The 113642-nt window shown below is 61.5% G+C and carries 106 protein-coding genes, 1 other RNA gene and 1 pseudogene (2 of these 108 cut by a window edge); 41 read left to right on the top strand and 67 right to left on the bottom strand.

Annotated elements, in window-relative coordinates:
- Positions 1-409: the 5' portion of a VOC family protein gene (locus HJB84_RS09265; RefSeq protein WP_207581100.1), read on the bottom strand. It extends 68 nt beyond the left edge of the window; the window shows 409 of its 477 coding nt (coding positions 1-409); the start codon lies at positions 407-409; its stop codon lies off the left edge, out of view.
- A 263-nt stretch (positions 410-672) separates the two neighbouring features.
- Here HJB84_RS09265 and HJB84_RS09270 point away from each other — a divergent pair, with 263 nt between their 5' ends.
- On the top strand, positions 673-3153 hold the full coding sequence (locus HJB84_RS09270) for an ATP-dependent helicase (protein ID WP_221115788.1): 2481 nt from the start codon (positions 673-675) through the stop codon (positions 3151-3153).
- 27 nt (positions 3154-3180) lie between these two features.
- Here the strand turns inward: HJB84_RS09270 and HJB84_RS09275 are convergent, their stop codons facing one another.
- Positions 3181-3528 (bottom strand): hypothetical protein, encoded by a 348-nt coding sequence (locus HJB84_RS09275; protein ID WP_207581102.1) that lies wholly within the window; start codon positions 3526-3528, stop codon positions 3181-3183.
- A gap of 363 nt (positions 3529-3891) precedes the next feature.
- Here HJB84_RS09275 and HJB84_RS09280 point away from each other — a divergent pair, with 363 nt between their 5' ends.
- The 3 genes from HJB84_RS09280 (at position 3892) to HJB84_RS09290 (ending at position 6023) form a co-directional block, all read left to right on the top strand.
- The gene (locus HJB84_RS09280) at positions 3892-4389 is read left to right on the top strand and encodes an EF-hand domain-containing protein (protein WP_207581103.1); all 498 of its coding nucleotides are present in this window, start codon (positions 3892-3894) and stop codon (positions 4387-4389) included.
- A 240-nt stretch (positions 4390-4629) separates the two neighbouring features.
- A complete protein-coding gene (gene pncA, locus HJB84_RS09285; protein ID WP_207581104.1) occupies positions 4630-5265 on the top strand; it encodes a bifunctional nicotinamidase/pyrazinamidase in 636 nt (211 codons plus the stop codon).
- Between the two features lie 92 nt (positions 5266-5357).
- On the top strand, positions 5358-6023 hold the full coding sequence (locus tag HJB84_RS09290) for a dihydrofolate reductase family protein (protein WP_221115789.1): 666 nt from the start codon (positions 5358-5360) through the stop codon (positions 6021-6023).
- A gap of 45 nt (positions 6024-6068) precedes the next feature.
- Here the strand turns inward: HJB84_RS09290 and HJB84_RS09295 are convergent, their stop codons facing one another.
- Positions 6069-6332, bottom strand: coding sequence for a DUF2164 domain-containing protein (locus HJB84_RS09295; protein WP_207581106.1), 264 nt, complete (start codon positions 6330-6332; stop codon positions 6069-6071).
- A gap of 133 nt (positions 6333-6465) precedes the next feature.
- On the opposite strand from HJB84_RS09295, the gene HJB84_RS09300 reads away from it, so the two are divergent.
- Together HJB84_RS09300 and HJB84_RS09305 are read left to right on the top strand one after the other, a co-directional pair.
- On the top strand, positions 6466-7194 hold the full coding sequence (locus HJB84_RS09300; protein WP_207581107.1) for an AzlC family ABC transporter permease: 729 nt from the start codon (positions 6466-6468) through the stop codon (positions 7192-7194).
- Between the two features lie 3 nt (positions 7195-7197).
- A complete protein-coding gene (locus tag HJB84_RS09305) occupies positions 7198-7506 on the top strand; it encodes an AzlD family protein (protein WP_207581108.1) in 309 nt (102 codons plus the stop codon).
- Between the two features lie 106 nt (positions 7507-7612).
- On the opposite strand, the gene HJB84_RS09310 is transcribed toward HJB84_RS09305, so the two are convergent.
- Entirely contained in the window at positions 7613-9478 is a 1866-nt protein-coding gene (locus tag HJB84_RS09310; protein ID WP_221115790.1) for an aminopeptidase P family protein, read from the bottom strand.
- Positions 9479-9756: 278 nt separating this feature from the next.
- Here HJB84_RS09310 and HJB84_RS09315 point away from each other — a divergent pair, with 278 nt between their 5' ends.
- Entirely contained in the window at positions 9757-9930 is a 174-nt protein-coding gene (locus HJB84_RS09315) for a hypothetical protein (protein ID WP_207581110.1), read from the top strand.
- 451 nt (positions 9931-10381) lie between these two features.
- Here HJB84_RS09315 and HJB84_RS09320 read toward each other — a convergent pair whose 3' ends face one another.
- Positions 10382-11260 carry a 50S ribosomal protein L11 methyltransferase gene (locus HJB84_RS09320; protein ID WP_221115791.1) on the bottom strand — a complete coding sequence of 293 codons (879 nt, stop codon included), beginning with the start codon at positions 11258-11260 and terminating at the stop codon, positions 10382-10384.
- Between the two features lie 68 nt (positions 11261-11328).
- Complete coding sequence (locus HJB84_RS09325; protein WP_207581112.1) at positions 11329-11931, bottom strand: SCO family protein; 603 nt, start codon at positions 11929-11931, stop codon at positions 11329-11331.
- A 146-nt stretch (positions 11932-12077) separates the two neighbouring features.
- On the opposite strand from HJB84_RS09325, the pseudogene HJB84_RS09330 reads away from it, so the two are divergent.
- Together HJB84_RS09330 and HJB84_RS09335 are read left to right on the top strand one after the other, a co-directional pair.
- Positions 12078-12567 (top strand): annotated as a pseudogene (locus HJB84_RS09330) (methyl-accepting chemotaxis protein); the annotation flags it as partial.
- A gap of 2 nt (positions 12568-12569) precedes the next feature.
- Complete coding sequence (locus HJB84_RS09335; RefSeq protein WP_003541378.1) at positions 12570-13040, top strand: chemotaxis protein CheW; 471 nt, start codon at positions 12570-12572, stop codon at positions 13038-13040.
- Positions 13041-13340: 300 nt separating this feature from the next.
- Here the strand turns inward: HJB84_RS09335 and HJB84_RS09340 are convergent, their stop codons facing one another.
- Together HJB84_RS09340 and HJB84_RS09345 are read right to left on the bottom strand one after the other, a co-directional pair.
- Positions 13341-13835 carry a CreA family protein gene (locus HJB84_RS09340; protein ID WP_207581113.1) on the bottom strand — a complete coding sequence of 165 codons (495 nt, stop codon included), beginning with the start codon at positions 13833-13835 and terminating at the stop codon, positions 13341-13343.
- A 176-nt stretch (positions 13836-14011) separates the two neighbouring features.
- Positions 14012-14602: a 3'-5' exonuclease gene (locus HJB84_RS09345; protein WP_207581114.1), complete on the bottom strand. Its 591-nt coding sequence runs from the start codon at positions 14600-14602 to the stop codon at positions 14012-14014.
- 283 nt (positions 14603-14885) lie between these two features.
- On the opposite strand from HJB84_RS09345, the gene HJB84_RS09350 reads away from it, so the two are divergent.
- Positions 14886-15422: a GNAT family N-acetyltransferase gene (locus HJB84_RS09350; protein ID WP_207581115.1), complete on the top strand. Its 537-nt coding sequence runs from the start codon at positions 14886-14888 to the stop codon at positions 15420-15422.
- 29 nt (positions 15423-15451) lie between these two features.
- On the opposite strand, the gene ligA is transcribed toward HJB84_RS09350, so the two are convergent.
- From ligA to aqpZ, 10 genes are all read right to left on the bottom strand, one after another.
- Complete coding sequence (gene ligA / locus HJB84_RS09355) at positions 15452-17608, bottom strand: NAD-dependent DNA ligase LigA (RefSeq protein WP_221115792.1); 2157 nt, start codon at positions 17606-17608, stop codon at positions 15452-15454.
- 170 nt (positions 17609-17778) lie between these two features.
- Positions 17779-18306, bottom strand: coding sequence for a DUF6886 family protein (locus HJB84_RS09360; RefSeq protein WP_207581117.1), 528 nt, complete (start codon positions 18304-18306; stop codon positions 17779-17781).
- 74 nt (positions 18307-18380) lie between these two features.
- The gene (gene recN / locus HJB84_RS09365) at positions 18381-20054 is read right to left on the bottom strand and encodes a DNA repair protein RecN (RefSeq protein ID WP_207581118.1); all 1674 of its coding nucleotides are present in this window, start codon (positions 20052-20054) and stop codon (positions 18381-18383) included.
- A gap of 5 nt (positions 20055-20059) precedes the next feature.
- Entirely contained in the window at positions 20060-20929 is an 870-nt protein-coding gene (locus HJB84_RS09370; RefSeq protein WP_207581119.1) for an outer membrane protein assembly factor BamD, read from the bottom strand.
- A 245-nt stretch (positions 20930-21174) separates the two neighbouring features.
- Entirely contained in the window at positions 21175-22131 is a 957-nt protein-coding gene (gene lpxC, locus HJB84_RS09375; protein WP_221115793.1) for a UDP-3-O-acyl-N-acetylglucosamine deacetylase, read from the bottom strand.
- 261 nt (positions 22132-22392) lie between these two features.
- Positions 22393-24111 (bottom strand): cell division protein FtsZ, encoded by a 1719-nt coding sequence (ftsZ, locus tag HJB84_RS09380; protein WP_207581121.1) that lies wholly within the window; start codon positions 24109-24111, stop codon positions 22393-22395.
- A 56-nt stretch (positions 24112-24167) separates the two neighbouring features.
- Positions 24168-25499 carry a cell division protein FtsA gene (gene ftsA / locus HJB84_RS09385; RefSeq protein WP_007630115.1) on the bottom strand — a complete coding sequence of 444 codons (1332 nt, stop codon included), beginning with the start codon at positions 25497-25499 and terminating at the stop codon, positions 24168-24170.
- A complete protein-coding gene (locus tag HJB84_RS09390) occupies positions 25496-26428 on the bottom strand; it encodes a cell division protein FtsQ/DivIB (RefSeq protein WP_207581122.1) in 933 nt (310 codons plus the stop codon). The genes ftsA and HJB84_RS09390 overlap by 4 nt, the downstream gene beginning before the upstream one ends.
- Entirely contained in the window at positions 26416-27342 is a 927-nt protein-coding gene (locus tag HJB84_RS09395; RefSeq protein ID WP_207581123.1) for a D-alanine--D-alanine ligase, read from the bottom strand. Before HJB84_RS09395 ends, HJB84_RS09390 begins: the two co-directional genes overlap by 13 nt.
- Positions 27343-27637: 295 nt before the next feature.
- Complete coding sequence (gene aqpZ, locus HJB84_RS09400; RefSeq protein WP_207581124.1) at positions 27638-28324, bottom strand: aquaporin Z; 687 nt, start codon at positions 28322-28324, stop codon at positions 27638-27640.
- Positions 28325-28542: 218 nt separating this feature from the next.
- On the opposite strand from aqpZ, the gene HJB84_RS09405 reads away from it, so the two are divergent.
- Complete coding sequence (locus HJB84_RS09405; RefSeq protein ID WP_221115794.1) at positions 28543-29853, top strand: MFS transporter; 1311 nt, start codon at positions 28543-28545, stop codon at positions 29851-29853.
- A 113-nt stretch (positions 29854-29966) separates the two neighbouring features.
- A complete protein-coding gene (locus tag HJB84_RS09410; RefSeq protein WP_221115795.1) occupies positions 29967-30896 on the top strand; it encodes an SDR family oxidoreductase in 930 nt (309 codons plus the stop codon).
- 3 nt (positions 30897-30899) lie between these two features.
- On the opposite strand, the gene murB is transcribed toward HJB84_RS09410, so the two are convergent.
- The 18 genes from murB to HJB84_RS09500 all read right to left on the bottom strand — a co-directional run bounded on the left by murB (position 30900) and on the right by HJB84_RS09500 (position 50456).
- Complete coding sequence (murB, locus tag HJB84_RS09415) at positions 30900-31874, bottom strand: UDP-N-acetylmuramate dehydrogenase (protein WP_221115796.1); 975 nt, start codon at positions 31872-31874, stop codon at positions 30900-30902.
- Positions 31871-33286, bottom strand: a complete 1416-nt coding sequence (gene murC, locus HJB84_RS09420) for a UDP-N-acetylmuramate--L-alanine ligase (RefSeq protein WP_207581128.1) — start codon at positions 33284-33286, stop codon at positions 31871-31873. Before murC ends, murB begins: the two co-directional genes overlap by 4 nt.
- A complete protein-coding gene (gene murG / locus HJB84_RS09425) occupies positions 33283-34407 on the bottom strand; it encodes an undecaprenyldiphospho-muramoylpentapeptide beta-N-acetylglucosaminyltransferase (RefSeq protein WP_221115797.1) in 1125 nt (374 codons plus the stop codon). The genes murC and murG overlap by 4 nt, the downstream gene beginning before the upstream one ends.
- 5 nt (positions 34408-34412) lie before the next feature.
- A complete protein-coding gene (gene ftsW, locus HJB84_RS09430) occupies positions 34413-35567 on the bottom strand; it encodes a putative lipid II flippase FtsW (RefSeq protein ID WP_164011711.1) in 1155 nt (384 codons plus the stop codon).
- Between the two features lies 1 nt (position 35568).
- Entirely contained in the window at positions 35569-36981 is a 1413-nt protein-coding gene (murD, locus tag HJB84_RS09435; RefSeq protein ID WP_221115798.1) for a UDP-N-acetylmuramoyl-L-alanine--D-glutamate ligase, read from the bottom strand.
- Positions 36982-36988: 7 nt separating this feature from the next.
- Entirely contained in the window at positions 36989-38089 is a 1101-nt protein-coding gene (gene mraY, locus HJB84_RS09440) for a phospho-N-acetylmuramoyl-pentapeptide-transferase (protein ID WP_207581131.1), read from the bottom strand.
- 22 nt (positions 38090-38111) lie between these two features.
- On the bottom strand, positions 38112-39545 hold the full coding sequence (locus HJB84_RS09445) for a UDP-N-acetylmuramoylalanyl-D-glutamyl-2,6-diaminopimelate--D-alanyl-D-alanine ligase (protein WP_207581132.1): 1434 nt from the start codon (positions 39543-39545) through the stop codon (positions 38112-38114).
- Entirely contained in the window at positions 39542-41062 is a 1521-nt protein-coding gene (locus HJB84_RS09450; protein WP_207581133.1) for a UDP-N-acetylmuramoyl-L-alanyl-D-glutamate--2,6-diaminopimelate ligase, read from the bottom strand. Before HJB84_RS09450 ends, HJB84_RS09445 begins: the two co-directional genes overlap by 4 nt.
- Before the next feature lie 6 nt (positions 41063-41068).
- Entirely contained in the window at positions 41069-42829 is a 1761-nt protein-coding gene (locus tag HJB84_RS09455) for a penicillin-binding protein 2 (protein ID WP_164011719.1), read from the bottom strand.
- The gene (locus tag HJB84_RS09460) at positions 42829-43350 is read right to left on the bottom strand and encodes a hypothetical protein (RefSeq protein ID WP_207581134.1); all 522 of its coding nucleotides are present in this window, start codon (positions 43348-43350) and stop codon (positions 42829-42831) included. The genes HJB84_RS09455 and HJB84_RS09460 overlap by 1 nt, the downstream gene beginning before the upstream one ends.
- A gap of 1 nt (position 43351) precedes the next feature.
- On the bottom strand, positions 43352-44377 hold the full coding sequence (rsmH, locus tag HJB84_RS09465) for a 16S rRNA (cytosine(1402)-N(4))-methyltransferase RsmH (protein ID WP_221115799.1): 1026 nt from the start codon (positions 44375-44377) through the stop codon (positions 43352-43354).
- A 17-nt stretch (positions 44378-44394) separates the two neighbouring features.
- Positions 44395-44832, bottom strand: coding sequence for a division/cell wall cluster transcriptional repressor MraZ (gene mraZ / locus HJB84_RS09470; RefSeq protein ID WP_221115800.1), 438 nt, complete (start codon positions 44830-44832; stop codon positions 44395-44397).
- A gap of 426 nt (positions 44833-45258) precedes the next feature.
- Positions 45259-45656, bottom strand: an RNA gene (gene rnpB / locus HJB84_RS09475) — RNase P RNA component class A.
- A 53-nt stretch (positions 45657-45709) separates the two neighbouring features.
- Positions 45710-46885 (bottom strand): FAD-binding oxidoreductase, encoded by a 1176-nt coding sequence (locus HJB84_RS09480; protein ID WP_221115801.1) that lies wholly within the window; start codon positions 46883-46885, stop codon positions 45710-45712.
- 11 nt (positions 46886-46896) lie between these two features.
- Entirely contained in the window at positions 46897-48084 is a 1188-nt protein-coding gene (locus HJB84_RS09485; protein WP_207581138.1) for an FAD-binding oxidoreductase, read from the bottom strand.
- Positions 48085-48201: 117 nt separating this feature from the next.
- Complete coding sequence (locus tag HJB84_RS09490) at positions 48202-48729, bottom strand: lytic transglycosylase domain-containing protein (RefSeq protein WP_007630080.1); 528 nt, start codon at positions 48727-48729, stop codon at positions 48202-48204.
- Between the two features lie 261 nt (positions 48730-48990).
- Positions 48991-49752, bottom strand: a complete 762-nt coding sequence (locus HJB84_RS09495) for an N-acetylmuramoyl-L-alanine amidase (protein WP_221115802.1) — start codon at positions 49750-49752, stop codon at positions 48991-48993.
- On the bottom strand, positions 49749-50456 hold the full coding sequence (locus HJB84_RS09500) for a DnaJ family molecular chaperone (protein ID WP_164011729.1): 708 nt from the start codon (positions 50454-50456) through the stop codon (positions 49749-49751). The genes HJB84_RS09495 and HJB84_RS09500 overlap by 4 nt, the downstream gene beginning before the upstream one ends.
- Positions 50457-50912: 456 nt before the next feature.
- Here HJB84_RS09500 and HJB84_RS09505 point away from each other — a divergent pair, with 456 nt between their 5' ends.
- The 3 genes from HJB84_RS09505 (at position 50913) to HJB84_RS09515 (ending at position 53863) form a co-directional block, all read left to right on the top strand.
- A complete protein-coding gene (locus HJB84_RS09505) occupies positions 50913-52124 on the top strand; it encodes a pyrophosphate--fructose-6-phosphate 1-phosphotransferase (RefSeq protein WP_221115803.1) in 1212 nt (403 codons plus the stop codon).
- Positions 52125-52182: 58 nt separating this feature from the next.
- Positions 52183-52818, top strand: a complete 636-nt coding sequence (locus HJB84_RS09510; RefSeq protein WP_221115804.1) for a LysE family translocator — start codon at positions 52183-52185, stop codon at positions 52816-52818.
- Positions 52819-52933: 115 nt separating this feature from the next.
- Entirely contained in the window at positions 52934-53863 is a 930-nt protein-coding gene (locus HJB84_RS09515) for a lytic transglycosylase domain-containing protein (RefSeq protein WP_221115805.1), read from the top strand.
- 31 nt (positions 53864-53894) lie between these two features.
- Here the strand turns inward: HJB84_RS09515 and HJB84_RS09520 are convergent, their stop codons facing one another.
- Entirely contained in the window at positions 53895-55319 is a 1425-nt protein-coding gene (locus tag HJB84_RS09520) for a serine hydrolase (RefSeq protein WP_221115806.1), read from the bottom strand.
- A 189-nt stretch (positions 55320-55508) separates the two neighbouring features.
- Between HJB84_RS09520 and HJB84_RS09525 the strand changes: the two genes are divergently transcribed.
- From HJB84_RS09525 to HJB84_RS09545, 5 genes are all read left to right on the top strand, one after another.
- Entirely contained in the window at positions 55509-56753 is a 1245-nt protein-coding gene (locus HJB84_RS09525) for a DUF3419 family protein (RefSeq protein WP_221115807.1), read from the top strand.
- Complete coding sequence (locus HJB84_RS09530) at positions 56750-57424, top strand: class I SAM-dependent methyltransferase (RefSeq protein ID WP_207581145.1); 675 nt, start codon at positions 56750-56752, stop codon at positions 57422-57424. Before HJB84_RS09525 ends, HJB84_RS09530 begins: the two co-directional genes overlap by 4 nt.
- Before the next feature lie 125 nt (positions 57425-57549).
- Positions 57550-58347: a GH25 family lysozyme gene (locus HJB84_RS09535; protein ID WP_221115808.1), complete on the top strand. Its 798-nt coding sequence runs from the start codon at positions 57550-57552 to the stop codon at positions 58345-58347.
- A gap of 81 nt (positions 58348-58428) precedes the next feature.
- Positions 58429-59646, top strand: coding sequence for a lytic murein transglycosylase (locus HJB84_RS09540; RefSeq protein WP_221115809.1), 1218 nt, complete (start codon positions 58429-58431; stop codon positions 59644-59646).
- A gap of 129 nt (positions 59647-59775) precedes the next feature.
- Positions 59776-60681 carry a DMT family transporter gene (locus HJB84_RS09545; protein ID WP_221115810.1) on the top strand — a complete coding sequence of 302 codons (906 nt, stop codon included), beginning with the start codon at positions 59776-59778 and terminating at the stop codon, positions 60679-60681.
- A gap of 453 nt (positions 60682-61134) precedes the next feature.
- Here the strand turns inward: HJB84_RS09545 and metF are convergent, their stop codons facing one another.
- The 4 genes from metF to HJB84_RS09565 all read right to left on the bottom strand — a co-directional run bounded on the left by metF (position 61135) and on the right by HJB84_RS09565 (position 65713).
- Positions 61135-62037 (bottom strand): methylenetetrahydrofolate reductase [NAD(P)H], encoded by a 903-nt coding sequence (gene metF / locus HJB84_RS09550; protein WP_221115811.1) that lies wholly within the window; start codon positions 62035-62037, stop codon positions 61135-61137.
- A 1-nt stretch (position 62038) separates the two neighbouring features.
- Positions 62039-63064 carry a metalloregulator ArsR/SmtB family transcription factor gene (locus tag HJB84_RS09555; protein ID WP_207581150.1) on the bottom strand — a complete coding sequence of 342 codons (1026 nt, stop codon included), beginning with the start codon at positions 63062-63064 and terminating at the stop codon, positions 62039-62041.
- Positions 63065-63225: 161 nt separating this feature from the next.
- The gene (ettA, locus tag HJB84_RS09560; protein ID WP_207581151.1) at positions 63226-64875 is read right to left on the bottom strand and encodes an energy-dependent translational throttle protein EttA; all 1650 of its coding nucleotides are present in this window, start codon (positions 64873-64875) and stop codon (positions 63226-63228) included.
- Between the two features lie 97 nt (positions 64876-64972).
- Positions 64973-65713 (bottom strand): ribonuclease T2 family protein, encoded by a 741-nt coding sequence (locus tag HJB84_RS09565; protein WP_207581152.1) that lies wholly within the window; start codon positions 65711-65713, stop codon positions 64973-64975.
- Between the two features lie 255 nt (positions 65714-65968).
- On the opposite strand from HJB84_RS09565, the gene HJB84_RS09570 reads away from it, so the two are divergent.
- The 4 genes from HJB84_RS09570 to HJB84_RS09585 are packed head-to-tail and all read left to right on the top strand — an operon-like array spanning position 65969 to position 70752.
- Positions 65969-66913, top strand: coding sequence for an alpha/beta fold hydrolase (locus HJB84_RS09570; RefSeq protein ID WP_221115812.1), 945 nt, complete (start codon positions 65969-65971; stop codon positions 66911-66913).
- 17 nt (positions 66914-66930) lie between these two features.
- Positions 66931-67887 (top strand): DMT family transporter, encoded by a 957-nt coding sequence (locus tag HJB84_RS09575; RefSeq protein ID WP_207581154.1) that lies wholly within the window; start codon positions 66931-66933, stop codon positions 67885-67887.
- Positions 67888-67903: 16 nt separating this feature from the next.
- Positions 67904-69091, top strand: coding sequence for a CaiB/BaiF CoA-transferase family protein (locus HJB84_RS09580; protein ID WP_207581155.1), 1188 nt, complete (start codon positions 67904-67906; stop codon positions 69089-69091).
- Positions 69092-69093: 2 nt separating this feature from the next.
- Positions 69094-70752, top strand: a complete 1659-nt coding sequence (locus HJB84_RS09585; RefSeq protein ID WP_207581156.1) for a thiamine pyrophosphate-binding protein — start codon at positions 69094-69096, stop codon at positions 70750-70752.
- A 39-nt stretch (positions 70753-70791) separates the two neighbouring features.
- Here the strand turns inward: HJB84_RS09585 and HJB84_RS09590 are convergent, their stop codons facing one another.
- The 3 genes from HJB84_RS09590 to HJB84_RS09600 form a co-directional block, all read right to left on the bottom strand.
- Positions 70792-71136 (bottom strand): RidA family protein, encoded by a 345-nt coding sequence (locus HJB84_RS09590; protein WP_207581157.1) that lies wholly within the window; start codon positions 71134-71136, stop codon positions 70792-70794.
- A gap of 86 nt (positions 71137-71222) precedes the next feature.
- Positions 71223-71561 (bottom strand): TIGR01244 family sulfur transferase, encoded by a 339-nt coding sequence (locus tag HJB84_RS09595; RefSeq protein WP_207581158.1) that lies wholly within the window; start codon positions 71559-71561, stop codon positions 71223-71225.
- A gap of 71 nt (positions 71562-71632) precedes the next feature.
- Complete coding sequence (locus tag HJB84_RS09600; protein WP_221115813.1) at positions 71633-72472, bottom strand: DUF4432 family protein; 840 nt, start codon at positions 72470-72472, stop codon at positions 71633-71635.
- A 255-nt stretch (positions 72473-72727) separates the two neighbouring features.
- Here HJB84_RS09600 and HJB84_RS09605 point away from each other — a divergent pair, with 255 nt between their 5' ends.
- Positions 72728-74128, top strand: a complete 1401-nt coding sequence (locus tag HJB84_RS09605) for a L,D-transpeptidase (protein ID WP_207581160.1) — start codon at positions 72728-72730, stop codon at positions 74126-74128.
- A gap of 70 nt (positions 74129-74198) precedes the next feature.
- On the opposite strand, the gene HJB84_RS09610 is transcribed toward HJB84_RS09605, so the two are convergent.
- The 6 genes from HJB84_RS09610 to HJB84_RS09635 all read right to left on the bottom strand — a co-directional run bounded on the left by HJB84_RS09610 (position 74199) and on the right by HJB84_RS09635 (position 82007).
- The gene (locus HJB84_RS09610; protein ID WP_221115814.1) at positions 74199-74897 is read right to left on the bottom strand and encodes a ParA family protein; all 699 of its coding nucleotides are present in this window, start codon (positions 74895-74897) and stop codon (positions 74199-74201) included.
- Between the two features lie 303 nt (positions 74898-75200).
- Entirely contained in the window at positions 75201-76352 is a 1152-nt protein-coding gene (locus tag HJB84_RS09615; RefSeq protein ID WP_207581162.1) for an iron-containing alcohol dehydrogenase, read from the bottom strand.
- Positions 76349-77734, bottom strand: coding sequence for an aldehyde dehydrogenase family protein (locus tag HJB84_RS09620; RefSeq protein WP_221115815.1), 1386 nt, complete (start codon positions 77732-77734; stop codon positions 76349-76351). The genes HJB84_RS09615 and HJB84_RS09620 overlap by 4 nt, the downstream gene beginning before the upstream one ends.
- A gap of 207 nt (positions 77735-77941) precedes the next feature.
- Positions 77942-79309, bottom strand: a complete 1368-nt coding sequence (locus HJB84_RS09625; RefSeq protein WP_207581164.1) for a glutamine synthetase family protein — start codon at positions 79307-79309, stop codon at positions 77942-77944.
- Positions 79310-79558: 249 nt separating this feature from the next.
- Positions 79559-81115: an amino acid permease gene (locus HJB84_RS09630; RefSeq protein WP_207581165.1), complete on the bottom strand. Its 1557-nt coding sequence runs from the start codon at positions 81113-81115 to the stop codon at positions 79559-79561.
- A 121-nt stretch (positions 81116-81236) separates the two neighbouring features.
- The gene (locus tag HJB84_RS09635) at positions 81237-82007 is read right to left on the bottom strand and encodes an N-formylglutamate amidohydrolase (protein ID WP_207584345.1); all 771 of its coding nucleotides are present in this window, start codon (positions 82005-82007) and stop codon (positions 81237-81239) included.
- Between the two features lie 178 nt (positions 82008-82185).
- On the opposite strand from HJB84_RS09635, the gene HJB84_RS09640 reads away from it, so the two are divergent.
- The 6 genes from HJB84_RS09640 (at position 82186) to HJB84_RS09665 (ending at position 87678) form a co-directional block, all read left to right on the top strand.
- A complete protein-coding gene (locus tag HJB84_RS09640; protein WP_221115816.1) occupies positions 82186-83058 on the top strand; it encodes a MurR/RpiR family transcriptional regulator in 873 nt (290 codons plus the stop codon).
- Positions 83059-83249: 191 nt separating this feature from the next.
- A complete protein-coding gene (locus HJB84_RS09645; RefSeq protein WP_207581167.1) occupies positions 83250-84353 on the top strand; it encodes an ABC transporter substrate-binding protein in 1104 nt (367 codons plus the stop codon).
- Between the two features lie 73 nt (positions 84354-84426).
- Positions 84427-85320 (top strand): ABC transporter permease subunit, encoded by an 894-nt coding sequence (locus HJB84_RS09650; RefSeq protein ID WP_207581168.1) that lies wholly within the window; start codon positions 84427-84429, stop codon positions 85318-85320.
- Positions 85317-86105: an ABC transporter permease gene (locus HJB84_RS09655; protein WP_207581169.1), complete on the top strand. Its 789-nt coding sequence runs from the start codon at positions 85317-85319 to the stop codon at positions 86103-86105. Before HJB84_RS09650 ends, HJB84_RS09655 begins: the two co-directional genes overlap by 4 nt.
- 12 nt (positions 86106-86117) lie before the next feature.
- Complete coding sequence (locus tag HJB84_RS09660) at positions 86118-87179, top strand: ABC transporter ATP-binding protein (protein WP_207581170.1); 1062 nt, start codon at positions 86118-86120, stop codon at positions 87177-87179.
- A 193-nt stretch (positions 87180-87372) separates the two neighbouring features.
- Entirely contained in the window at positions 87373-87678 is a 306-nt protein-coding gene (locus HJB84_RS09665; RefSeq protein ID WP_003541496.1) for an NIPSNAP family protein, read from the top strand.
- A gap of 69 nt (positions 87679-87747) precedes the next feature.
- On the opposite strand, the gene HJB84_RS09670 is transcribed toward HJB84_RS09665, so the two are convergent.
- The 5 genes from HJB84_RS09670 to HJB84_RS09690 all read right to left on the bottom strand — a co-directional run bounded on the left by HJB84_RS09670 (position 87748) and on the right by HJB84_RS09690 (position 93097).
- On the bottom strand, positions 87748-88749 hold the full coding sequence (locus HJB84_RS09670) for an ABC transporter ATP-binding protein (RefSeq protein ID WP_221115817.1): 1002 nt from the start codon (positions 88747-88749) through the stop codon (positions 87748-87750).
- A gap of 10 nt (positions 88750-88759) precedes the next feature.
- Entirely contained in the window at positions 88760-89824 is a 1065-nt protein-coding gene (locus HJB84_RS09675) for a Gfo/Idh/MocA family protein (protein ID WP_221115818.1), read from the bottom strand.
- Positions 89821-90660 carry a carbohydrate ABC transporter permease gene (locus HJB84_RS09680; RefSeq protein ID WP_207581173.1) on the bottom strand — a complete coding sequence of 280 codons (840 nt, stop codon included), beginning with the start codon at positions 90658-90660 and terminating at the stop codon, positions 89821-89823. The genes HJB84_RS09675 and HJB84_RS09680 overlap by 4 nt, the downstream gene beginning before the upstream one ends.
- A 9-nt stretch (positions 90661-90669) precedes the next feature.
- Positions 90670-91617 (bottom strand): carbohydrate ABC transporter permease, encoded by a 948-nt coding sequence (locus HJB84_RS09685; protein ID WP_207581174.1) that lies wholly within the window; start codon positions 91615-91617, stop codon positions 90670-90672.
- A gap of 220 nt (positions 91618-91837) precedes the next feature.
- Complete coding sequence (locus tag HJB84_RS09690; RefSeq protein ID WP_221115819.1) at positions 91838-93097, bottom strand: ABC transporter substrate-binding protein; 1260 nt, start codon at positions 93095-93097, stop codon at positions 91838-91840.
- 524 nt (positions 93098-93621) lie between these two features.
- Here HJB84_RS09690 and HJB84_RS09695 point away from each other — a divergent pair.
- The 4 genes from HJB84_RS09695 to HJB84_RS09710 are packed head-to-tail and all read left to right on the top strand — an operon-like array spanning position 93622 to position 96016.
- Positions 93622-94506, top strand: a complete 885-nt coding sequence (locus HJB84_RS09695) for an N-acetylglucosamine kinase (protein WP_221115820.1) — start codon at positions 93622-93624, stop codon at positions 94504-94506.
- The gene (locus HJB84_RS09700) at positions 94503-95267 is read left to right on the top strand and encodes a GntR family transcriptional regulator (RefSeq protein WP_207581177.1); all 765 of its coding nucleotides are present in this window, start codon (positions 94503-94505) and stop codon (positions 95265-95267) included. The genes HJB84_RS09695 and HJB84_RS09700 overlap by 4 nt, the downstream gene beginning before the upstream one ends.
- Positions 95268-95326: 59 nt before the next feature.
- On the top strand, positions 95327-95581 hold the full coding sequence (locus HJB84_RS09705; protein WP_207581178.1) for a type II toxin-antitoxin system prevent-host-death family antitoxin: 255 nt from the start codon (positions 95327-95329) through the stop codon (positions 95579-95581).
- 6 nt (positions 95582-95587) lie between these two features.
- Positions 95588-96016, top strand: coding sequence for a hypothetical protein (locus tag HJB84_RS09710; RefSeq protein ID WP_221115821.1), 429 nt, complete (start codon positions 95588-95590; stop codon positions 96014-96016).
- Positions 96017-96111: 95 nt separating this feature from the next.
- On the opposite strand, the gene metH is transcribed toward HJB84_RS09710, so the two are convergent.
- Positions 96112-99885 (bottom strand): methionine synthase, encoded by a 3774-nt coding sequence (gene metH / locus HJB84_RS09715; RefSeq protein ID WP_221115822.1) that lies wholly within the window; start codon positions 99883-99885, stop codon positions 96112-96114.
- A 171-nt stretch (positions 99886-100056) separates the two neighbouring features.
- Between metH and HJB84_RS09720 the strand changes: the two genes are divergently transcribed.
- Positions 100057-101301, top strand: a complete 1245-nt coding sequence (locus tag HJB84_RS09720) for an AGE family epimerase/isomerase (protein ID WP_221115823.1) — start codon at positions 100057-100059, stop codon at positions 101299-101301.
- A 3-nt stretch (positions 101302-101304) separates the two neighbouring features.
- On the opposite strand, the gene HJB84_RS09725 is transcribed toward HJB84_RS09720, so the two are convergent.
- The 8 genes from HJB84_RS09725 to HJB84_RS09760 all read right to left on the bottom strand — a co-directional run bounded on the left by HJB84_RS09725 (position 101305) and on the right by HJB84_RS09760 (position 108479).
- The gene (locus tag HJB84_RS09725) at positions 101305-101928 is read right to left on the bottom strand and encodes a DUF2799 domain-containing protein (protein WP_221115824.1); all 624 of its coding nucleotides are present in this window, start codon (positions 101926-101928) and stop codon (positions 101305-101307) included.
- Positions 101929-102057: 129 nt separating this feature from the next.
- Complete coding sequence (locus HJB84_RS09730; protein ID WP_164011818.1) at positions 102058-102552, bottom strand: heme-degrading domain-containing protein; 495 nt, start codon at positions 102550-102552, stop codon at positions 102058-102060.
- Positions 102553-102641: 89 nt separating this feature from the next.
- Positions 102642-103253: a flavin reductase family protein gene (locus HJB84_RS09735; protein ID WP_207581183.1), complete on the bottom strand. Its 612-nt coding sequence runs from the start codon at positions 103251-103253 to the stop codon at positions 102642-102644.
- A 4-nt stretch (positions 103254-103257) separates the two neighbouring features.
- Positions 103258-104001 (bottom strand): aspartate/glutamate racemase family protein, encoded by a 744-nt coding sequence (locus HJB84_RS09740; protein WP_207581184.1) that lies wholly within the window; start codon positions 103999-104001, stop codon positions 103258-103260.
- Between the two features lies 1 nt (position 104002).
- Positions 104003-104824, bottom strand: a complete 822-nt coding sequence (locus HJB84_RS09745) for an ABC transporter permease (protein ID WP_207581185.1) — start codon at positions 104822-104824, stop codon at positions 104003-104005.
- Position 104825: 1 nt separating this feature from the next.
- Positions 104826-105740: an ABC transporter permease gene (locus tag HJB84_RS09750; RefSeq protein ID WP_221115825.1), complete on the bottom strand. Its 915-nt coding sequence runs from the start codon at positions 105738-105740 to the stop codon at positions 104826-104828.
- Positions 105741-106042: 302 nt separating this feature from the next.
- Complete coding sequence (locus tag HJB84_RS09755; protein WP_207581187.1) at positions 106043-107341, bottom strand: PotD/PotF family extracellular solute-binding protein; 1299 nt, start codon at positions 107339-107341, stop codon at positions 106043-106045.
- A 49-nt stretch (positions 107342-107390) separates the two neighbouring features.
- Positions 107391-108479, bottom strand: coding sequence for an ABC transporter ATP-binding protein (locus HJB84_RS09760; RefSeq protein ID WP_207581188.1), 1089 nt, complete (start codon positions 108477-108479; stop codon positions 107391-107393).
- 264 nt (positions 108480-108743) lie between these two features.
- On the opposite strand from HJB84_RS09760, the gene HJB84_RS09765 reads away from it, so the two are divergent.
- Positions 108744-109454, top strand: a complete 711-nt coding sequence (locus HJB84_RS09765) for a GntR family transcriptional regulator (RefSeq protein WP_207581189.1) — start codon at positions 108744-108746, stop codon at positions 109452-109454.
- An 87-nt stretch (positions 109455-109541) separates the two neighbouring features.
- On the opposite strand, the gene HJB84_RS09770 is transcribed toward HJB84_RS09765, so the two are convergent.
- Positions 109542-109955, bottom strand: a complete 414-nt coding sequence (locus tag HJB84_RS09770; protein ID WP_207581190.1) for a DUF4174 domain-containing protein — start codon at positions 109953-109955, stop codon at positions 109542-109544.
- Between the two features lie 116 nt (positions 109956-110071).
- A complete protein-coding gene (locus HJB84_RS09775; RefSeq protein ID WP_207581191.1) occupies positions 110072-110455 on the bottom strand; it encodes a hypothetical protein in 384 nt (127 codons plus the stop codon).
- A 360-nt stretch (positions 110456-110815) separates the two neighbouring features.
- On the opposite strand from HJB84_RS09775, the gene HJB84_RS09780 reads away from it, so the two are divergent.
- From HJB84_RS09780 to HJB84_RS09790, 3 genes are all read left to right on the top strand, one after another.
- On the top strand, positions 110816-111040 hold the full coding sequence (locus HJB84_RS09780; RefSeq protein WP_207581192.1) for a hypothetical protein: 225 nt from the start codon (positions 110816-110818) through the stop codon (positions 111038-111040).
- 26 nt (positions 111041-111066) lie between these two features.
- Positions 111067-111306, top strand: a complete 240-nt coding sequence (locus HJB84_RS09785) for a DUF2934 domain-containing protein (protein WP_207581193.1) — start codon at positions 111067-111069, stop codon at positions 111304-111306.
- A gap of 454 nt (positions 111307-111760) precedes the next feature.
- A complete protein-coding gene (locus HJB84_RS09790) occupies positions 111761-112057 on the top strand; it encodes a GIY-YIG nuclease family protein (RefSeq protein WP_207581194.1) in 297 nt (98 codons plus the stop codon).
- Between the two features lie 641 nt (positions 112058-112698).
- On the opposite strand, the gene HJB84_RS09795 is transcribed toward HJB84_RS09790, so the two are convergent.
- Entirely contained in the window at positions 112699-112893 is a 195-nt protein-coding gene (locus tag HJB84_RS09795) for a hypothetical protein (protein WP_207581195.1), read from the bottom strand.
- 124 nt (positions 112894-113017) lie between these two features.
- On the opposite strand from HJB84_RS09795, the gene HJB84_RS09800 reads away from it, so the two are divergent.
- On the top strand, positions 113018-113642 hold the 5' portion of the coding sequence (locus HJB84_RS09800; protein WP_207581196.1) for a LuxR family transcriptional regulator. Its footprint extends 101 nt past the window's final position; only the first 625 of its 726 coding nucleotides appear in the window; it begins with the start codon at positions 113018-113020; the stop codon falls past the right edge of the window.

Genomic DNA, 113642 nt, shown 5'->3' on the forward strand with positions numbered 1-113642 from the left:
CGCGCCTGGCCCGCTCGCGGTTGTCGTCAGCGATCATCTCGGCAAGCATGCGCGGCACGATCTGCCAGGACAGGCCCCAGCGGTCCTTCAGCCAGCCGCAGGCCTCCGGCGTGCCACCATTGGCTAGGAATGCTTCCCATATCCGATCGATCTCGGCCTGGCCTTCCAGGAGAATCGCGATCGAGAAGGAATGGTTGAAGCTATCGAGCGGGCCGGCCTTCATTGCCAGGAAGGCCTGATCGCCGAGTGTGAACTCAATCAGCTCGACGCTGCCGGGAGGTCCGCTCGGCGTCTCCGCCGGCAATATGGTGGTGCGGCCGATCCTGGAGTCGGGAATAACAGACACGTAGAATTCGACAGCTTCACGGGCTTCCTCCGCGAACCAAAGATTTGAAACGACCTTCGCCATGCAACAGCCTCCTTGTTGTTGATGAGCATGTCCCCAGACTACTGCCCGATGATCCAAGCCCGATCCAAGGACGCCCGGCCGGCGCCGGTTCCGACAGACTGCGATTAGAAATTTTCGCCCCATTCCAGCCGACATGGCGAGCGCAGCCGCGCCGGCCGGCGGCCTTGCCGCCCGCAGTAACCCGCTTGGATTAGCGGTGGCTCGGGAATGAAAGCAGAACATCTTTTCTGGTCTTTCCTTCCCGAATCACTACATTACGCGCCATGAGCAATAGTTTCGACGATATTCCCTTCTTCGACGAAGAGCCGGACGAGATGGCGCGCAAGCCGCAGCCGCCTGCCGCGCCCGCAGCAAGAGCGCCCGCCCCCGGCGGCGGCATTGCCGCTCGCGCGATGGCGGCCCGCGACGGCGGCGCCCGGCCGGATTATCTTACCGGACTGAACCCCGAGCAGACCGAAGCCGTCGAAACCCTGGAAGGCCCGGTCCTCGTGCTTGCAGGCGCCGGCACCGGCAAGACGCGCGTGTTGACCACCCGCATTGCCCACATCCTCAATACCGGCCGCGCCTTCCCGTCGCAGATCCTCGCCGTCACCTTCACCAACAAGGCCGCCCGCGAGATGAAGGAGCGCATCGCACTGCTCGTCGGCGGCGCCGTCGAGGGAATGCCCTGGCTCGGCACCTTCCACTCGATCGGCGTCAAGCTTCTGCGCCGCCACGGCGAGCTCGTCGGCCTGCGCTCCGATTTCACCATTCTCGATACCGACGACGTCGTCCGTCTGATCAAGCAGCTGATCCAGGCCGAAGGCCTCGACGACAAGCGGTGGCCGGCCAAGCAGTTCGCCGGCATGATCGACACCTGGAAGAACAAGGGTCTAGGCCCTGCCGATATCCCTGAGGGCGATGCCCGCGCCTTTGCCAATGGCCGTGGCCGCGATCTCTATTTTGCCTATCAGGCACGCCTGAAGACGCTGAACGCCTGCGATTTCGGCGACCTGCTGATGCATCCGATCGCGATTTTCCGCAAGAACCCGGATCTCTTGAAGGAATATCACGGCCGCTTCCGCTATATCCTCGTCGACGAGTACCAGGACACCAACACCGCCCAGTATATGTGGTTGAGGCTTCTCGCCCAGCGCTCCAAGGGCGAGAAGCAGAATGTCTGCTGCGTCGGCGACGACGATCAGTCGATCTATGGCTGGCGCGGCGCCGAGGTCGACAATATCCTGCGCTTCGAAAAGGATTTCCCCGGCGCCAAGGTCATCAAGCTCGAGCGCAACTACCGCTCGACCGAACATATTCTCGGGGCTGCTGCCCATTTGATCGCCCATAATGAAGGGCGGCTTGGCAAGACGCTGTTTACCGACCGCTCCGATCCAAACGACGTCAAGGTGCAGGTCCACGCCTCCTGGGATTCGGAGGAGGAAGCCCGCGCCATCGGCGAGGAAATCGAGCAGCTTCAGCGCGGCAAGCATCTGCTGAACGATATGGCGATTCTCGTGCGCGCCTCTTTCCAGATGCGCGAATTCGAAGACCGCTTCGTCACCCTCGGCCTCAATTATCGCGTCATCGGCGGCCCACGCTTCTACGAGCGCCTGGAGATCCGCGATGCGATGGCCTATTTCCGCATGGTCGCCCAGCCCGCCGACGACTTGGCCTTCGAACGCATCGTCAACACGCCGAAGCGCGGCCTCGGCGATACGACGGTGCGCGCGCTGCATGACTACGCGCGCGCCCGCGATATCCCGATGCTTGCGGCAGCCGCCGACATCATCGAAACGGATGAGCTGAAGCCGAAGGCGCGAAAGGCACTCTTCGATGTGATTCAATCTTTCCGCCGGTGGCAGGAACTGCTTGAAAACACACCGCATACCGAACTTGCCGAGCAGATCCTCGAAGAGTCCGGCTATACCGACATGTGGAAGAACGACAAGAGTGCCGAAGCCCCCGGCCGCCTCGAGAACTTGAAGGAGCTCATCCGCTCGATGGAAAGCTTCGAGTCGATGCGCGGCTTCCTCGAGCACGTCTCGCTGGTCATGGACGCCGAGACCAACGAGAATCTCGATGCCGTCTCGATCATGACGCTGCACTCGGCCAAGGGGCTGGAATTCGACACCGTCTTCCTCCCCGGCTGGGAGGAAGGCCTCTTCCCGCATCAGCGCGCGCTGGATGAAAGCGGTCGCGCCGGCCTGGAGGAGGAACGCCGCCTTGCCTATGTCGGCATCACCCGCGCCAAACACCGCTGCCATATCTGGTTCGTCTCCAACCGGCGCATCCACGGCCTCTGGCAGTCAACCCTGCCCTCGCGTTTCCTCGACGAACTGCCGGAAACCCATGTCGAGGTCGCCGAAATGGAGCAGAGCTATGGTGGGTATGGCCGCGGCGGCTACGGCCAGTCCCGCTTCGACAAATCAGAACCCTTCGCCAATTCCTATTCCACCCCCGGCTGGAAACGCGCCCAGGCCAACAAGACCGACGCCACGCGCGACAATTGGGGCTCCCGCTCCGGCCACGCCGTCGAACGTATCGGCTATGGCGAAAGCGGCCCGAAGGGGCGCACGATCGAAGGCGAACTGGTGGCAAAATCCACCTCGTCGGAACCGTCGAAGTTCACGCTCGGCGACCGCGTATTCCATCTGAAATTCGGCAACGGCAACATCACCGGCATCGAAGGCAACAAGCTGACGATCGAGTTCGACCGAGCTGGACAGAAGCGGGTGTTGGACGGGTTCGTCGAGCGCGTCTGACGTCGCGTCAGCATGGCGGGAAAACGCTCACCCGAGCATCCGCATCCTTCCAAGACCCAGGATATCATTGACGAGGGCGATGCCGATCCCCGCGGCGACAACTCCCAATCCGATTAGAAAGAGCCGGCGCGACCGATCATATTTGACGGCGATGAGGGAATTGCGCGCCAGCAAATCGGCGAAGACCTTCACCTGAATGGCTATGCCGATGGTCAGGAACAGCATCGGCAGGATATCGATGCGGCTCCAGTCATTGGGATTGGAAACCCAGACGCTGATGAAATTAAGGGAGAAACCGAGGATGATCCCGGTCGCCGTCAGCGATCCGTTTCGGAACGTCGCATCGATCTTCTCGTTCGGCTCTGGCTCGGACATGGTTTCGCTTCCGGCTTGCGTCTGAGCAAGAAAGGCAGAAATCGCGCCCGGGAGCAAGATCGCCCTCGCATCGCGCGTCCGGAAGGGCGGACGAAATGCCGTCGCGGCGGAGAGCCGGCGCAGCGCTCAAGGCCCTTTCCGCGAGCACCGCCAGCGCGGTCTCATGTGATCGCCGACGCGGAACCCAATTCGACAGAATCCATCTGTCGATAAAAATACAACAATTCCAATAGGATATATTTGGTAACCGAAAAGTTAACGTGTCAAAACGTCGCTTTGACGCTTTCTGCAAATCAGCTTAGCTCGGAAGCTGCCCGTCCATGAAAGGCGGGCCTCACGACGAACTTTTTAAAGGAGGTTCAAGTGACCAGTGTTTCATCTCTCGGCAGCACATTAACCCAGTACCAGTCTCCGCTTTCCAGTCTCGACAAGAATGGCGACGGCGTCATTTCACCAGACGAGCTCGCCGCCGCATCACAGTCCTCGACATCAGGCACGACCGCGACTGACGGCGATAGCGACGACAGCAGCACTGATATCGCCAAGAAGATCACCGCCGACATCCTGTCTCTGATGCTGTCCTTGCAGAAAACCGACGACAGCGACAATCAGGGCGACGGCGGCGATCAGAGCGACGATTCCAAGGGCGTCCTCGCCGCAATGGATACCAATGGCGACGGCAAGTTGACCGAGTCCGAATTCCTCGCCGCCGATCCAAGTAAAATCAATGCGTCAGGCGATAGCGATCCGCTCCTCACCAAAGTGTTGAGCGACATGCAGACGGCTCTCCAGGCCCACCGCAATACCTACGGCGCTTCCGCCGCAGCAAGTGATCCCGCCGACGACGTGACCGCGGCGTAGTTCGGCATGGGGCTCCGCCGGGGGAGCCTCGATCCGCCAGATGCAAAAGCGTCTTACGTCTCCCCTTCCGTTTCGACACGAGAGTCGCCGGCAATTCTCTCACTGATTGTATTAGAGCATTCTTTTACAGCCGGTTACTACCGCTAGTACGAGAATTAACGCTTGCGCGTCGGCGTCTGGAAATCCACTAGTTGATGCGTTCAATGTGCTTGGCGTCTGATGCTGGAACAAGCGAAGGGATTGGCCTTGATAAAAGCGCTGCTGCTCGTCGACATTCAGAATGGCTTCTGTCCGGGCGGCAACCTGCCGGTACCGGATGGCGACAAGGTGGTTGCCGTCGCAAACCGCCTGATCGACAGCGGCAAATACGATCTGATCGTTGCCTCGCAGGATTGGCACCCGCCGGGCCACGGCAGTTTCGCCTCCGCCCATCCGGACGCCGCAGCGTTCGAGATGGGGGAACTGTCGGGTAAGCCGCAGATGATGTGGCCCGACCACTGCATCCAGGGCACGCTCGATGCTGAACTGCATCCCGCGCTCAAATCCGAAGAGATCGACCTGATCCAGCAGAAGGGCGAGGATCCCGACATCGACAGCTATTCGGCCTTCCGCGACAATGACCGCGATGCCTCGACCGGCCTTTCCGATTTCCTTGAGGACCAGGGTGTCACCGACCTCGACGTCTGCGGGCTGGCGACCGATTACTGCGTCAAATTCTCCGCGCTCGACGCGTTGGAGATGATGCCGGGTGTCCGCGTCCGCTTCATCGAGGACGCCAGCCGCGGCATCACCCCCGAAGGCGTCGCCGCCGCCATCGATGAGATGCGGACGCATGGCATCGCCATCATCGACAGCGCCGAGGTGCTGGTTAGGTAGCTCGATGCCTCGAAAAAAGACCGCATCGTATGTCGGATCGGCACCTGCCGCATCGTCCTTGCTGGAGATACACCGATGACGAGAGCGGCGTGATGAGAAAAGTTGTTGCCGCAGCCTTTGTGAGTTTGGATGGCGTCATGCAGGCGCCTGGCGGGCCGCGGGAGGATCCGACCAGCGGCTTCACCCTAGGCGGCTGGACCGTCAATTATTGGGACGAGCCGATGGGCCAGTTCATGGGCGGGATCTTTACCGATCCCTTCGAACTGCTGCTCGGCCGCAAGACTTACGAGATCTTCGCCGCGCACTGGCCCTTCGTCGGGAAAGACGATCCGATTGGCAAGGTCTTCAACGCCGTGACCAAATATGTCGCGACCACCTCGCAAAAGCCGCTGACCTGGGAAAATTCCGTTGCGCTGCGCGGCGATGCCGCCGCCGAAATCGCCCGGTTGAAGCAGCAGGACGGCCCCGACCTCCTGACACAGGGCAGCAGTGGCCTGCTGCAAACCTTGCTGACGCACGACCTGATCGACGAGTTCCGGCTCCTGACCTTCCCGCTGATCCTCGGCACAGGCAAGCGCCTGTTCGGCAAGGGTGCCAAGCCGGAGGCGCTGAAGCTCACCGCCAACACGGTTTCGACGACCGGCGTCATCATGAGCGTCTACGCGCGTGGAGGCGCAATCAAGACGGGAACGTTCGAGCTGGCGCAGCCCTCCGAAGCCGAAATCGCCCGCCGGGAGCGGATGAAGCGCGAGGGCTGAACGCCTCTTCGTTCTGAAATCTTGGGCCGCGTCGCCGCGCGCCGTTTACGGGATCGTGCCCTTGCTCTTCTCATCTCGCTCCAGCAGATAGATATCTTCCGCCAGGTCCTCCATCTTCTTGAGAAGCGCCGCATGCGCGTCGCGCAGGCCCTGATTGTAATAATGAGCGCCGATCTCATCGGCGAAGAAGTCGAGCAGGAACTCTGCCGGCAGAACACCGATCGATTGGTCGAGTTCCGTTTCGAAATAGCGGCGGATGCTGGAAACGATCGTCGTCTTCGCCTCTTTCGAAAATTCGATTTTCTTCATGGTTTCCTCTTTGCCGGATGCGATCAGGACTTTGATGGTTCAGCGAAATCGATTGGTCAATCAATGAAATTCAATTGCCGACGCAGACCATAGACCATAAGGGAAACCTTGGATTCCAACAGGATGAGATCGCATGACTCGCGCCGACTTTGTTGAAGGTTTGCGGGGCGGCTTCGCCGTTGCGCTGGCGTCGGCGCCCTTTGCCGCCCTGTTCGGAGCGCTTGCGGTCGAAAACGGCATGTCGCTTCCCGAGATCGCCCTTATGAGCGGCACCGTCTATGCCGGCGCCAGCCAGATGGTCGGCATCGAACTTTTCGGGCATAATGTCCATGCTTGGCTGATCGTGCTGTCGATCCTTGCCGTCAATTTTCGCCACGTGCTCTATTCGGCGGCGATGGCGCGCTATATCGGCGATTTCACGCCGGTCCAAAAGTTCTTCACCTTCTTCCTGCTCGTCGATCCGCAGTTTGCCGAAGCGGTGAAACGCGGCGAGGCCGGCCTGCCGGTGACCTTCGCCTGGTATCTCGGCTTCGGCATCATCATCTACATCCCCTGGGTGCTGATCAGCGTCGGCGGCGGCCTGCTCGGCGGCTTCATCGGTGATCCCAAAGCGATCGGCCTCGATATCCTGCTGCCGGCCTATTTCCTCGGCATCGTCCTCGGTTTCCGCAAACGCGACAATTTCCTGCCCGTGGCACTCGTCAGTGCGGTCGCGTCGGTGCTTGCCTATCGCTATGTCGGTTCGCCCTGGCATGTCAGCCTCGGCGCCGCCGCCGGCATCGTGCTTGCCGCTCTATTACCGCTGCCGCAACCGGGTGATCTCGAGGCCGACGCCCTTCAATCCGAAATTCACGAGGTCTGAGCCATGGAATTCGACCTTCACATGGCGCTCGTCATCTTGGCAGCCGCGGTCGCCACCTACGCCACACGCATCGGCGGTTATATCCTCATCACCAGGATGAAGCACATCCCGCCGCGCATGGAGGCGGCGCTGAACGCCGTGCCGGCCGCCGTGCTGACGACGCTGGTCGCCCCCGCCTTCTTCATCGGAGGCTGGGATTCGAAGCTGGCGCTGGTCGTCGCCCTCTTCGTCGGCCTGCGCGTCTCGCATAGCTGGATGCTGGTCGCCGCCTGGATCGTCGTGATGGCGTGGCGCCACACGATCGGCGTCTGAGCACCGGCCCGAAGGCCGGCATCTCAATATTCTAGAGCATGATGCCGAAAAGTCTGAGCGGTTTTCTCATGACATCATGCTGCAACTCGATAATGTAGAACAGGATTCAGATTTTAGGCCGACCCGGCCTAAAATCATCCTGTTCTAGCGGCAGCGTCGCATTTTCGAGCCAAGCCCTGACATCGTGATCGTGGACGAGCGGCATCAGCGCCTCGCATGTGCGGCGGTGATAGTCGTTGAACCAGTGTAACTCGTCATGGGTCAGAAGCTCGGCAATGACGAGGCTGCGGTCGATCGGGCAGAAGGTCAGCGTCTCGAAGCCGAGCATCGCCGCATCGCCGCCGTCGATCTCCTCGGCCGCGCGCACATAGATCAGGTTTTCGATGCGGATGCCGAAGCTGCCAGGCCGGTAATAGCCCGGCTCGTTCGACAGGATCATGCCGGGCAGCAGTTCCTGCGTCGAAAGCCTGGAGATGCGCTGCGGCCCCTCATGCACCGAGAGATAGGAGCCAACGCCATGGCCCGTGCCATGGGCGAAATCGGCGCCTGCCCGCCACAGCGCGATGCGGGCGAGCGGATCGAGGTCGCAGCCGCGCGTGCCCTTTGGGAAACGCGCCGTGCTGATCTGGATCATTCCCTTCAGCACCAGCGTGAAGAAGCGGCGATGCTGTTCCGAGACAGTGCCGATGCCGACGGTACGGGTGATATCGGTCGTGCCATTGATATATTGCGCGCCGGAATCGATCAGAAAGAGTTCGCCGGCCTCGATCATCCGGTTGGTCTCGGTCGTCACGCGGTAATGCATGATCGCCGCATGTTCGCCGGCACCCGAAATCGTGTCGAAGGAAATGTCCTTTAGCGGGTTCTGCATGCTCTGCCCGACGCGGGCACGCGACGCTTCGAGATGCTCGGCGGCAGCGATCTCGCTCACCGTCCCGGGTTTCGTCTGCGACAGCCAATAGAGGAATTCCACCATCGCTGCCCCATCCTGCAGATGCGCGGCGGCCGAGCCGTTGATCTCGACGTCGTTCTTCACCGCGCGCGGCAGCTTGGCGGGATCGGCGCCCTCCACCACTTCGCCGCCTGCCTTGCGGATGATCTCCGCCAGCGCATAGGAGGCGATATCCGGGTCGATCAGCACGCGGCCGCCATCCGTGGAAACGACAGTGAGTCTCTCCTCCAGCGCCGAGGGTGGCATCTGCGCGCAGATCTGTGCCAGATAGGCTTCGGGCTCGATGCCGGTCTTGCGCTTGTCGAGGAAGAGTTCGGCCCGCCCATCGGAATGGACGATGGCGCGGGCCAAAGGATGCGGCGTGTGCGGCACGTCGGCGCCGCGAATGTTGAAGGTCCAGGCGACCGAGGACGGATCGGCGATCAGCACCGCCGCGAGCTTCTTCTTCGCAAGGTCGGCGGCGATCGTGGCAATCTTGTCGCTCGCCAGCAAGCCGGCCTGCGCCACATTCTGGATGCTGACCGCGCCGAGCGGCTCGGCCGGCCGGTCGCTCCAGAGCCTGTCCAGCGGATTGTGCGGCAGGAAGACCAGCGTGCCGCCGACCTCTGAAAGCGCTCTTTCCAGACGGCGCACCTCGGCGCCCGCATGCAGCCAGGGATCGATACCGAGCCGCAAGCCCTTGGCGCCGTTTGCAGCCAGCCAGAGATGCGGCGGCTCGTTGACGAGATCGCCGCCCGAGAAGACCGACCCGTCGACCTGTTCGGCAAGTTGCGTCACATAACGCCCGTCGACGAAAACGATCGCCTGCGTGCGTAGGATGAGCGCAATGCCGGCCGAGCCGGTGAAGCCCGTCAGCCATGCGAGGCGCTCCGAACCGGCGGGAACATATTCGCCGTTGAACTCATCGGCACGCGGCACCAGGAAGCCGTCGATACCGAGCGAATCGAAAGTAGCGCGCAGCGCCGATACCCGATCCCTGCCGAACTGCGGCGTGGAGGTGACGTCGAAGGACTGGAACATGCTGAAAACCCGAATGATTGAGACGAATCCGGTGAATGGGATGCCGGCCATGTTAGCGAAATTTCAATCGATGGGGAGAAAAAGCGACGAAACGAGTCAAAACCCGTCGTGCCGCCCAACATTTTGACAGAACTGTGACGCGAAAAGTTAATTTGGCACGCTTTATGCATTTGCCGCATGGCTCCCATGAGCGAAACCCTCTGCCTCCGCATTTCAGAATAGCTATATAGACGCCATCGAACGGTTCGCGATGAACCTGAAACAAAGGAATTTTTGAAATGACCGCCTCTCTCTCGCGCTTCGCATATAGCAGCCCGTTGCAGGCTGGCGAACGCCAGACCGTGCGTCACGTCATCGGCGCCCGCCGGCCACAGAACGACGACAGCCTCAAGCTGCTCGGCGCCGGCCAGCGCGCCACGCGCCACAACGGCGCTCCCAGCTACGCGTTCTAAGCCTGAAAGCCTGTCCGTCTCCTCCCTCCCGGACCGGCCTATTGGAATGCAGTAGAGCCCGCTCGAGCGCTCCTCCCCTTGAGCTCGCGGGCATTGGCCGGATAGACCGGTCCAAGGCGGTGCCATCGGCACCGCCTTTTTTGTTGGTTTGGGAAAGTGCCCGGCGGTTTCGATAGACTGCGGCGCCAGCCCCGACCTCCCTCATTCCTGTGCCCATCACAGGAATCCAGTGCGCCCAAGTCCTTGGGCGCGAAAGACTCTTTTCAAGATATGAGGTCATTCACCGCGCAGACGCGCGGTGGCTGAATTCCTGTGACGAGCACAGGAATGGGGGAGGCGAGGTGCTTGCTCCTATCCGCATGGACTGACTTGGTGAGGGTGGAGAGGAGACGTGACGCCTCACGCAAGACACCGTTCCAGGGCAAGCCCTTCACCTTGCAATTGCCAAAAATCATGGCCGATCGAAGTGGATCGTCACCCAGCCATTCCGCCAAATCGTCCTGACATGACGAAGCCTTGCACCGCTATAGGCGGCGATAACCTTCCATCGCTGAGTGGCTAGAATGCCGGAGAGAATGACCGATCCGCCGGGTGCCAGATGTGTCGCAAGCTTCGGCGCCATACGGATCAGCGGCCGGGCGAGAATGTTGGCGATGATGAGATCGAAAGGACCATGCTCGGAAAACGCCGTCGAATGAAAACCGGGCGCGGTCCTGGTAACAATGCCAGACGCGATGCCGTTGCGGCGTACATTCTCGGCCGCCACCCGCGTCGCGATCGGATCGATGTCGGTCGCGAGCACCGGTATGTTCCTGAGCTTGCGCACCGCGATCGCCAGCACGCCGCTGCCGGTGCCGAGATCGAGCGCGTTGCGGACCGAGCGCGAACGCACCACGGCATCGATCACCTCGAGGCAACCAGCCGTCGTGCCATGATGGCCAGTGCCGAAGGCCTGGCCGGCATCGATCTCGATGGCGATGTCGCCCGGGCGGATCTTGTCGCGGTCATGCGAGCCGTGCACCAGAAAGCGCCCTGCCCTGACGGGCTTCAGCCCCTCCAGCGACTTTACCACCCAGTCGACGTCAGGGATGACTTCCCGCTCCAACCGGGCATCGGGGAAAGAAGCCTTCAATGCGTCCTCGACGCGGGAGTGCACTTCAGCCTCGTCCTCGGTCATCATATAGATCGAGGCTTCCCAGATGTCCTTCTTTTCATCGATCTCGGTGGTGCCGATGGCAAAGTCTTCTTCGCCGAAGACCGCGCTCAGAAGGTCCAGGATCTCTTCGGCCCTGCTTTCGGTCGTCGTCACGTAAAGGCGGATTTCACTCACGATAGGCGGTCTTTCCCGTTTCCGTTGCCCGCCACCGGTCGAGCCAACGCCCCATCACGCTGAAACCATCACCCCTTGCTGACGAGATTCTCCAGCTTCTTTACCGCCGTGTCCGGGTTTTCGCCATAGGCGATCGTTCCGGCAAACCGCCCGGCCGAATCGAGCAGGAAGACCGAGGCGGTGTGATCCATCGTATAGTCGCCGTTCGGATCCTTTTCGTCGATCGGCACCTTCTTGGCGTAGACGCGGAAACCCTTGATGACTTCGGCAATCTTGTCAGGCGCGCCTGATATGCCGGTAATGCGCTTGGAGACGTTGGAAACGTACCCGTTCATGATCTCGGGCGTGTCACGCTCCGGATCGACGGTCACGAAATAGGCCTGTAGCTTGTCGCCCTTCGGGTCAACCTTCTCCATCCAGCCGTTGAGCTCGAAAAGCGTCGTCGGGCAAACTTCGGGGCAATGGGTGAAGCCGAAGAACAGCGCCGTCGGCTTGCCGCGCAGCGCCTGCTCAGTGATCGGCTGTCCGCTTTGCGAAACCAGTGTAAAGGGCACGCCGAAGGGCGCCTCCACCGCCACATCCTTCGATTTCATGGGGTACAGCGTTAACCCACCGAGAACCCCGGCAAGTATCAGGACGCCGACCCAGATGGCGATGCGAAATGACTTCATTGGCATGATCCTCGATCCAGGCGGATATGTACCGCCGCCCCTTAGCCCCCGCGTGATTATAGTCTCGACCGGACGCGCGCAATTCAACAATGCGTTTTCCGAGCCGTGATGAATTGCCTCACGTGTTCAAATCGGCCGCGACGGTGGAACCGCGCGAACTCGATGGTCGCACCGCGGGCGCCGTAAGAATATCAAGACCTTAATCGAGAAATTCGCCGACAAGATGCAGATCGGCGGCGAATTGGCAACGTTCGCCAGCAAAGATGTTTTGTGCATCGGCGAACATGTTAAATCAATCGTAACCTCTGCGGGGGAACAATCGGTTTGACTGAACGAAATCAATACGTCGATCAGGCAATGGATCAGGTCACGCAGAAGAACGCGGCCATGGTGGAAGAGACAAAGGCTGCAAGCCACACGCTCGCCATCGACGCCGAAACCCTGACGCAACTGATCAAGCAGTTCAAGACCGGCGAGGGCATGAGCGCCCGGCAAACGCCGCGAGAAGCAAATGCCGCCTCGCATTCGAGACCATCTCCCGCGCGCCGCCTGATCGGCATAGTCGCGGGCGCATTCAACGGCTCCACCGCCAAAGCCATCGCTTCTCCCGCCGGGGACAACTGGGAAGAATTCTGATCATGAACAACAATAACGCCATCAAGCAGTCTGGCGCTTATCTCGAAATCGTCTCGTTCCACCTGGGCGACCAGGAATTCTGCATCGACATCATGGCGATCCGCGAAATCCGCGGCTGGGCGCCGGTGACGCCGATGCCGCACACTCCGCCCTACGTGCTAGGCCTCATCAACCTGCGCGGTGCGGTCATCCCCGTCATCGACATGGCCTGCCGTCTCGGCATGAAGATGACCGAGCCCTCCGAGCGCTCGGCGATCATCGTCACCGACATCGCCGGCAAGCTGGTCGGCCTGCTGGTCGAACAGGTTTCCGACATGATGACCATTAAGAGCGAAGACCTGCAGCCGCCGCCGGAAATCATCCCGGAAGCCCAGCGCGCCTTCTGCCGCGGCATCGTCGCGCTCGAAAAGACCATGGTCTGCTTCCTGAATCTCGATACGGTTATCGCCGACGAACTGACTCAGGCGGCTTGATACTTTTCCATTCTGGCGTTGGAAGGCCCGGCTCGTCCGGGCCTTTTTATATTTGAAGAAGACCGACTCGCCGCCAATCTCTCCAAGCCGCGTGGCACACCCTCTCCTCCCTCATCTCTGTGTTTGTCACAGAGATCCAGCCACGGCGCGTCCGCGCGCTGAATGACTCGCTTGTCAAGAAGGGTCTCCCGCGCCCAAAGACTTGGACACGCTGGATGCCTGTGACAAGCACAGGCATGAGGGAGCTCCGAGGGATGCACTACTCAAGATGAAACGCGCGTTGCACACCAACCCGCAGCCTTATTGCGGCTTCCCATTCTTCCACGTCACATTCTGCCCATACAAGGGAATCGTCGAAATCGACATCTTCGCCGAGCCGTCCGTCAGCTCCCTGGAATGGGCGAGATAGATGAGCGTGTCATTGGTCTTGTCGTAGATGCGGTTGACGACCAGCGTCTTCCAGATCAGCGACATGCCTTGCCGGAATACTTCGCTGCCATCCTTGGACAGGTCGATACTGCCGATCTCGATCGGCCCCGTCTGCCGGCAGGCGATGGAATTGTTGGAGGGATCTTCAAACCAGTTGCCGTTCTTGAACCGGTCGATCAGGCTGCGGTCGAAATAGGTGACGTGGCAGGTGACGCCCTTGACCTCAGGATCGGAGACTGCCTCGACGATGATGTCGTTGCCGATCCAGTCGACCCCGACCTTGCCGACGACCTCGGCCGAGACGGCGCCGGCGGAAAGGGCGGCGAAAGAAAAGGCGGCGAGGAGAAGATTGCGCGGCTTGGACATGGCGGCTCCTTAGAGCGCCGCGCGTCCGACCGGACGCGCTAAGGACGCTCTATCGCTTTGAATCTGCGCATAATCCTTTCCGAAAATCGATTCCGATTTTAGGGGTTATGCGCTGATCCGCGTTCTAGATAAGTGCGTCCCGATGCTTTGCAAGAAAGGCCGACGGCGGGAAACGATCAGCCCTTCCGGCAGGTACAGGGCTCGTAGGCCCGCGCCGTCAGCCGGCCGGGCTTCATACCGATCATCGCCGGTATGGCGTGAACGGCGTTGGCCTTGACCGCTTTTGCCATCTCGATGGCTGCAGCAGCGCAGACGACGGCGTCCTCGGCAGCATTGTGGTGAACGAACCGCAGGCCGAGATGCTCGGCGATCAGGTTCAGCCGGTGTGAGAGGAAGTGCGGCCAGATCCGCTGCGCCATCTTCAGGCTGCAGAGATAGGAAAGCTCCGGGTAGGATTGCCGATAGAGATCGAGGCTCGCCCGCCAGACGCTGAAGTCAAAGGCGGCGTTGTGGGCGATCATTGTCGCACCGCTGATATCCTCGTGGAATTCGTCCATCACCTCGGGAAACTCCGGTGCATCCTCGACATGTTCCGGCCGGATGCCGTGGATCGCAATGTTCATCCCGGAAAAGCGCATGTCCCGCGGCCGGATCAGCCGCTCCTCGACGCGCGTGACCCTGCCCTCCTCGATCCAGGCAAGGCCGACAGAACAGGCGCTGCCGCGTTGTTCGTTCGCCGTCTCGAAGTCAATGGCGATGGTCTTCAAATCAGCACCCGAATCATTTCTTCGGGAACAGAAATACCGTCCCGCTCCCGGCCGCGCAAATTCGACACGACGCATGGTTGACTTTTCAACCGGCATATCGAAACTTCTCGCCATGATTGGTTCCATGACCATGGCAGCGCTTATTCATCACACCACGACCCTTGAAGGGTACGCGGGAGCGATGGCGCGTTAACAGCGATCCGATCATCCCGAAAACCCTGCCGAGGCGAGCAGGGTTTTCCGAAACTCAGGCTCTCCTCCTGAAACCAACGGAGAGCAGCCAATGTCTGAAAACGAAGAGAGTGAACCTGGCCGCCGAGCGCGCCTGCCGGACGGAGTTCTCGTGCGCGCCGTGTGCCTTTCCGATGCGGAGGAAATCACCGATCTGATAAATCTGCCGGGCTATCGGGCCGGAACCCTGCGGCCGCCGTACCAGAGGGTCGAAGAGGTTCGCAGAAATATGGAAAACCCGACGCCGGGCGCGCTGAACCTCGTCGTTACCCTGGATGGCAGGATCGTCGGCAATTGCGGCCTCAATCGCCTCTCCGGCCGCAGGCAGCACGTTGCGAGCCTCGGCATGGGCGTGCATGACGATTTCACCGGCCACGGTTTCGGACAGATCCTGCTCGGCGCGATGGTCGACGCTGCCGACGACTGGCTCGATGTCAAACGGCTGGAACTGACCGTCTACACCGACAATGACGCCGCCATCGGCCTCTACGAAAAGTTCGGCTTCGAGCGCGAAGGTCTGCTGAGGGCCTTCGGCTTCCGCTCAGGGGAGTATGTCGACGCCTATACGATGGCGCGGCTCAGGCTATGAGCGTGGGCTGGCGGCTTGCCGTCAGCCCTTCACCCACTGATCAATGCCAGCCACTCGTCCTCGTCCATCGTCTGCACGCCGAGCTCTCGCGCCTTGTCGAGCTTGGAACCGGCGCCGGGACCGGCAACGACGATGTCGGTCTTCTTGGAGACCGATCCCGCCACTTTGGCGCCGAGGCTTTCCGCCCTCGCCTTCGCCTCGTCGCGAGTGAATTTTTCCAGCGAGCCGGTAAAGACCACGGTCTTGCCGGCGACCGGACTGCCTGAGGTGACCGGCTGTTCGGCCTCCTCGGGCGTCACTTCCTCAAGCAGGCGGGTGATGACCTCAATATTGCGTGGCTCCTTGTAGAACTCGACCATGGCGCGCGCCACAACTTCGCCGATGCCGTCGATAGCGTTGAGATCGTTCCAGGCGTCGCCGGAAAGCGGTGCCGCCTCCTTCATCGCGGTCGCGAAGGCTTCGTAGGTGCCATAGGAGCGCGCCAGCAGCTTCGCTGTGGTTTCGCCGACGTGGCGGATGCCGAGCGCGTAGATAAAGCGATGGAGCGCAATGCTGCGCCGCTCGTTGATCGCCGTATAAAGCTTGCCGACGCTGACCTTGCCGAAGCCGTCGATATTTTCGAGCTTGGTCAGCGATTGCAGTTGCCGCTCCTCCAGCGTGAAGATTTGAGGCGCCGTGCGAATCTGCAGCGACGGATCCTCGTTTTCGAAGAAGAAGTCGATCTGCTTCGAACCGAGCCCCTCGATATCGAAGGCGTTGCGCGAGACGAAGTGCTTCAGATGCTCGGTCGCCTGCGCTCGGCAGATAAAGCCGCCGGTGCAGCGGCGCACCGAATCCATCTTACCGGTCTTCTCGTTGACTTCGCGCACCGCATGCGAACCGCAGACCGGGCAGGTCGTCGGAAACTCGTATGCGGCGGCATCGGCGGCGCGTTTTTCCATCACCACATCGAGGATCTGCGGAATGACGTCGCCGGCGCGCTGGACGATGACGGTATCGCCTTCGCGGATATCGTGGTCCTCCGGCCGGATGCGCTCGCCACTATTGCCGAGACCCTTTATGTAGTCCTCGTTGTGCAGCGTCGCATTGGTAACGACGACGCCGCCGACGGTGATCGGTTTCAGCCGCGCCACCGGCGTCAGTGCGCCGGTGCGGCCGACCTGGATCTCGATCTTCTCGACCTCGGTGAAGGCCTGTTCGGCCGGAAATTTGTGCGCCGTCGCCCAACGCGGGCTGCGCGAGCGGAAGCCGAGACGGGCCTGCAGCTGGAGACTGTCGACCTTGTAGACGACGCCGTCGATGTCGTAGTCGAGATCCGGACGCTCAAGGCCGATCTCGTCATAATGCGCCAGGATGTCGGCGACGGAATTCAGCCGCTTCATCAGCGGGTTCACGGGAAATCCCCAATCCTTGAAGGTCTGCACCATGGCGAACTGCGTATCGGCCGACATCTCCGACATCTCGCCCCAGGCATAGGCGAAGAATTTCAGCTTGCGGCTTGCCGTCACCTTGGCGTCGAGCTGGCGCAGCGACCCGGCCGCCGTATTGCGCGGATTGACATAGGTCTGCTTGCCCTCCGCCTCCATCTGCCGGTTCAGCGCCAGAAAGTCGCTCTTGGCCATATAAACCTCGCCGCGGATCTCCACGACGGCGGGCACGCCCTTCGGCAGCTTGTTAGGGATTTCTGCGATGGTGCGAATGTTGGCGGTGACGTTCTCCCCCGTCGTGCCGTCGCCGCGCGTCGCAGCCGTCACCAGACTGCCGTTCTCGTAACGGATCGACATCGACAGACCGTCGATCTTCGGCTCGGCGGTAAAGGCGATCGACTGGTCCGGCAGACGGCCGAGGAAGCGATAGACGCCGGCGACGAAATCTTGCACGTCCTCCTGTGAGAACGTATTGTCGAGCGACAGCATCGGCCGCGCATGAACGACCGGCGAGAACGTGACGGAAGGCGCAGCGCCCACACGCCGCGACGGGCTGTCCTCGCGGATCAGCTCGGGAAACCGCACTTCCAGCGCATCGTTGCGGCGCTTCAGCGCGTCGTAATCGGCATCCGAGATCTCCGGCTGGTCCTTGCCGTGGTAGAGCGCATCGTGATGCGCGATCGCCTTTGCCAGCCGTTCGAGTTCGGCGGCAACCTCTTCGATCGTCAACGTGTCGACGGCGGAACCTTCGGTGGACATGGAATATCACTCCAGGGAATCTGGCCAAAAAATCTCGATTGGTTTTAGAGCAAAATTTCCGGATGAAAAGAGAGGCAGTATCTGTCGCGTCGGGAAGATCGCTCTGCTCTGGGCTGCATTGACACGTCGGAGCATCGCACAGACGGATAGCATTGGAATACCCTGCCCGCCTATTCCCAATCCCTCGCATTGCGCAGCCGGATGCCGCTGACATGCAGTCCAGTGCTCCAGAGGCCCTTCAGCGGCCGCAGGCTGTCGACGACCCGCAGGTCCACACCGCGCGGAGCAAACTCCCGATCTAGCCGTGACATGGCGGTCCTCTCCATGGGAATGACGCGCCGGCGGCACACCCACATGCCCGCATCATCGAGATTCTCGAACCCGTCGGCCGGCATCTCATAGCGATGGATCGTCTCTGTTTCGAGCTTTTCCAGCCAATGGCGCTCGACGAAGCCCGCAGCCCGCCAATCGCCGAGCCAGCGCCGCCGCTCCGTCTCCGGTGTCTCGGGTTTCGCCCATATCAGGATCCGCGGGCAATCACGTGGAAAGAGATACATGAAGTCATGATCGCCATCGATCGCCCAGACGAGCGGACCGTTCAACCATTCCCGGCCGGCCGGGCGAATGGAGGGGATGCGGACCGGGCGCGGTTCGAAGACGGCGATATCGGGATCATCGCTGAAATGGAAAAGACGCATGGCAAGGGATCACCGATGATCGAGTAATTCGCAGCATCAATCGGAACGCATGCCATCGCGGCCGGTTCTGGCGATCAGCCGTTGCCCGCCAGCAGGCGCTTCGCCGCCGCTCTCGCCTCTTCGGTCACCGAAGCCCCAGCTAGCATGCGGGCGATCTCCTCGGTGCGGTCCTTCTGCGCCATCGTCGCCACCCGTGTGGCGATCTTTTCGGATCCCTCGGCGGCTGGCCCCTTGGAGATCAACAGATGCGTCGCCGCTCGCGCCGCGACCTGCGGCGCATGCGTCACCGATAGCACCTGCACACGCTCCGACAGCCGCTTCAGCCGCTGGCCGATCGCATCGGCCACCGCCCCGCCGACGCCGGTATCGATTTCGTCGAAGACGAGCGTCGGGGCCGATCCGCGATCGGCGAGCGCCACCTTCAGGGCCAGCAGGAAACGCGACAGCTCGCCGCCGGAGGCGACCTTCATGATCGAGCCCGGCCGCGTGCCTGGATTGGTCTGGACATGGAACTCGACGACGTCAATGCCCTCGGCGAGCGCCTCCTGCGCATCCGTGGTGATCTCGACCATGAAACGGGCGCGTTCAAGCTTCAGCGCCGGCAGTTCCGTCATCACAGCCGCAGCCAGTGCGGTGCCGGCGTGATGGCGTTTGTCGGAGAGCGCGCGCGCCGCCGCATCGTAATTTTCCCGTGCCAGGCCAACCTCGGCTTCGAGCCGGGCAAGCCGCTCCTCGCCCGCGTCGAGATCGGCGAGATCGGCGATCATGCGGACGGCAAGCGCCGGCAGCTCAGTGACCGGCACGGAGTATTTGCGCGAGGCGGCCCTGAGCGCGAAAAGCCGCTCCTCGACCCGCTCCAGTTCCCTCGGATCGTATTCGGTCTTGCGCAGCGCTGCTTCGACTTCCATCTGCGCGTTGGAAAGCTGGTCGAGCGCGGCATCAAGCAGCGTCACGGTGTCTTCGAGCAGGCCCGGCGCCTCATGGCTCTTGCGCTCCAGCCGGCGCACCAGCGAGGCGATATGGGGCACTGGCGAGGCATTGCCGTTCAGGAACTCGGACGCCTCGGCAATATCGCCGGCGATTCGCTCGGCCTTCATCATCTTCTGCCGGCGATCGGCGAGTTCGTCCTCCTCGCCATCCTGCGGCGAGAGCTTCTCGAGTTCCTCGACGGAGGAACGCAGATAGTCGGCTTCGCGCGCCGCACCTTCCACCTTCTCGCGGTGCTTCTTCAGCGCCCGCTCGCTGTCGCGCCACAGACGATACAGCCGGGATACCTCGGAAACCTCATCGGTAAGACCGCCGAAGGCATCGAGCAGAGTGCGGTGGGCATTGGTGTCGACAAGGGCGCGATCGTCGTGCTGTCCGTGGATTTCGACCAGCATCTGGCCGGCCTGGCGCATCAGCTGCACGCTGACCGGCTGGTCGTTGACATAGGCCTTTGTGCGTCCGTCCGCCGATTGCTGGCGGCGGAAGATCAGGTCGCCCTCGTCGTCAATGCCGTTTTCACGCAGAAGGGTGCGGGCGCCGTGGTCCATGCCGACGTCGAACACCGCCGTCACCTGGCCCTTATCCTCGCCATGGCGCACCAAGCCGCCGTCGCCGCGCCCACCGAGCGCCAGCGACAGGCTGTCGAGCAGGATGGATTTGCCCGCCCCGGTCTCGCCCGTCAGCACGGAGAGGCCGGTCTCGAAGGCAAGATCCAGCCGCTCGATCAGGACGATATCGCGGATCGAAAGCTGGATCAGCATTGGCCTCAGGAACCGAGAAGAAGTTTTTTGCCTGCCGCAGCGATCCACGAGCCCTTGTTCTCACGCGGCTCGGCACCGCCACTCTGCAGCAGCTTGTAGGAATCGGCGTACCACTGGCTGTCGGGATAATTGTGGCCGAGAACGGCAGCCGCCGTCTGCGCCTCGTCGACAATGCCCATGGAATAATAAGCTTCGACGAGGCGCGCTAGGGCCTCTTCGATCTGGTTCGTGTTCGGATATTTCTCGACGACGATGCGGAAGCGCGAGATCGCGGCGAGATATTCCTTCCGCTCCATGTAGTAGCGGCCGATCTGCATTTCCTTGCCGGCAAGCTGATCGCGCGAGAAGCGGATCTTCGCCTGCGCGTCGTCGACATATTCGGAATTCGGATAATTGTCGATGACGGCCTGCATCGCTTCGATCGTCTTTGCCGAGGCGCGCTGGTCCTGCGTCACGTCGACGATCTGCTTGGAATAGGTGAGGCCGATGAGATACTGCACATAGGCCGCATCCGGGGATTTCGGATATTGCGACATGTAGCGGTTGCCTGATGCAAGCGCATCGTCCAGGCGGCCCTGGCGGTATTTGACGAAGGTGCTCATCACAAGCGCCTTGCGCGCCCATTCGGAGAACGGGTTCTCGCGGTCGATTGCGTCGAACTTGCGCGCCGCTTCCGCCATGTTGCCAGCCTTCATGTTGGCAAGGCCCTGGGTGTAGAGCACATCCGGCGGATCGGTTTCGAGGCCGAGCTTGGTGATGTCGATATCGGGATCCGACTGGCAACCGGATATCGAGGCGCCTGCGCTGAGCACCAGAAGCGATGCGAACAAAGCACGCGCTGTCTTCATCATACCTTCAGATCCTGCATAACCCATTCGAAAGAACCCCACTGCCGCCGCTCGCTCCACGGCAGCCACGCCTCTCTGGCGTTTCTAGCCACAAATGTGCATCAAGAGCAACGCAATGATAAGGCATTAACGCATTTTTGTGGCAGCGGCCGGGGAATGACTGGCTTTTCATCTTCTTCCCCGAGCTGTGGCAGTTAAGCACCTGACCCAGCTGGACATAAAAAAACCGCCTCCGGGAAAGAGGCGGCCTGGTCTTGAGAATGTGCTGGAGGTCATGCCGACCAGGGAGCGAATTCCGAAGCACTGACCGCGATCAGTTCGCGGGCAGCGACGCGCTGGCGCGGTGTCGACGTCTCGACCACCTCGTAGGCGGAGGAATCGGCGAGCAGCGCCTTCAGCGCATTGGCATTCATCTTGTGACCGCCGCGATAGGAACGGTAGCAGCCGATGAACTGGACGCCGGCAAGCGACAGATCGCCGACGGCATCGAGCGTCTTGTGGCGGACGAATTCGTCCTTGGCGTAGCGCAGCCCTTCGACGTTGATGACGGTATTGTCGTCCGAGATGACGACGGAATTTTCGAGCGAGGAGCCGAGCGCGTGGCCCGAGGCCCAGAGACGCTCGACATCGCGCATGAAGCCGAAGGTGCGGGCGCGGGAAAGCTCGACCTTGAAGACGGCGGCGGTCATGTCGCCGGCCCACTTCTGCCGGCCGATCAGCGGGCAGTCGAAATCGATCTCGACTTCGAAGCGCGTACCGTCATAGGGGCGGAATTCGCTCCAGGAGCCGCCATGCTCGATTCGCACCGGCTTGGTGATACGGATGTAGCGGCGCTTGACGCGGAGCGAGACCAGACCGACCTGCTCGATCGCCTCGACGAAAGGCAGCGAGCTGCCGTCCATGATCGGCATTTCGGAGCCCTGCACCTCGATCACCACATTGTCGAGGCCGAGCGCATAGATCGCCGCCATGACATGTTCGATCGTCGCGACAGAATGGGCGGGCGAGAAGCCGAGCACGGTGCAGAGGTCGGTATTGCCGACCTGCGAGGAGACAGCCTTGAGTTCGGTGATGTCGCCATTGTCATGCAGGCGCTGGAAAACGACGCCGGTGTCCGATTCGGCCGGGTTCAGCGTGATCGAGACATTAGCGCCCGAATGCACCCCGATGCCCGAAAGCGACACGGGACGCGATACCGTCGTTTGAAAACCCAGCAAGCCAATTGCCATAAAATCTGCCTTTATTCTTCCGCACCGGCGGTCTGTCCGATCGGCGCGGTCACCGTTCTTTCTGCACAAGGAGCCACACGAAAAGTCTCCTAGGGCAGATTCGTTGCACCATACTTACGTGCCACGGCGCTCCAATCCAAATCACTGTTTCTTTCGCTTTGTTACGAAGTCAGGCAATTGAAATCGCTTGCGAATCGTGGGCTGAAAAACAGCAATGCCCGGGACCTTGATCCCGGGCATAAATGGTGCCGAAGCACGCCTTCAGTTCGACTGGCGACGCAGGAATGCCGGGATTTCCAGCTGGTCGTCTTCCTGCATCATCCGGGCCTGCGGAACCGTCCGGCCCTGGTCGTCGAGGTTGCCGCGACGCGGTGCGTAGAGGCTGGCCTCCGGCGACAGCGGACGGCGCTGCTGCGAAGCGGCTGCCGGTGCGGCAGTCATGTCGGCAGCAACGGCGTCGTCGTCGCGGCGGCCAAGCGAATTGGTGATTCGCTTCAGCAGCCCCATCGGACCGCGTTCTTCCGCCGCATGTGCGGAAGCCGGCTGCGTGCGGTGGTCAAGTTCGGCCTGGACGACCGGCGGGAAATCCTCGACCTTCGGCATGCGCATCGGTTCGGGCGCTTGGCGGATGATCGGCTCCTGCCGAACTGGCTGCTGCTGGACGGGCTGGCTCATCACCGGCTGGCTCATGACTGGCGCCGGAGCTTGCTGCTGCGCCGGTGCCGGACGCATTGCCGGAGCTTCCGGCGCAGGCGCGAAGATCTTGCTCTGCGGACGGAAGGTTTCCTGCTGTGTCACCGGCTGTTGCAGCGGTGCGGCGGCGCGCGGGGCCGGAATTTCGAGCTCGCGTTCCATCTCCGCTGCGCGGATGGTCTGCGCGATCGGATCCATGGCCTTCGGTGCCTGCATCACGGCGGCAGGCTGAACTGCGGCCGCTGCCGGAGCAACAGCCGCCGAGGGACGGATAGCCGGCCTTGCGGCTGGCTGGAGGTTGCGCTCGGCAGCCTCGTTCATCGCCCGATCGATGCCGGTCGCGACGACCGAGACGCGGATGATGCCTTCAAGCGATTCGTCGAAGGTGGCGCCGAGGATGATGTTGGCGTCGGGATCGACTTCCTCGCGGATGCGGGTCGCGGCTTCGTCGACTTCGAAGAGGGTGAGGTCGCGACCGCCGGTGATGGAGATCAGCAGGCCCTGGGCACCCTTCATCGAGGTCTCGTCGAGCAGCGGGTTGGCGATTGCAGCCTCTGCGGCCTGCAGCGCGCGGCCGGAGCCGGAGGCTTCGCCGGTACCCATCATCGCGCGGCCCATTTCGCGCATCACCGAGCGGACGTCGGCGAAGTCGAGGTTGATGAGACCTTCCTTCACCATCAGGTCGGTGATGCAGGCAACGCCAGAATAGAGAACCTGGTCGGCCATCGCGAAGGCATCGGCGAAGGTCGTCTTATCATTGGCAATACGGAAGAGGTTCTGGTTCGGAATGACGATCAGCGTATCGACAGACTTCTGCAGTTCCTGGATGCCCATCTCGGCCAGACGCATGCGGCGCCCGCCTTCGAAGTGGAACGGCTTGGTGACGACGCCGACCGTCAGGATGCCCTTGTTGCGGGCGGCCTGCGCGACGACGGGAGCTGCACCCGTGCCGGTGCCGCCGCCCATGCCGGCGGTGACGAAGCACATATGCGTGCCGTTCAGGTGATCGACGATCTCATCGATGCACTCTTCGGCCGCCGCGCGGCCGACTTCCGGCTGCGAACCTGCACCGAGACCTTCGGTGACATTGACGCCGAGCTGGATGATGCGCTCGGCCTTGGTCATCGTCAGCGCCTGCGCGTCCGTGTTGGCAACGACGAAGTCGACGCCCTGGAGGCCGGCGGTGATCATGTTGTTGACGGCATTGCCGCCACCGCCACCAACGCCGAATACGGTGATGCGCGGCTTCAGCTCTGTGATGTCAGGCTTTTGCAGCTTGATGGTCATTGTACCTGTTCCTTCTCTCTCTGGCCGCATCGCCACGCCGGCCAATTACTCAATTTTCAGAAGCTTTCCTTCAGCCACTGGCCCATCCGGGCTATGCGGCTGTTATTTCCTCCAAGCGACAGGAGCAGACCGCTCTGTGACGCATGTGTCTCCATGTCCGCGACCTGCGGATAGATCATCAGGCCGACGGCCGTCGAAAAGGCCGGCCCCTTGGCCGCCGTCGGCAATCCCGAGACGCCCATCGGACGGCCGATGCGGACGTTGCGGGCAAGGATACGCCGCGCCACGTCGGCAAGGCCGGTCAACTGGCTGGCCCCACCGGTCAAGACGACGCGCTTGCCGACGATCGGGCTGAAGCCGGAGCGCTGGATGCGGTCGCGGATCAGTTCCATTGTCTCTTCGATTCGGGCCGAAACGATGCGCGAAACCAGCGCCCTCGGCACCTGCGACGGCTGGTCGCGATCGTCCTCGCCGATCGGCGGGATCGAGATCAGCTCGCGCTCGTCAGAAGAATTCGAAAGGGCCGTGGCATGCACGACCTTCAGCCGCTCCGCATCCTCGATGCGGGTCGAAAGGCCGCGCGCAAGGTCGGTGGTGACGTGATGGCCGCCGAGGCCGACGGCATCCGTATGAACGAGCTTGCCTTCGGCAAAGACCGAGATCGTCGTCGTGCCGCCGCCCATATCGATTGCCGCACAGCCGAGCTCGACCTCGTCGTCGACGAGCGCCGCAAGGCCCGATGCATAGGGCGTTGCAACGATGCCCTCAACCGATAGATGCGCGCGATTGACGCTGAGTTCAAGGTTCTTCAGCGCCGAGCGCTCCGCCGTCACGACATGCATGTCGACGCCGAGCGCATCGCCATACATTGCCAGCGGATCGCGGATGCCGCGCTCGCCATCGAGCGAAAACCCGGTCGCCAGCGAATGCAGCACCGAACGGTCCTGGCGCAACGACTGCTGGCAGGCTGCCGACAGCACCTTCTTCAGATCGTTGAGTTCAACTTCCTGGCCGCCGAGATCGATCGTCGCGGTGTAGATATCGCTGCCGAGACGGCCAGCCGTCAGATTGACGATCAGGCTCTCGACGGTCAGCCCCGCCATGCGTTCAGCCGCGTCGACGGCGAGACGAATGACGCCTTCCAACGCGTCGAGATCGGCAATCACGCCGGTCTTGATGCCGCGGGAACGCTGGTGACCGATGCCGATGATTTCGATATTGTGCGTCCGGCCCGGCAGGATCTGGCTTTCCTCGCGGGGCGTCAGCCGGCCGATCATGCAGACCACCTTGGTCGAGCCGATGTCGAGCACCGAAACGACATGCGACCGCTTCGACGAAAGCGGCTTCAGGCGCGGCAATCCGAAATGGGATGAACCGAACAAGCTCATATATTCTGCCCCGCCTTCTTCAGTTCTTTCGTACGTTCCGTCACCGCCGTCTGCCGGCGAACCGCCGCCTCCGGCGTCAGCTGGATCGCGGTTCTGTCGGACAGCCTGAGATCGACCGCAGCAATATCCCGCTCCAGGAGCTGGTGCTCCTTGTCGAACTTCGAAAGCGTCGCCAGCGCCTGATCGATACCGACTTCCGGCAGCTTGACGACGACGCCATTATCCATGTGCAGATCCCAGCGACGGCCCGATATCCAGACATAGGCCTTCACGCGAGCCTTCACGTCGGGCCACTTCGAGAAGGCGTCGTCGAGCGAAGCCGCAGCCGTTTCCGCATCGCGGCCGACGACGAGCGGCAGCGACGAAAATTTGTTGTCGCGCAGCGGCGCAATGACGCTGCCGTTCTTCTCGATCAGGGAAAGCTCCTGTCCGTGCTGCCAGATCGCATAGGCCTGACGCTCCTTGAGCTTGACCTCGATCGTCTTCGGATAGACCTTGCGAACCTCGACACTTTCGACCCAGGGAAGCTGCACGATCTTGCGGCGGGCAGCATCGACGTCGAGGGCGACCAGCGAGGTCGTGCCATCGAGACCGATCAGCTGCAGAATCTCGATTTCGGAAGTCTCCGAGTTGCCGGAGACCTTCACATCCTCGATCGCAAAACCCGCCGCCGTCGTCGTCGCCTGCGCGACAGCTTCGGTGTGGCCGCCGAGCGACATGCCGTAAAGCCCGGTCGCAGCCAGGAGAGCGAGTGCAGAAACCGTGCCCGTATGGGCCGGAATGTAGATGCGGCCGCTGCCGAGACTGACCAGGAAGCGGGTAACGCGGCGCAGCGGACGCGGCAGGACGAACCGCTCTTCGGCTTCCATGATCGGAAGCACGGCATGATGGCTCGGACGCCCAATCCTCTTGACTGTCAACGCAAACACGACGCGTCCTCCACCATCCACCGGAGAAACCGACCAAAGGAATAGCCGGCATGACCGGCCATTTCGGGCACGAGCGAGGTTGGAGTCATACCAGGCTGGGTATTGACCTCCAGCCAGATGATTTCGCCGTCTTCGGACAAACGATCGTCGTAACGAAAGTCGGACCGACTGACGCCGCGACAACCGATTGCCTGATGCGCCCTTAAGGCCAATGTTTGTATTTTTTGGTAAATATTCGGTGAAATTTTCGCGGGGATGACGTGTTTTGAACCGCCCGCCGCATACTTGGAATCGTAATCATAGAAATTGTGTCCCTGCGGCACCACTTCCGTGACACCGAGCACCGTCTCGCCCATGACACCACAGGTGAGCTCACGGCCATGGACATAGCGCTCGACAAGCACCTCCTCGCCGTAGCGCCACTCGGGCGAGCTGACGATCTGCGGCGGATGCGCCTGATCTTCCGTGACGATGACGACGCCGAAGCTCGATCCCTCTCGGACGGGCTTCACCACATAGGGCGGCTTCATCGGATGCGTCGAGGGAAAGGCGAAACGGTTGACCACATGTGATTCGGCGACCGGAATGCCGGCGGCGGCAGCAACAAGCTTCGCCTTGTCCTTGTCCATCGCCAGCGCCGAGGCAAGCACGCCCGAATGCGTATAGGGGATCTCGAGATATTCCAGGATGCCCTGGATGGTACCATCCTCGCCGAACGGCCCATGCAGCGCGTTGAAGACCACATCGGGCTTCAACGCGGCGAGCTTCTCGGAAACGTCGCGGGCGACGTCGATGCGCGTCACGTCGAAGCCTTCTGCTTCGAGGGCCTCTGCGCAAGCCTTTCCCGAGGAAAGGCTGACAGGCCTTTCCGAGGAAAATCCGCCCATCAGGACAGCAACGTGCTTGCGACTCATCAACACCCCCAAAAATAACTTCCGTTTTCGAAATCGACGCTTGCGCCAAGCTGTCCGCGCCGTTTCAGGCCTTTGTCCGATCTGGATGCATTAGAGCATCATTATGGTTAATGAAGTGTTTACTTTCGTTAACTCCGCCTTCCCAAGCGCGGCATTTGTCCGTGGTGCGCGCTTCATTTCTCCACCCCCCACGCCTCGGGAATGTTGGAGCGAACATGCCCACCGATCCGCGAGAACAGAAAAGCCCGCGCGGAAAAACCACGCGGGCTCAATGAGATAACTCTGGATCCTATAGTCAGTCGGCGTCGTCGAGGAACTTCCACACTAGCCCGCCGAGCGCCCCGCCCGCGAGCGGTGCAATCCAGAACAGCCAGAGCTGCTGCAGTGCCCAACCGCCGACGAAAAGCGCCTGGCCGGTGGAACGCGCCGGGTTGACCGAGGTGTTTGTCACGGGAATAGAAACGAGATGGATCAGCGTCAGTCCGAGGCCGATCGCAAGCGGCGCGAAGCCCGCCGGCACCCGGCTGCTGGTCGACCCCAGGATGATGATGAGGAAGAACATGGTCAGCAGCACTTCGATCAGCAGCGCCGAAAGCAGCGAATAACCGCCCGGGGAATGATCGCCATATCCGTTGGCGGCAAAGCCGCCGAGTTCGAAACCCGCCTTGCCGCTGGCGATGAGATAGAGAAGCGCGGCCGCGGCGATGGCGCCGAGCACCTGGACGACGATATAGGGAACGAGACGCGCCGCGGGAAACCGTCCGGCAACGGTCAGGCCGAGCGAGACGGCGGGGTTGAAATGGCCACCCGAAATGCCGCCCGCGGCATAGGCCATGGTGAGCACGGTCAGGCCGAACGCAAAGGCCACGCCGACAAAACCGATACCCAGCTCGGGATAGGCCGCCGCAAGGACGGCGCTGCCGCATCCACCGAAGACAAGCCAGAATGTGCCGAGAAACTCGGCAACAAGACTCTTTTGCATGCGCCCCTCCTAAGCCTCAACCACAGAGTTTATAGTGAATCTGCCACAATTCGATTCCAGTCAAGCCGGCGGCAAATGCTGCGGCAAGCTCCACGCAAGAAACCGCGGGTTCGAGATACGATATGTGCGACGCGAGAAGACGTTTTCTCAGAGCTGAAATTGCGTTAAGACCCGCCGATCTCCCAAGCCGTTTCATTGAAATACTGATTGGAAAGAAAATGACAGACGCGATCTCCGCATCGCCGACCCCTGCCTCGAGCGCGCAAGTCAATTCCCCGGCACGCGTTCTCATCGCCAGCCTCGTCGGCACCACGATCGAATTCTTCGACTTCTACGTCTACGCGACGGCAGCCGTCCTCGTCTTCCCGCATCTCTTCTTCCCGGCAAGCGATTCGAACGCCGCAACGCTGCAGTCGCTCGTCACCTTCTCGATCGCCTTTTTCGCCCGCCCCATCGGCGCTGTAATTTTCGGCCATTTCGGCGACCGCATCGGCCGCAAGGCGACACTGGTTGCTGCGCTGATGACGATGGGGCTTTCGACCGTTCTGATCGGCCTGCTGCCGGGCTATGATTCGATCGGCATCGCGGCACCCTTGCTGCTGGCGCTTTGCCGCTTCGGTCAGGGCCTCGGCCTCGGCGGCGAATGGGGCGGCGCCGTCCTGCTCGCCACCGAAAACGCTCCTCCCGGCAAGCGCAGCTGGTACGCCATGTTCCCGCAGCTCGGCGCCCCGATCGGCTTTATCCTTTCCTCCGGCTTCTTCCTCATCCTGGCGGAAACGATGAGCAACGAGGACTTCCTCGACTATGGCTGGCGCATCCCCTTTATCGCCAGCCTCGCCCTGGTCGCCGTCGGCCTCTATGTCCGCCTGAAGATCGCCGAAACGCCGGAATTCCGCAAAGCCGTCGAAAAGCACGAACGCGTCGCCGTGCCGATCGCGGTCGTCTTCCGCGGTCATCTGCGCAGTCTGATCCTCGGCACCTTCATCGCGGTCGCCACCTTCGTGCTGTTCTACCTGATGACGGTGTTCACGCTCTCCTGGGGCACGACACCTTTGGAAAAGGGCGGGCTCGGTTATTCCCGCGAGCAGTTCCTGGTCGTCCAGCTTGTCGGCGTCGTCTTTTTCGGCCTGACCATCCCGCTTTCCGGCTGGCTCTCCGACCGCTATTCGCGCCGCCTCATCCTGACGCTGACGACGATTGCCATTGCGATCTTCGGCTTCTTCTATGCGACGCTGTTGACCAGCGGCCTGACCGGCGCCTTCCTTTGCTCGATCATCGGCCTTGCTTTGATGGGCTTCACCTACGGTCCGATCGGCGCGGCCCTTGCCGCCCCCTTCCCGACCATGATCCGCTATACCGGCGCCTCGATGACCTTCAACCTCGGCGGCATTTTTGGCGCCTCGCTCGCCCCTTTTATCGCCACCCGGCTCGCCACCCACTACAGCCTGGACTATGTCGGCTACTACCTCGCCGCCTCGGCTGTGATCTCGCTGGTCTGCATCCGGCTGTCGGGCCGCGAAGAGGTCTGAGCCTCGGACAGCAAATGAACCGGAAGCCGCGACGGCCACTGTCGCGGCTTTTTTATTGATGCGGTCGACACTTCCGGCTAACCGGAGCACTCAAGGTAAACGGGGAACAGATCATGCGATGCCTCATTACCGGCGCAGCCGGCTTTGTCGGTGGGCCTCTCGTCGAAAGACTGCACAGAGAGCGGCTATGCGAGCTTCAGGTAACCACGCGATCTTCAGCCGCCAGCTTTCCGGAAGGTGTGCGGCATTTCCCCATCGAGATATCCAGCGAAACTGACTGGACGGCAGCTCTTCACGGTGTTGACGTCGTCGTCCATCTCGCCGCCCGCGTGCATATCATGAATGACCGCGCAGCCGATCCACTGACGGAATTCCGCCGGATCAACACCGCCGCCACTCTGAATCTCGCCGAACAGGCTGCACGCGCCAGGATAAAAAGGCTCGTTTTCATCAGCAGCATCAAAGTCAATGGTGAAGAGAACGATCGGCCCTTCCGCCACGACGACACGCCAATGCCGCTTGATCCCTATGGTGTTTCGAAGCTGGAAAGCGAAATCGGGCTGCATGAAATCTCCGCCCGAACCGGCATCGAAGTCGTCGTCATTCGACCGCCGCTCGTCTATGGGCCGGGCGCCAGGGGCAACTTCGCGCTGCTCGTCGGACTTGTCAGGAAGAAGATACCGCTCCCCTTCGCGTCACTGAAAAACCACCGGACGCTGGTTGCGCTTCCGAACCTCGTCGATCTGATTATCACGGGCATGACGCATCAGGGCGCTGCCGGCCAGACGTTTCTCGCAGGCGACGGAGAAGATCTCTCAACGCCCGGGCTCATCGAGGGAATTGCCGCAGGGTTGGGTGTCAAACCAATGCTGCTTCCCTTCCCCCCCGCTCTGTTGCAGCTGGGCGCGCGATTGACCGGAAAAGACGCCGTCTACCAGCGTCTTTGCGGTTCGCTGCAGGTCGACATATCCCACGCCCGCGACGTGCTCGGCTGGTCACCCATCGTCACGCCACGCGAAGGTCTGAAGATCGCTGTGAAGTAAGAATTATTCGCTGGTGACGCCATGGAACGGGCGCACTTCGCGGCCGGGCATGAAGACACCGAGGCGCTTGATTTCCCATTCGAGCTTGATGCCCTCTTTCTCGAAGACTTCGCGGCGCACTTGTTCGCCGAGATATTCGAGATCGTAGCCAGTCGCCTGCCCCATGTTGATCATGAAGTTGCAGTGAAGCGACGACATCTGGGCTCCGCCGATGACGAGGCCGCGGCAGCCGGCCTCGTCGACCAATTTCCAGGCCGAATGGCCCTTCGGGTTCTTGAAGGTCGAGCCGCCAGTCTTTTCGCGCACCGGCTGCACCGTCTCGCGGTGATTGCGTACGGCGTCCATCTCGGCGCGGATCTGCGCGCGCTCTTCCGGATAGCCTTCGAATAGCACCGAGGTGAAGATCAGCTCGGCGGGTGCTGCGGAATACCGGTAGGAATAGCCCATTTCGGCATTGGAAAGCACATGCTTATTGCCGTTGCGGTCGACGGCGTTGACCTCGATCAGCCGCTCGCGTGTCTCCACGCCGTTTGCCCCGGCATTCATACGCGCCGCGCCGCCGATGCTGCCTGGAATACCGTAGAAGAAATGAAAGCCGCCAATGCCGTTATCCATCGCCATCGCGGCCACATGTTTATCGGGGCAGATGGTGCCGGCAAGAATGCGGTTTTCGCCGGCAAGCGCGACAAAGCCGAACCCCTTGGCGGACAGGCGCAGCACGACGCCGGGAATGCCGCCGTCACGCACCAGGATGTTGGAGCCGACGCCGATCACCGTCAGCGGCACCTCTTCCGGCAGTATCTTCAGGAAGGCGACGAGATCGTCGATGTCATGCGGCTGGAACATCAGCTCGGCGAGGCCGCCTGCCCTGAACCAGGTGACGCGGTCCATGGGGGCATCCGGCGTGATGCGCCCGCGGATATCCTTTACACCGTCTCCGAGAGACGCGAGAAGCTTTTCCCCATTCACCTGTTTCATACGGACTTTCCCGATAGGCCTTCCAGTTGCGTGGGCAGCGCCGCCGCCCAGGATGTGATGCTGCCAGCCCCCAACAGAACCACGAAATCGCCAGGCTTTGCAACCTCCGCAACCATCTGCGGCAGAAGCTCCGCCGAGGTGAGAAAGCGGGCGTCGCGATGGCCGCCGGATTTTATCCGCGAGACCAGCGACACGGAATCGATACCCGCGATCGGATCTTCGCCCGCCGCATAGACCGGCGCGAGGAAAATGCTGTCGGCGTCGTTGAAGCAGGCGGCGAATTCCTCGAATAGGCTCGCAAGGCGGCTATAGCGGTGCGGCTGGTGGACCGCGATCACCCGCCCCTTGCAGGATTCGCGGGCAGCGCGCAGCACCGCCTTGATCTCGACGGGATGGTGGCCGTAGTCGTCGAAGACCTGCACCCCGTTCCATTCGCCGGTCAGCGTGAAACGGCGCTTGACGCCGCCGAAGGAGGCAAGCCCCTTGGCGATATCGGCGCTCGATATGCCGAGCCGGTTGGCAACAGCGATCGCCGCCGTCGCGTTGGAAATATTATGCCGCCCGGGCATCGGCATGACCAGCCCCTTGAGCTCGATTACCTGGCCGGTGCGGCGGCGGCGGATTTCGACGTCGAAGATCGAGCGCGTGCCGTCGATGCGCACATTCGTGAAGCGCACGTCGGCCTGCGGGTTCTCGCCATAGGTGATGATCTTGCGATCCTCGATGCGGCCGACCAGCGACTGCACCTCGGGATGGTCGAGGCACATGACGCCGAAGCCGTAGAACGGCACGTTCTCGACAAACTGCCGGAAGGCGGCGCGCACGGCATCGAAATTGCCGTAGTGGTCGAGATGTTCCGGATCGATATTGGTGATGACGGCGACATCGGCGGGAAGCTTCAGGAAGGTGCCGTCCGATTCGTCGGCCTCGACCACCATCCACTCGCCCTCGCCCATGCGGGCATTGGTGCCGTAGGCGTTGATGATGCCGCCGTTGATCACGGTCGGGTCGAGCCCGCCGGCTTCGAGCAGCGTCGCGACCAGCGAAGTGGTCGTCGTCTTGCCATGCGTGCCGCCGATGGCAATCGCATTGCGGAAGCGCATCAACTCGGCAAGCATTTCGGCGCGGCGCACCACCGGCAGCAGCTTTTCGCGCGCGGCGATGAGTTCCGGATTGCTCTTCTTGATCGCCGTCGAAACGACGACGACTTCGGCCTCGCCCAGGTTTTCGGCCCGGTGGCCGACGAACACCTCGATGCCCTTGTCGCGCAGTCGCTGGACATTGGCGCTGTCGGCCTGGTCAGATCCCTGCACCTTGTGGCCGAGATTGTGCAGCACCTCGGCAATGCCGCTCATGCCGATGCCGCCGATGCCGATGAAATGAACGAGACCGATCGCCTTCGGCAGTTTCATGCGCGTGTCCTCTTGAATTCCGCAATTGTCCGTCCGGCGGCAATAGCCTCAACCATGTCGGCAAGCAAGTTCGCGGCATCGGGTTTCCCGGCCAGCTTCGCCGCCGCTGCCATGTGCGAAAGCTTTTCCGGATCGTTCATCACAGCCGTCAGGATCGCCGCGATCTTCTCCGGCGAAAGCTCCGACTGAGCAATTACCTTGGCCCCGCCGGTCGCAGCCAATGCTGCCGCGTTCGCCGCCTGGTCGTGATCGAGAGCGTGCGGGTAAGGCACCAGCACGGCCGGCCGGCCGATGACGGAGATTTCCGAAACCGTCGAAGCGCCCGAACGGCAGATGACGAGATGCGCCCTTGCCAGCCGCTCGGCCATGTCGGTGAAGAAGGGGGCGATATCGGCGCCCATCTCCAGCTTGGCGACGCAGCCGCCGACCATTTCCATATCCTCAGGGCGCACCTGCTGGGTGATGCGCAGGCGCACGCGAAGCGTGTCGTCGAGCAGGCTGATCGCCGTCGGCAGCGCCTTGGAGAAATATTGGGCGCCCTGGCTGCCGCCGAAAACGACGAGGTTGAAGGCTTCGCCGGGATACGAGGGCGTGTAAGGCAACTCGGCGGCTGCGATGATCGCCGGGCGGACCGGATTGCCGGTCGTCACCGTCTTGTCCGGGAAGGCGCCGCCGCCCTCCGGCAGGAAACCGCCGGCGATACCCTGCACGCGGGTCGCTAAGGCCTTGTTGGCCCGGCCCATCACGGCGTTCTGCTCGTGGATCATCGACGGCACACCGAGCCGGGTGGCGGCGAGCAGCGGCGGCACTGTCGGATAACCGCCGAAACCGACGACGATAACCGGCTTCAGCCGCTGGATCAGCTTCTTTGCCGCCCGCATACCGCTCCAGAGCGTCCACAGTGAGCGGGCGACGACGATCGGGTTCTTCGAGCCGATCGTCGCCGACGGCACGACATGGATCTCCTCGGCCGGAAACTTGCCGGCATAACGCTCGGCCCGGCTGTCGGTGACGAGATGCACCGCGTAGCCGCGCTCCTTCAGCTTGAAGGCCAGCGCCTCCGCCGGGAACACATGACCACCGGTTCCCCCGGCGGCAAGCAGCACGATGCCTTTGCTCATGGCTTTTACTCCGCCGGCATGCCGTGCGGGACGCGGAAAAGGCTCCGGTCCTGCGCGCGTTTTTCCGGTCTATGGCGCGTCAGCGCCAGAATGAAGCCGGCGGTGACGCAGATCGCCACCATGGACGAGCCGCCGTAGGAAATCAGCGGCAGCGTCATGCCCTTTGCCGGCAGAAGCTCGAGATTGACGCCGATATTGATGATCGACTGGATGCCCATCTGCAGCACCAGGCCGGCAACGGCGAAACGGTTGAAGTCGTTGCGCTCGCGGTAGGCATGAGAGAGGCCGCGCAGCACCAGCACGGTAAACAGCGCAACCAGCGCTATGCAGAAGACGATGCCGAATTCCTCGGCCGCGACCGAGAAGATGAAATCGGTATGCGCATCCGGGATGATCCGTTTGACGATACCCTCGCCTGGCCCCTGGCCGAACCAGCTGCCGCGGATGATCGCCTCGCGCGCGGTGTCGATCTGGAACGTGTCGCCCTCGCCGGTCATGAACTTGTCTATTCGCAGCGCAACGTGCGGGAAGACGTAATAGGCGCTGAGCAGGCCGCCGGCGCCGCCGATGCCAAGCAGCATGATCCATATCCACGGCATGCCGGCCATGAAGAACATCCCGCCCCAGACGGCCGTCGTCAGAATGGTCTGGCCGAGGTCGGGTTGCGCGACGAGCAGAGCGGCGACGATGGCAAACAGGATGATGGCGAAAAGATTGCCGGGGATCTCCGGCTGGCGCGCATGTTCGGCAAACAACCAGGCGCAAACCACGACGAAGGCCGGCTTCATGAATTCCGACGGCTGGATCGAAAGGCCGGCGATCCAGATCCAGCGCCTGCCGCCCTTGACCTCCTGCCCGACGAACAGCACCAGCACCATCATGGCGATCGAGATGATCAGCAGCAGGATCGCCGTTCGCCGCACCTGGCGTGGCGTCAGGAACGACAGCCCGAGCATGACGGAGATCGAAGGGATCATGAAGGCTGCATGGCGCTTGACGAAGTGGAAAGGCTCGAGCCCGATGCGCTCGGCGACAGCCGGAGATGCCGCGAACGACAGCATGAAACCGATGCCCATCAGGAAGATGAACATCGCCAGGAAGAAGCGGTCGATGGTCCAGAACCAATCGGCCAGAGGCCCACGTTCCGCGCGGCTTACCATGTCATTTCTCTCCTGTTGCCGAACCGATCAGCATCGCAATTCCGTCAAGCGCTGCGACGTGGCCGACGAAGGCATCGCCCCTGACTTCGAAATTCTTATACTGATCGAAGCTTGCGCAAGCCGGGGATAACATCACGGCCGAAGCGCTGCTCTCGTCGCGCTCGGCATCGGCTGCCGCATGCGCAACCGCACGCTCCAGCGTGCCGGAGATCTCGTAGGGCGCAGCCTCGCCGAGCGTCGCAGCGAATTCCGCCGCCGCCTCGCCGATCAGATAGGCCTTGGCGATGCGCGGGAAATAGGGAGCGAGTGTTGTAATGCCGCCAGCCTTCGGCAGGCCGCCGGCGATCCAGTAGATGCGATCATAGCTCGAAAGGGCCGGCGCTGCAGCATCCGCATTGGTTGCTTTGGAATCATTGACGAAAACGACGCGGCCGCGCTGCCCTACAGGCTGCATGCGATGCTTGAGGCCGGGAAACGAGGCAAGGCCGGTGCGAATGTCGTCAGCGGAAATTCCGACGGCAAGGCAGGCGGCCACAGCTGCGGCGGCGTTCTGCGCATTATGGGTGCCGCGCAGCGTCTGGATACCGTCGAGATCGGCGAAGGGCAGCATGGCGCCGCCGGCGGCCTGAATGAGCCTGCTTGCCTCGGCATAAATGCCTGATGCCACTACGCTGCGGCGCGAAATGCGGACTACCTTGACATCCGCCCGCTCGACGCGGTCGGCAATCAGCGCCGAATGGCTGTCGTCGACGCCGACGATCGCGACATCGCTGCCGGCAACCAGCCGTTCCTTGATATCGGCATAATGCTGCATCGTGCCGTGGCGGTCGAGGTGATCAGGCGTCAGGTTGAGCAGGATGCCGGCGGACGGGTTCAGCGTCGGCGCCAGATCAATCTGATAGGAGGAGCATTCGACGACGTAATAGCGCTCGGCCTTCGGCGGATCGAGCGTCAAGACCGCCGTGCCGATATTGCCGCCGAGCTGCGTATCGTAGCCTGATGATTTCAGGATATGGGCGATCAATGCTGTCGTCGTCGACTTGCCGTTGGTGCCTGTGATGGCAATGAACGGGCAATCAGGCGCATGGGCGCGGCGCTCGCGCACGAAGAGCTCGACGTCGCCGACGATATCGACGCCGGCGGCGCGCGCAAGATCGACGGTCCAGTGCGGCTTTGGATGGGTGAGCGGCACGCCGGGCGACAGTACGAACAGAGCCTGCTGGCTCCAGTCGATAGTGTGCAGGTCCTCCGTCCGGATGCCTTCGGCTGCAGCCTTGGCGACGCTGTCGGGATTGTCGTCCCAGGCGGTTACCTCGGCGCCGCCTGAGACCAGCGCCCGCGCAGTGGCAAAGCCGGAGCCGCCGAGCCCGAAGAGCGCGACCTTCCTGTCCTTGAGCGTCGTGACCGGGATCATCGTCGGCTCACCGCAGTTTCAGCGTCGAGAGGCCAAGCATGGCAAGGCCGACGGCGATGATCCAGAAGCGGATCACTACCTGACTCTCGGTCCAGCCCTTCTTCTCGAAGTGATGATGGATCGGCGCCATCAGGAACACGCGCCGGCCGGTCATCTTGAAGAAGCCGACCTGGATGATCACCGAGAGCGTCTCGATGACGAAGAGGCCGCCGATGATCGCCATGACGATCTCGTGTTTGGTGGCGACGGCAACGGTGCCGATCGTGCCGCCGAGTGCGAGCGAACCGGTGTCGCCCATGAAGATGGCGGCCGGCGGCGCATTGAACCAGAGAAAGCCGAGACCGGCGCCGATGACCGCGCCGAGGACGACGGCGAGCTCGCCGGTGCCGGGCACGAAATTGATCTGCAGGTAGTTCGCAAACACCACGTTGCCGGCGAGATAGGCAATGACGCCGAAGGAGGCGGCAGCGATCATCACAGGCACGATGGCAAGCCCGTCGAGGCCGTCAGTCAGGTTGACGGCATTGCCGGCGCCGACGATGACAAAGCCGCCGAAGACGACGAACATGATGCCGATATTGATCATGAAGTCCTTGAAGAAAGGAAAGGCGATCGAAGAACCGAAGGTCGAACCGGCAATGCCCGAGGCAAGGGCGGTGCGCATCATGAAATAGACGGCAATGCCGGCGATGACAAATTCGATGCCGAGACGGGCCTTGCCGGAAAAGCCCATGTGGCTCTGCTTCGTGACCTTGAGATAATCGTCGTAGAAGCCAATCGCGCCGAAGCCGAGCGTCACCAGCAAAGTGGCGACGACATAAACGTTGGAAAGATCGGCCCACAGCAGCGACGCGCCGACGATGCCGGCAAGGATCATCAGCCCGCCCATGGTCGGGGTGCCGGCCTTCTTGAAATGCGTCTGCGGCCCGTCGGCACGGATCGGCTGGCCCTTGCCTTGGCGGATGCGCAGCGAATTGATGATTGTCGGCCCGAACAGGAAGACGATCAGCGCCGAGGTGAACAGAGCGGCCCCTGTGCGGAAGGTAATATATCTGAACAAGTTCAGAAATTTGAAATATTCCGACAGTTCGACAAGCCAGATCAGCATTCAGGGCCCCTTGTTTACCCGATCAAAGTTCGCGTTGCGTGTCGGAAAATGGCGGGAACTTGTCAAGGAGCGCGGCGACGATCTTGCCGAAACCGATGCCCAGAGACGATTTCACCATCAACACGTCGCCTGGTGCGACCGAGTTCAATACATAATCCGTCAATTCGCCAGTGTTCTCGCGATATTCGACATGGACGCTTTCCGGCAGCGATTCCTTGAGCGCAGCCATTTCTGCTCCTGCGAGCCAGACATGTTCGATGCCGGCCGCAAGCACCGGTACGGCAAGATCGGTATGAACCTTCTGCGCATACTCCCCCATCTCCAGCATGTCGCCGAGCACGGCGATACGGCGTCCGCCGCCGGTCGGCTCGGAAGCCGCCAGCAGTGCGATCGCCGCGCGCATCGAAGCCGGATTGGCATTGTAGCTCTCGTCGATCAGCGTGAAGCGGCCGCTGCCGACCGAAAGCCGGTGGCGCTTGCCCCTGCCCTTTTCAGGCCTCAGAGTCGTGAGCGCTTCGATCGCCTTTTCCATGTCGGCGCCGACGATCCTGACGACGCCGAGCGCTGCGAGAGCATTCTCGGCGATATGGCGGCCGGGCGCGCCGATCGCGACCTCCAGCGTCTCACCGCCGATCGTCAGCCACAGCGTCGAGTTCTCGTCCGAGCCGTTGAATTCCGCCAGCCGGAATTCGGCCTTGGCATGCTGGCCGAAGGAATGGATATGCTCGACGCCGAGCGACTGCGCCGTGCGGTCGAGGAAATTGAACTGGTCATTGTCGCGGTTGAGCACGACATGGCCGCCCGGTTCGAGCCCCTCGAAGATCTCGGCTTTGGCGGCAGCGATTTCCTTGATGTTCTTGAAATTGCCGAGATGCGCCGGCGCGATTGTGGTGACGATGGCGACATCGGGACGGATCATCGCTACCAGCGGCCGGATCTCACCGGGATGGTTCATTCCGACTTCGAAGACGCCGTAATCCGTATCCTCAGGCATGCGCGCCAGCGTCAGCGGCACACCCCAATGATTGTTGAAGGAGGCGACGGAAGCATGCACCTTGCCGGAGGGCGACAGCACGTGCCGCAGCATCTCCTTGGTGGTCGTCTTTCCCACAGATCCCGTCACCGCGATGATCCGGGCCTTAGAGCGCTCGCGCGAAGCAAGGCCGAGCCGGCCGAGTGCTGCGAGCACGTCCTCCACGACGATCATCGGCACCGTCAGGCGCCCCATGGCCGGAAGTCTCGCCTCGCTGACGACAAGAAGGGAGGCGCCGTTTGCCGTCGCCATCGATGCGTAGTCATGACCGTCGACACGGTCACCCTTGATCGCGAAGAAGGCTTCGCCCGGAGTGATCGAGCGGCTGTCGATGGAAATGCCGGTGATGCCTTCGGGCGGAGTGCCGAAGGGGCGCCCCGCCATTGCTGCGATCATATCTTCGGTCGTCCAGAGCCAGCTCAAGATTGCGGTTCCTCCAAGGCCTTGCGCACCTCCGCATGATCGGAAAACGGCAGGGTAACGCTGCCGATCGTCTGCCCTTCCTCATGCCCCTTGCCGGCGACGATCAGCGTATCGCCGGATCTCAACATGCCAACCGCCTCGCGGATCGCCGTGGCGCGATCGGCGATTTCCGAGGCGCCGGGTGCTGCCGCCATGATCTCCGCCCGAATCGAGGCCGGCTCCTCCGAGCGCGGATTATCGTCGGTGACGATGACGACGTCGGCAAGTCGGCAGGCGATTTCGCCCATGATCGGCCGTTTGCCGCGATCACGGTCGCCGCCACAGCCGAAGACAACGACGACGCGGCCCGTGGTGAAGGGTCTGACCGAGCCTAGCACGTTTTCCAGCGCATCCGGCTTGTGGGCGTAGTCGACATAGGCGAGCGCGCCATCTTTCGTATGGCCGACCAGTTCGAGACGGCCGGACGCACCGATGAGTTTTTCGAGCGCGGCCATCGCAACCTTCGCCGCAACGCCGGTCGACATGGCAAGCCCGGCCGCGACCAGGGCGTTGGCGACCTGAAAATCGCCGGCCAGCGGAATGTCCACCTCGAAGATCTCGCCGTCGATATGGATCTCGGCGGTCTGCTTGTGGCGGAAGTGCTCGACGCGTTTCAAGGCGAGGTAATCGCCCTTGCGCCCGACAGTGCGGACGTCGTGACCGGCATCGGTCGCAGCCTTGATCGCCTGCGCCGACCACAGATCATCGGCGAAGATCACCGCCGGCGACCCCTTCGGCAGCAGCACATCGAAAAGCCGCATCTTGGCGGCCATATATTCTTCAACGGTCGGATGATAATCCATGTGGTCGCGGCCGAGATTGGTGAAGGCGGCCGCCGCAAGCCTAGCGCCGTCGAGCCGGCATTGGTTGAGGCCGTGGCTGGAAGCCTCCATCGCCGCATGCGTGACACCTTCATCGGCAAGTTCGGCCAAGAGCTTGTGCAGCGACACCGGATCGGGCGTCGTCAGCGAACCATATTCGTTGCGCGTCGGCGAGACGACGCCGGTCGTGCCGATCATTGCCGCAGCATGACCCGCATGCGCCCAGATCTGCCGTGTGAAGGAGGCGACGGAAGTTTTGCCCGCCGTGCCGGTGACGGCGACTATGGTCTCGGGCTGCCTGGCGAAGAAGCGCGAAGCGGCGATCGAAAGGAAACGGCGAGGCTCTTTGACCGCAAGCACCGGGATGGAGGCATCGATGGCTTGGGAGGCGATCGCGACGGCAGCGCCCCGGCCGGCGGCATCCGCGATGAAGCCCGCGCCGTCCGCCTTGGTGCCGGCAACCGCGACGAAGGCATTGCCCGGCGCCACATGGCGGCTGTCCGAAGACAGGCCTGAGATGTCAAGCAAGCCTGCCGGGCCTTCGAGCTGTGCTTCAAGTTCCGGAAACTGATCTCCGGCCAGGTCTCGCAATTTCATCGAATGCACTTTTCTCTCTTGAAACCGGTTCACCCCTCGCGAATCGGCGCCGATATTCATTCACACTCAATAAGACACCAGCAAGGCCGATCCGCCCTCCCCGAATTTCGGCTCGATGCCGAGAATGGGGGCCGCACGGCTGATGATCTCGCGGGCGATCGGGCCTGCGGTACCGGCGGAGATCGTTCCGCCATAGGCCTTCTCGCCGGTTTTCGGCTCATCGCAGAAGGTGATCACGGCATATCTCGGATCGTTGATCGGGAATGCGGCAATGAAGGAATTGAAGTTCAGCGTCGCCGAATAACGACCGTTCACCACCTTGTCGGCCGTGCCGGTCTTGCTGCCGACGGCAAAGCCCGGCACGCGGGCGACGCGGCCCGATCCCTTGTATCCGTTGAAATCGAGGAGATAGCGGATCTCGTCGCTGGTCGTCTTCTTGATCACCTGCGTGGCGATCTCATCGGCCTGTTCGCGGCTGCGCGGCAGGAATGTCGGCTCGATCAGCTTGCCGCCGTTAACGAGGGCGGCCGCCGCCACGCCTGTCTGCAGCGCCGTCGTCGAGACGCCATGGCCGAAGGAAATCGTGATAGAATTGATCTTCTTCCAGACGCGCGGCTGGCTCGGCATCTTCACCTCAGGCAGTTCGGTCTGCATCTTCGTCAAGAGGCCGAATTTGGTCAGATAATCCTTCTGCGCGTCGATGCCGACAATGTCGATGACGCGCGCCGTGCCGATATTCGACGAATACTGGAAAATCTCAGGCACGGTCAGCCAGCGGCGCTGCCCATGGAAATCGTGGATGGTGAAGCCGCCGATATAGATCGATTTGCTGGCATCGAAACTGTCGGTCATCTTGACCTTGCCGCTGTCGAGCGCCATCGCCAGCGAAAAGGTCTTGAAAGTCGATCCCATTTCGAAGGTGCCGTTGGTCATCCGGTTGAGCCAACCCTCCTTGGCCCCTTGCTGCGGATCGTTCGGATCGAAATCCGGCGCCGAGGCCATCGCCAGCACTTCCCCGGTATGCACGTCGATAACAGCGGCACCGGCGCCCTTGGACTGGAAGTTGTTGACGGCGTTGACGACCGCGTCCCGGACGATGTTCTGGACGCGCAGGTCGATCGAAAGCCGCACCGGCTCGAGAGGCTGGTCGCTGGTCATGCCGACCGAGGCGAGGTCGGCGAGCCCCTGGTCGTCGATATATTTCTCCATCCCGGCAACGCCACGATTGTCGATGTTAACGTAGCCGAGGATGTGCGCGGCGGTAGAGCCGCCCGGATAGAACCGGCGCTTCTCCGGCCGGAAGCCGATGCCGGGAATGCCGAGGGCCAGGATCTGGCTCTGCTGCTTCGGCGTCAGCTGCCGGCGCAACCAGGCGAAATGCGAGGTCTTCGCCGAGAGCTTTTTATAGGTGTCCCTGACGTCGAGTTCGGGCAGCACCGTCGCAAGCTTCTCGACCGCCTCGTCGGCATCGACGATCTTGTTGGGCTCGGCAAACAGCGAGACGGTGCGGATGTCGGTCGCCAGCACTTCGCCGTTGCGGTCGAGAATGTCGGGGCGCGAGGCCATCAGCCGATCGGGCGGGAGGATGCTGGAGACGACCTCCTGATCCTTCATTGCATATTCGACAAGACGGCCGCCGATAATGACGTAGACACCCATGAAGCCGAGGATCAGCAGGCCGACGCGGCTTTTAGCCTGCCCTGATTTCTTCTTGCGGGAGCCCTCGATCGCCAGGCCGGCAGGGGAAGGACCGCCGAACCGATTATAGACGCCGGCAGAAAAATGCGCCTGGCTCTTCAAGACCATGATGCGGGAAAGAAACGACATTATTCCACCGACCCCGTTTCGATCTCATCTGCATCATCTTCCGGCTCGACGCGCGGCGCGGGCTTTGGAACAGGCCGCGCCTTCGTCGTGACGGTCGCCCCGGCAAGAGCCGCGCCTTTGGCGCCGGCCTCGGTAACGCTCTTGGCGTTGGCCTCGGTCGCGCCCTTGGCGCTGGGCTCGGTCGCGCTTTTAGCGCTGGCCTTGGCCTCCGTCACGTCGGGCACCGGAACCTCAGACTTCAACATCGGCAATTCTTTGGCATGCACCAGCGCCGTCGATTGCGTCGGCTGCAGCTGCAATTCGTCATCATAGGCCTTGACCAACCGTTCAAGACGGTTCGGCTGCGATTGCAGCGCCCAGTCGGCCTTGAGAAGGTCGATGGTGTCCTCTTCGAGCTTGATCTCCGCTTCGAGGCGATGAACCTCCTCGAGCTTCAATTCGGCGCGATGCTTGATCGTATAGGTGACGGCGGCGGTGGCCGTCATGACGCCGATGAGCACGAGATCGAACGTTTTCAACATGTCAACCTCCAAGCTTTCCGAGACTGGCGAGATTGGGAAACCCAAAGAGCGACATATCCGCGGCCTCGGCCGCAGCCTCCGTCCTCAGTCCGGCGCGCAGTTTGGCGGAGCGGGCGCGCGGATTGATCTCCGCCTCCGCATCGCTTGCCGAAACCATCGGCTTGCCGATCGCCGCAAAGGTTGCCGCCCGCTCATGCGCGACAGGCAGATGCCGCGACCCCGCCGCCTTGCCGGCACGATCGGAGAAGAATTTTTTGACGATGCGGTCTTCGAGCGAATGAAAGGTGACGACGACGAGCCTCCCGCCCGGCTTCAGCGCTGCTTCCGCCGCAAACAGTGCCTGCGCCAGTTCGCCGAGCTCATCGTTGACGAAGATGCGCAAGGCTTGGAAGACGCGCGTTGCCGGATGGATCTTGTCCTTCATCTTACGTGGAGTGACGAGCTCGATGAGACCTGCAAGATCGCGCGTCGTCTCGAACGGCTTTTCCTCGCGGCGCTTCTCGATTGCATGCGCGATGCGCGGCGACTGGCTTTCCTCGCCGAGAAAATGGAAAATGCGGATGAGATCGGCGACTTTGGCGCGATTGACGACATCGGCGGCCGAAACGCCTGTCGCCGACATGCGCATGTCGAGCGGTCCATTCTTCTGAAAGGAGAAACCGCGCTCGGCCTCATCGATCTGCATGGAGGAAACGCCGATATCGAGCACGACGCCGTCAAGTCCGCCTTGCGGCACATGATCGGCAAGATGTGAGAATTGCGAATGAACGAGCTTGAGACGGTCACCATGGGCGGCGACCATTGCCTGGCCAGCGGCAATCGCCGTTGGATCGCGGTCGAGCGCGATCACCTCGGCGCCGGCAGCAAGGATGGCCGAGCTGTAACCGCCCGCACCGAAGGTACCGTCGAGAATGAGCTTGCCGGGCGTGGGCGCCAGCGCTGAAAGCACTTCATCGAGAAGGACAGGAATGTGACGAACCGGTCCGCCACCGGCATCAGTTGAACCTCCGCCAGGATTCGCCACCATTCCGTTCCCTCGTTCTTTCAGGAACGCTTGCCCGCCAGCTTGCGCTCCCCTCGTGCCTGCACCTGCGCAGCCACAAAAGCCTGCGGCTGCCAGAGCTGAAAATAGTCCGCCCGACCGACGAAGGTCACTTCGTCCGAGATGCCGGTAAAGCCGCGAATGAAATCCGTGACCATCAGCCGTCCCTCGGCGTCGAGCTTCATGAAGACCCCGCCTCCATGAATGAGAAGCGACATCTCGTTCGCATCCGGCGAAAACGGATCCTCCGCAGCAATCCGCCGTTCGAATCTTTCGAGAAGATCCGGACCGCCGACGCTGATCGCCGGAAACACAAAGTCCTGGAAGCAATAGAGCTCCTGAACATTGCGCTGCGCCAGCACGGAACGGAACGCGGAAGGCACGGAAACCCTGCCTTTGGCATCGATCCTGTTGGTCGCACTCGAAAGGAAGCGGCTCATCACACGAAACATCCGTTCCCGCAGGGATCCGGACCAAAAGACGCCCGAAACTCCCGATATCAGACACAGCTTCGCAAGCCGGATGAGCAAAAACCCCTCCGACGCTTCCGGAAAGGAAGACGCCTTTGCTTTGCGATGAATGGGCAGATGATTGCCCCGGTGCAGTGCGCATTTGGGATAGCATGGGACCATATGGGCGTCAATGGGATGCGCCCATTTTGCAGTGGACGCATGATCAAAAATTTATAAGCCGTTAAGTTTAACAAAGGGTTAGGATCACCCTCTCACGATGGCGCGCAACCGTGCTTTCGCAAAAAGAATTTTCGCCCGGCGGATTGCATGAGCATCCACTTGAAAACTTTCAGTTTCAGCAACTTATCTGGAAGTGATTCTTGAAATTGCGGCTTGATCGCGCCACAAAAGTTAATCGCCAGTTGGCCTGTAAGCCGGGTTCTGTATGGCTCCGGCGTGAACCGGAACGTGGCAGCCATTCCTCTGGGACAGCGCTCGCACGCTGCCTCGCGCAACCCACCCGGATGGCTGGCCTGGAAACCGGCCGGAAGGCCTTTCGGCCTGCCACGTCATCCCTATTCGGTCTTGCTCCCGGTGGGGTTTACCGTGCCATTTCCGTTGCCGGAGATGCGGTGGGCTCTTACCCCACCCTTTCACCCTTACCTGTCATGACAGGCGGTTTGCTTTCTGTGGCACTTTCCCTGAGGTCGCCCTCGCCGGACGTTATCCGGCACCGTGTTTCCGTGGAGCCCGGACTTTCCTCACCCTACCGCCTTTCGGCATTGATAAAGCGCGGCTGCCCAGCCAACTGGCAGGGCTCCCATAAACGAGAGAGAGGGCAATTGCCACCGAAATCAAAATTTATTTAGCGAAATTGCGGTGTGAAATCCGTGGAGTAGCCTTGTTCGCTGATTCCGCCTGCCAAAAGCAGCTCGGCCCCAAGCCGGCCGATTTCGTCCGAACTCTTGGCCGACGTGCCAGCACAGCCCGTCGCCACCGCGATTTCTGGCGATGAGGTATAGCCGATCATCGGGTAACCACTCGCCGTCTGCGACACGACGCAGGCGGCCGTCGAAATCGAGAGCGGCACCAAGTCGGGCACGAGACCTTCAACGATGCGCTTGAGGTGTGCCCCCACGCTGTCGCGCCCTTCTGTTTTGAACCAGGCCCGCATCGCCGCCTCGTCGCCGAGTGCCAAATCGTCGGGATCACCGCCGATCTTCAGGTAGAGTTTGCCGTCGGGATAGCGGATCGGCGGCAGCAGATAGATATGGAGGCCGGGCACATTTAGAATGAGCGACGGCATGGTCGCAAGGCGCGCCGCGTCGGTCTCGCTCACTTCGAAAAGCGTGACGGTCCGACCATAAACCGTCATGGCAACGGGCTTCAGCAACAGATTCTCGGCAATAGAAAATCCGCCCGCAGCCAGCAGCACCTTTTCACCGCGATAGGTCCGGCCGCCTGCAGTCTCGACGACAGCCGATCCGCCCTCGCTGCGGATCGAGACGACATGGTCCCAAATGACGGCAGCACCTGCCCTTTCAGCCAGCAGCGACTGCGCCTTCACCAGCTTGCGCGGGCTGATATGCCCGGCCCCTCTCGCCTCGAAGACGCCGGCGGCGCCATCGGGGAAGGCGAAGAAGGGAAAGGCGGCCTTCAGCCCGGCCGCGTCGAGAAGGCTGGTTTCGACGTCCAGCAAAACGGCAGCCTGCCGGGTCTTTTCGAGATAATCGCTTCGATCAAGCGCGACAACGACGCAGCCGGCCTCGCGATAAAAGTCGATGCCGCTGTCGCGGGCGATCTCGCCATAGCGACCGATCGAGCGGTTGGCGAGCAGCGCCCAGTTGCGGTCAGGATCGATGGTGCGGGTGATGCGCCCTTCATCGTAATGGCTGGCGAAAACGCCCTGATGCGCCTTGCGATCATCAGGTTCGTCCGGGCCGATCACCGCAACACCGTCCGCTTGGCGCGCCAGATGCCGCGCCGCCGCAGCCCCCATTAGCCCGCGCCCAACGACGATGTATTTGAAATCGATTGTCATCGCATTTCTCCTCAAACGAAGACCGGCGTGAGTTCACTGCCGAAATCCGCGTCGCCAAGTTGCCCTTCCGTAAGAAGCACCGCTCCCAGCCGCCCAAGTTCGTCGGAGGATTTGGCCGCGACGAAATTGCCGCCGGTGAGCACCGCGATGCGCGGCGACTGGGTATATCCGGCATAGGGATAACCGGTCGGTGTGAAATTCGCCACGCAGGGCGCCGAAGTGACCGGGCAGCTGGCAAGCTCCGGCATCAGTTGCAGGGCGATGGCTGAGAGATTATCGCGCTCGGCAGCATTGCCGTCTGAACGGAACCACGCGCCGACATCCTCCAACCTGTCGAAGGAAAGTGCCTCGGTGTCGCCACCGAGCTTCAGATAGGTCTTGCCGTCGGGATAACGCACCGGCGGCAGGATATAGATGTGGTCCTCCTCCCGGTCGCCGAGCACGATCGTCGACGGCATATCACCGAAGGTCGCCATCTCGCGCTCGCCGATCTCGTAGAAGGCGACCGTGCGCGCCAGGACTCTGGTGTCGACAGGACGCGGCAGCAGGGCATGGAAATTGCTGAAACCGCCGGCAGCGACCAACACGCGCTCGGCGCTGTAGCGTCTGTCGCCGACCGTCACCTCGACATGCGAACCGGCATCGCGCACCGATGTCGCAGTTGCCTCGATCAGCGCAACACCGCCCTGTTCGGCAAGCCTCGTCTGCGCCCGCACCAGTGCCCGCGGGTTGATGTGCCCGGCGCGCTTGCGCTCGAAATATCCCGTGAAATCAGGATCGACGGCAAGATAGGAAAAACGTTGGCGAAGTTCCGACGGCGCGATGGTCTCGATATCGCTGCCAAGCGTCCGGCTGACAGTCAGCGCCCGGTTGATGTAGTCCCGCTCATCCTTCACCGTCGGACCGGTGAAGAGGCAGCCGACCTCCGAATAGAAGGAAATGCCGCTCCTTGCCTCGATCTCGCCGTAGCGGTCGAGCGCCCGGGCGGCGAAACTTCCCCAGGCCAGATTGCCGTCGAAGGTGCGGGTGATGCGCGCTTCGTCGTAATGGCTGGCAAATATCCCCTCGTGGGCGTTGCGTTGCTCCGGCTCGCGCGGGCCGATCAATGCAATGCCGTCGGCCATCGACGAGAGGTGTCGTGCGGCAGCGGCACCCATCATGCCGCGTCCGATGATGATGAACCTGAAATCGACTGCCATATCTAACCTCGTATCGAGGTAGCCCACCTCGTTTCAGGTGGGGATATCACGGCGAGCGTCCTGATTCATATCGCAAAAATGCCGGAAAGAAATTTCTCCCGACCCGTCTGGCGAAGCTCAATCGAGCATCGCCAGCACCTTGCCGCAATAGGTCTTGGATACCGGGTTCATGCGGGTAGCGGCATGGCCGGCATTGTATTTCAGGATAGTGTTGCAGGTCTGCCCGCCACCGAGCTGATGGGCGGCCGCCAGATATTTCATCCCGTATTTGATGTTGGTCTCCGGATCGAACAGGCCTTTCTTCGTACCGGAGTAACCCATCATCCGCGCCGTCGCCGGCTTGATCTGCATCAGGCCGACTTCGCCGGCGCTGCCGCGGGCATTCGGATTGAAATTGCTCTCGACGCGCACGACAGCCTGGGCGAGCGCGACGGGCACGTTGTATTCGGCGGCATATTTATTGATCAGCACGGCATAGGGAGTGCTCGTGGAAAAATCCGGCATGGCGTAACCGCTCTGGCGATCGACGGTTTTCAACGAGATGGTTTCGGCCCTGGCACCCCAGTCATCCCCCGCCAAGGCAAAACTATATCCCGCCAGCAGCATGCCAACGCATGCCGCAGCACCAACAATCATATTCTTCATGTAGTCTATTCACTCCGACCCATAGAATTGCAGGACTGCGCGCCTCGCCGTCATCCGGTTATACGCGATCAAGGATTGACCGTGTTCCGCAGCAATTCTTATCGTTTCATTTGGCGCTCATCGTTACACTTGGAAAGGCCGCGAGCGCTGTTCAGCGGGCGTTCTTAGACCATCGCAATGAGGAGATAATAGGGAAATGATGTGGCGAGGTGGTTTTCCCGCCGGTCGCGAGAAATCCGCCCTGATGTCCGGCTCTTCCGCTCAGGAATAACGCGGCAGCGCCGACAGCAGCCGGTGCAGCGTATCGATTGTCGAGAAATCGGCGATGCCGTCCACCCGTTCGGGACGAAAATGGCGTTGGAAGGCTTCCACGTCACCTGCCGTCTTTTCGGAAAATTGACCTGTGATTTCAGTGCTGTAGCCATAGAGAGACAGCATCGACTGCAGTGCTTCGACAGGCTGGCCGGCGTCACCCCGCTGGAAGAAGCGTCCGCCGGTGATCGTTGCCGGCTCGACCCAGTGCCCGATGCCCGCCCGGTGAAGTTCGGCCCAGGGGAATTTTTCGCCCGGATCAACCTTGCGGATCGGGGCTACATCGGAGTGCCCGAGGACCCGTTCCGGCGCGATCGACCAACGTTTGACACAGTCGCGACACAATTCGATCACCGCGGTGATCTGCTCATTCGGATAATCGGGAAGCCCGCCGGGATGGCCGGCATTGGCGATCTCGATACCGATCGACAGCGAATTGATATCCGTCTCGCCCTGCCAACTGCTCTTTCCAGCGTGCCAGGCACGCCGCGCCTCCGGTACGAGCTGCACCACCTCACCGTTCTCATGCACGAAATAGTGGCTGGAAACCTGGCTTTCGACGCGACAGAGCCAGTCGAGCGCGCCATCTGCCGTTGGCATGCCGGTATAGTGCAACAGGACCATGTCTGGACGGCGCCCGTCCGTCCGCTCGCCGTGGTTTGGCGAAGGCTGCACGCGGGCGCTGCGGCAGTCGGCCTCGAACGAGGTCATGCGGCACGGCGTTCCTTCTCGATCGCCGCATAGGCTGCATTCAGCGCCGCCATGCGTTCGTTGGCGATCACGTGGAATTCCTTGGGCACGCCACGCGAGATCAGCCGGTCGGGATGATGTTCGCTGACGAGGCCATGGTAGCGGCGGCGGATGGTCGGGAAATCATCCGACGGCGAGACGCCGAGCACCTTATAGGGATCGCGGCCGGACGAGACATGGCGTGCGGCGATCTGCTCGAAGCGGGTCTCGCTCATCTGGAAGATCTCACCGATATGGCTGAGGAAATTCAGTTCCTTCTCGTGGATCAGCCCATCGGCCTTGGCGATGTGGAAGAGGCCGTCGAGCACGTCTTCCAGCACGGTGCAATTGGCCGCGCAGGTGACGCAGAGCGTCGAGAGCCGTTCGGCATAGGCCTCGTAGCCAGCGACGTCCTGGCGTGCAAGGTTGTAAAGCCTGGCGACGTTCTTTGCCTGATCCTGTGGGAATTCGAAGATTTCGCGGAAGGCTTCGACCTCCTTCTCGCTGACGATGCCGTCGGCCTTGGCCATCTTGGCTGACAGCGCGATGATCGCCACGGAGAAAGCCACTTTGCGCCGGGTCTCGGGATCGCCTTCGAAAACTGTTCGGATAGCCTCGACCACCGCAGACAGCGCATTGCCCGCGGTATTGCCAATGGCATTCAACAGTTTTTCCCAGAAGGACATCGAAATCTCTCGCATGATTATAGGCTTATATGCAAACAGCTTGACCAAAGAATCGTAGCCTTTGCAAGGCGGCTATTGGTCGTAGGGCCGAACACAGTTTTCACGATTTTGTAATTGTCGCACCGCAGCAAAGGATTCTCGTGCACTCGGCACTTCGGCTACGGTGCGCGCCACGCCGGCAATTTCCACAACTGTTCTCGGCAGTCAGAACCGGCCTGAAACGATTATATCAGTTCTTCCGGTCACTACGCGGCAGAAAGGCGCTTTTTCGTAAATTCTTTACTTTACAGGCTCCTTTCCCTGCCGCATCCATGCGCTCATGCATTTCGCCCGGAAGTGCAGCGGTTCCGGGATAGCGACGTGCATAAAAACAATGAGCTAAGCGCATCGCTTGAATCGACTTTGATGCGACGCCTATAGCTGATGCCGCCGCACCGAAACGCCATAGGAGGGATCATGGCCAAGCAGAAAGTTGCAATGCTGACCGCCGGAGGCCTTGCGCCCTGTCTCTCCTCCGCCGTCGGCGGCCTCATCGAACGCTACAGCGACATCGCCCCCGACCTCGATATCGTCGCCTACAAGTCCGGCTACCAGGGCGTACTGCTCGGCGACAGCATCGAGATCACCCGCGAAATGCGCGAAAAGGCGCCGCTGCTGCATCGCTACGGCGGCTCGCCGATCGGCAACAGCCGCGTCAAGCTCACCAACGCCGCCGATTGCGTCAAGCGCGGCTTGGTCAAGGAAGGCGAGAACCCGCTGCGGATTGCCGCCGAACGCCTCGCCAATGATGGTATCACCATTCTCCACACGATCGGCGGCGACGACACCAACACCACGGCCGCCGACCTCGCCGCCTATCTCGCCGCCAACGGTTACAACCTCACCGTCGTCGGCCTGCCGAAGACTGTCGACAACGACGTCGTGCCTATCCGCCAGTCGCTCGGCGCCTGGACGGCCGCCGAAGTCGGCGCGCATTTCTTCGACAATGTCGGCAACGAGCAGACGGCCGCCCCCCGCACCCTCGTCATCCACGAGGTCATGGGCCGCCATTGCGGCTGGCTGACGGCCGCTACCGCCCGCGCCTATCTCCAGCGCACCAGCCGCAATCAGTATGTCGACGGCCTGATCATGAACGCACATCTGAAGAGCATCGACGCCGTCTACCTGCCTGAGATGGCCTTCGACCTCGACGCCGAGGCTGCCCGCCTGAAGGAGAGCATGGACCGCAACGGCCACGCCACGGTCTTCGTCTCCGAAGGCGCCTGCCTCGACGCCATCGTCACGGAGCGCGAAGCCGCCGGCGAGACCGTCAAGCGCGACGCCTTCGGCCATGTGAAGATCGACACGATCAATGTCGGCGCCTGGTTCCAGAAGCAGTTCGCCAGCCTGTTGAACGCCGAACGTTCGCTCGTGCAGAAATCAGGCTACTTCGCCCGATCGGCGCCGGCCAACGGCGACGATCTCCGGCTGATCCAAAGCATGGTCGATCTCGCCGTCGAAAGCGCGCTCAACAAAGTCTCCGGCGTCACCGGCCATGATGAAGCGCAGAACGGTAAATTGCGCACTATAGAATTTCCGCGCATCAAGGGCGGCAAGGCTTTTGACCTTTCGACGGCATGGTTTGCCGAAGTCATGGACAATATAGGTCAGAAATACAAAGAAGCGTGATTGACGGATGGTTAATATGATGTCTTTGCTTGTTCCCGAGGAATAGGGAGGAGACACCATGTCACTTGAAGCTTGGCTCGCTTTTGCGGCCGCATCCGCCATTATGCTGGCCATACCGGGGCCGACGATACTGCTCGTCGTTTCCTATGCGCTCGGTCATGGCCGCAGGACTGCGTTTGCAACGGTGTGCGGCGTGGCGCTGGGTGACTTCACCGCGATGACGGCGTCTCTCTTTGGTCTCGGCGCCGTCCTGGCCGCCTCCGCCACCCTTTTCACCGTCCTGAAGTGGATCGGCGGCGCCTACCTGATCTGGCTGGGAATCAAGCTCTGGCGGGCTCCCATCATCGGCGAACCGGTTGCCGACAACGACAATCTGCCGGAAGAGAAGTCGCTCAAGATCTTCCTCCACGCCTATGTCGTCACCGCCCTCAATCCGAAGAGCATTATCTTCTTCGTCGCCTTCGTGCCGCAATTCCTCAATCCGGCCCTGCCTTTCGTCGGTCAGATGGCGATCATGGAGGCCACATTCCTCGTACTGGCGATCCTCAACGCTTCCACCTATGCGTTTCTCGCCCATACCGCGCGCGGACTGATTCGCAAGGCGAGCATCCAGCGCGCCGTAAACCGTACCGGCGGCACGCTGCTCATCGCTGCAGGCGCCGTAACGGCCGGGTATCGCCGTATTGCAGCCTAGTAACATTGCGTGGTTGCCGGAATGTCACAAATAGGTTAATGGGGTCACCAGGGCTTAAGGTTTTTAGTAACTTTTATACGCTGCCGGGGCGGCGCGATTTCACGAAAGTGGCGGAATGGTAGCGATCGGATTGTCCGGCCTGAAACGCAGTCTTGTCGTTTCGACGATACTCTGCGGCGTGATGACGGGATGCGCCAGCGTCGAATACACATCTCAGGCCGAACTGACAGCCGCCCAGACCGTTGTGCCGATGCCTAAACCCGGTGAAGACGCCACGCTTGCTGCGATTCCGACAGCCGAAGGCACAGCCGGTCAGGCAGTCGCCGGCGCCACCCTTCCCCAGGCATCCCCTTCCCCGACCGCGACGGCGATGCCGACCGTGACAGCCTCTCAGCCTGCCGACCTCGCCATACAGCCGGCAGCCTATGCGCAAATTCCGCTGACGCCCGAAATGACGGCGATCCAGTCGGTGGTGCCGACGCCGCGTCCAGGATCCCCTGCGCAGCCGACGACGCAGCTTGCCTTTGCCGCGACACCGCAGAACGGCGCGCTTGCGGCACTTGCCGCAGTCGATACGACGCCGCGTTCCAGCATGGACTACGGGTTCGATGAATCCGGGCCGATCGATCCGCCGACGGCGCCGCCGATGTTTAGCGACGACGACAAGGACGATGCGCCGACCGTCGAAAAGAGCTTCGTTACCAAGCTCATTCAGAAATATTCGAAGCTCTACGAAATTCCCGAGACGCTGCTCCACCGCATCGTCCATCGCGAGAGCCGCTACAACGCCAAGGCCTACAACAAGCGCGGCTATTTCGGCCTCATGCAGATCAAGTACAACACCGCCAAATCCATGGGGTATGACGGCGCCCCCGGCGGTCTTTTCGATGCCGAGACCAACATCAAATATGCCGCGAAATATCTGCGCGGCGCCTGGCTCGTCTCCGACAGCAAGGAAGACGATGCCGTGCGCCTCTATGCGCGCGGCTATTATTACGACGCCAAGCGCAAGGGCATGACCGACATCGCCCAGGGCAACTATTAAGCAATAGAACGACTGAAACGACGAAGGCCGCCTATGGCTGCGGCTGCGCTGGCCGTTGCGATCCCGCCTGCTGTTGTGGCTCTCCCGGTTGCGGCAAGGTCGCCAGGACCGCCTTGAGAAGCGTCTGCGGCTGATAACCGAGCCGGCTCGGCGTCAGCCCGAGCCGGATGACGACCAGATTGGCGGACGGCACGATCGCCATGCTCTGCCCGTCATGCCCCGTCAGCCAGAATGTATCCTCGGGCAGCCCGAACTTGGCACTCGGGCCGCCGGGCGCGAGCCAAGCCTGGCCCTGCGTATAGCGGCCGTTCGACGCTGCCGTCGGCGTGCGCATGGCGCCGACAAAACCTTCCGGCAATAGCCGTTGACCGTCCCAGACTCCATCCTGCAGCAGGAACTGGCCGAAGCGCGCCCAGTCACGCGCCGTCGCGTAGAGATAGGAGCTTCCGGCGAACGTGCCGCGCGCATCGAGTTCGAACACGGCGCTGGTCATGCCGAGCGGCGAAAACAACGCGTCATCAGGATAGGAAAAGGCCGCCTGTGCATGGCCGACCCTGTCCATCCAGATGCGCGACAAGAGCACCGCGGTGCCGCTCGAATAGCGGAAGCGCTTACCCGGCGCTGCTTCCAGCGGTGCGTTGGCCGGCAGCGACACCATGTCGGGGTCAAGATAAAGCATGCGCGTCACATCGGCGACATCACCATAATCCTCGTTGAAGGCAAGTCCGCTCTCCATGCCGAGCAGGTCGGAGACCTTGATCCTGGCGCGCGCATCGTTCTTCCACTGCGCCAGCAGATTGTCGTCGTCGAATGAGATCTTGCCGTCGAGCATCAGCCGGCCAAGGATCGCAGCATTCACCGTCTTCGTCATCGACCAGCCGATCAGCGGTGTCTTCGCCGAGAAGCCGGCGCCATAAGTTTCGGCGACGATGCGGCCGTTGCGCAACACCACGATCGCCCGCATGGCCGGGCCGGCTACTCTCTCATCGGCAAGCAGGGCGGCGATCTTCCCGTCCGGCCGATCGCCGGCGCCGTCACCCTCCGGCCACAAAGCCTCGTTCACCTCCGCTCTGGCCGACGCATTGAAAGGCACCGCATTCGCCGCCGCCTCGAAATTGCCGTCCGGCACGCTCGTGCAGCCGAAAGCGCCACGATAGAGCGCATAACTCGGCGCAAACAGTCCCATGAAGCGCGCCGTCACACGATCGCCGTCGCGGTCGACACTGACTCGCACCAGCCGCAGCAGCGGATTTCCGGGCGCCTGGACATCATCATGGAGCACTTCCTCGGCCTCCCGGCCGGCGATGAAGACGTTGGAGCAGATGATCTTGGCGGCATAGCCGTCGCCGACACGTAGCAATTCCGGCGGCTGGACGAAGAGCCAGCCGGCGACGCCGATGACGGCGAGAACGACAAGGAGAGCAAGCGCCTTCGGCATACGCAGGACAAATCGCATGGCATTCCTCCATGCCCGAGAGAAGCAGGAATCGCACGCGCCGGAAAGGGGCCGCGGCGGAGAAGAGCCGTCATTGCGATCACATTACCAGGAGGGCGATCACTCCGGAGAACGGCGCCCACAGCCCACGTCATCAAACTGTAGCAGTGGCGCGCTACACGCCCTGAACGCTAAAAAGGTGACAGACTCATGTCAGAATTTGCACCGGATGCCGGCTTCCGCAAGAACCGGAAACTCAAGGACGCCCTTCTCCGCCACAAGGCTTTTTCGAAGGATGGTTTTTCCGAGCGTCTCTTCGGCCTTCTCTTCTCCGGCCTCGTCTATCCGCAGATCTGGGAGGATCCGGATCTCGACATGCAGGCGATGGAGCTGAAGCCCAACCACCGCATCGTCACCATCGGCTCCGGCGGCTGCAACATGCTCGCCTATCTCTCCAAGGCGCCGGCCTCGATCGACGTCGTCGATCTCAATCCGCACCACATCGCGCTGAACCGCCTGAAGCTTGCCGCCTTCAAGCACCTTCCCGGCCATTCCGACCTCGTCCGTTTCCTGGCGATGCCGAACGAGAAGTCGAACAGCCGCGCCTACGACCAGCATCTCGCCGCCAAGCTAGACGAGGCGACCCGCAGTTATTGGAACGGCCGCAAGTTCGGCCGCCGCCGCGTTACCGTCTTCGACCGCAACATCTACGAAACCGGCCTGCTCGGCCGCTTCATCGGCGCAGCCCACCTTCTTGCCCGCCTGCATGGCGTCAAGCTGCGCGAGATGACCAAGACCCGCTCGATCCGAGAGCAGCGCCAGTTCTTCGAAGAGCAAATCGCGCCGCTGTTCGAAAAGCCGGTCGTGCGCTGGATCACCGGCCGCAAGAGCTCGCTCTTCGGCCTCGGCATTCCACCGCAGCAATATGACGAGCTCGCCAGCCTCGCCGCTGACCATTCGATCGCAGCGGTGCTGAAGCACCGCCTGGAAAAACTCGCCTGTCATTTCCCGATGCGCGACAACTATTTCGCCTGGCAGGCCTTCGGCCGTCGCTACGGTACCGAAGAGGAAGGTCCGTTGCCGACCTATCTGAAATCGGAGCATTACGAGGTGATCCGCGCCAATATCGACCGCGTCAACGCCCATCATGCAAGCTTCACCGAGCTTCTGGCCCGCGAGCCGGCCGCCTCGCGCGACCGCTACATCCTGCTCGACGCGCAGGACTGGATGACGGACGAGCAGTTGAACGACGTCTGGCGGGAAATCACCCGCACGGCGCGTGATGGCGCCCGCGTAATCTTCCGCACCGCGGCCGAGAAGAGCATCATCGAAGGCCGCCTGTCTTCCTCGATCCGCGACCAGTGGGATTATTTCGAGGAGAAATCGCGTGAGCTGACGGCGCTCGATCGCTCGGCAATCTACGGCGGTTTCCACATCTACGGGAAGAAGGCGTGAGCAAGGTCGACACCGAGACGGCAGGAAAGAGCGGCGAACATGCCAGCCTGATGGATGGCATGTACCGCTATCAGCGCCATATCTACGACCTGACCCGCAAATATTACCTTCTCGGTCGTGACAGCACGATCCGCAATCTCGACGTGCCCGAGGGCGGCACCCTGCTTGAAGTGGGCTGCGGCACCGGGCGTAACATGGCCTTCGCCCATCGGCATTTCCCGACCGCGAAGCTGTTCGGCCTCGACATTTCCCAGGAAATGCTGATTTCGGCGCGCAAGACCTTCGCCACCAAGGCGACCATCCCGGAATTCCGCGTCGCCGACGCCACGGCGTTCACGCCGCGCGAATTCGGCGTCAGCGGCTTCGACCGCATCCTGATCTCCTATACCCTATCGATGATCCCCGACTGGGAGCGCGCCGTCGATGCGTCGATCGCCGCACTCAACCCCGGCGGCCAGCTGCACATCGTCGATTTCGGCCAGCAGGAGGGCCTGCCCGGCTGGTTCCGCCACATGCTGCAGTCATGGCTTGCGAAATTCCACGTCACCCCGCGCCTCGATCTGCGCGACGTCCTGGAAGCGCAAGCCCATGAAAACAACGCGAGATTGTTGTTCGGTACCGTCGGCGGCGGTTATGCCTGGCGGGCGGCTATTATCAGCAAGCGCTCATAATTCACTTGAAACTAACCGAATTTTTACGTTGATATGGTGAAAAGAGGGTTATCCTCTGCCGACTCGTCTTTTTCGAAGGTCAGGCTGTGGGGCAAAGAGATCATTCGAGTTACGACGGGACGCCCATGCGCCGGCTTTTGTTTTGCGTTTTGCCCCTGGCCATCCTGTTGGCCGGCTGCTCCTCCTCCGGGTATGACTATCTCGAAACGGCATCGATCAAGCCGAAGATGCGTTTCAAGGATACTGATCCGCAGGATTTCGGCCCCAAGCATCCGCAACAGAACCAGGTCCATGGGATCGACATCTCCAAGTGGCAGGGCGATATCGACTGGGCGACGGTGAAGAATTCCGGCGTCGCCTTCGCCTTCATCAAGGCGACCGAAGGCAAGGACAGGATCGATCCGCGTTTCGACGAATACTGGCGCGAGGCCCGCGCCGCTGGCATCCCGCATGCGCCCTATCATTTCTATTATTTCTGCTCCTCGGCCGATCAGCAGGCCGACTGGTTCATCCGCAACGTGCCGAAGGAGGCCATGCGCCTGCCGCCGGTGCTCGATGTCGAATGGAACGCAGAATCGAAGACCTGCCGCTATCGTCCCGATCCGGAAACCGTGCGCGCCGAAATGCAGCGATTCATGGACCGGCTGGAGGCCTATTACGGCAAACGCCCGATCATCTACACCTCGGTCGATTTCCACCGGGATAATCTGGCCGGCTACTTCCAGGACTATCATTTCTGGGTCCGTTCGGTGGCAAAACACCCCGAGGTGACCTATTCCGACCGCCGCTGGGCCTTCTGGCAATATACCTCGACCGGCGTCATTCCCGGCATCAGCGGTCCCACCGATATCAATGTCTTTGCCGGCAGTGCAAAGAACTGGAACAATTGGGTTGCGGCCGTTTCCAAGGATAGAAATTCTTAGTAACGTCTTCCGATGTTTCTTGCTTCCGTCACATTCCTCTGTGAAAGCGACGGCAATCTTTTTGATATAAGGACCGCATCCATGCACCGCTCGCTCACAAGCCGCTCTGCACTCGCTCTTCTGTTTGCCCTCGCCCTCGCCGGCGGAGCAGCCGCCCAGCAGGCGCCGGACGCAGCCGCGGCAGCGCCCTGCGGCGGCGATCTCTCCGCCTTCCTTGAAGGCGTCAAGAAGGATGCGGTTGCCGCTGGCGCAAGTGCGGCAGCCGCCGACGCCGCCTTCGCCGGCGCCGAGATCGATCCCAAAGTTCTGAGCCGGGATCGGGCCCAGGGCGTCTTCAAGCAGACCTTCCTCGAATTCTCCCAGCGCACCGTCAGCCAGGCCCGCCTCGACATCGGCCGCCAGAAGATGAAGCAATATGCCGAGGTCTTTGCCCGCGCCGAACAGGAATTCGGCGTTCCCTCCGGCGTCATCACTGCCTTCTGGGCGATGGAAACCGATTTCGGCGCCGTCCAGGGCGATTTCAATACCCGCAATGCTCTGGTGACGCTGTCGCATGATTGCCGCCGCCCCGAACTCTTCCGCCCGCAGCTGATCGCCCTCGTCGAGATGGTTCAGCACGGCGACCTCGACCCCGCTACCAATACCGGCGCCTGGGCCGGCGAAATCGGCCAGGTGCAGATGCTGCCACGCGACATCATCGCCTATGGCATGGACGGCGACGGCGACGGCCATATCCGCCTGAAGCAGAGCGGCCCGGATGCCATCCTGACGGCAGCGAAATTCATCCAACATCTCGGCTTCGAACGCGCCCAGCCCTGGCTGCAGGAAGTGACCGTGCCGGATAACCTGCCCTGGGAAAAATCGGGCCTCGGCGGCACGATGAAGGCCGGCGAGTGGTTCGCGCTCGGCGTCAAGCCGCGCGACGGAAATACCGCCTTTGGCAATCTCGAAGGCGATCTGGTGCTGCCGCAGGGCCGCATGGGACCGGCCTTCATCGCCTACCCGAATTTCAAGATCTATCTCGAATGGAACAAGTCGTTCATCTACACGACATCGGCCGCCTATTTCGGGACGCGTCTTTCGGGCGCCGAGCCCTATCTCAAGGGCGTGCCGGAACAGGGACTCGCCAGCGACCAGATGAAAGCGCTGCAGACCAAATTGCAGTCCCTTGGCCACGATGTCGGCGAGATCGACGGCATCCTCGGCTCTGGCACGCGTGTCGCTATCCAGAAGGAGCAGCAGCGCCTCGGCATGCCGGCCGACGGCTGGGCCACACCTGCCCTTCTCAACGCTCTCTGATCACCGCTGACACCTAACGCCGCCCACTTCGCAAGAAACGGGTGGCGCGGTCCGCCGTCTGCGCTAAGCATCAGATCTGAAGCGGGTGCCGGTCTTCGTAAACGACCGGCTTACGGTGGAGGAAGCGGCGTGGACAGCAGAATGAATGCCTGGATCTGGGGCCTGCTGGTCCTGCTCGGTCTGATCTGGGGCGGCTCCTTCTTCTTTGCCCGTATTGCCGTCCATCACGTGCCGCCGCTGACCCTCGTCTTTCTCAGGCTGCTGCTCGCAGCACTGGCGCTGCATATCTATATCGCCGGCCGTTTCGACGTCTATTCGACCCTCAAAGCCCGCTGGCGCGAATTCCTGATCCTTGGGCTCATCAACAATGCCCTGCCGCATGCGCTGATCTTCTTCGGCCAGACCCGCATCGGCGCCGGCCTTGCGGCGATCCTGAATGCGACGACGCCGATCTGGACGGTGCTCATCGCCAACTCCTTCACATCGGATGAGAAGCTATCACCGGCAAAGATCACCGGCTGCCTCGTCGGCCTCACCGGAACGATCGTTCTGATCGGCCCCGGCATGTCGGCTGGCGGCGAGGCGCCGCTCTGGGCACTGCTTCTCCCCGTGCTTGCCGCGATCTCCTACGGCTTTGCCGCCACGTACGGCAAACGTTTCAAGAATGTTCCAGCCCCGGTCACTGCTGCCGGCCAGTTGACCGCCTCCTCGCTGATCGCGCTGCCGCTGTCGCTGCTCTCAGATCGCCCCTGGGCGCTGGCCGCCCCGCCGCTCGAAGCGCTGCTTGCCATCCTGGCACTGGCGCTGCTGTCGACCGCTTTTGGCTATATCCTCTATTTCCGGATTATGGCGGCGGCCGGAGCCACCAACGCCTCGCTCGTCACCCTGCTGGTGCCGCCGAGCGCCATCCTCCTCGGCGTTCTTTTCCTTGATGAAAGCCTGGCACTCGGCGAATTCGCCGGCATGGCGCTGATCGGTTTCGGCCTCGTCATTCTCGACGGCCGGGTCTATCGCCTGCTGGCGAAGACCACCTGATACCGGTTGCGAATTCCGCATGTTTTCAACCGGTTGCCCGGTTGCCATGTTTTGGGCGCATAGGTAAATCCGCACTCGCCGGATTTAACGGCATGTTAAAATCTGTGAACAAAATTTCATCGAAAATAATATAATACTTTCAATCGCTTGATTAAATTCTGCTCAGCTTATCCACCGCATCGTTCTGCAGCGCAGCATAGAATCTGCTTCCCAACCGACATATTTCAGACATATTATTGGCCGGTTAACGCGAGGAGACAGACATGGGACTCACGCAATCCTTGAATGTTCTGTTGGTCAGTGCAGCGTTTGCTTTCGTCTTGTCCATGCTCTTCATCTGAGCCGGCCGAGGAAAGCGGAATGACTGGTAGCACCTGAACTCCCCTGATCAATCCGCCAATAAAAAAGCGCATGTCCCGCCCGACATGCGCTTTTCACTTTCGAGCTGAAAAATCAGGCGGCCGCGCCAGCACTTTTTGCCGCCCCGCGGGAAAGGCCGAGATTGTCGAGCACGGCGGAAACCAGCGGCGCACGGTTCATCGTATAAAGATGAAAGTCACGGATGCCGCGCCGAACGAGATCCTCGATCTGCTCGGCGGCGACATCGGCTGCGACCTTCGCCCGCTCTTCGGGCTTGTCGTCGAAGCCGGCGAAGCGCTCATCGAGGAAGTTCGGGATGACGGTGCCGCAGGCGCCGGCGAAACGCTTCAACTGCGTCAGGTTCTGGATCGGCATGATCCCGGGCACAACGGGGATCGAGATGCCGGCCGCACGCACTCGTTCCAGGTAGCGTTCGAAATTGTCGTTGTCGAAGAAGAACTGCGTCAGCGCCCGGTCGGCGCCATTGTCTGCCTTGCGCTTCAGCATCTCGATATCGGCAGTCGTATCGCGGCTTTCCGGGTGTTTTTCCGGATAGGCGGAAACCGAAATCTCGAAATCGCCGATCTCCTTGAGGCCGGCCACCAGCTCCGCTGCGTTGGCGTAACCGCCGGGATGCGGCTGATAGGGCGCGCCGGCGCCGCCGGGCGCATCGCCGCGCAACGCAACGAAATGCGTCACGCCAGCCTTGCGGAATGTATCGATCACCTGATGCGTCTCTTCCTTCGTCGCGCCGACGCAGGTGAGATGCGAAGCGGTGGCGAGCGGCGTCTTCGACAGAAACCGCGAGACGGCAGTCAGCGTCGGCGCCTTGGTGGTGCCGCCTGCGCCATAGGTCACCGAGACGAAATCCGGGTCCCAGTCCTGCAGTTCGCTGACCGTCTGCCAGAGCTGACCTTCCATCTCTTCGGATTTCGGCGGGAAGAATTCGAAAGAGATCCCGATGTTGCGGCCGCGTGCCTCGTTATTCAAAGCCATGTCATACTCTCCCGGCAAAGGTAGGTTCGGCGCCTTCGCTTGTCTGCGAAGCCATGAGGCGCCTCGGGTCGCGCGCGAGCCAGACGGTGACCGTCAACCCTTGCCCGCTTGGCTGACCCGGATGAAGATCGACGATCTGCTCGACGTCGAGCCCGGCCCTGCGCAGCCAGTCGGATATCGCCTGGTGCGAAAAACCGAGACGGACATGCGCATGCTCGTCGCGAAGATATTCGAGCGTGTGCGGCGCAAGGTCGATGACCACGAGTCGGCCGCCCGGCCGGAGCATGCGCGCCGCTTCCGCGATCGCAATCTCCGGCTGATCGAAGAAATGCAGCACCTGATGGATCGTCACCAGATCGAAATCCTGGCCCTCGAACGGCAGGTTCAGGATATCGGCGTGGCGCACGGTGGCTTTGGTGATGCGGGACTTGTCCAGATTGGCGCGCGCCACACTCAACATGTCACGGCTGGCATCGACGCCGACCGCCCGGCGGTAGAGCCCGGAAAGCAGTTCGAGGATGCGGCCGGTGCCGGTGCCGAGATCGAGCAGCGAGTCGATCGGCTGGCCGCCGAGCAGCCGGATGACGGCCGCATCGACCTCCTCGTCGGCCGCATGCAGGCGGCGAAGCTCGTCCCATTCCGCCGCGTTGCGGCTGAAATAGGCCTGTGCCCGCTCGGCGCGCTGGCGCTTGACCTGCGACAGCCGTTCGCCGTCGCGAAGAACGGTCGGATCGTTTTCGGAGACATGCTTCAGCAATGCCCGAACGAGCATTGCCGCCTTGCCGTCCTGCTTGAGGCGGAAATAGGCCCAGGCGCCTTCCTGGTAGCGTTCGATCAGTTCGGCCTCGCCAAGCAGCTTCAGATGGCGGGAGATGCGGGGCTGGGATTGGCCGAGAATTTCGGTAAGATCGGTCACCGTCAAGTCGCCGCCGTCGAGAAGCGCCAGAAGCCGCAGACGCGTCGGCTCGCCGGCCGCCTTCAAGACGTCCACCAGCGCATCCAGTCCAAGCTTCAAGGGTTCACTCATCTTCGGTCCAATCAAGATATAAAGATATCTTTATGTGATTTGAAAGACGGTGACAAGCGTCAATTCGCGCTCCCGCGAAATTGCCTGCTCAAATTGCGACAGGCCAGACGTGAAAAAGCCCCGGCCGAACCGGGGCTTTTTGACTGGAAAAACGGCTGCGATCAGCGCGTCAGGCGCTTATGGGCCTGGCTGCCCGGGTTGAGCGCGTCGGGGCCAAGGCGACGAACCTTGTCCTGTTCATAATCTTCGAAGTTGCCTTCGAACCATTCGACATGGCCCTCGCCTTCGAAAGCCAGAATGTGGGTCGCCAGACGGTCGAGGAACATGCGATCGTGGCTGATGATGATGGCGCAGCCGGCAAACGCCTCCAGCGCGCTTTCCAGTGCACCGAGGGTTTCCGTATCGAGGTCGTTGGTCGGTTCGTCGAGCAGCAGAACGTTGCCGCCGGCCTTCAGCATCTTGGCAAGGTGAACGCGGTTGCGCTGGCCACCCGAGAGATTGCCGACCTTCTGCTGTTGATCGCCGCCCTTGAAGTTGAAGGCGCCGCAATAGGCTCTGGAGTTCATATCGAACTTGCCGAGCTTGATGATTTCCGCGCCGCCTGAAATTTCCTCCCAGACGGTCTTGCTGCCGTCAAGCGCATCGCGGCTCTGATCGACATAACCGAGGTGGACCGTCTCACCGATGCGGACCGATCCCGCATCCGGTGTCTCCTGGCCGGTGATCATGCGGAACAGCGTCGTCTTGCCGGCGCCGTTCGGGCCGATGATGCCGACGATGCCGCCCGGCGGCAGCTTGATCGACAGGTCGTTGATCAGCGTGCGGCCCTCGAAACCCTTGGTGATGCCTTCCATCTCGATGACCACCTGGCCGAGGCGCTCGCTGACCGGGATAATGATCTGCGCGTCGCCGGGACGCTGCTTTTCGGCCGCCTCCACCAGTTGTTCGTAGGACTTGATACGCGCCTTGGATTTTGCCTGACGCGCCTTCGGGCTGGAGGCGATCCATTCCTGTTCGCGGCTGATCGCCTTCTGGCGGCCGGCCTCTTCCCGGTTTTCCTGCTGCATGCGCTTGGCCTTGGCGAGCAGGTAGGCCGAATAGTTACCTTCGTAGGGAATGCCACGGCCGCGGTCGAGTTCGAGGATCCATCCGGTGACGTTGTCGAGGAAGTAGCGATCATGGGTGATCATCATCACGGCGCCCGGATAGTCGCGCAGATGTTTTTCGAGCCAGGCGATCGTCTCGGCGTCGAGGTGGTTGGTCGGTTCGTCGAGCAGCAGCAGATCCGGCTGCGAAAGCAGCAGCCGGCAGAGAGCTATACGGCGACGCTCACCACCGGAAAGGCTGGTGACATCGGCGTCGCGCGGCGGGCAGCGCAGGGCTTCCATGGCCATCTCGACCTGACTTTCCAGATCCCAAAGGTTCTGGCTGTCGATAATGTCCTGAAGCTTCGATCCCTCTTCCGCCGTCTCGTCGGAATAGTTCATCATCAGTTCATTGTAGCGCTCGAGCACCGCCGTCTTCGAAGCAACGCCTTCCATGACGTTCTCGAACACCGTCTTGTTGGCATCGAGGTGCGGCTCCTGCTCGAGGTAGCCGACTGTCGCTCCTTCGGCGAGCCAGGCTTCGCCGGTAAATTCCGTGTCTTGACCGGCGATGATGCGCAGCACCGTGGATTTGCCGGCGCCGTTCGGTCCGAGGATACCGATCTTGGCATCGGGGTAGAAGGAGAGGTGGATATTCTCCAGGATCTTCTTGTTGCCATAGGCCTTGTTGAGGCCGGACATATGATAGATGAACTGACGTGCCATGCTGCGCTGCTCCGGGCGGAAAACTTCGATCGTGCCGCTATGTAGGCGAAACAGCGCCTGCGGGCAACGCCGAAACCCGGTTACTCAGGATTTCCGGTCAAAAGCCCGCAGCATCGACGACGCCCTCGTCGCAGCCGAAGGAGGTTTTCCCCGCCCCCTGGATCAGATCGGCAAGCCCGGCGCTTTTCGCCGACGCCGCCCCGGCGGCCTCCGAAAGCCCGATGGTCAACCCGCTGATCATCTTGACATTGCCGGCCCGCCGGCAGCTCATCTTGACGCGCTCGCCGGCGCCCGGCCCGAAGCTCTTGTCGAAAGCTGCCTTGATCGCCTCGGCCTTGACCTGCTTGCCGATATTGGCGGCGAAGAGATCGCGCACGGCCGAGGTATTGAGCGCGCCGAGGAGATGCACGCCGACGCCGAAATAATCTTCGGCGCTCATTTTCGTGCAGGTGCCGTGTTTTGTCCACTCATGCCGTTCCAGACCGGATTGCGTCCCGGGCATGGCCTTTGCGAGCGCCGCCTGCGTCTCCGCCGAAAGCGTGACCGCCGGCAACGTGTTCCAGCTGCCGTCCTTATCGGCGGCCTTCTGCTCGGCGTTGACGTCGCAATAATTCTGTCGCATCGGCCAGAGCCCGTGCAAGGAAAAATTCGTCGCATCGGGGCGCTCGCCGGTCTGGCTCGCACATTCGGCCTTCTTCTGGTTCGTTTGGCAGAAAGCCGGCTGCCAGCTTGCTGAAAGAATAAAACGGGTGCGCCCGCCGGCCTCCTGCGCCACGGCGGCGCCGGCAACAACCATCGAAACGGCGAACGTCAAGGTACGTAACTGCATGCTGCTCATTTCAACCCCCAAAAAAGAACAATACAGGAACAAATAAGCACGAAGATCGAAAGCCCGCAACCCTGAATCGTAGCGTTCCCGCATTTTGTTATCGGATAACTCAAGGCTCGGTGTTGCATTTGCCTTCAGCGCCGCGCGTCTTTTCAGACGCGCAAAGGACGCTGCAGCACATTGCTGCTGCATAATTCCTTAAATCGATTCCGATTTAAGGAATTATGCAGTGCGATCTGGTCTGTTCCTGCAAGGAGGATCCAGATGTTTTCTGAAACGCAAAAGCTCACCGTGCCGGGGGCGTCGCTTGCCTATCACCATGTCGAGGCCGCCGGCCCGGCGCGCGGCATCCTGTTGATATCGCACGGCCTCGCCGAACATTCGAAACGCTATCGCGCTTTCGCAGAGGCTATGGCGGCGCGCGGCTATCACGTCTATGCCCATGACCACCGCGGCCACGGCGAGACGACGGCCCCCGACGCGCCGATCGGCCGCTTCGCCCGGCGGGACGGCGTCGACAGAGTGATCGGCGACGTCATCGCCATGCGCGCTCACGCGGCCTTGCGCCATCCCGGCCTGCCGGTGATCCTCTTCGGCCATTCGATGGGCGGCCTGATCGCCCTCAATGCCGCCGTCACGGCGCCTGTCGATTTCGACGCCGTCGCCGTCTGGAATTCGAATTTCGCAGTCGGTCTCGCCGGCCGCGCCGCCCAGGCGATCCTGCTTGCCGAGCGCATGCTGAAGGGCTCCGACGTGCCGAGCGGCCTCCTGCCGAAACTCACCTTCGGCGCCTGGGGAAAGTCGATTCCGGGATGCCGCACCGAGTTCGACTGGCTCTCGCGCCTTCCCGACGAAGTCGACAAATATATCACCGATCCGCTCTGCGGCTTCGACGCCTCGGTCTCTCTCTGGCTCGATCTTTTCGACCTGACTTTTCGCGCCCCGCAGAAGCGCCATCTGGATCGGCTGCCGCGCCACATGCCAATCCATCTGGTCGGCGGCGGTGAAGACCCGGCGACGGCGCGTGGAAAAGCCATCGTCTGGCTGTCAAACCATTTGAAAGCCCGGGGCTTCTCTCGTATCAGCACTGAGATATATCAGGGCATGCGGCATGAGACGCTGAACGAGATCGGCGCAGAAGCGGCAACCGCAGCCTTCGCGGACTGGTGCGACGAGGCCGTCGCCAGACCCCGAGCGGCCAGATCCTGAGCAACAAGGATTTCATCATGAGCAACACCACTGCCCGCCCCATATCGTCCAACCCCGACGTGACCACAGGGCTTGCGCTGATGTTTCTTTCGGTAATGGTCTCGCCGCTCATCGACATCTTCGCCAAGCTTGCCGTCGTCACGATCCCGTCCGCCGAGATCACCGCCGCCCGCTTTGCCCTACAGGCGCTCTGCATGCTACCGATCGTCATATGGCGGCGCAGCTTCACCGACTTCTCCTGGCGCCAGAGCCTTTTCCATGCCATCCGCGGCGCGATCATAACGGTCTCGATGATCTCCTTCGTCACCACGCTGAAATATATGGCCGTCGCCGACGCGATTGCGATCTTCTTCGTCGAGCCGATCGTGCTGACCATTCTCGGCGGCATTTTCCTGAAGGAAACGATCGGCTGGCGGCGCTATACCGCCTGCGGCGTCGGCTTCTTCGGGGCAATGCTGATCATCCAGCCGAGTTTCAGCGAAGTCGGCTACGTCGCGCTCCTGCCCGTCCTCAGCGCGCTCTGCATCGCGATCTTCGTACTGATGACCCGCGTCCTCTCGCACCGGGAAGATCCCTGGGCGATGCAGTTCCAGATGGGCATCTGGGGCCTCATCTTCTGCGCCATCCTGCTTTTTGCGGGCGAAGGAAGCGGTTCCGATCTCTTCGATCCCGTCATGCCTGAAGGCAGCGCCTGGTTCTACCTCGCCGGGGTCGGCGCCATGGCCGCGATAGCGGGCATCTTCGGCGTCTATGCCTATCGTGCAGCACCGGCCTCGACGCTGGCGCCGCTGCAATATTTCGAGATCGTCTCGGCGACGATCTTCGCCTGGCTTGTTTTCGGCGACTTTCCGGATGCGGTCAAATGGCTCGGCATTATGATCATCATGGCGTCGGGCTTCTACATCCTCTGGCGCGAGCGCCGCTTTGCTTCAAAGCCTGTATCCGATACATCTGAGGCGACACTGGCGCCGTAGAAACGGACGAGGAAATATGACGACGAAAAAGCCGCCGCTTGCCGGCATCCGGGTGATCGAGCTTGCCCGCGTGCTCGCCGGTCCCTGGGCGGGACAGATGCTCGCCGATCTCGGCGCCGATGTCATCAAGGTCGAAAATCCCGACGGCGGCGACGACACCCGCCAATGGGGGCCGCCCTTCGTCGAAGGCGCCGATGGCGAAAATCTCTCGGCCGCCTATTACCACGCCGCCAATCGCGGCAAGCGCTCCATTACTGCTGATCTGAAGAGCCCCGAAGGTCAGGATCTCGTCCGCCGCCTTGTCGCCACCGCCGATGTAGTGATCGAGAATTTCAAGCTCGGCGGCCTCGTCAAATACGGGCTCGATTACGATAGCTTGCGCCAGGTGAACCCGAAACTCGTCTACTGCTCGATCACCGGCTTCGGCCAGACCGGCCCCTATGCCAGCCTCGCGGGCTATGATTACATCGTCCAGGGCATGTCAGGTTTCATGTCGATCACTGGCGAGCCGGACGGCCAGCCGATGAAGGCAGGCGTTGCCATCGCCGATATTTTCACCGGCATCTATGCCGTCTCGGCAATCGAGGCTGCCCTGATCCACGCGCTCAAGTCAGGCGAAGGCCAGCTCGTCGACATGGCCCTGCTCGACGTGCAATCGGCCGTGCTCGCCAATCAGAACATGAATTACCTCGTCTCCGACAAGGCACCCACCCGCCTCGGCAATGCCCATCCGAATATCTCACCCTATGAGGTCGTGCCGGCGGCAGACAGCTATCTCATTCTGGCGGTCGGAAACGACGGCCAGTTCCGTCGCCTCTGCACCATCCTCGGCCTTGACGCCATCGCCGGCGACGAGCGTTTCGCCACCAACAGGGCCCGCGTCGCCAATCGCGGCGAGGTGCGCAGCCTCATCTCGACCGAGACCCTGAAATGGCGGAAGGCGGATCTGCTGAAGGCCTGCGAGGAGAATGCGGTTCCCGCCGGCCCGATCAACACGATCGAAGAGATGTTCGCCGACCCGCAGGTACAGGCCCGCGGCCTGCGCATTGACCTTGCGGATGCGGCCGGAACCGTGATCCCCGGGGTCAGGACGCCGGTGGTGCTGTCGGAAACGCCGTTGTCTTACATCAGGCCGAGCCCACGTCTCGGCGAACACAGCGAAGAAATTCTGGCGGAACTCGCCGAGCGCGAGAGGAAGGTATAGGCATGAAGAGGACCGGCGGGCAACTGATCGTCGAGGCGCTGAAGGCGAACGGCGTCAAGCGTCTCTCCTGCGTGCCCGGTGAGAGTTTTCTCGCCGTTCTCGACGCCCTGCGCGACAGCGAGATCGACGTCGTCGTCTGTCGCCAGGAGGGCGGAGCGGCGATGATGGCGGATTGCTGGGGCAGGCTGACCGGCGAACCCGGCATCTGCATGGTGACCCGCGGCCCCGGCGCTACCAACGCCTCTGCCGGCCTGCATATCGCCAAACAGGATTCGATCCCGATGATCCTCTTCATCGGCCAGGTGCAGCGAGAAGCCCGCGAGCGCGAGGCCTTCCAGGAGGTCGAATTCCGCCGCGCCTTCACCGAATTCGCCAAATGGGTGGGCGAGATCGACGATGCCGCCCGCATTCCCGAGTTCGTCACCCGCGCCTTTGCGGTCGCAACCTCGGGCCGGCCCGGCCCAGTCGTGCTGACGCTGCCGGAGGACATGCTGCGCGATGAGGTCGAGGCTCCCCGCGCTAAGCATTATGTCAGCGTCGAGGCGCATCCCGGCCGCCGCCAGATCGACGATCTCCATGTGAGACTGCTAAAGGCCGAACGGCCTATGGTGATCCTTGGCGGCACGCGCTGGGATGCCGACGCCGTCGCCGACTTTGCAGGCTTCGCCGAGCGTTTCCGACTGCCGGTCGGCTGCTCCTTCCGCCGGCAGATGCTGTTTGATCATCTCCATCCCTGCTATGCCGGCGATGTCGGCATCGGCATCAACCCGGCGCTGGCGAAGGAGATCAAGGAGAGCGACCTGCTGATCCTGCTCGGCGCCCGCATGTCGGAAATGCCGTCTTCGTCTTATACGCTGATCGACATACCCTACCCTCAGCAATCGCTGATGCACATCCATCCCGACGCATCCGAACTTGGCCGTATCTATCGTCCCGATCTTGCCATCTGCGCCGCACCTGCCGATTTCGTCGCAACGCTCGCCGATCTGGAAGCGCCGGCCGAGCCGCGCTGGGCCGAGCGCACGAAGCATATGCATCAGGCCTATCTTTCCTGGTCGAAGCCGCCAGCGACAGGTCCTGGCCCGGTTCATATGGGGCCGATCATGGAGTGGCTGGAGGCCAATACCCGGCCGGAAACGATCTTCACCAACGGCGCTGGCAACTATGCCACCTGGGTGCATCGTTTCCATCGTTTTCGCCGCTTCAACACTCAAGCCGCCCCCACCTCCGGCTCGATGGGTTACGGCCTGCCGGCCGCCGTCGCTGCCAAGCGGCTCTTTCCCGAGCGAGAGGTCATCTGCTTTGCCGGCGACGGCTGTTTCCTAATGCACGGCCAGGAATTCGCCACCGCCATCCGCTTCGGCCTGGCGATCATCGCGGTCGTCGTCAATAACGGTATCTACGGCACGATCCGCATGCATCAGGAGCGCGAATATCCCGGCCGCGTCAGCAGCACCGACCTGACCAATCCCGACTTCGCAGCCCTTGCCCGCGCCTATGGCGGGCACGGCGAGACGGTGGAGCAAACGGCGGAATTCGGCCCGGCCTTCGAGCGGGCGCGTGCCAGCGGTAAGCCGGCGATCATCGAGATCAAACTCGATCCCGAGGCGATCACGCCGACGCGCACACTCTCGGAAATCGCGCAAGCAAAAAGCCGGTAGGTCTCCCCACCGGCTTCGACACGCAATCCCGCAGTGACCTCAGTCGATCGCGGCCGTAACGATGAACTCGACCTTGTATTTTGGCGCAGCGAGCTTGGCTTCGCTGGTGGCGCGGGCCGGCGGATTGGCCGGATCGATCCAGCCTTGCCAGACAGCGTTCATCTCGGCAAAATCGGCGATGTCGGAGAGATAGATGATCGTCTGCAGGATCTTCGACTTGTTGCTGCCGGCTTCAGCCAGCAGGCGGTCGACTTCGGCAAGCGAAGAGTTGCACTGATCGGTAACGCTGTCGCCCTCACCGACCTGGCCTGCGAGATAGACAGTGTTGCCGTGAATGACAGCGCCGCTCATGCGCGCGCCGACGTCGATACGCTTAATGCTCATCATAGTCTCCTGAGTGAATGGAAGGTGGCGGCGCTGCGGCACAGCGCCGGAAAATCGGGCGCCGGGACGGGCGCGGTTAACGGGGCTCAGCCGCGGATATGGTGGGTCTTCTGGTAGATCGCTGTCGAGCGGGCGCCGGAGCGGCAGTAACCGAGCATCGGCCGCGGGAATTCGTCGAGCGCGTCGACCATGCCCTGCACGGCTTCCTCGGTCACGCCCATCGGTCCAACCGGCACATGGGCGATATCGAGACCAAGCTCTTTGGCGCGCGCCTCGATGACCGAGAACGACGTCTGGTCGGGGCTCTCATGGTCGGGACGGTGGCAGACGATCGATTTGAACCCCATCGCCTTGATCTCGTCGAGTTCTTCAAGCGTGATCTGGCCCGAAACCGAATATTCATCGTCAATCTGGCGAATATCCATCGTCTTGTCTCCTCAAAATCGTGGGCTGAAGGTCTACGACGGGAGGCCCGCGAGCGTCAACAACACTTCGCTCAGAGGAAGGCGAAGGTCAGCGCATAGCTGCGGCTCTCGCCGGGTGCCAGCATGTTGAACTCACCGGCCACCTCGAGCTCGTCGCGGGAGACCCAGCGATGCGAGACCGGTTCGATGCCAATGATATGGGCCGGCGCTTTCTGGTTCCGCCACACCTGCAGATGGGGCAGCGTATTGGCGCGGAAGCGCACGCGGAGCGTCCTGCCGCCGATCGCGGCAATCGGTCCAAGCCGGATCTCCGCGAAGCCTTCCTCCGTCGCTGGCGCCGGAACGCAGAAGATGCCCCCCGGCTCCTCACCGAATGTCCATGGGAAACCGCCATTCTCAAGCATCCGGCCTTCAAGCAGCGTGCCCTCGTCCAGCCATTTGCCCCCGGTATTCATGTGATACATCAGGAAGGTCGGCACCGTGTGATCACTCGTATTGACGACCCGGTCCTCGAGCTGCACCTCGCCAGTCGCCCCGTCGATCCGCCACAGCCGCTCGATGCGCTGCGGCAGTCCCTCGACAGTGGCGATGTCGATATCGGCGCGGCATTCGGCATTGCCGTTCTCGTACTTCGTCCACAGCACCTTGGCCGCATGGCCGGAGGCCGATCCGTGCAGCGGATAGACCTTGCCGTCGGCCCGGCCGGCAATCGGCTGCCGGTGGCGGATATGGTCCGGGCCGCAAGTGAACAGGAAGCCTTCGAGCGAGTGATCGATTCGCGGATCGCCGTCGTCGGGAATGGCGCGCTTCGGCGCAATGTCGACGCCTTCGACGATGCATCCGCCGATATCCAGCACCGACGTTTCATCCAGCATCAGGCGCGGCCCGCTTGCGGCAGCAAATTCGATCATCGCAGTCTCCTCAGGAGGTTGTCGGCGGCCGTAGCGTTAGGTTTCGCGCCGTCATTCGTCAATCGGCGCAGTCCCCATCCTGTGTTTTTGCCGCAACCATGGATTTTGCGGAACTGACACAGAGACGCAAACGTTTATGAGTAAAAGGAAATCTTAGTGATTTTCATATTTTGTTCAGCACGGTTTCATAAATTCCACACTAGCGTCAAAATTCGCAGGTGTGTGTCTGCCAGTCACAGTTCCGAGGTATGAGACGTGAATCGCTTTTTGAAGTCGGCATTTTCGCTTGCGGCCGTGCTGGCGGCCATCGCGGCTGCAGCACCGGGGGCAGGCGCGCAGCAGTTCCGTGACCGCCGGCAGAGCGATGTCGTGCTGGTTACGCCGAACGGCGAAATTCTCGACTATGTCCCCCGCGGCTATATCTATGCCCGCGACCGCAGCGGCAATCGCGTGATGATCGATGCCTATGGCAATGTCGTCGCCACCGAGATGCGCGCCCGCGGCTACTATCCGCCACGGCCCGGTCCGCGCGAGGTCTATGCCGACCAGAACGGCAACGATCCCTATTACGCCGACGACAACGCCTCTGGCGATACGCGTTATTCTGAGCGCGGTGCGGTCACCGGCGGTATTCCGCGCGATGCGGCGATCGAACGCCAACCGCTCGACGGTCAACCCTATCCCAATGACAACAGCATCGGCAATCCGCAGCCCGGCGACGATTATGCCTCGATCGATCCCGACCAGCAGCTCCCGCCCGCTGACGCGCCGAGCGCCGCACCGGATGAGCCCGTCATCACGCTGAAGAACAAGTCGAAGCCCGAGATCGTCGCGCTGCAGGTCTTCCTCGATCGCGCCGGCATCTCCCCCGGCGTCATTGACGGCCATATGGGCTCGAACGTCACCAAGTCGGTCTATGCCTATGACCAGATGACCGGCTCCAGACTCGACCCGAACGACACCGACGCCATTCTCGAAGAGCTGCGCATGAACGGCGGCCTGCCGGTCGTCAGTTACACGATTACGCCGGCCGATGCCGCCGGCCCCTTCGTCGCCCAGATCCCGGAAGACTATTCGCAGAAGGCGCTGCTGCCGTCGCTCGCCTTTTCCTCGACCACCGAAATGCTGGCCGAGCGATTCCACATGGATGAAGCCTTCCTCAAGGAAATGAACCCCGGCGCCGATTTCACCGTTGCCGGCACGATCATCAAGGTCGTCAATCCGGGCGAGCCGAAGAGCGGCGAGGTCGCCCGCATCATCGCCGACAAGGGCCGCAAGCAGGTCTTTGCCTATGACGGCGCCGGCAATCTCATTGCCGCCTACCCGGCATCGATCGGCTCGACCGACACACCCTCCCCGTCGGGCACCGTCACGGTCGAGCGCGTCGCGTTCAATCCCGGCTATACTTATAATCCGAAGATCAATTTCCAGCAGGCCGGCAACGACAAGATCCTCAACATTCCGCCCGGCCCGAACGGCCCCGTCGGCACCGTCTGGATGGCGCTGTCGAAGCCGACCTACGGCATTCACGGCACACCCGAGCCTTCCAAGATCGGCCGCACCCAGAGCCATGGCTGTATCCGCCTGACCAATTGGGATGCGACCGAACTTGCCAAGATGGTCAAGCCGGGCGTGACGGTCGAATTCGTCGACTGAGGATATCTGGTGCACACGGAAAGGCCGCCGGATCACTCCGACGGCCTTTTCCGTTTCATAAGGAGGATGCTCAGGCCGCCGTCGCCATACGGGCAGACTCCATCAGCCTGACCGGCAGCTTGCTCATCATTTCCTCGGCGAAACAGGTGGCGTTTTCACGCGCCTTGTCGAGATTGCTGACGCGTGTGGGCTCGATCGTGTGCAGTGTGCCGCCACAGTCGAAGATGTCGCGGAAGGCCGAGCGTTCGATGATGGCGGTATCCAGCACCGGAACATGCCGCTCGCTGAGCAGCGACTTGACGACCTGTAGCGCCCTTGTCGTCACCATCGAGTTGACGCGGGTCAGCACCACCGAATGGCCGATCTTGATGCCCGCCTTCTCGTCCAGATACTGGAGCAGTTCAAGCACCTGTGCGCCACCGCGCGCATCCATCGCACAGCCCTGGATCGGGATCAGCACGTGATCCGAAAGGCCGACGGCGGTGGCAAGCAGCGGATTGCGCGCACCCGGCAGATCGACGATGAAATAGTCGGTATTGTGCTTGTTCTCGCTGATATGCAGCGGCAGCGAAGCGGTTGTCACGAAGTCAATCACCGAAATATTGGGCACATGACCCGATATTTCGTGCCAACGCGAAATCCAATGCTGCGGGTCGGCATCGAGAATGGTGATGCGGTAACCCTTGCGGGCTAACTCGGTGGCGAGCAGCAGAACAGCGGTCGTCTTGCCGGCCCCGCCCTTGGTATTTGCGAATGTAATGACAGGCATGTTCGGTCCTCGGAAGGAAATGGCGCGAGCCGGAATCGCTCTTTTACGCACCGTCGGAGCATCGTGCGGTTAATCCATTCTTTACAATCATGGTTAACAAATCCCGAACACGCCCGCCGAAATTGCAGTTGGTATTTTTCACATCCCTAAAATTCATGCATGTCGCCCAAAAGTGTTCAGCGGTGTTGGGACAACAATATGCATCGGGCCAAGACTTGAAGCACGGATGCCGCCAGTACAAAAAAGACAAAAAAGCCCGGAAGCCAATAGCTTCCGGGCCAGTCTGAAGGTCCGCTGTTATGGTCAGAAGCAATCCCTGAAAAGGGCCTTGGTATTTTCGAGCGTCAGTGCAACCGGGTTGCCGCCGGCACTTGGATCTTCGATCGCCATCGCCGACAATTCGTCGATCCGGTCAGCCGCGATTCCCATCGCCGACAACGTCTCGGGCACGCCGAGCTCGGAGCGGAGTTTCAGCACATAATCGTAGAAGCCGTCGAAACCGCCCGAGATCCCGAGATAGGCAGCGGCGCGCCCGATCTTCTCCTCGATCGCCTTGCGATTGAAGCGCAGCACCGCCGGCATGACGACGGCATTGGTCATGCCGTGATGGGTGTTGTAGACGGCGCCAATCGGGTGCGACAGCGCATGAATGGCGCCGAGCCCCTTCTGGAAGGCGACCGCGCCCATAGCGGCAGCGGACATCATGTTGGCGCGGGCTTCGAGATCGGTGCCCTCTCTATAGGCGCGCGGAAGGAATTCCTTGACAAGCCGCATGCCTTCAAGCGCGATACCGGCTGACATCGGGTGATAGAAGGGCGAGGAATAGGCCTCCAGGCAATGAGCGAAGGCATCCATGCCGGTGCCGGCGGTGATGATCTTCGGCATGCCGACCGTCAGTTCCGGATCGGAGATGACGACGCCAGGCAGGAACTTCGGATGGAAGATGATCTTCTTCACATGCGTTTGCGAATTGGTGATGACGCTGGCGCGCCCCACCTCCGAACCGGTACCGGCCGTTGTCGGCACGGCGACGATCGGGGCGATGCCCTCGAGGCTCGCGCGCGTCCACCAGTCGCCGATATCTTCGAAGTCCCAGACTGGCCGCGTCTGGCCGGCCATGAAGGCGACGCACTTGCCAAGGTCGAGGCCGGAGCCGCCGCCGAAGGCGACGACGCCGTCATGGCCGCCATCCTTGAAAGCCCTGACGCCGGCATCGAGGTTCTTCTCGTTCGGGTTCGGGTCGACATCGGCAAAGATCGCCCGGCCGAGGCCGGCATCCTCGAGAATATCGAGCGCGTTCTTGGTGATCGCCATCGAGGCGAGGCCGCGGTCGGTGACGAGCAGCGGCTTTTTGATGCCGAGGCTCTTGCAGGCGTCGGCCAGTTCCTTGATGCGGCCCCGGCCGAGCTTGACCGATGTCGGGTAGCTCCAGTTTGCGGTGATGTTGCTGCTCATGCTGTGACTTTCTTCAGATGGAAGGATTTCGGACGCGTGAGATTTTGGAAGCCGATGATCGACAGCGAGCCGCCGCGGCCGGTCTCCTTGACGCCGGTCCAGCAGAGCGCCGGATCGAGATAGTCCGCACGGTTCATGAAAACGGTGCCGGTTTCGATCTCGCGGCCGAGCCGCGCTGCCCGCTCGACATCGCCGGTCCAGAGCGAGGCCGTCAGTCCGTACTGGCTGTCGTTCATCAAAGCGAGTGCCTCCTCGTCGCTCTTCACCTTCATGATGCCGACCGCCGGACCGAAGGTCTCCTCGCGCATGAAGGCCATGGAATGGTCGACATCGACGAGAACCTGCGGTGCCAGATAAGCGCCACCGTCATCCTGCGGAAAAAGCTTAGGGTCGACAAGCGCCTTGGCACCCTTGGAAACCGCTTCGGCGATCTGTTCGCGCACCACTTTGGCGAAGCGCTTATGCGCCATCGGCCCGAGCGAGGTATCGGGATCGAGCGGATTGCCGAGCTTGTAATTCGACACCCAGGCGACCGACTTCTCGACGAAGGCGTCATAGAGCGATTCATGCACATAGATGCGCTCGATGCCGCAACAGCATTGGCCGGAATTATAGGTCGCGCCGTCCATTAGCGTATCGACGGCAGCCTCAAGATCGGCGTCATCCATGACGTAACCCGGATCCTTGCCGCCGAGTTCGAGGCCGAGGCCGGTGAAGGTGCCGGCGGCTGCCCGCTCCATCGAGCGTCCGCCTTCGACCGATCCGGTGAAATTGACAAAATTGAAGCTGCCGGCGGCAATCAGCGCCGACGTCGTCTGATGGTCGAGGAAGACGTTCTGGAACACGTCATCGGGAACGCCGGCCTCGACGAAGGCCTGAACCAGCCGCTCGCCGACCAGCAGCGTCTGCGAGGCATGTTTCAGCACCACCGTATTGCCGGCCATCAGCGCCGGTGCGATCGTGTTGATCGCCGTCATATAGGGATAGTTCCACGGCGCGACGACGAAGACGACACCATGCGCTTCGCGTTCGATGCGGCGCTCGAAACGCTCGCTCTCCTCGACGACAACAGGCGCCAATGCATCCGCCGCAATCGAAGCGACATAATTCGAGCGCTCGTTGAAGCCCTTATATTCGCCGCCATACTTGACCGGCCGGCCCATCTGCCAGGCAAGCTCCGGCACGACGACATCTGACATCTCGTTCAGCCGCGCCGCACCCTTCAGCACCAGCTGCACGCGCTCTTCGAGCGGCCGTTTCGCCCAAGCCTTCTGCGCCTTGCGGCCCCGCGCCACCACGTCCTTGGCGGCATCGAGAGAAAGTGCGGCGCGCTCGGCGTAGACCGACCCGTCAACCGGTGAAATACATTGGATCATTGCCATGATCGATTTCCGTCCTCGTATGATCAAAAATTTCGTCGAGGGCCATAGCCCCTCATCCGCCTGCCGGCACCGTCTCTCCGCTCGCTTGGCGAAGGGGGCATGCCGATGCCTCTCCGTCCCCAGCCCACCCCTCGCATGGTACGTCCCCTCTCCCCGTCAGAACGGGAAGAGGGTTGGGGTGCAGGACAAGCAATCCGTAAATGCCTATTAGGCTCTTTCGAAACCGCGCGCCACTTCCCAGTCGGTGATGCGGCGGTCATATTCTTCCTGCTCCCATTCGGCGGCACGGGTATAATGGTCGATCACGTCGTCGCCGAAGGCTTTGCGCAGCATTGCCGATTCCGTCATTTCGATCGTAGCGGCACGCAGCGTGCGCGGGATTTCGCGAACGCCCTTGCCGCCATAGGCGTCGCCGACAAAGGGGGCTTCGAGTTCGAGCTTGTTCTCGATCCCGTCGATGCCGGCGGCAAGCAGTGCGGCGAAGGCGAGATAGGGATTGAGATCTGAGCCGCCGACGCGGCACTCGATACGGATTCCCTTGGTCTCCTCGCCGCAGAGCCGGTAGCCGGCGGTGCGATTGTCCTTGCTCCAGATCGCCTTGGTCGGCGCAAAGGTGCCGGCCATGAAGCGCTTGTAGGAGTTGATGTAGGGCGCCAGGAAATAGGTGATCTCGCTTGCATGGGCGAGAAGCCCGGCCACGTAGTTGTGCATCAGCGGCGACATGCCGTATTTGCCGGTATGGTCGAAGAATAGCGGCTTCTCCTCCAGGCTCCAGAGCGACTGATGGATATGCGAGGAACTCCCGGCGGCGTTGTAATTCCACTTGGCCAGGAAGGTGATTGCCTTGCCTTTTGACCAGGCGATCTCCTTGCAGCCGTTCTTGATGATCGCGTGCCGGTCGGCCATCGCCAGCGCATCGGCGTAACGCACGTTGATTTCCTCCTGGCCGGCGGAAGCCTCGCCCTTGGAATTCTCGACCGGAATGCCGGCGCCTTGCAGCCCGGTGCGGATCGCCCGCATCACCTCTTCCTCCTTGGTGGTCTGGAAGATGTGGTAATCCTCGTTATAGGCGCTGGCGAGCTTGAGGTTGCGGTAGCCGGACGCCTGCGCCGTCTCGTAGCTCTGGTCGAACAGGAAGAATTCGAGCTCGGAGGCCATGTAGGCCTTCATGCCCATATCCTCAAGGCGCTTCACCTGCTTCTTCAGGATCGCGCGCGGCGAATGGGCGACCTCTTCATGGGTATGATGGTCGAGCATGTCGCAGAGCACCAGCGCCGTGCCGTCGAGCCAGGGGATACGGCGCAGCGTCGCCAAATCCGGCTTCATCGTATAGTCGCCGTAGCCCTTTTCCCAGCTTGTCGCCTTGTAGCCGGAGACGGTCTCCATCTCCATGTCGGTGGCGATCAGGTAGTTGCAGCTATGCGTCTCCTTCCAGGCGCTCTCGAGGAAAAATTCCGCCTGGAAGCGCTTGCCCATCAGCCGGCCCTGCATATCCACCTGGCAAGCCAGAACCGTATCGATGCGCCCTTCGGCAACATCCTTCCTGAGATCGTCGATTGTGTAGCTGCTGCTCATGATTGATCCGCCTGACATTGGAATTGAGAAGATCGGGGCAACGAAATCGCATGCGCACGGCCGGATGTGGACCTGATGCCTTTTCGTTGAACCGGTGATGGGGCCGCAGGATGCGGCCCCGCCATTTGAGAGGGAAGCCTCGATGCCTAAAGCATGTCGCGTAAAAGTGTGCCGCGGTTTTGCGCTAACGACATGCGGAAAAACAAAGACCTAGAGTGCGAGGAGCGATCTGAAAGATCGCCCCGCGCTTTAGTGTTCGCCGCTTTCGCCGACGGCTGCTTCGGCCGCCGCGATCTCGGCCTGGCGCTTTGCCACTTCGGCGCCGATCGGCGGCCCCTTGAAGCGCCGGCTTTCGAAGCCGAACCAGACGATCGCAGTAACGAGGAGGAAGCCAACAGTGATGTAAAGCGCCCATTCGTTCGGCGGCTGGATGCCGAGAACGAAGATCAGGATCATCGCGATGACAGTCAGTACGGCAAAGAGCTTGAAGACGCCCTCACCGAGGTTCCACGGGCCCATCTTGTCCCACTTCGACGTGCCCCAAGCGAACAGGCCGAGGGTGATCGGGATCGCGAAGGAGAAGAACAGGAAGATGACCGTGCACGCGACGACGATTGTATAGACCGGCGTGTCGCCGATCGAAACGAGCGAAGAACCCCAGACGAAGAGAACAGACAGGATCGAGCCGGTCCAGATCGCAGCCACCGGCGTGCGGTACTGCGGGCTGACCTTCGACAGCGCCTTCGATGCCGGCAGACCGCCGTCACGCGAGAAGGCGAAGATCATGCGCGAGACCGAGGTGACCGTCGCAAGACCGCACAGCCACTGGCTCACCAGGATGGCGAAATAGAGAATATCCTTGACGATGGGATTCACTTGGCTGTCCATCGCCCAGAAGAACACATTCCAGCCCTGTTTTGCCGCATCGTCCATGTTCGGCAGCATCAGGACGAAGGCACACAGCATGATGTAGCCAAAAAGCGCCGACCAAAGCACCGAGGCGACCATGCCGCGCGGAACCGATTCGGCAGCCTTGACCGTCTCTTCCGAAGTGTGTGCCGAAGCGTCATAACCGGTGATGGTGTAGATCGGCAGCAGCAGGCCGAGAAGGAAGACCCATGTTCCTGACGTGGCCGGCCAAACGTTGCCGCCGGCTTCACCGGAATAGTTGGCGAAGGTGAAGAGGCGTCCGACCTCATAGGAGGGGGCGGCGGCGAGGCAGACAACCGCGAGCGCGATCGAGCTCGCGAAGATCAGATAACCGGAAAAGTCGGTCAGCTTCGCAGTCAATCCGATGCCCATGTGGTTCACGAGCGCCTGCGCGCCGGTGATGATCACGAGGAAGATGATGCGCACCGTCGTCGTGTCCGTCAGCCCGAGATAGGTGGTGCCGAACGAACCCATGAAGAAATAGTAGGTGCCGACATTGATAGCGCCGAGCACGGTGACGAGACCGAGCAGGTTGAACCAGGCAGTCAGCCAGCCGGTGAAACGATTGCCGAGGATCGAGCCCCAGTGATAGAGCCCGCCGGCTGTCGGATAGGCCGAGCTGATTTGCGCCATGGCGATGGCGAAGACGAGCGAGACGAAGCAGCCGAGCGGCCAGCCGATGCCGATCGCCGCTCCGCCGGCACCGGAGGTCGCCTGCGCCAGCGAATTGATGCCGCCGGAGAGGATGCAGATAATGGAGAATGAGACTGCAAAATTCGAGAATGAACTCATTCGCCGTTCGAGTTCCTGGGCATAACCCATGGAATGCAGGATGTGCACATCCTGTTTCTTGTCCAGTTCGGAATAATCCGACATGACTTCCCCCTGTTCACGATCGGCCGCGGGATTGCGGGCCGGTTCAGTGCCAAATTGTCCGCGGCCTTCTCGCCGTACGGACGTCCGCAGTTAGACTGCTCCCTCGGGTCTTCTTTTTATGTCAGGCGTCCAGGCTTTGCTGGAGCAGCCCTGTTAGATAGTCGGCCATGACCCCTTGGCCGACATCGTCTGCGATGAGGTCGTTGCGGACCTCGATCATCACATTGCGCAAGCCGTTCGAAAGCCCGTGCAGGATCAGCGTGTGGGTCACGCCGTCCTCGGGCCCGTAAGGCTGGTTGCGTTCTGTCCTGTAAAGCGGCGCCTCGGCCGCTGCCTTCAGCATAAGGTCGGCGAACCGGCTGTCCTCATCGTGCAATATGCCGAGTTCCACCGGTCGCTCGCGGCCGTGATAGACCGGCGTGAAACTGTGGATCGTCACGATGATGCTGTCTTGTCCCCTCGCCCGGCGATCGCGGATCAGCCCACGAATCGCGTCGTGGAAAGGCACGTAGAGCGCGTCGGTGCGCGCAAGGCGTTCTTCGGCGGTCAATTCCTTGTTGCCGGGAATGGCGTAAATCTCGCTCGTCTCCGGCATGGCGCCAGGTGAACTGGGCGGCCGGTTGCAGTCGTAGATAAGCCTGGAGAACCGCTGGTGAACGAGCGTCGCGTCGAGCCCTTCCGATATGCCGCGGGCAACCGCAAGGGCGCCCGGGTCCCAGGCAATATGGCTCGCGAGTGCTTCGCTGGGCAGGCCAAGATCGCCAAAATGCGCCGGAAGCGCATTCGAGGCATGCTCGCAGATTAGCAGCACCGGGCTCTGGCCACGGACGCGCTCGATCCCGACACAGTCGCCATCCGCTTCGCTGAGGATTTTCGGCCCGGCCAGCACCAAAGGCGCCACTCCTTATCCCTTAACAAATTCCTTATGAAGAAAAGAATTCTTCAGGTTTCGATCACTGTCAAGCGTCGACTGAAAATTTCTTTTCACGACAGTGGTTGACATGGATTATGACAGCGTTCTTAATTTGAGTGGGAAAGTGGCGCCAGACCATCCCGGGGAGCATAGTCACGTGACAGTTGCGTCGAAGACGGTTTCGGACGTCATACACTCGCATTTGGGGGTGTTGACGCGTGCCGAAAAGCAACTGGCCGAAAGCCTTCTCGACAATTATCCGGTGTCCGGTCTCGGCAGCATCACCACGATCGCCGAGAATGCCGGCGTTTCGACGCCGACCGTCGTGCGCATGGTTCAAAAGCTCGGCTTCAAAGGCTATCCGGACTTTCAGGCGCATCTGCATCTGGAGCTCGAGGCGACGATCTCCAACCCGATCACCAAGCATGATCGCTGGGCTCAAAATGCGCCGGGCACTCATATCCTCAATCGTTTCGCCGATGCCATCATGGGCAATCTGCGCCAAACGCTGAGTGATCTCGATACCGCGACCTTCGACAGTGTCGCTTCGCTACTCTCCGACCGCAAGCGCGGCCTTTATTTCGTCGGCGGCCGCATCACCGGCGCGCTTGCCGAGTATTTCTTCACCCACATGCAGGTGATCCGTCCTGCAACGACGCTGCTGTCGTCGAATTCCAGCAGCTGGCCGCAATATGTCCTCAACATGAACGCCGGCGACATCCTGATCATCTTCGACATCCGCCGCTATGAGCAGGAGATGGTGAGCCTCGCCACCGCCGCCCGCAAACGCGGCGCCGAAATCGTTGTCTTCACCGACCAGTGGGGCTCGCCGGCCGCCAAGCTGGCCCGGCATGCCTTCCGCGTCCGGATCGAGGCGCCGTCGGCCTGGGATTCCTCCGTCGTCACCCTGTTCATCGTCGAAGCATTGATCGAGGCCGTTCAGAATTCGACCTGGGACGAGACGAAGGAGCGCATGAAGACGCTTGAGGGCTTGTTCGAGCAAACCAAGCTTTTCCGCAAACCGGGTTAGGAGGACAAGACTAAAACAGAGAAAAAACAAGGACGGATTTTCGCGGAAACAAAGCAGTGCCGTCGCAAATAAAACACGTGTCGCAAACGCCTGCTATCCATAGAAAATTAACGTCATCCAGCCGTCACACAAGCTTCATGTAAGCTCATTAACAGCATCGCCAGACACTGAAAACCCGAAGGAGAACAACAGTGATCTCTAACATTTCTCGACTTCTGTCGCTCTCTACTGCGATGATCGTGGCTTCTACCGCGATTGCCGCCGCCGAGCCGAGCGCTGAATTGATCGCCGCCGCCAAGAAGGAAGGCACTCTGACGACGATTGCTCTTCCGCACGACTGGTGCGGCTACGGCGACGTCATTGCCGGCTTCAAGGCCAAGTATGGCCTCGAGGTCAACGAACTGAACCCGGACGCAGGGTCGGGCGACGAAGTCGAAGCCATCAAGGCGAACAAGGGCAACACCGGCCCGCAGGCTCCTGACGTCATCGACGTCGGTCTCTCCTTCGGTCCGTCTGCCAAGAAAGACGGCCTGATTCAGCCTTATAAGGTTTCCACCTGGGATTCGATCCCGGACTCGGCCAAGGATGCCGAAGGCTACTGGTACGGCGACTATTATGGCGTTCTCTCGTTCCTCGTGAACAAGGATCTCGTCAAGGAATCGCCGGCCGACTGGACCGACTTGAAAAAGAGCGATTACGCAAACAGCGTCGCGCTGGCCGGCGATCCGCGCAGCGCCAACCAGGCTGTCCAGGGCGTCTATGCCTCTGGTCTTTCCGCATCCGGCGGTGACGCGGCCAAGGCGGGCGAAGAAGGCCTGAAATTCTTCGCCGAACTGAACAAGAACGGCAATTTCGTGCCTGTTGTCGGCAAGGCGGCTCCGTTCGCACAGGGCTCAACGCCGATCATCGTCGCTTGGGACTACAACGCGCTCTCCTGGGGCCAGAGCCTCAAGGGCAACCCTCCGTTCGAGGTTGTCGTTCCGAAAACGGGCGTCGTTGCCGGTGTCTACGTCCAGGCGATTTCTGCCTTCGCTCCGCATCCGAACGCTGCCAAGCTCTGGATGGAATACCTTTATTCCGACGAGGGTCAGCTCGGCTGGCTGAAGGGCTATTGCCACCCGATCCGCTTCAACGATCTTGCCAAGAACAACAAGATCCCGAAGGACCTGCTCGACAAGCTGCCGCCGGCAGCAGCCTACGAAAAGGCCGTCTTCCCGACGCTCGAAGAGCAGGCCGCCGGCAAGGAAACCATCACCAAGAACTGGGATTCCGTGGTCGGCGCCAGCGTCAAGTAACCTCTGATCCTGCCTCCCCGCCGCATAGGCGGGGAGGTTTTCTCACTCCGACGCCCCAGGATGAGCTTTTTCCATGAGCACGGTTTCAACGCCTATGGTGAGCAGTGCCCCCTTGATCAACAGAGATCGCGTGATCGACTGGCTGGGCATTGCACCCTTCATTATCTTCTCCCTGCTGTTCCTGATCATCCCCACGCTTTATCTTGTGGCGGGCGCGTTCCTGACCCCTGAGGGCAACCTCACGCTGAAGAATATCGGCGATCTCTTTACCCCCTCGATCATGAGCGCTTACTGGATCAGTATCCGTGTCTCGGTGGCGTCGGCTCTCGGCGGTGCGTTGATCGGCTTTTTCCTCGCCTGGGCCGTCGTGCTTGGTGGCCTGCCCGCCTCCGTCCGCTCGACCCTTTTGACCTTCTCCGGCGTCGCCTCGAATTTCGCCGGCGTGCCGCTTGCCTTCGCCTTTCTGGCAACGCTCGGCCGCACCGGCCTTGTAACGATCTTCCTGCGGGAATGGTTTGGCTTCAATCTGTACGGCACCGGCTTCAACCTGCTGTCCTTCGTCGGCCTCACTATCACCTATATGTATTTCCAGATCCCGCTGATGGTGCTGATCCTGACGCCTGCCCTCGACGGTATGAAGAAGGAATGGCGCGAAGCCTCGCAAATCCTCGGCGCCACCAACCGCCAGTACTGGACGATGGTGGCGCTCCCGATCCTCTGGCCAAGCCTGCTTGGCACGACGCTGCTGCTCTTCGCCAACGCCTTCGGCGCCATTGCCACCGCTTTCGCGCTGACCGGCAGCTCGCTGAACATCGTACCGATCCTTCTTTATGCACAGATCCGCGGCGACGTTCTGCACAATGCCAACCTCGGCTACGCCATCGCCCTCGGAATGATCGTCATCACCGGCGTCTCCAACGTCCTGTACCTCATGCTGCGCATGCGCGCCGAACGGTGGCAGAAATGAAAGCGCAACGTCTCGGAGCCTGGATCGCCATTATTTTGGGCGCGTCCTATTTCATCATTCCGTTGATCGGCACCATTGAGTTTTCGCTGCGCATGCGCCGCGGCGAATACAGCCTCGACGCCTATCAGTCGGTCTTCTCGGACGCCCAGTTCCGCGAGACCTTCGGCTATTCCATGATGATGGCACTTTTGACCATCGTCTTCGGCATGCTGCTCGTCGTTCCAACGGCCTATTGGGTGCGGCTGCGCCTGCCGCAGATGCGCCCGGTCGTCGAATTCATCACGCTGCTGCCGCTGGTCATTCCGGCGATCGTCATCGTCTTCGGTTACCTCAGGATGTACAACTCATCGTCCTACCTACCGCTGACGGGTTCGACGACCGGCACCAACATCCTGCTGGTCTTCTCCTACATCACACTGTCGCTGCCCTACATGTACCGCGCCGTCGATACCGCCATGCGCGCCATCGACGTCCGCACCCTCACGGAAGCCGCTGAGAGCCTCGGCGCCCGCTGGACGACCATCATGTTCAAGTGCATTTTCCCGAACGTCATGAGCGGCGTGCTGTCTGGCGCCTTCATCACGCTTGCGATCGTCATGGGCGAGTTCACATTCGCTGCCTTGCTCAACCGTCCGGCCTTCGGCCCCTACCTGCAGCTCGTCGGCGCCAACAAGGCCTATGAGCCTTCGGCGCTCGCCGTCATCGCCTTCTCGATCACCTGGCTCAGCATGGGCCTGCTCAACCTCGTTTCCCGCTTCGGCAAAGCCCGCCCGGCAAAGGCTTAAGGTAATTGGCTCATGTCTTTTCTCACGCTGACCAACATTCAAAAATCCTTCGGCCCGGTTCAGGTCGTCAAAAACTTCAACATGAACATCGAGAAAGGTGAATTCGTCTCCTTCCTCGGACCGTCCGGCTGTGGCAAGACGACCGTCCTGCGCATGATCGCCGGCTTCGAAACGCCGACCGGCGGTACGCTGACCATCAACGGCAAGGATCAGAGCGCGCTGAAGCCGAACCAGCGTAATATCGGCATGGTGTTCCAGGCCTACGCGCTTTTTCCCAACATGACGGTGCACGACAATGTCGCCTTCGGCCTCAAGGTCGCCGGCGCCCCGAAGCCTGAGATCGATGCCCGCGTCAAGGAAATGCTCGGCCTGATTAAGCTCGATCACCTGGCCGACCGCTTTCCCTATCAGCTGTCGGGCGGCCAGCAGCAGCGTGTCGCCCTTGCCCGCGCGCTTGCCGTCAAGCCACAGGTACTGTTGCTCGACGAGCCGCTCTCCGCACTCGACGCCAAGATCCGCGTGTCGCTGCGCGAGGAAATCCGCCAGATCCAGCAGCAGCTCGGCATCACCACTGTTTTCGTTACCCATGACCAGGAAGAGGCCCTGTCGATCTCCGACCGCATCGTCGTCATGAATGCCGGCAAAGCCGACCAGATCGGTTCGCCGTTCGAGATCTACAATGCGCCGGCAACGCGCTTCGTCGCCTCTTTCGTCGGCACGCTGAACCTCATCGAGGCCAAGGTCGTCGACCCCGATGCCAACCGCATCCAGATCGGTGATCAGAACATCACGCTGAAACAGTCGGTCGCAGCCCACAAGGCCGGCGAAACCATCTCGCTGGCGCTGCGCCCGGAGGCCGGCTCGCTCTCCGACAGCGTCAGAAGCGATACTGCGCTGACCGGTCACGTCGTCTCGGCCCACTTCCTGGGGTCGGTCATCCGCACCCGCATGAATGTCGGCGGCAACGTCATCTCCTTCGACATGTTCAACAGCCCGGGCACCACCCCGCCGCAGGCCGGCGAAACCGTGACACTGCGCTTCATGGCAGCCGACCTGCTGATCATCCGCGACTGAGTCGCCAAACAGCTCAAGCAAAAGGCGCCGCGAAACGGCGCCTTTTTCATTTCAGTCCTGCCGAATTGTCAACAAACGTGATGCAGCCATCACCACAAAGCACTTGAACTCTTTAAGCTCGCTGCCAGAAGTTGAGCAAATCAAATGAACCGCGCGGCACTCCGCACTGCATTTTACGCGATGGGATATGTCAATGATTACCTGCCACCTGCGTTATGTGATCGATCCGTACAAGCTTGCCGAATTCGAGGAATATGCCCGGCTCTGGATTCCGATCGTCAACAGGATGGGCGGCACCCATCACGGTTATTTCCTGCCATCCGAAGGCGCCAACAACATTGCCGTTGCATTGTTTTCCTTCCCGAGCCTGGCCGCCTACGAGGACTACCGTACGCGCATGGCAAGCGATCCAGAATGTCAGGCCGCTTTCGAGCTCGACAAACGCAACCGCAGTATCGTCAGCTATGAACGTAGCTTCATGCGGCCCCTGCTCGGCTGACCGAACCGGCACACGGCCACTGGAAATGAAAAGCCCGCACGCTGGCAGGGCTTTCATTCTGTCATGCGCTCAGCGGATCGCCTGGTCGTCCACATCGAAGCGGTGCACATGCGCCTGGTCCGGCGTCGCATAGACGATCTCGTCCGGCTCGTACTGGTGCTCGCCGAAGAGACGGGCCGTCAGCAGGCCGCACTGGTCGGATTCCAGATAGATGATCGTGTCGGCGCCGAGATGCTCGACATGCACGACCTTCGCAGCCCAAGTCCCCTGCTCGCGCGACAGCGTCATGTGTTCGGGACGCACGCCGATCGTCTTGGCGCTGTGATCGCCAACCTTCTCCGCCGCAATAAAATTCATCTGCGGCGAGCCGATGAAGCCGGCGACGAAAACATTGGCCGGTCGTTTGTAGAGTTCCATCGGCGAACCGATCTGCTCGATCGCGCCCGCGTTCAAGACGACGATCTTGTCGGCAAGCGTCATCGCCTCGACCTGATCGTGGGTGACGTAGATCATCGTCGCCTTCAGGCTGCGGTGCAGCCGGGCGATTTCGAGCCGGGTCTGGACGCGTAGCGCCGCATCGAGGTTCGATAGCGGCTCGTCGAACAGGAAAAGTTCCGGTTCGCGCACGATGGCGCGGCCGATCGCGACGCGCTGGCGCTGGCCGCCGGAAAGCTCCGCCGGCCGGCGCGCCAGATAGGGCTCCAGCGACAACATGCCCGACGCCTTGCCGACGCGCCTTTCGATCTCGTCCTTGGCGGTGCCGGCCTGTTTGAGGCCGAGCCCCATATTGTCCTTGACCGTCAGATGTGGATAGAGCGCATAGGATTGGAATACCATGGCGATGCCGCGCTTGGCCGGCGGCGTCAGCGTCTCATCTCGGCCGTTGATGACGACAGCGCCCGAGGTGACGTCTTCGAGGCCAGCGATGCTACGCAACAGCGTCGATTTCCCGCAGCCCGACGGCCCGACGAAGATGACGAATTCGCCGTCCTTGACCTCGAGGTCGATGCCTTTCAGCACCTCATGCGTGCCATAGGTCTTGCGGATGGATTTGAGTTGAAGCGATCCCACTGATTTTCCCTTACAATCTGACCGGCTGGCCGGTACGCACGCTCTCGTCGGCGGCAAGGCAGATGCGCAGCGACGCCACCGCATCCGCCATATGGCGATCGAGGTTCAGATCCTCACGGATCGCCCTCAGTACGAAGGCCTGTTCCAGGTCGCAGAGCGCCTGATGACCGGGCTCGCCCGTCATCCTCATGTCCTGGTCGGGCCGGATGAATTTGCCGTCCGGGCCGGTTTCGGCGGTATGCAGACGGATCACCGAGGTCTTAGTATGGGTGTCGATATCGTCGGACTTGGCGTTCGGATCCATGACGATCGACACTGCGCCCTTCGGCGACATCACATCCTTCACGAAGAAGGCGGTCTCCGAGATCATCGGGCCCCAGCCTGCCTCGTACCAGCCGACCGAACCGTCCTCGAACAGCACCTGCAGCTGACCGTAATTATACATATCGGCGGCGATTTCCTCGGATAGCCGCAGCCCCATACCGCGCACTTCGACGGCCATGGCATCAGTGATCTGGCACATCACGTCGACATAATGCACGCCGCAATCAACGATCGGCGAGGTCGTGCGCATCAGCGACTTGTGGGTCGCCCAGGTCGGGCCGCTGGACTGCTGGTTGAGGTTCATGCGGAAGACATAAGGCGGGCCGAGCTTGCGCGCTTCTTCGATCAGCCTCGTCCAGGAAGGGTGATGGCGAAGGATATAACCGATCACCAGCTTACGGCCTGCCTTCCTGGCGGCCGCCACGACGCGCTCGGCATCGGTGACGGTGGTCGCCAGCGGCTTCTCGACGAAGACGTCGCAGCCAGCCTCGAAGGCGGCGACGGCATAATCGGCATGGCTGTCGGAATAGGTGTTGATCGAGCAGAGGTCCGGCTTCAGCTCGGCGAGCGCCGTCGTAAAATCGGGATGGATCGTATAGGCCTGCAGCTCGGGTTCCAACTTCGGCGTCGAGCGGTTGACCATACCGACGATCTCAAAGCCTGGATTGTTGTGATAGGCGAGCGCATGACTGCGGCCCATATTGCCGAGGCCGGCAACGAGGACCCGGATCGGTTTATCGGATTGGCTCACTTGACGGCTCCTGACGTGATGCCGCGGATCAGCTGCCGCGAGAAGATGACGTAAAGGACGAGGATCGGCAGGATCGCCAGCGATAGTGCGGCCAGCACCGCATTCCAGTTGGTGACGAACTGGCCGATGAAGATCTGCGAGCCAAGCGTGACCGTTTTAGTGGCCTCGGAGGGCGCTAGAATCAGCGGGAACCAGAGATCATTCCAGATGGGGATCATCGTGAAGACCGCGACCGTCGCCATCGCAGGGCGAACCAGTGGCAGCACCAGCCGGAAGAAGATCGCATATTCGGAAAGCCCGTCGATGCGCCCGGCATTCTTCAGATCGTCCGAAACCGTGCGCATGAATTCCGACAGAATGAAGATCGCCAGCGGAATGCCCTGCGCGGTATAGACGAGGATCAGCGCCGTCAGCGTATTGACGAGACCCGCCGCCACCATGCCCTGCAGGATCGCCACCGTGCCGAGACGGATCGGGATCATGATGCCGATCGCCATGTAGAGACCGAGCAGCATATTGCCGCGGAAGCGATATTCCGAGAGCGCGAAAGCCGCCATCGCACCGAAGAGCAGCACCAGCAGGATCGAGACTATCGTCACGATGAAACTGTTCTGGAAATAATTGGCGAAATCGCCCTGGCCGAGCACCGTCTGATAGCCGACGAGGCTGAAGGTTGACGGCGTCGGCACCATCAGCGGCTCGCGGAAGATCGAGGCGCGATCCTTGAACGAGTTGACGATGGTCAGGAAAACAGGAAACAGCGCGACCAGCGTATAGGCGCCAAGCGCCAGATGCATGAGGCCGGTGCGAATGGGAGATGTGCGTGCCTTGGACATGCCCGCTCCTCAGAATTGGTAGCGACGCATGCGCCGCTGGATAACGAAAAGATAAAGCGAGACGCCGGCGAGGATGATGAGGAACATGACCGTGGCGATCGTCGCGCCCATCGAGCGGTCGCCGAGCTGAAGCTGGAAACCGAAGAAGGTGCGGTAAAGCAGCGTGCCGAGAATGTCGGTCGACATGTCAGGCCCGGCGAGAGCGCCCTGCACGGTGTAGATCAGGTCGAAAGCGTTGAAATTGCCGACGAAAGTCAGGATCGAGATGATGCCGATCGCCGGCAGGATGAGCGGCAGCTTGATCTTCCAGAATTGCGCCCAGCCGGTGATGCCGTCGCATTCGGCCGCCTCTATCACCTCTTCGGGGATGCTGAGCAAGGCCGCATAGATCAGCATCATTGGAATGCCGATATATTGCCAATTCGAGATAAGCGACACGGCAATCAGCGCCGAACCGGGCTTTCCGAGCCAGGGCGCGAACAGGAATTTCAGCCCGATAAGATCGAGCATCCAAGGCGCCACGCCCCAGATCGGCGAAAGGATCAGCTTCCAGATGAAGCCGACGATCACGAAGGAGAGCAGCGTCGGAAGGAATATCGCCGTGCGGTAAAAGGCGACGCCGCGTAGCTTCGGCACCGAAAGCAGGGCGGCAAGCGCCACGCCGATCGGGTTCTGCACACACATGTGGATGACGAAGAAGACAAGGTTGTTGACCAGCGCGTTCCAGAAATCATGCGCCCAGCGCGGATCGCCGAACAGAACCTCGAAATTCGCAAGGCCGACGAAGGCCGGCTGCCCGTCGATCGTATTGTAGAGTGAAAGCCGGAGCGTTTCGATGAGCGGCAGGACCATGATGGCGGAATAGACGATGATCGCCGGCAGCATAAAGACGAAAATATGCCAGCGCACCGGGCGCTTGATCGGAACGATATCGACCGCGTTGTGGTTTTCGCTCATGGCTTTTGCCTGTTCTTGTCGACTGGCTGCAAGGGCAGCACAGATGGAAAACGTTTCGCCTTCTCCACCCTCTCCGCCTATGGGCGAGAGGGAACGCGCCCCGCTTGGATGCCAAGTCGGGCTGGAAGGTCGCTTGCGAGTCTCCTTCTCCCCTGAACTGTGGAGAAAGGGGCCGGCAGGCCGGATGGGAGGGGCGGTAAACGCCGCCCCTCCGCACCATTCACTTGGCCGGCTTGTACCAGCTGTCGAGGCCCTTCTGGAGCTTCTCGGCAGCGACCTGCGGCGTATCAGTGCCGTTGATCACATTGGCCGATTCAACCCAGGTCTCGTTTTCGAGGTTCGGCTTGCCGCGCGACAGGATCTGGTAGGTCGAGCGCACGGTCGACTTGTACGGGCCGCGCCAGGAAACGAATTCCTGAGCAAGCGGATCGGACATCTTCACCGGGTTGGAGTTCAGGCTGAAGAAGCCCGGCAGCGAATTCGCATAGATATCGGCGAATTCAGGCGAAGCGACCCAGCTCAAGAACTTCTTGGCTTCCTCTGCATGGGTGCTCTTCGCGTTTAGCGCGACGCCGATATCGGGGTGGTCGGAGATGTAGCCCGTGTCGCCGGCCTTCGGAATCGGCGGCGGGAAGGCGCCCATCTTGAACTGGGCCTGGCTGTTGAACAACGAGATTTCCCACGAACCGGCCGGATAGATCGCCGCACGGCCGAGCGTGAAGAGGTTCTGGCTGTCGGAGTAGGTCTGCGCTTCGAAACCGTCGCCGAGATAAGGCTTCCACTTGGCAAGCTCTTCATAGGGCTTGACCCAGTCGGCGTCGGTCAACTTTTCCTTGCCGGAGATCAGGGCGGCGCGGCCGTCCTCGCCCTTCCAGTAGTTCGGGCCGATATTCTGGTAGCCCATGGTGGCGGCTTCCCAGAGGTCCTTCGTGCCCATGGCAAGCGGAATGTAGGTGCCATCGGCCTTGATCTTGTCGAGCGCCGCGTAGAACTCGTCCTGCGTCTTCGGCACGGAGATGCCGAGCTTGTCGAAGGCATCCTTGTTGTAAATGAAGCCGTGGATGACCGAAGCCATCGGCACGCAGAAGGTCGACTTGCCGTCGTCGGTGCTCCAGGCGGCCTTGGCGACCGGCGAGAAGTTTTCCATGCCCGGCAGGCTGGTGATGTCGGCGAGCTGCTTCTTGTTGAAGAGTTCAAGCGAGGCATCGAACGGGCGGCAGGTGATGATATCGCCTGCGGAGCCGGCATCGAGCTTGGCGTTCAGCGACGCATTGTATTCGGTCGGCGCGGTCGGCGAGAAGACGATCTTGATGCCCGGGTTCTTCGCTTCGAAGGCCGGGATGATCTTCTCCTGCCAGATCTGCAGGTCGTCGTTACGCCAGCTTTCGACCGTCAGCGTGACGTCGGCGGCATGGACGAGGCCCGCTGAACTCAGCAGGCTGGAGGCAAGCAGCAAGCTTTTCAGAGCAGTGTTTTTCATTTCCCTCTCCTGTGTTTTAAGCGCCGGAAGGCGCTGTTTTCGATCTGAAACAAGCAGTTGATGTGCCCGAGGAAACACCCAATGCCCCTTGGAGGACCGCCAGCGACTGCCGGCCCCGAAAGCTCGATGACCGCGAAGGCGATTGCCTACGGCCTGGCCGCCTCCCGGCGACTTGCATCGGGCGCGGCAAATTGATGGGAAAGCCGATGGATGTCTGAGTTTCGCCACCAGCCTGTCGGCCGACGGGTTGTTCTCTCGATCATCCTCGAAGCGGTTCCGGCTTGGTTTCGCTGCCGGTTTTCGTGGGCTTCGATGTGCTGTTCCCTTTTGACGAATTAAGGCCAAAAAAATACCAATTGTCCAGCCGAATTTAACTTTTCGGCTGGATTAAAATCACTAAAAAATTTTATTCAACAATATCAATAACATAAAAAGGCATATTTTTTCTACCATTCCCACTTGGTAAATGGTATTTTTTTGGTATTGTAGAAAAAACATAGGGAACGGCGTATTTCGGAGGCCCGATGACAGAGCTTGCAATCGGCATAGACGGCGGCGGAACAAGCTGCCGGGCGGCTGTCGCGGACAGAGATGGCAATATCATCGGCCGTGGCAAATCAGGCCCTGCCAACATCCTGTCCAATCTGGAAAACTCTCTTCTCAATATCGTCGAATCCGCCCGGCAGGCGCTGCGCGACGCGGGCCTGGCCGCTGAAACCATCTCCTCCGTTGCATCGGTCGTCGGCGTCGCCGGCGCCAATGTCGGCGATTACGGCAGGCGGATCGAAGAAGCCCTGCCCTTTGCCGAAGGCCTAGTTGTCACCGATGCGCTGATTGCCCTGCAGGGGGCACTCGGCGATGCCGACGGCATCGTCGGCGCCTTTGGCACAGGTACGGTCTATAATGCCCGCGGGAACGGCCGGCTGAACGGCATCGGCGGCTGGGGCTTTATTGTCGGCGACCAGGCAAGCGGCGCCCGTCTCGGCCGCGATCTCATGGAACGATCGCTACTTGCCCATGACAGCGTGCGCCCGGCGTCGCCGCTCACCGAAGCGGTCATGGCCGAATACGGCAACGATCCCGAACGCATCGTCGAATTCGCACATTCCGCAAGACCGACGGATTTTGCCCGTTACGCGCCCATCGTTTTCGACCATGCGGCCAAGGGCGATGCCGTCGCGATCGGCATCGTCACGGATGCGGCAACGGCAATCGGCGAAAGCCTGGACGCGTTGCTCTGGCCGGATTGCCCGTCGATCTGCCTGCTTGGCGGGCTTGCGGAAGCTTATGAACCGTGGCTTTCCGAACGCTATAGGTCACGGCTTGCCAGGCCGAAGGGCGATGCCCTGCAGGGTGCGGTGGAACTTGCGGTGAAGCTCCTCAACGACAGGCAGAGAGGTGCGGCATGACCGACGACCTCGCCACCCTCCTGTCCCTGGAGCGCCTGCAGGCAGCAGGCACGGGCCCGCTCTACGTCAAGCTGCGCCGCAGGCTCGAAGAAGCCGTGCGCACCGGAACGCTCGGTCACGGCGATGCGCTGCCGCCGGAACGCGATATCGCCGAATTCGCCGCCGTCAGCCGCGTTACCGTGCGCAAGGCGATCGACGAGCTCGTCGCCGACGGCCTGCTGGTGCGCCGCCACGGTTCGGGCACCTTCGTCGCCAAGCCGGTCTCCAGGGTCGAGCAGCGCCTGTCGCAGCTCACCTCCTTCACCGAGGACATGGCGAGGCGCGGCATGTCCTCCCGCTCCGAATGGCTGCACAAGGGCGTTCACACCCCCTCGCCGGACGAGATGATGATCCTTGGCCTCGGCACGGACGTGAAGGTTTCGCGCCTCTCTCGCCTGCGAATCGCCGACGAGCAGCCGCTGGCGATCGAAAATGCCAGCGTCTCTGGGGAATTCCTGCCCGATCCGTCCGCCGTCACCAATTCGCTCTACGCCGAGCTCGAACGCCTGCAGGTCCGGCCTGTGCGCGCCGTGCAGCGCATTTCGGCGACCAACATGAAGGAAGCCGACGCCCAGCTTCTTGGCGTCTCCGTCGGCGCCGCCGGCCTGTCGATCGAACGTATCTCCTATCTCGGCTCCGGCCGCGCCGTAGAATTCACCCGCTCGCTTTATCGCGGCGACGCCTATGATTTCGTCGCCGAGCTGACGATCGGGGTGACCTGACGGCTTGAACTTATCCAAATTATACGTATAATTCGGAGATCAACGTTGGGAGACTTCTCATGGCTCGGACCACGGCTCTGGAATTTCAGCGAAAATTCGGCGAGTTTCAGCATCAAGCGCAACGCGAACCCGTCGAGATCACGCGTCATGGCCGCCGTGAATTTGTGCTGATGTCAGCCGAGCAGTATGATTGGCTGAAGGCCGCTGCGCAACGGACTCATAGGACAGCCGATGCCTTGTCCGTTGTCATCGATGCCGTCGAAAGAGCGGAGATGGATGCTGCCCACACACCCCTCGATGAACTACTGAAATAACGCATCATGGGGTCAATTCCCGAAGCGAAGCCCGCCCTCGTCGTGCGCTATGATTACCTGTGGTCGCGCGAAGCATCGGCGGGTCGCGATCAAGGCAAGGACAGGCCCGCCTGCCTCGTCGCGGCAAGCGATAGTCTAGCCAATCCCCGCTACGTCATTCTGCTGCCGATCACGCACACGCCGCCGTCCGGCGAAACGGTTGGAATAGAAATCCCGCCAAAGGTGAAGCACGCAATCGGTCTGGACGACGCTCCGAGTTGGGTCATCGTCTCCGAACATAACATCGACGAATGGCCGAATGGCGGGCTTTCGCCCGTGCCAGGCAGCGAGGGGATATTCGCCTACGGCTTCATCCCGCCCGGGCTTTTCGCAACGATCAAGGCGAAATTTCTTGATCTTGCCAAATCCAGGAGGAGCGATTCCGTCCACCGCTGATTACACGTTCATTTTCAAACGCATGAAGCCGGAAAGTGAATCACTGTCCGGCTTCATTGTTTCCCAAAGCAAAGTGTTACAACGCAGGCAGCTTCTCACGCCGCGTCTTCGATCTCTTCGCCCGTCTTGCGCGGCACGTAGTTGAGCACCGGTCCGAGCCAGCGCTCGATTTCGGAAGCCGCCATACCCTTGCGCTTGGCATAGTCTTCCACCTGATCGCGCTCCACCTTGGCGACGCCGAAATAATAGGAGTCGGGGTGGCCGATATAGAGGCCGGAGACCGAGGAACCGGGCCACATCGCATAGCTCTCCGTCAACTTCACACCGGCCGCCGTCTCCGCATCGAGCAGCGTGAAGAGCGTTGCCTTTTCGGTGTGATCCGGCTGGGCGGGATAACCGGGCGCCGGGCGGATACCGGCATAGGCTTCGGTGATCAGATCCTCTTTGCTAAGCGTCTCGTCCTTCGCATAACCCCAGTATTCGCGCCGCACCTGCTCATGCATGCGCTCGGCAAACGCTTCGGCGAAGCGGTCGGCCAGCGCCTTGACGAGGATCGAGGAATAATCATCATTCGCCCGCGCGAAGCGTTCGGCGATGGCGATCTCCTCGATCCCGGCCGTCACCACGAAGCCGCCGACATAATCCTGCACGCCGCTCGAAACCGGCGCGACGAAATCGGAGAGCGCCACGTTCGGCCGCCCGTCCCGCTTCGAAAGCTGCTGGCGCAGCGTGTAGAAGGTGGCGAGCTCCTGGCTGCGGCTCTCGTCCGTGAACAGGCGGATGTCGTCGCCGACAGCACCGGCTGGCCAGAAACCGATGACGGCGCGCGGGCGGAACCACTTCTCGTCGATGATCTTCTTGAGCATCGCCTGCGCATCGGCCCAGAGCGCGCGGGCTGCCTCGCCCTGCTTCTCGTCCTCGAGAATGGCGGGGTAGCGGCCGCGCAGTTCCCAGGTCTGGAAGAACGGCGTCCAGTCGATATATCTGGCAAGCTCGCCCAGATCGTAATCCTCGAACACCTGCGTGCCGAAGAATTGCGGCTTCGTCGGCTGGTAGCCGGACCAATCGACCTTATGCGCATTCTCGCGGGCCCGCGGCAATGGCAGGCGCACCTTCTCGGCTTCGCTGCGCGCGTGGGCGGCCGCCACCTTGGCATATTCGGCTCTCATATCGTCGACATAGCCTTGGCGTGCCTCCGGCGACAGCAGCGCCGAGACGACGCCGACGGCGCGGCTCGCATCGGTGACGTAGACCGCCTGCCCCTTGTTGTAGCCCGGATGGATCTTCACGGCCGTATGTACGCGGCTGGTCGTCGCCCCGCCGATCAAAAGCGGGATCTCGAAACCCTGCCGCTCCATTTCGGCCGCGACGTGTACCATCTCGTCGAGCGACGGGGTGATCAGGCCTGAAAGTCCGATGATGTCGACCTTTTCGGCAATCGCCGTTTCGAGAATCTTCGTCGCCGGCACCATGACACCGAGGTCGACGATCTCGTAATTGTTGCAGGCAAGCACGACGCCGACGATGTTCTTGCCGATATCGTGCACGTCGCCCTTGACGGTCGCCATCAGGATCTTGCCGGCCGAGCGACGTTCCTCGCCGCCGTTGAGGCGCTTTTCCTCTTCCATGTAGGGCAGCAGCACGGCGACCGCCTGCTTCATGACGCGCGCCGACTTGACCACCTGCGGCAGGAACATCTTGCCCGAGCCGAACAGATCGCCGACGACGTTCATGCCGGCCATCAGCGGTCCCTCGATGACATGCAGCGGCCGGGCAGCCTGCAGGCGCGCCTCCTCGGTATCGGCTTCGATATATTCGGTGATGCCGTTGACCAGCGCATGTTCGAGGCGCTTTTCGACGCTCCATTCGCGCCAGGAGAGGTCCTGGACCCGGCCCTCCCTGGCGCCGGCGCCACGGAAGCGCTCGGCCACTTCGAGCAGTCGCTCGGTGCCATCGGGACGGCGGTTCAGCACCACGTCTTCGCAGGCCTCGCGCAGTTCCGGATCGATATTGTCGTAGACGGCAAGCTGGCCGGCATTGACGATGCCCATGTCCATACCCGCCTGGATGGCGTGGTAGAGGAACACGGCGTGCATCGCCTCGCGCACCGGCTCATTGCCACGGAACGAGAAGGACAGGTTGGAGACGCCGCCCGAGATATGCACCAGCGGCATGCGCTCGCGGATCGTCCGCGTCGCCTCGATGAAGTCGACGCCGTAATTATTGTGCTCTTCAATGCCGGTCGCGACCGCGAAAATGTTCGGGTCGAAGATGATGTCCTCGGGCGGGAAACCGATCTTTGCAGTCAAAAGCTTATAGGCGCGTGTGCATATCTCCACCTTGCGCTCGTAGCTGTCCGCCTGCCCCGTCTCGTCGAAGGCCATGACGACGACGGCCGCACCGTAATTGTGCAACAGCCGCGCCTGGGCGAGGAAATTCTCCTCGCCTTCCTTCAGCGAGATCGAATTGACGATCGGCTTGCCCTGAACGCGCTTCAAGCCGGATTCGATGATCGAGAACTTCGACGAGTCGATCATCACGGGCACGCGGGCGATATCGGGCTCGGCGGCGATCAGGTTGAGGAACTCGACCATCGCCTTCTCGGAATCGATCAGCCCCTCGTCCATGTTGATGTCGATCACCTGCGCGCCGTTCTCGACCTGGTCGCGCGCCACATCGAGCGCTGCGGTGTAATCGGCATTGGTGATCAGCTTGCGGAAGCGGGCCGAGCCGGTGACGTTGGTGCGCTCGCCGACATTGACGAAGGGAATGTCCTTGGTCAGCTCGAAAGGTTCGAGACCCGACAGCGACATGAAGGGGCGATGCTCGGGAATCGCACGTGGCTTGTACTTGGCGACGGTCTCGGCGATTGCCCTGATATGTTCAGGCGTCGAGCCGCAGCAGCCGCCGACGATATTGACCAGGCCTTCGCGGGCGAAGCTGTCGATCTGCGCCGCCATCAGCTCCGGCGTTTCGTCGTACTGGCCGAATTCGTTCGGCAGGCCGGCATTCGGATAGGCGCAGATGAAGGTGTCGGCGACGCCGGAAAGCTCCTGCAGATGCGGGCGCATCGCGTTGGCGCCGAGCGCGCAGTTGAGGCCGATCGTGAAGGGATTGGCGTGGCGCACCGAGTTCCAGAAGGCCGATGGCGTCTGGCCGGACAGGGTGCGGCCGGAAAGGTCGGTGATCGTGCCGGAGATCATCACCGGCAGGCGCACGCCCTTGACCTCGAAGCGCTCCTCGCAGGCAAAGATCGCCGCCTTGGCGTTCAGCGTGTCGAAGATCGTTTCGATCAGGATGATGTCGGCGCCGCCGTCGATCAGCCCGTCGATCTGCTCGCCATAGGCAATGCGCAGATCGTCGAAGCTCACGGCGCGAAAACCGGGATTGTTGACGTCGGGTGAGATCGAGGCGGTGCGGTTGGTCGGTCCGATGGCGCCGGCGACGAAACGGCGGCGGCCATCCTCGCGCTCGGCGCGCTGTGCTGCCCGGCGCACGATCTCGGCGCCTTCCTTGTTGAGGTCGTAGACCGCGCCTTCCATCGCGTAATCGGCCTGCGCGATGCGGGTCGAGGAGAAGGTGTTGGTCTCGAGAATATCGGCGCCGGCCTTGGCGTATCGGTAATGGATCTCTTCGATCGCATCTGGCTGGGTCAGGATCAGAAGGTCGTTATTGCCCTTCTGGTGGCAGGCGCAGCCGATGAAGCGCGTTCCGCGGAACTGGTCTTCGTCATAGCCGAGCCCCTGGATCTGAGTGCCCATGGCGCCGTCGAGAACAAGGATGCGCTCGCTCGCAGCCTGTCTCAAAGCTGCAAAAACTTCATTGCCGTCACGTTTGCCCGTTTCCGGACCAAAGAGGTTGTCAAACACGGGAGGGCTCCTTGACGTCGTAAGACCAGACAGTCCACATCACATAAAGATATCTTTATGTCAATATATGCCTATCGATTTCGTGCTTTGCAAGCCTGGCCCCATGACAGACTCGAATGGCCTCTATATAGGCATTTCAAAAGCATCGCGCACGAAATCGGAGGAAATGTCATGGCACCCGTGCTTGGAAACTGGACGAGCCGCGCCTATCATCGCGGCTGGCTGCTGAACCAGGCAAATGGCCTCTTCGATTTCTTCCAGCACAATTCGCGCAACCCCAAGGGCGGCTTCTACGATCTCGACGATACCGGCAGACCTCTCGACGCCGAAGGCCAGGTTCGCGGCGTCCATATCGCGGCGCGCGCCGTGCATTGTTTCTCGATCGGCACGCTGCTCGGCCGCCCGGGTGCCAGCGACCTCGTCGATCACGGCATGAACTATCTCTGGAACCAGCATCGCGACCGGAAGAATGGCGGCTATTTCTGGTCACTGAACAATGACGGTCCAGTCGACACCAACAAGCAGGGTTATGGCCACGCTTTCGTGCTGCTGGCCGCCTCCTCCGCCAAGACCATCGGCCATCCGCTTGCCGACGGCATGCTTGACGACATCACCGAGATCCTCAACACCAAGTTCTGGGAAGCAAAGCACGGCGCCATCGCCGAGGAATTCACCGCCGACTGGCAGCCGCTCGATGGCGGCACCTATCGCGGCCAGAACTCCAACATGCACCTGACCGAAGCGCTGATGGCCGCCTTCGAAGCCACCGGCGACAAAGAGTACCTGACCAAGGCCGAAAGCATCGCCGATCTGGTCATCCGCCGGCAGGCCGGTTCGGTCGACTGGCGCGTCGCCGAGCATTTCGACGCCGAATGGAACCTCAACAAGCAATACTATCATCCGAACGAAATGTTCCGCCCGGCCGGCACGACGCCCGGTCACTGGCTGGAATGGGCCCGCCTGATCCTGCAGCTCTGGACGCTCGGCGGCAAACGCATCGAATGGCTGCCGGATGCGGCCAAGGCGCTTTTCGCGCAATCCATGGCGCTCGGCTGGGACAATGACAAGGGCGGCTTTTTCTATACACTCGACTGGGACGACAAGCCCGCCAAGCGCAACAAGCTCTGGTGGCCGGCCTGCGAGGGTGCCGCCGCCGCCCACTTCCTCAACGAACACCTTCCGAGCGATTTCCACGAAGACAGCTACCGCAAGATCTGGAACGTCATCGAGCGCGCCTTCATCGACCACCACAACGGCGGCTGGCACGAGGAGCTGACGGAAGACCTCATTCCCTCGCACTCGCTCTTCCCCGGCAAGGGCGATATCTACCACGCCCTGCAGGCCTGCCTCATCCCACTTTTCCCGGCAACCGGCAGCCTGACGAAAGGCATCGCCGAGGCTGGCGGCAAGCTCTGAGCTTCAGTAACCCGGCGCCCTCAATTCGGCGTTTGGGTTGCGCTGGAACCATTCGACATCCTCGTTGACGCGGTCGAGTTCGTCCTGCACGTCGCGCTGGTCGCGGCGGATGTCGTGCATGTCGTCTTCCAGATCGTCGATCCGCCGGCGCAGCTCCGACCTGTCGCCGTCCTTCGCATCCTTAAGCTTGTCGGAGAGTTCGTCGATATTAGCCTCCTTGGAGCTGTAGTCGTTCTGCATCGCGTTGAAGCGCTCCTGCAGCCCGTGCTGCTTGCCGCCGAGGTTGAAGCCACGCAGGAAGCCCGACGCGGTTTCCGGCGGGCAGACATTGGCGTAGCCGCTGCCCGCCTGGCCGCGCGCCAGCCCGCTGAGCGGCGTGCAGTAGCGCACCAGGCCCGCCTGGTAGCCCTGGAACCAGATCGTCTGATCCGGCACGATCTTGACCCGCTCGCAGGATTTTGCATGCGCGGCGAAGCGCTGCTGCGGCTCGTAGCCCGCAGCACCGTCGCTGTCGCCGATCACCCGCCAGTCGGCGGCCAAACATTCCTCCTTGGAAAGCGTGTTGCAGGAGGCCAGGAGAAGGCCGAGACCGATGGCGGCGGCAAGCGCGAAGAACAAGCGGATCATGGCATCCCGGGAAGGTTAAGGAGGGCGATGCCGCACCTTAACCGCAGGACAAGGCAACGTCACCGCAGCGGCGACGAAATTTTGCAGTTTTCATGGCTTTTTTCTGTCGAAATTACGGCAGTCTACCCTTCAGAGCGGAGCGAGCCGCAGCGTATCCAGATCTTTCGCGAGCATCAGCGCCAGGGCCTCGACCGCGAGATTGTGGTCGTCGCGTTGCGGCAGGCCGGAGACGGTGACCGCGCCGATGCAGCCGGTGCCCTTGACGTTGATCGGGAAACTGCCGCCATGCGGCGCATAATCGGCGTCGGGAAGCCCGTTATCCTCAACCGTCTTGCCATCCTTCCTCAGCTTCAGGCCGGAGGCATAACTGCTGCGGAAATAGCGCAGCACCATGTTGCGCTTGCGCCGGACCCAGTTGACGTTATCGGGCGTCACACCCGGCAATGCCGCATAGAAGACCGGCATTGCGTGCAGGGTCACGTCGATCGCGATGCCGAGGCCGCGCTCGGTGGCGAGTTCCTGCAGGAGTTTGCCGAGCTGCCATGCCGTCGTCAGGTCGAAGGCGTCGAAGCTCAGGGCCTTCTCCTGCTCCGCAATCCGGCTGAGATCGTCCTCGATTGTCATGGGCAAGCGCTCCTCTGCCGCGATAATCCGCTGCAGACAATTCTCGCCAACAGCGAAAATGTAAAGCAAAAACTTGGGCCTACCTCGTGTCAGAGCTTCGGCGTCAGCATCTCGAAACGATCGCGGATGGTGGCGCAAGTATCGCCGCCGAGCCTCGCAATGGCATCGAGCGCGGCCGGATCGACATGCAGCCGTTCCGGATCGACGACCCCGTCGCGGTAATGCGCATAGACGATCTCGCCCATGACGATCTGCCGCGAGCGGCCGAGCTCCAGCGTCACATGCCGCCGGCATTCGAAGGCGGCCGGCGCCTCGGCGATAAAGGGTGAGGCTACTTTCTCGCCTGATATCGCCGTCAATCCCGCTTCCTTCAGTTCGTCGACGCCGCGGGGATATTTGGCGCCGCAGACGTGCATGGCCTCGGCGATGGCGAAGGAGACGATGTTGACCGTGAAGACCTCGGTCATGCGGATATTGTGGCCGGTGTCCTTGAACGACATGTCGGCATTGTTTTCGACACCGATCGCAAGGATCGGCGGATCAGCCGAAAGGCAGTTGAAGAAACTGAAAGGCGCCGCGTTGACCCGGCCGTGCTCGTCGACCGTCGTCACCAGCGCGATCGGCCGCGGGATGATCGTACCGATCATCAGCTTGTAACGCTCGCGCTCAGAGAGCTGCTGGAAGTCGAAGGACACCGCCATGGGATCAGCCGACCCTCTGGGCCGGCGAGAACCCGCTCATCGCCCCTGTGAAGGATTTCGGCAATGGTGAGGCATAGGAGCCGCGCTTGCTGGTGGAAAGCTTAAGCGACACCAGGGCCTCGGCCTGCTTGACGGCGGCCGCCACACCATCGACGACCGGCACGCCGTAGATCGCCTGCAACTCGCGCGCCAGATCGGTCATGCCGGCGCAGCCGAGCACGATCGCCTCGGCGCCGTCTTCGGCAAGTGCCCGCTCGATCTCCGCCCGGAGCTTGCCGACCGCGCCCGAGGCCGCATCTTCAAGCTCCAGCACCGGGATATCGCAGGCGCGCACCCTGGCGCGGTCGCCCATCCCGTAACGGCGCACCAGATTGTCGATCAGCACCCGCGACCGCTCGAGTGTCGTCACCACGGTGAAGCGCTGCGCCAGGAAGCCGGCCGTCACGACTGCGGATTCGCAAAGCCCGAGGATCGGCACATCGGCAAAGCTCCGTGCCGCCTCCAGCCCGGTATCGTCGAAGCAGGCGATGACAGCCGCGTCGTAGCCGGCCGCCTGCCGGTCCTTGAGTTCGCTAAGCAGACCGGGGATCGCCAGCGCGCCGTCGTAATGGCCCTCGATGGAGACGGGGCCCATGCGCGAGGTGGCGGCGATAATCTCGGTTTCGGAAGCAGCCACCGCGCGTGCCGCGGTCGCGGCCTTCTCGGTCATAGAGGCCGTGGTGTTCGGATTGACGATGAGGATGCGCATGTCAGTCTATCTTTGCCTGCCGCCGGCCGAGCATGGTCATGATGCCGAGCGCGATGAGAATGATGGTGAAGGAAAACAGTGTCGTCACCGTGCCAAGCGCATAGAGCACCGGCGTCGTGACATTGGTGGTCATGCCATAGATTTCGAGCGGCAGCGTGTTGTAACTGCCCGAGGTCATCAGCGTGCGGGCGAATTCGTCATAGGAGAGCGTGAAGCCGAACAGACCGACGCCGATCAGGCTCGGCGCGATCATCGGCAGCACCACATGACGGAACGTCTGCCACGAACTGGCGCCAAGGTCGCGCGCCGCCTCTTCATAGGCCGGCGAGAAGCGGTTGAAGACGGCAAACATGATCAGCACGCCGAAGGGCAGCGTCCAGGTGAGATGCGCGCCGAAGGCCGATGAATACCAGGCGGGCCCCAGCCCTCCCTCCTGGAAGACGACGCCGATACCGAGCGAAATGATGATCGAAGGCACCACGAGACTTGCGACGGTGGCGTAAAACAGCGCGGTCGAACCTGGAAAACGGCGGCGGAAGGCAAGGCCGGCGAGCAGCGACACGGTGACGGTCACCACCATCACCATCAGCCCGAGAGTGAAGGAGCGCCGGAAGGAGGCGCCGAAATCGCCGACCGCCTGCTTCTCGAACAGGTTGAAGAACCAGTGGATGGAAACGCCGTTCATCGGGAAGGTCAGACCGCCGTCCGGCCCCTGGAAGGAGAGGATCAGGATCGCCGAAAGCGGGCCGTAGAGGAACAGCACGAAGATGACGAAGAAGATCGCCAGCAAATAGAATCCGAGGCCGCGTTTTTCGTGGTTCATCTCAAAGCTCCTTGCGGATGTCGACGACACGCAGGATGGCCGCGACCATCAAAAGCACCACGGCAAGCAGCACCACGGCATTGGCGGCCGCCGCCGGATATTGCAGCAGCGACATCTGGTTCTTCATCATCAACGCCACCGAGGCGCTCTGGCCGCCGGACATCACCTGCACCGTCGAAAAGTCGGCCATGACGAGGGTGACAACGAAGATCGTGCCGATCGCCATGCCGGGTTTGGCCAGCGGAATGACGACGTTCCACAGCACCTGCCAGCCCGACGCGCCCGCATCGCGCGCCGCCTCGAACAGCGACCGATCGATGCGCATCAGCGTGTTGAAGATCGGCGTCACCATGAACAGCGTATAGAGATGCACCATGGCGAGCACGACGGCGAAATCGGAATAGAGCAGCCATTCGATCGGCTGCGGGATGATGCCCATCTTGATCAGCGCCGAATTGACAAGACCGTTGCGCCCGAGCACCGGGATCCACGAAATCATCCGGATGATGTTCGAGGTCATGAACGGGACGGTACAGACGAGAAAGAGGATCATCTGGGTCGAGGTCTTGCGGATGTGGAAGGCCAGGAAATAGGCGACCCAGAAACCGATAAGAAGCGTCAGCGCCCAGACGATCGCCGTGAATTTCAACGTGTTGAGATAGGTCTTCCACGTCACCCACGAACCGAGCGTGTCGGTGTAGTTCATCGTCAGGAAATCGGGATAGAGGCCGGCGAAGTCGTAATCCCAGAAGCTGACGACGGATATCATAGCGATCGGCAGCAGGAAGAAGAAGCCGAGAATGCCGATCAGCGGCATCGCCTGGAGATAGGAGATCGCTGACGGGGAAAGGCGAAAGGAGCTTTTGCCGCGGGCGCCGTGACTGCCCTCTTCCGCTTCTGCTGCGATGGTCGCCATTATCCGGTTCTCCGTTCTGATTACGGCAGGTTGAACGAAGGTGCATGCCGCCCCCTCATCCGCCTGCCGGCACCTTTACCCGGGTCGAGCCACTGGTCTCGACCCGTCCCTTCGGACCCCCTAGGGGAGAAGAGAAACGCGGCAGCGCCTGGGCCACCGCGAACCTTGCTTTGGTTTCGCAGCATCGCTGCGAACTCCCTCTTCTCCCCGGCGGGGAGAAGATGCCCGAAGGGCAGATGAGGAGGCGGAGCGGAGCGACGTCTTCAGCATCAGCGAAAGACGACGCTGCCCCGCCCGAAACATCAGGCAGCGATGAACTCGTTCCAGCGGCGGACCATGTAGCGGTCTTCGTCCATCACGGAGTTCCAGCAGGCGACGGCGCCCATGCGGGTTTCGAACGAGCCGCCGTCACGCACGGCGCCGGCCTTTTCCATGACCTTGCCCTCGGGAGACAGGATGTCGCCCTGGGCCGGCTTGCCCTCGATCCAGTAGCCCCATTCGTCGGCCGACATGAATTCCTTGGCGGTGTCCATGGCAGCGGAATAGTAGCCCTGGCGGTTGAGGTAGCCGCCGACCCAGCCGGACGTGTACCAGTTGATGTATTCGTAAGCCGCATCGAGCTGGGCGCCCTTGAGATGCGAGGCAAGGCCGAGACCGCCGCCCCAGGCGCGATAGCCTTCCTTGAGCGGCTGGAAGGTGCAGGCGATGCCCTTGGAGCGGACGGCGGCGACGGCCGGCGACCACATCGACTGGATGACGACTTCGCCCGAGGCCATCAGGTTGACCGACTCGTCGAACGACTTCCAGAAGGCGCGGAACTGGCCGTCGGCCTTGGTCTTGATCAGGAATTCGATCGTCTTGTCGATCTCTTCCTTGGTCATGTTGCCCTTGTCGGCATATTTGATCTTGCCGGAGGCTTCCATGATCATCGCCGCATCCATGATGCCGATCGACGGAATGTTGAGGATCGCGGTCTTGCCCTTGAAAGCCGGGTCGAGAATATCGGCCCAGCTGGTGATCGGACGGCCGGTGAGGTCGGGGCGGATGCCGAGCGTGTCGGCATTGTAGATGGTTGGAACCATCGTCATCCACTGCGTCGGCTCCTTGGCGAATTTCTTGGAACCCTGCGCTTCGACGAAGCCGACCGTGTGCGGCGCCGTGCCCTGGGCGATGACGCTGTCTGCCTTCAGCTTGCCGTTGATGAACAGCGGCACGATCTTGTCGTAATATTTCAGCTTCTTTACGTCCATCGGCTGCATCACGCCTGTTGGAAACACCTTCTTGGCGATCCAGTATTCGATGTCGGCGATGTCGTAGCTGTCAGGCTGGGTGACGGCGCGCTGGGCGGCGGCATCGGAATCGGTCGCCGTCATCTCCAGCGTGATGCCGAGGTCGGCCTTGCACTTCTCGGCGATGGCATTGATGTTCGAAACACCGGTGCCGAACTGGCGAAGCGTGATGTTCGTCTTCGCCCAGATTGTCGGGAAGCCGGTGATGGCGCCGGAGCCGGCAATGGCGCCGACGGCGGCAGCACCCGTCTTCAGCAGGGTGCGGCGGGAAAGACCCTTTTCCGCCTTGGTCGATGTGGTTTCAGTCGTCATGCCAGTTCCCCTTTTTGTTGGATGGGCAAGGTTGGTTGTCGATGGTGGTTCAAGCGGAAGCGCGGCCGAGCAGCACGGCATCCTCGAGCGCCCAGCTGAGTGAGACGGCGTCGCCGACGGCGACCGGACGGGCGAAATAGTCGCTATCGTCGGCAATGACGGTGAAATCGTCGCTGCCGGCGCCGATAACGGTGATCTTCACCGAAGAGCCGCGATATTCGATGTTGGAGACGATCCCGTCGAAGCCGAGCGTCCATTCGGTCGCCACCTGCAAGCGGACACGGTCGGTGCGGATGCCGATATCGACGGGCTCTCCGATCTCCCTGCCCGTTCCACGCACCGAAAAGCTCTGCCCCTCCGGCACGCTCATGACGAGTACGCCGTTCTCGCTCGACGTTACCCGGCCGGTGAGCACGTTGTGATCGCCCATGAACCGGGCGACGAAGGCGGTCGCCGGCTTTTCGAAAATTTCGCGCGGTGCCGCGGCCTGCTCGATCCTTCCGTCATTCATGATGACGATGACATCGGCGAGCGCCATCGCCTCTTCCTGGCTGTGGGTGACGTGCACGAAGGTAATGCCGAGCGACTTCTGCAGTTTCTTGAGCTCGGCGCGCATGCGGATCTTCAAAAACGGATCGAGCGCCGACAGCGGCTCGTCGAGCAGCAGCGCTTCCGGGTCAGTGATCAGCGCGCGCGCCAGCGCCACGCGCTGTTGCTGGCCGCCGGAAAGCTGGGCCGGGCGCCTAACGGCATAGGACTCCATCTGCATCAGCTTCAGCATCTCGAGCGCCTTGGCCCGCCGTTCCGCCTTGTCGACGCCCTTCATCTTCAAGCTGAAGGCGACGTTGTCGATCAGGTCGAGATGCGGGAACAGCGCGTAGGACTGGAACATCATCGCCGTGCCGCGCCTGGCCGGCGGAAAATCGGTGACGACTGTATGGCCGAGCCGGATATCGCCCGACGAGATGCTCTCGTGGCCGGCGATCATCCGCAGCGTCGAGGTCTTGCCGCAACCCGACGGGCCGAGGAAGCAGCAATAGGAGCCGGCCGGAATCTTCAGGCTGATCTCATCGACCGCCGTCGTCGCGCCGTAGACCTTCGAAACGGATACTAAATCGATCTCTGCCGCTTTCGACATCATGCTTCCCCTGTTCGGAAAAGACGATGCATCCGCCGTGCCAGATTCCCTCACGCCGCGCCAAGCTCTTGTGAAACAAAGATTTTGCCGACGACAGATCCATGAGGAGAATTTTGAGCACGACAGTGTCTGCACATGATTTAGGCTATCGTGCTCAATTTTTGCAAAAAATCGTATACAATTTAACCGGCATTTCGGGCACAAAATCATTTAACTTTTGCCGCGAAGCCGGATATGGTTTGCCCGCCATCAGGGAATGATTTCATGAAATCCGCCGCCACGGCTCAGCAGGCCGAAGAACCCGCCGAAACCGGCGCGCAACAGATCCGCGACGCCATTCGCGAGGCAATCGTCGAACGCAGGCTTTCGCCCGGCACCAAGCTTTCCGAAAGCGATGTCGGCAATCTTTTCAATGTCAGCCGTACGCTCGCCCGCGCCGCTTTGCAGGCGCTCTCCTATGAGGGCCTCGTCAACGTCGAAAAGAACCGCGGCGCCTTCGTTGCCTATCCCTCGCCTGAAGAAGCCCGCCAGATTTTCTCAGCCCGCCGCCTGGTCGAGCCCGGCCTGTTGCGTGAGGCAGCGGCGCGGATCACCCCGGATGACCTCAGAGATCTGAGAGAGCTGTTGCTGGAAGAGGGCCGGCTGATGGGCGAGCGTGGCCAGACGGCGCGCCGCGCCGAGATCAAGGCATCCGGCGATTTCCACTTGATGCTGGCGGTCATATCCGGCAATGCGATCATGCAGCGCTTCATGGAGGAGCTCGTTGCCCGCTCGTCCCTGGTGATCGCGCTTTACGGCCAGTCGACCGCCTCGAGCTGCGGCCATTCCGAACACGGCGAGATCATCTCGGCAATCGAAAGCAACGAACTGGACCGCGCCTGCGAGCTGATGCTGCATCACATCGCCCATATCGAGGGCGATCTCGACCTGCGCGAACGCAAGAGCCTCGGCCTCAAGGAAGCCTTCGAACTTTAAGAGTGACCGTCGAGCGATACCCAGGCAAGACGTCGGACGCGCGGCTTTCGCCACACTCCGTGTCGCGTCAAGCGGAGTGTCGAAACACTACCAAGGCGTCTGCTTCGGCAGCATTTCGAAGGCCGCGAAGATATCCTCGGCGGTCCGCGGCTCGCTCGAGCGCAGCTTCACGGCGCCGTCGCGGCCGACCAGGATCAGCCCGAACGCGCCGGATGGCGGCCCCTGCAGCCGCTCTCTGACATCGTCGGCATCGAGTTCGGAGCCGTCGTCGAACAGCGAGAAAGCACCGCCGCCGGCAATGATGAAAACCTCGACATCTTCCTCGATGAGACGCATATGCGCGTTCCGCAGCCAATCGTCCTGGATGACGGCGCGGTCGTCCTGCGCATCGGCGAAGATGATCAGCACGCGCTTTCTGTCGCGAAACTGCTCGAGCGATTGCGGAAGCTCCGGCGCGCGCCGCGGAGCGCCGATGATTTCATGAACGATGGATTTCAGCATGATGCTCATTCCTCACCCGCACTGGCGGCGGGCCTGCCGGTAAAACGGCTGGCAATGGGCGAGGTTCCGCCAGGAAGCGGAAAAGGATCGCGGCCATGGCCGCGATCCTCATCCAGTCAGTCGCGGTTCTGTTCTTCGGCGGTGCGAGCCGAAACGGCGACGAGATCAACCGTGCCATTGGCAAGAAGGCGCTTGCGCACCAGCACGCGCATGACACGCGCCGCCGTCGAGAAAGTCATCTGGTCGAGCGGGCCTTCGCCCTCCCACGGCTTGGTCAGCCGTTCGGTAACTGCGCCGACGATATTCATCGGCACGATATCTGTGCATTCGCGCATCGCTTCGAAAACGAAGCCGATGGGGATGACCCGTCCTTCGTAAGTCACGATCGGTTCGGTCAGTTCGCTGTCCCATTCCTCGAAGGCATAGAGCGCTTCGCGAAACAGCTGCTGGAGGGTAAACGGCGCATGGCCGTCATGAAGTGGCGGCAGGGCATTCATCATGTCTGTCTCCTCTTGATGGGTTGAAGCCAAAGTCCTCCGGTATCGGTCGCGCCAACGCGGGGAACGGAACGTTTTTGCTGCCCCTGCGAACCGATTAACACGATTGATTCTATAGACTAACGCGCCGGGGTAAAGCCCATTTATCGGCGATCCCGGAAGCGAATTCCATAACGCGCTGATATTCTTGCATTTTTTAGTTGAAATTTTCCCCGCGTCGACCGTTCTTGAAAATCTATGTCGCAGCTCCAGATTGCCCCGCAATGGCACGACCGCGCGAAAAAACGCTGAAAATTCACGGAACTTTTGTCGCTGTAATCTGTTTTGTTCTCACATTTGAAAAACAGTCTGGGGTAATCACCAATGACGCAAATCCGTGAACCGGAGCGCCGAAGCAGGATCCTGCGCGGCCGGCCCTACAGCCTTGATGAATTCGCTTCCAAATATGGCCTGCTGAGCGATCAGGCCGAAAGCCTGTTCACCCGCTTTGGCCCCTCCTCGATCGAACTCGACCTGCTGATGGCCGCCAAGCGCCGCCTGCCGGTTCGCCACGACAGACCAATTACTCATGACAGAATTGCGGAATAAACACCTTTAACGAATGGAATGAATAGATGAGCAACAGACGCCACGAATGGATCAGCAAAAGAGCTTACGCGATCTGGGAAGAACAGGGCCGCCCGCAAGGGCGTGATGACGATCACTGGCGCCAGGCGGTTGCCGAACGCAATGCGTTGGAACGCACCCAGGCCTCCGTTGATGGCCGCGAGGTGCTGGTGAAGTTTCGCCCGAAGCCGCAGCGGCCGGAAATGCCATGCCAGGACTGGGCCAATCCATCGACAAAGGTCGGCTGATCTTTTCTGCGGAGCGCATCCCTTGCCAAGAAGCCCCCTGTGGCCGGCCTCGTCCTTCGAGCCTCTGCGGGGCACCTCAGGATGAGGTCGGAGAGAGGCGCGCTTGCCTCATCGGAGAACGCGGCGCTTGCCGCCGATAGTCTAACAGCAGGCACAACAGCTAGCCCTCATGGTGAGGAGGCCCGCAGCCTCATCCACATCGCCACATTAATCGCCAGTGGCCGGCCTCGTCCTTCGAGGCCCCGGTCGGGGTACCTCAGGAGGAGGGCGGAGAGATGTGCGGCTTGCCTCACCGGAGGCCGCCGTGCCTCCGATAGTCTGGCAGCAGGGCGCAACAACTAGCCCTCATGGTGAGGAGGCCCGCAGGGCCGTCTCGAACCACGAGGGCGGGTGGCGGGGCACTCACGGCGCCGCACGATTGCTGCCCACTCGCTCCCCATGCTAGCCTTCCACCATGGAAGTCACCGTTTATATCCTCCGCTGCAGCGACGGCTCGTATTACACCGGCCTCACCAAGCAGGAGATCGAGGCGCGTGTCTGGGAGCACAATGCCGGGACCTATGACGGCTACACTGCCAAGCGCCTCCCGGTCGAACTCGTCTTCACCGAAACCTATGACCGCATCATCGACGCCATCGCCCGCGAGCGGCAGATCAAGGGCTGGTCCCGCCGTAAGAAGGAGGCGTTGATTGCCATGGATTACGAGGCCTTGCCGGAATTGTCCAAACGCGGGCCAGTCGAGGCCAAGTGAGCGCGCGTGGCCGGTGGCCGACCTCGTCCTTCGAGGCCCCTGCGGGGCGCCTCAGGATGAGGGCGGAGAGAGGGCGCGGCCAGCCTCACCGGAGGGCGGAGCGAAGCTGAGATCCGTCGACCAAGCCAAAAGCACTCCGATCACCCACTAGCCACACGGCACCACGACCAGCCCTCATCCTGAGGTGCGCAGGCCAGAGGCCGGAGCCTCGAAGGGCGGGGGCGGGTGATAGCCGCAGCTCCCATTACCGGAGGAGATAGCGGTGGCCGGCCTCGTCCTTCGAGGCCCCTGCGGGACACCTCAGGATGAGGGCGGAGAGATGCCGCGGCTTGCCTGAGCGGAACGAGGGTGTAGCGCGTCTGTCGCGCGGGAGGGTCCGCAATGGCACAGTGCAACCGCTTCCCCGGACACTGGAAACGCTTCATCAAGCATATTGACACAAATCCATGGAATACGGGCTTTCCGCTTACCCGCCTGCGACATTGCCGCTCGACACTTTCTTCGCAAAATCGGAAACGGATAAGAATGAAACGTGGTCACTCGCGGGACACGGATTTTATCTCGCCGCGGCACCAATTCCGGTGCCCGGCCGATCCTGTAATATCGGGAAAAGCCTGAAACGCCCGCCAGGGCAGGCCATGTCAGAAAGCGTTGTTTTCCACGCAAAGCGCCCGGTGGACCTCGGTCCAGAACAGCGCCAGCGGCGTGTCGCCATTGCGTTCGGCAACGAGCGCGCGGATCAGCGCTTCGGAGCCTGCCATGTCCTGCCAGCTGGATTTCAGGCCCTTGGCGGCCTGTTGGCATTCGGCAATCTCGAATGGTCTTCTGCTGTCCATATGAGGTCTCCTCGTGGAAAGGCGCTAGCAGACGGAGCCTGGATTGTCATTCCCCGCATATGTGGGGATGCCTTGTATTTATGACGGTCCTCGCGGTAGGATTGAGGGAATTGGGGCAGTGGAAATGACTGAGAATACCTATAGCGAAAAGTTCGAGTCGGCTTTCGAACAGATCAAGGCTGCGGCCAATGTAGATGGCGCCATCCGCGTTCTGCAGGCGGAATATGGCCTCGATTTCGTCACCTACCACCTCGCCCAGACGATCGCCAGCAAGATCGATTCGCCCTTCGTGCGCACCACCTATCCGGATGCCTGGGTCTCGCGTTATCTCCTGAACAGCTATGTGAGGGTCGATCCGATCGTCAAGCAGGGCTTCGAACGCCAGCTGCCGTTCGACTGGAGCGAGGTCGAGCCGACGCCGGAGGCCTATGCCATGCTTGTCGACGCCCAGAAGCACGGCATTGGCGGCAACGGCTACTCCATTCCCGTCGCCGACAAGGCGCAGCGCCGCGCGCTTCTGTCGGTGAATGCCCGCATACCGGTCGACGAATGGACCGAGCTGGTCCGCCGCTGCCGCACCGAATGGATCGAGATCGCCCATCTGATCCATCGCAAGGCGGTCTACGAGCTGCACGGTGAGAACGATCCGGTGCCGGCATTGTCGCCGCGCGAAATCGAGTGCCTGCATTGGACGGCGCTGGGCAAGGATTACAAGGATATCTCGGTCATCCTGGGCATTTCCGAGCACA

The sequence above is a fragment of the Rhizobium sp. NZLR1b genome (assembly GCF_019685155.1).
In the GTDB taxonomy this organism is placed as follows: Bacteria; Pseudomonadota; Alphaproteobacteria; order Rhizobiales; family Rhizobiaceae; genus Rhizobium.

What these genes read in the sequence shown, in the direction of transcription:
- HJB84_RS09270 (WP_221115788.1), top strand. Translation starts at nt 673, where the DNA reads ATGAGCAATAGTTTCGACGATATTCCCTTCTTCGACGAAGAGCCGGAC.
- HJB84_RS09275 (WP_207581102.1), bottom strand. Translation starts at nt 3,528, where the DNA reads ATGTCCGAGCCAGAGCCGAACGAGAAGATCGATGCGACGTTCCGAAAC.
- HJB84_RS09290 (WP_221115789.1), top strand. Translation starts at nt 5,358, where the DNA reads ATGAGAAAAGTTGTTGCCGCAGCCTTTGTGAGTTTGGATGGCGTCATG.
- HJB84_RS09295 (WP_207581106.1), bottom strand. Translation starts at nt 6,332, where the DNA reads ATGAAGAAAATCGAATTTTCGAAAGAGGCGAAGACGACGATCGTTTCC.
- HJB84_RS09300 (WP_207581107.1), top strand. Translation starts at nt 6,466, where the DNA reads ATGACTCGCGCCGACTTTGTTGAAGGTTTGCGGGGCGGCTTCGCCGTT.
- HJB84_RS09305 (WP_207581108.1), top strand. Translation starts at nt 7,198, where the DNA reads ATGGAATTCGACCTTCACATGGCGCTCGTCATCTTGGCAGCCGCGGTC.
- HJB84_RS09310 (WP_221115790.1), bottom strand. Translation starts at nt 9,478, where the DNA reads ATGTTCCAGTCCTTCGACGTCACCTCCACGCCGCAGTTCGGCAGGGAT.
- HJB84_RS09315 (WP_207581110.1), top strand. Translation starts at nt 9,757, where the DNA reads ATGACCGCCTCTCTCTCGCGCTTCGCATATAGCAGCCCGTTGCAGGCT.
- HJB84_RS09325 (WP_207581112.1), bottom strand. Translation starts at nt 11,931, where the DNA reads ATGAAGTCATTTCGCATCGCCATCTGGGTCGGCGTCCTGATACTTGCC.
- HJB84_RS09335 (WP_003541378.1), top strand. Translation starts at nt 12,570, where the DNA reads ATGAACAACAATAACGCCATCAAGCAGTCTGGCGCTTATCTCGAAATC.
- HJB84_RS09340 (WP_207581113.1), bottom strand. Translation starts at nt 13,835, where the DNA reads ATGTCCAAGCCGCGCAATCTTCTCCTCGCCGCCTTTTCTTTCGCCGCC.
- HJB84_RS09350 (WP_207581115.1), top strand. Translation starts at nt 14,886, where the DNA reads ATGTCTGAAAACGAAGAGAGTGAACCTGGCCGCCGAGCGCGCCTGCCG.
- ligA (WP_221115792.1), bottom strand. Translation starts at nt 17,608, where the DNA reads ATGTCCACCGAAGGTTCCGCCGTCGACACGTTGACGATCGAAGAGGTT.
- HJB84_RS09360 (WP_207581117.1), bottom strand. Translation starts at nt 18,306, where the DNA reads ATGCGTCTTTTCCATTTCAGCGATGATCCCGATATCGCCGTCTTCGAA.
- recN (WP_207581118.1), bottom strand. Translation starts at nt 20,054, where the DNA reads ATGCTGATCCAGCTTTCGATCCGCGATATCGTCCTGATCGAGCGGCTG.
- HJB84_RS09370 (WP_207581119.1), bottom strand. Translation starts at nt 20,929, where the DNA reads ATGGGTTATGCAGGATCTGAAGGTATGATGAAGACAGCGCGTGCTTTG.
- lpxC (WP_221115793.1), bottom strand. Translation starts at nt 22,131, where the DNA reads ATGGCAATTGGCTTGCTGGGTTTTCAAACGACGGTATCGCGTCCCGTG.
- ftsZ (WP_207581121.1), bottom strand. Translation starts at nt 24,111, where the DNA reads ATGACCATCAAGCTGCAAAAGCCTGACATCACAGAGCTGAAGCCGCGC.
- ftsA (WP_007630115.1), bottom strand. Translation starts at nt 25,499, where the DNA reads ATGAGCTTGTTCGGTTCATCCCATTTCGGATTGCCGCGCCTGAAGCCG.
- HJB84_RS09395 (WP_207581123.1), bottom strand. Translation starts at nt 27,342, where the DNA reads ATGAGTCGCAAGCACGTTGCTGTCCTGATGGGCGGATTTTCCTCGGAA.
- aqpZ (WP_207581124.1), bottom strand. Translation starts at nt 28,324, where the DNA reads ATGCAAAAGAGTCTTGTTGCCGAGTTTCTCGGCACATTCTGGCTTGTC.
- HJB84_RS09405 (WP_221115794.1), top strand. Translation starts at nt 28,543, where the DNA reads ATGACAGACGCGATCTCCGCATCGCCGACCCCTGCCTCGAGCGCGCAA.
- HJB84_RS09410 (WP_221115795.1), top strand. Translation starts at nt 29,967, where the DNA reads ATGCGATGCCTCATTACCGGCGCAGCCGGCTTTGTCGGTGGGCCTCTC.
- murB (WP_221115796.1), bottom strand. Translation starts at nt 31,874, where the DNA reads ATGAAACAGGTGAATGGGGAAAAGCTTCTCGCGTCTCTCGGAGACGGT.
- murC (WP_207581128.1), bottom strand. Translation starts at nt 33,286, where the DNA reads ATGAAACTGCCGAAGGCGATCGGTCTCGTTCATTTCATCGGCATCGGC.
- murG (WP_221115797.1), bottom strand. Translation starts at nt 34,407, where the DNA reads ATGAGCAAAGGCATCGTGCTGCTTGCCGCCGGGGGAACCGGTGGTCAT.
- ftsW (WP_164011711.1), bottom strand. Translation starts at nt 35,567, where the DNA reads ATGGTAAGCCGCGCGGAACGTGGGCCTCTGGCCGATTGGTTCTGGACC.
- murD (WP_221115798.1), bottom strand. Translation starts at nt 36,981, where the DNA reads ATGATCCCGGTCACGACGCTCAAGGACAGGAAGGTCGCGCTCTTCGGG.
- mraY (WP_207581131.1), bottom strand. Translation starts at nt 38,089, where the DNA reads ATGCTGATCTGGCTTGTCGAACTGTCGGAATATTTCAAATTTCTGAAC.
- HJB84_RS09450 (WP_207581133.1), bottom strand. Translation starts at nt 41,062, where the DNA reads ATGAATATCGGCGCCGATTCGCGAGGGGTGAACCGGTTTCAAGAGAGA.
- HJB84_RS09455 (WP_164011719.1), bottom strand. Translation starts at nt 42,829, where the DNA reads ATGTCGTTTCTTTCCCGCATCATGGTCTTGAAGAGCCAGGCGCATTTT.
- HJB84_RS09460 (WP_207581134.1), bottom strand. Translation starts at nt 43,350, where the DNA reads ATGTTGAAAACGTTCGATCTCGTGCTCATCGGCGTCATGACGGCCACC.
- rsmH (WP_221115799.1), bottom strand. Translation starts at nt 44,377, where the DNA reads ATGGTGGCGAATCCTGGCGGAGGTTCAACTGATGCCGGTGGCGGACCG.
- mraZ (WP_221115800.1), bottom strand. Translation starts at nt 44,832, where the DNA reads ATGAGCCGCTTCCTTTCGAGTGCGACCAACAGGATCGATGCCAAAGGC.
- HJB84_RS09480 (WP_221115801.1), bottom strand. Translation starts at nt 46,885, where the DNA reads ATGACAATCGATTTCAAATACATCGTCGTTGGGCGCGGGCTAATGGGG.
- HJB84_RS09485 (WP_207581138.1), bottom strand. Translation starts at nt 48,084, where the DNA reads ATGGCAGTCGATTTCAGGTTCATCATCATCGGACGCGGCATGATGGGT.
- HJB84_RS09490 (WP_007630080.1), bottom strand. Translation starts at nt 48,729, where the DNA reads ATGAAGAATATGATTGTTGGTGCTGCGGCATGCGTTGGCATGCTGCTG.
- HJB84_RS09495 (WP_221115802.1), bottom strand. Translation starts at nt 49,752, where the DNA reads ATGACCTCGTTCGAGGCCGACTGCCGCAGCGCCCGCGTGCAGCCTTCG.
- HJB84_RS09500 (WP_164011729.1), bottom strand. Translation starts at nt 50,456, where the DNA reads ATGTCCTTCTGGGAAAAACTGTTGAATGCCATTGGCAATACCGCGGGC.
- HJB84_RS09505 (WP_221115803.1), top strand. Translation starts at nt 50,913, where the DNA reads ATGGCCAAGCAGAAAGTTGCAATGCTGACCGCCGGAGGCCTTGCGCCC.
- HJB84_RS09510 (WP_221115804.1), top strand. Translation starts at nt 52,183, where the DNA reads ATGTCACTTGAAGCTTGGCTCGCTTTTGCGGCCGCATCCGCCATTATG.
- HJB84_RS09515 (WP_221115805.1), top strand. Translation starts at nt 52,934, where the DNA reads ATGGTAGCGATCGGATTGTCCGGCCTGAAACGCAGTCTTGTCGTTTCG.
- HJB84_RS09520 (WP_221115806.1), bottom strand. Translation starts at nt 55,319, where the DNA reads ATGCGATTTGTCCTGCGTATGCCGAAGGCGCTTGCTCTCCTTGTCGTT.
- HJB84_RS09525 (WP_221115807.1), top strand. Translation starts at nt 55,509, where the DNA reads ATGTCAGAATTTGCACCGGATGCCGGCTTCCGCAAGAACCGGAAACTC.
- HJB84_RS09535 (WP_221115808.1), top strand. Translation starts at nt 57,550, where the DNA reads ATGCGCCGGCTTTTGTTTTGCGTTTTGCCCCTGGCCATCCTGTTGGCC.
- HJB84_RS09540 (WP_221115809.1), top strand. Translation starts at nt 58,429, where the DNA reads ATGCACCGCTCGCTCACAAGCCGCTCTGCACTCGCTCTTCTGTTTGCC.
- metF (WP_221115811.1), bottom strand. Translation starts at nt 62,037, where the DNA reads ATGGCTTTGAATAACGAGGCACGCGGCCGCAACATCGGGATCTCTTTC.
- HJB84_RS09555 (WP_207581150.1), bottom strand. Translation starts at nt 63,064, where the DNA reads ATGAGTGAACCCTTGAAGCTTGGACTGGATGCGCTGGTGGACGTCTTG.
- ettA (WP_207581151.1), bottom strand. Translation starts at nt 64,875, where the DNA reads ATGGCACGTCAGTTCATCTATCATATGTCCGGCCTCAACAAGGCCTAT.
- HJB84_RS09565 (WP_207581152.1), bottom strand. Translation starts at nt 65,713, where the DNA reads ATGAGCAGCATGCAGTTACGTACCTTGACGTTCGCCGTTTCGATGGTT.
- HJB84_RS09570 (WP_221115812.1), top strand. Translation starts at nt 65,969, where the DNA reads ATGTTTTCTGAAACGCAAAAGCTCACCGTGCCGGGGGCGTCGCTTGCC.
- HJB84_RS09575 (WP_207581154.1), top strand. Translation starts at nt 66,931, where the DNA reads ATGAGCAACACCACTGCCCGCCCCATATCGTCCAACCCCGACGTGACC.
- HJB84_RS09580 (WP_207581155.1), top strand. Translation starts at nt 67,904, where the DNA reads ATGACGACGAAAAAGCCGCCGCTTGCCGGCATCCGGGTGATCGAGCTT.
- HJB84_RS09585 (WP_207581156.1), top strand. Translation starts at nt 69,094, where the DNA reads ATGAAGAGGACCGGCGGGCAACTGATCGTCGAGGCGCTGAAGGCGAAC.
- HJB84_RS09590 (WP_207581157.1), bottom strand. Translation starts at nt 71,136, where the DNA reads ATGAGCATTAAGCGTATCGACGTCGGCGCGCGCATGAGCGGCGCTGTC.
- HJB84_RS09595 (WP_207581158.1), bottom strand. Translation starts at nt 71,561, where the DNA reads ATGGATATTCGCCAGATTGACGATGAATATTCGGTTTCGGGCCAGATC.
- HJB84_RS09600 (WP_221115813.1), bottom strand. Translation starts at nt 72,472, where the DNA reads ATGATCGAATTTGCTGCCGCAAGCGGGCCGCGCCTGATGCTGGATGAA.
- HJB84_RS09610 (WP_221115814.1), bottom strand. Translation starts at nt 74,897, where the DNA reads ATGCCTGTCATTACATTCGCAAATACCAAGGGCGGGGCCGGCAAGACG.
- HJB84_RS09615 (WP_207581162.1), bottom strand. Translation starts at nt 76,352, where the DNA reads ATGAGCAGCAACATCACCGCAAACTGGAGCTACCCGACATCGGTCAAG.
- HJB84_RS09620 (WP_221115815.1), bottom strand. Translation starts at nt 77,734, where the DNA reads ATGGCAATGATCCAATGTATTTCACCGGTTGACGGGTCGGTCTACGCC.
- HJB84_RS09625 (WP_207581164.1), bottom strand. Translation starts at nt 79,309, where the DNA reads ATGAGCAGCAGCTACACAATCGACGATCTCAGGAAGGATGTTGCCGAA.
- HJB84_RS09630 (WP_207581165.1), bottom strand. Translation starts at nt 81,115, where the DNA reads ATGTCGGATTATTCCGAACTGGACAAGAAACAGGATGTGCACATCCTG.
- HJB84_RS09650 (WP_207581168.1), top strand. Translation starts at nt 84,427, where the DNA reads ATGAGCACGGTTTCAACGCCTATGGTGAGCAGTGCCCCCTTGATCAAC.
- HJB84_RS09655 (WP_207581169.1), top strand. Translation starts at nt 85,317, where the DNA reads ATGAAAGCGCAACGTCTCGGAGCCTGGATCGCCATTATTTTGGGCGCG.
- HJB84_RS09660 (WP_207581170.1), top strand. Translation starts at nt 86,118, where the DNA reads ATGTCTTTTCTCACGCTGACCAACATTCAAAAATCCTTCGGCCCGGTT.
- HJB84_RS09665 (WP_003541496.1), top strand. Translation starts at nt 87,373, where the DNA reads ATGATTACCTGCCACCTGCGTTATGTGATCGATCCGTACAAGCTTGCC.
- HJB84_RS09680 (WP_207581173.1), bottom strand. Translation starts at nt 90,660, where the DNA reads ATGTCCAAGGCACGCACATCTCCCATTCGCACCGGCCTCATGCATCTG.
- HJB84_RS09685 (WP_207581174.1), bottom strand. Translation starts at nt 91,617, where the DNA reads ATGAGCGAAAACCACAACGCGGTCGATATCGTTCCGATCAAGCGCCCG.
- HJB84_RS09690 (WP_221115819.1), bottom strand. Translation starts at nt 93,097, where the DNA reads ATGAAAAACACTGCTCTGAAAAGCTTGCTGCTTGCCTCCAGCCTGCTG.
- HJB84_RS09695 (WP_221115820.1), top strand. Translation starts at nt 93,622, where the DNA reads ATGACAGAGCTTGCAATCGGCATAGACGGCGGCGGAACAAGCTGCCGG.
- HJB84_RS09700 (WP_207581177.1), top strand. Translation starts at nt 94,503, where the DNA reads ATGACCGACGACCTCGCCACCCTCCTGTCCCTGGAGCGCCTGCAGGCA.
- HJB84_RS09705 (WP_207581178.1), top strand. Translation starts at nt 95,327, where the DNA reads ATGGCTCGGACCACGGCTCTGGAATTTCAGCGAAAATTCGGCGAGTTT.
- HJB84_RS09710 (WP_221115821.1), top strand. Translation starts at nt 95,588, where the DNA reads ATGGGGTCAATTCCCGAAGCGAAGCCCGCCCTCGTCGTGCGCTATGAT.
- HJB84_RS09720 (WP_221115823.1), top strand. Translation starts at nt 100,057, where the DNA reads ATGGCACCCGTGCTTGGAAACTGGACGAGCCGCGCCTATCATCGCGGC.
- HJB84_RS09725 (WP_221115824.1), bottom strand. Translation starts at nt 101,928, where the DNA reads ATGATCCGCTTGTTCTTCGCGCTTGCCGCCGCCATCGGTCTCGGCCTT.
- HJB84_RS09730 (WP_164011818.1), bottom strand. Translation starts at nt 102,552, where the DNA reads ATGACAATCGAGGACGATCTCAGCCGGATTGCGGAGCAGGAGAAGGCC.
- HJB84_RS09735 (WP_207581183.1), bottom strand. Translation starts at nt 103,253, where the DNA reads ATGGCGGTGTCCTTCGACTTCCAGCAGCTCTCTGAGCGCGAGCGTTAC.
- HJB84_RS09740 (WP_207581184.1), bottom strand. Translation starts at nt 104,001, where the DNA reads ATGCGCATCCTCATCGTCAATCCGAACACCACGGCCTCTATGACCGAG.
- HJB84_RS09745 (WP_207581185.1), bottom strand. Translation starts at nt 104,824, where the DNA reads ATGAACCACGAAAAACGCGGCCTCGGATTCTATTTGCTGGCGATCTTC.
- HJB84_RS09750 (WP_221115825.1), bottom strand. Translation starts at nt 105,740, where the DNA reads ATGGCGACCATCGCAGCAGAAGCGGAAGAGGGCAGTCACGGCGCCCGC.
- HJB84_RS09755 (WP_207581187.1), bottom strand. Translation starts at nt 107,341, where the DNA reads ATGACGACTGAAACCACATCGACCAAGGCGGAAAAGGGTCTTTCCCGC.
- HJB84_RS09760 (WP_207581188.1), bottom strand. Translation starts at nt 108,479, where the DNA reads ATGTCGAAAGCGGCAGAGATCGATTTAGTATCCGTTTCGAAGGTCTAC.
- HJB84_RS09765 (WP_207581189.1), top strand. Translation starts at nt 108,744, where the DNA reads ATGAAATCCGCCGCCACGGCTCAGCAGGCCGAAGAACCCGCCGAAACC.
- HJB84_RS09770 (WP_207581190.1), bottom strand. Translation starts at nt 109,955, where the DNA reads ATGCTGAAATCCATCGTTCATGAAATCATCGGCGCTCCGCGGCGCGCG.
- HJB84_RS09775 (WP_207581191.1), bottom strand. Translation starts at nt 110,455, where the DNA reads ATGATGAATGCCCTGCCGCCACTTCATGACGGCCATGCGCCGTTTACC.
- HJB84_RS09780 (WP_207581192.1), top strand. Translation starts at nt 110,816, where the DNA reads ATGACGCAAATCCGTGAACCGGAGCGCCGAAGCAGGATCCTGCGCGGC.
- HJB84_RS09785 (WP_207581193.1), top strand. Translation starts at nt 111,067, where the DNA reads ATGAGCAACAGACGCCACGAATGGATCAGCAAAAGAGCTTACGCGATC.
- HJB84_RS09790 (WP_207581194.1), top strand. Translation starts at nt 111,761, where the DNA reads ATGGAAGTCACCGTTTATATCCTCCGCTGCAGCGACGGCTCGTATTAC.
- HJB84_RS09795 (WP_207581195.1), bottom strand. Translation starts at nt 112,893, where the DNA reads ATGGACAGCAGAAGACCATTCGAGATTGCCGAATGCCAACAGGCCGCC.